The following is a 115343-nucleotide window of genomic DNA, read 5'->3' on the forward strand; positions in this document are numbered from 1 at the left end:
CCCAATACCTGAACCACTGGTCAAATTGAGCACCATTTGCTGGTCAAGCATATCGCGATGAAAACGTGTGGTCTGACTATCAAAGTAATTGCCATCCCCGAATGCATCATTTGCTTCGCGCATGGTTTTTAGCATTTGTTGTACAAACATGGCTTCAAACTTTTTAGCTACCTCTTTTAATGCCTGCGGATCTTTGTCGCGCCCCATGGCCTTGATCGAATTCAATGAATTAGGATCGAAATAAGAATCCTTTACTTGCGACGCGCCAGCGCTGGCATCAATAGGCAACATTTAAATCACCACCAGTTCTGCTTTGAGCGCACCGGATTGTTTCAGCGCCTCCAAAATTGCCATCAAGTCACTGGGTGATGCACCGACGTTATTTACCGATTTCACTATGTCATCCAGATTGGCGCCAGGAGCAAATTTAAACATCGGATTATTTTCTTCTTCTGCTTGCACATTGCTACTAGGTACAACAACTGTTTGTCCTCCCGCAAGTGCATTGGGCTGGCTTACAGTAAGGCTTTCTGCAACGGATACCGTAAGACTGCCATGAGTCACAGCAACCGGTGATACGCGTACATTTTTACCGACCACAATAGTGCCAGTACGTGAATTGATAATGACCTTGGCAACCTCTTCGCCGGGAGTGACATCGATATTTTCCAGCATGGAAATAAAATCTACGCGCTGAGCCGGATTAACTGGTGAGCTGACCATAATAGAAACAGCATCTAACGGGCGAGCAACATCTGGCCCGAGCATGGCATTAATACTTTTTGCCAGTGCATTGGCAGTAGTGAAGTCTGCACGATGCAAATTAAACACAATTGGCTGGCCGCCAGCGAAATTAGTTTCCACCATACGCTCAACAATCGCCCCGCTTGGAATACGTCCCGCACTGGGAATGTTCACGGTAATTTTTGAGCCGTCATTACCTGAGGCACTGAGTCCACCTACAACCAAATTACCTTGTGCAACCGCGTAAACTTTTCCATCAAGACCTTTTAAAGGGGTCATTAACAAACTACCACCGCGCAAACTTTTCGCATTACTAATAGATGAAACCGTAACATCAATAGTCTGGCCTGGTTTTGCAAACGCGGGCAACTCCGCCTGAATCATTACGGCCGCAACATTTTTCATTTGCATACGCGCACCTTCCGGTACCGTAATGCCAAATTGTTTAAGCATGCTATTGAATGATTGGGTTGTAAAAGGAGATTGGGTTGTCTGGTCACCCGTGCCATCTAACCCAACCACTAAACCATATCCAACCAATTGGTTGGCACGTACCCCTGCGACACTGGCAATATCTTTAATGCGCTCGGCTTGGGCGACACTGCTCAATGCCAGAGCCACACCAAACAGCAGAAACAAAAATTTACGCATAAAAATACCTCAGGTTAAAAAACTACGCTTATATCAAATCACAAAGGCCATAAATCGCTATTAAAGAAACGCGACAACCACCCCATGGACTGGGAATTGGCCAACTCACCGGTACCGCTGTAAGAAATCTTTGCATTCGCCAAACGGGTAGAAACAATAGTGTTATCCGGTGCAATATCGTCTGGGCGCACCATGCCGCTGATGCGGATAAATTCGTCGCCACGATTGAGTGTGATCCACTTTTCACCACGAACAATTAAATTTCCATTAGGTAAAATCTCCGCAACGGTAACGGTGATATTACCTTGCAAGCTGTTGCTTTGATCGGCGTCGGAACTACCATCAAAGGTTCGATCCTGTTCAAGCGTGGTGGTTAACTCATTACCTTTAATCGTTGGATTAACACCTAACAATGGCCCCGCATTAAAATCCACTGTGCTTTTTTTACCCGTTGCAACGCCAGAGGATTTTCTCGATACGGTCCGCTCGCTCAAGGTGACGGTAATAACGTCTCCCACAAAATGTGCTTTTCGATCATCAAATAAATTAAGACCATAAGCAGCCTGATACAGGGAGCCTTCAGTGCGTTGCGGCATCGGCATATTGGCTGCGATTGTCGGCGCATAGGCAGGATCATCTGGCATGGGTTTTTTGTTAGTAAAACAACCACCAAGACCGATAGAAACTAAAACCACAATCAGTTTGGTGAGGAGTTTTTTACGAAACAAAAGAGCGCGCATAATCAAATCACTCAATTAGAGATTTTGGGTAATGTATTGCAACATTTGATCGGCCGTAGAGACCACCTTGGAATTCATTTCGTAGGCGCGCTGGGTGGTAATCATATTCACCATTTCCTCTACAATATCCACGTTGGAATTTTCCAGCATGCCCTGCTTGATTACGCCCAAACCATTTTCACCAGGAGTGCCTTGAACCGGGTTTCCACTCGCTACAGTTTCCACAAATAAATTCCCACCAATTGGTTGCAAGCCAGAATGGTTAATAAAATCTACCAAGGTAATATCACCCAATTGTTGGGGTTCTACCTGACCGGGAGTGTACGCATTCACTGTACCCGTCGTGCCAATCGTAATTTTGTTGGCCCCTTCCGGAACAATAATCGCGGGCTCCAATAAATAACCATCAGCATTGACTAATTGACCTTCACCATTAATTTGCAGCTGGCCATTACGGGTGTAGGCAATAGTTCCATCGGGTTGGAGCACTTGTAAAAAACCATGGCCATCAATAGCAACATCCAATGATTGTTCGGTGACTTGCAATGTACCTTGGGTAAATTCTTTTTGGGTTGCAACAACCCGCACGCCCGCACCCAATTGCAAACCCGATGGCAATTCAGTTTCCTGGGTTTGTTGTGCCCCCGGTTGACGCTGGTTTTGATAAAGTAAATCTTCAAAAACGGCACGGTCACGCTTAAAACCGATGGTGCTGGTATTGGCCAAATTATTGGAGATAGTGGTTAACTGACGATCTTGTGCTGACAAGCCGGTTTTACTGACATAGAGTGCGGCATGCATGATATTTTCCTCGGGTTAATTACTTGTTATCTGCACAAGTATTAAAAAATGTTTGCATCAATTACGACATCTGCAGCAGCTGTGCAGAACTGGCTGAGTTCTCTTCCGCAGTCTTCATGATTTTTACTTGCATTTCATATTGGCGAGCGAGGCTGAGAATTTGCGTAAATTCCTCAATCGCATTGACGTTACTGCTTTCGAGCATGCCGCTACGCAAAGTGACTTCCACCGCTGGTAATGCAAGTTGCCCATCGCGCTGGCGAAATAAACCGTCATCACCTTTTTCAATCGCTTGGATATCGGGATTTACCAATTTGATTTGCCCGACCTGCACCATGGCTTCAGGCCCCTGCCCCTGCCCAACGATAGAAATAATGCCGTCGGCGCCCACCTGAACTTTTTCATTTTCGGGAATATTGATGGGTCCACCAGCACCCAACACTGGCAATCCATTGGCTGTACGCAGCATGCCGGTAGCGTCCACCGTCATATTGCCAGCACGGGTATAGGCCTCAGTGCCGTCAGGTGCTTGCACTGCGATGAAACCATCTCCCTGGATAGCCACATCAAGAGGATTGTTGGTAGCGATCATTGCGCCAGGAGTAAAGTCTGCGCGTGGGGATTCAGTCATCGCATAGGCTCGGGTTGGCTGGCCATCGCCGTAATACACTCCCATGCTGCGCGACTGCTCAAAGTCAGCACGGAAACCGGTTGTACTGAGGTTGGCGAGATTATTGGCGCGGTTGGCTTGCGCCAGCATGTTGTGCTTGGCACCGGTCATGGCGATAAAAAGCGCTTTGTCCACGATATGTCTCCAGTCGCTAGCAGTCTGGAACCTGGTAATTCAGGTGCTGCTAGTTTTTTGGCGGATTTGCCGTTACTGGAGGTTTTGCAAGAGCGGTGCCAATCTTTGCGATAAAACTAACACATTGAAATAAAAGGATATTTTTATAATTTTCTATGACGGCACAAGGTGATGCGCCTGTCTAACTTTAAGGAAAAATAGAAAGCGGCAAAGAGCTTCCGCTCTTTGCCGCTGTTTATTCTGATGGTTGGCCGCAATTTGTCGCGCCCTAATTGATTACCTCAAATTAATAATTGTTTGTGTAGTAGCGTTTGCCGTCTCAATGGTTTTTGCGTTCGCCTGATAGTTACGTTGCGCAATGATCAGGTTTACCAACTGCTCCGACAAATCCACGTTAGACTCCTCCACTGCACCGGCCGTAATATTGCCCAACTGCGCAGAGCCGGGTGCGCCGATAATCGCTTCGCCCGTTTCGAAGGTCTGCGCCCACATGGTATCACCCACTGGTTTTAAACCTTCAACGCTACTGAAGTTGGCCAATGCTACCTGTCCCAAGACTTGTGCCTCGCCGTTAGTGAAACGCGCAAACACAATACCGGTATTACTGATATCCAACCCGGCCAAGCGACCAGTGGCATAACCATTTTGATCCAATTCTTCTACCGCAAATACGCTGCCAAATTGCGTACTACCCGCTAAATCAATTAAAAAGTTGGAGCTTGAAGGCGGCTCTGCCACCGGGATTGTTCCACCTTGCAATACATTCAATGGAGCCAGCGCACCTATGGGTTCACCATCCTCACCTAACGGAGTCCAGTTAGAAATGAGCATCGCATCGGTTGCGAACTCATCAATCGTACCGTCCGGGGTGAAGTGGAGGTTAAATTCAGCCATTGTTGGCTCAGTATTTTGGGGAGACGGCAAAGACGGATCAGGATCACCTACATTTTGGCCATCAATTTGTACGTACATTTTCCAATGGTTAGCGGAGGTAGCAGGGTCTGCCGAGTCATAAGGCTGTTTTACAAAGTACTGGCGCATAACATGCGCATTTCCCAAGCTGTCATACACAGTAGTCGATGTTGCATGGTTAAAGGTTTTCTGATCAGTGGGGCTAAATGCATTGATGGGAATTGGGGTGAAAAAGTTAGGGATATTAATAGAACCAAACATGCTTCCACCAAAGACTGGCACTGTGGGGGCACTACTCAAAACGGAATATCCTTCTTGCATGGTGACAGTGACAGTACCGCCAACAACTACAGCGTTAACATCATCATTCACAATCTGTGATGCGCCTTGTGAACCTTGAACTTCAGCCGAACCACCGGCAGTGTCGAATGCAAATTCGAGGTCGCGCCCAGTCGCGGAGGTCACCACCAAATTGCCGTTGGTGTCCACTTCCGCAGAGATCCCAAAAAGAGTTGATGAGCTTAGATCATTAATCTCATCCATCAAGACTGACATATTGGTAGAGTCACTCAGTAACACCCCATTCAACTTGAATGAGCCATTATTGGAAAATACCTTGGGCGGAACAGCTAGAGGATCATCGGCAAATAAAGTCGCTGTGGTAGTAGCAGTGGCCGAAATTCCTGCCAATGCATTCAATGCCGATGCAGTTTCATTAGCACCCGCACCATATTCACTGATAAAGGGAAGATCAGTTCCGTTTGGACCGCGAATAATCAATGTCTGCGAACCATAATCATTGGTAACCTTGGGAATACCCTGGGTATGCGCGGTAGGATGTGCAACACCGGGAACCGCACTATCCACAGCATTTAGTGCCGTTGTTAAGGGGTTAACATCCGATGTGGGATCTACAGTGATAGTGATAGTAGAAGCAACACCGGTTGCCATATCGCGGAACGATAACTCACCTGTTATATCGTCCACGAAGGCTTGTACGTTCACAGCTGATGGACTGTCAAAGTTGGCAGAGTTAATTAAATTGGCCAGCGCTGCAGGAGATGTTGCGGCACCTGAATTTAAAATCAAATCCACATCATCAATAACCGTTCCTGTTGGATCTATGCGGGTAATATTAAATGATGTCGTATTGGTGGGACTAAAAGTAATAGGTACAAAACCGGTGGTGATATCGCCGACATTCAAGTTTGTGGTGGTAGCAACCTTAGCACCCACTTTTGCCAAATTGATGCCAGCACCATTAGTCGTAAATTCAGAGCCGGTAGTTTCCAAAACCAATTCATTAGAATCGAGATTGAGCGATGCACGCACAGCCGTTGTCTGACGAGGCTCCTGCGAACTTACATCAACACGTAAATCACCCAACACCCCGCTAACATTACCATCAGCATCCGCAGCGAAACCTTGTAACAGCGCATTTGTACCGTTAACGATGTAACCGTCTTTATCCAATCCAAAAGTACCGGCACGGGTAAACAAACGTTCACCATTTTTTTCCACTACAAAGAAGCCTTCACCATTGACCGACATGTCCAATTCATTTTGCGTAAATTTCAAATTACCTTGGGTAAATTGCTGGCGGATATTTTGAATAGTCACACCACTACCTGCAGTATTTGAACCGCCACCAAGCAAGGTGCTGGTATATACATCGCCAAATTCCGTGCGCGAGGACTTGAAACCAATGGTGCTCGCATTGGCGATATTGTTACCGGTCACTTGCAGATCGGTATTAGCCGCACGAATTCCGCTTAACGCTGTATTGAAAGACATAGTACACCTCGACCATAACGATTAATGGCTAAAAACTTAGTAAGTTATGACGCAACTTTTAGAAACTATTTAGTCAATTTTTAACGTAACTATTTTTAAACCAAATAATTTTTAAACCAAATAAATTTTAAACCCAACAAATATTAATTAAATTGTTTAACATCTTTGGCATCCACTGCGCCTATACCTGCAAGATTCAAAATAAGCGCACCATTCTCGCCAATAGTCACACTGTTCACATTAGCGCTGAGTGATGTATTCAATGCTTCAGATTTTCCATTTTGGGTCGCTGTGATTTCAAAACGGTACTTACCGGCGGCGGCAACTGAATCTTCATCGGCCTCCCAATCCAGCAATTCACCATTCACTTCCAGATTCTGACCATCCCAACGGAATACAGCTTCACCGGCTGGCACATCGCCGACAGGGATGGCTTGTACAAGTGAACCGGTGCTGTCATAAATACTGACTTTCATATCTTTGGTCGGATAGGTTAGGTCAACACTGCCCGCTACAATTCCACCTTTGACCAAGGTGCTGGTATCCGATTCCACCGTCACACTGCGACCAACCAAGGACGATGCTTGCAGCGCATTATTAGACATAAAACTATTGAAGCTGGTATTTAAACGCTCCAAACCTTCCACCGAACTAAACTGTGCCAGTTGCGCCACAAATTCACTGTTGTCTTGCGGACTTAATGGATTTTGGTTGTTCATTTGCGTGATCATCAATTCAAGAAACGCAGCCTGACCCAATTCGTTGGTGTTCTTTTTTGTTTCTTGTTTTTTAGTGATGCTGAGATTGTCGGTAACGTTGTTAGTTGCTGTTGCATTAGATACAGTCATGATTCAGCCCCTTATTGACCAAGCGTTAAAACGCGTTGAACCATTTGTTTGGCTGAATTCATCACTTCCACATTCATTTGAAATGAACGCGACGCGGCAATCATATTCGCCATTTCTTCAACCGGATTGACATTGGGGTAATACACATAACCTTCGTCATCCGCTTTTGGATGCGTAGGCTCGTAACGGCGTTGCAGCGGTGCATCGCTCTCTACAATTCCGAGCACTTGCACTCCCGCAGCAGCATCAACTTCGTTATCGCTGTAAGCGCCTTCAGTAACGCTGGCACGCATGGCATCTTGCTGGATGGCAGCAAACACAGGTTGGCGGCTGCGATAGACTTCATTCACACTGGAGCTGGCTGATTGCGCATTCGCCAGGTTGCTGGCGGTGGTATTTAGACGCAAACTTTGTGCGTTCATACCGGTCCCGGCGATATCAAAAATATTTCCAAGTGCCATGATTCAATACCTACAAAATGTGTTCAGAAAAAATGCTCACCAAAAACCAATAGCGGCTTTACTCGCCGCGAATCGCTGTGCGTAACCCGGTAAATTTACTGTTTAGAAATTGAAAGCTCGCTTGAAATGCCAAGGCATTTTTCATGTATTCCGCGTGCTCAATTTGATCTTCAACTGTGTTGCCATCAATGGATGGCTGTTGTGGTGTGCGATAGAGAACATCGCCTTCACCTGCCGAGAAACCACTTGCATCAATATGACGCGATTGGGTGGTAGAGAGATCGAAGCCTTGGGGTGCATTCATCTTCTGGTTCAACGCTTGCTTGAAATCCAGATCTTTTGCTTTGAAATTCGGGGTATCAATATTGGCGAGGTTATTTGCAAGTACGCCCGCGCGCTCAGAGCGAAAGTGCAGCGCTGATTCGTGGATACCAAGTGCTTTGTCGAAAGAGATAGACATATCAGGTTCGCCTTCTTGAGATGACAGGTGGCAACCAAAGTGGTTGTAACCTTTTGTTATCTACAACAAAGCAACGCCTGTGCCAATGAACAAAAATAAGCATAACCTATTGTTTTTAAAGGGTTATAAAAATCAAAAAGAAAGGTTTTTAAAAAGCGGCAACAGGCAAGCGGCAAAGGTTTTCCGCTCATGGAGACGAGCTGCAAGGGAACGGCAAATGGCGCCCAAAAAAGAAAACCGGGCTAATAGCCCGGTTTTAAGAAAATTCTGGCAATCTAAAAAACTAAATCGCTTTGTAGAGAATACCCGGCTCACAGCGCACCATTTCAAACAAGTCGGCCGCACCGGCCAAACCTTCTGACGAACCGAGAAAAAGAATGCCTTGCGGCTTTAAGGAGGCGTGGATTTTTTGCAGGATCTGCCGCTTCAAATCGGCATTGAAATAAATCAGTACATTGCGGCAGAAGACAATATCGAACTTGCCCAACGCAGCGTAGGAATCCATCAAGTTGAGCGAGCGGAAATCAATGCGCTCTTTCACCAGGCTTTTCACTCGCCACACGGTTGGCGTCGGGTTATCGAAATAACGCTCCAACCTTTCGGCAGATAAGCCGCGCAGTACCGATAGCTTATCGTATTCACCGCGCTTGGCCTGATCCAGTACAGTCGACGACAAATCGGTCGCAACGATTTGTACCTGCCGCACCAAATTGCCCATCGCTTGACGCTTGTACTCCTCTACCATCATGCTGATGGAATAAGGCTCCTGCCCCGATGAACAGGCGGCAGACCAAATGCGCACCGGACCAAACATGCGGTTATTGCCCGCCATTAATTGCGGCAATAAGGTATTTTTAAGATGGTCGTAGGGATAGTTGTCGCGAAACCAAAAAGTTTCGTTAGTGGTCATGGAATCAACCACCTGGTCTTTCAATTTGCGGTTGATCCCCAATTTTAATACGCGCACCAATTCACCAAACGAGGCGATATTATTTTCTTCCAGAATGCGGCGAATACGGTTGGTTACTAAATATTGTTTGTTATCGCCCAGCGAAATACCGCAGGCGTCTTCGAGGAATTGACGGAATTGATCAAACTCGGCTTGGTCAATATTGTCCCGACCTGCCGGCTTGGCAAAAGGTGACTCTTTATTAATCATAGGCTTCCAATGTAAAACAATTGCCGCGCGTCAATTCGCAACGGCAATACAAAGTCAGGCTTGCTCCGGTGGCAACAAACTTTCACCGGTAATCGCCAGAACGCGATCGTTCACGCGCTTTGCCAGCTCATCCGGATGGAACTTCGCCAGAAAATCATCTGCCCCCACCTTCCGCACCATGGCTTCGTTAAATACGCCACTGAGTGATGTGTGTAGGATGATATGCAGCTTTTTCAGTTCCGGATGGTTGCGCACCTCAGCAGTAAAAGTGTAACCATCCATTTCCGGCATTTCGATATCGCAGATAATCATGATGAGTTCTGCGTAAGGATCTTTTCCTTCTTTGATCAAGTCGGTCAAATATTGGAAACCTTCCGCTCCATCTTTTTTGACGGTGGTTTTAATTCCCATGCCCTCAACTACCCGCTGGATTTGTTTGCGCGCAATAGTCGAGTCATCAATGATCAACACATGTTTTTGTACGACGCGGTCAGCTATGCCATCTTCAATTACACCCGCACTGACTTCTTCACGCGCAGGTGATACTTCGGCAAGAATTTTCTCTACATCAATAATCTCTACCAACTGTCCATCGACCTGGGTCACCGCAGTGAGGTAATGCTCGCGGCCCGCGCCTTTGGGTGGCGGATGGATATCACCCCAATTCATATTGACGATGCGCTCGACTGAACGCACCAAAAAGCCCTGCGCAGTGCGATTGTATTCAGTGATGATCACAAAACAGCTTTCGATATCCGGCAACTCGCGACGGCCGATCGCAAGATTCATATCCATTATTGGTATGGTGCCACCGCGGATATGGGCAACACCACGCACAACCGAGCTGCGACCGGGGATCGCATTAAGTTGTGGGCACTGCAGCACCTCTTTCACTTTGAAAACGTTAATGCCGTACAACTGCTGACCGCCAAGCCGAAACAACAGGAGCTCCAGACGGTTTTGCCCAACCAGCTGTGTACGCTGATTGACACTATCCATTACACCAGCCATGCAATTACCTCGTTTATTCTCAAATTTCCGGCTCAGGTCATCTGCAAATTGGCCACAGCTATACGGCACAGTATTTGCTTTGATGCTTAGTAAAGCAGCTTAGCGGCAAAAAAGTGTCAGGCTTTAGTCGTTAATGATCCAGACTGGCACTCAGTTCTTACCCTTGAGGATAGGACAAAATATGGAACTTCCTAGTTTTTATAGAACTTTCTTGCGGAATATTTTGCGCCATAGCCCGGGCGTAACTGCAGCATCAGCTCTATTGTTCGCCTACTCGTCTCCAATTGGTGCCGCACCAGTTTATCCACCACTGCAATTGAAACAGGACATAGCCAGTTTTTTGACGAAAGCATATTCAACGATTGAGCATGAACGTATCGACATCAGCGTAAGCAATCTGGACAACCGCCTGCGCCTGGAAACCTGCGCATCACCACCCATATTCACCACTCAGGACACGACAGGTTACGGGGGAAACATTAGCGTTAAAGCCACGTGCGAAAGCGGCAAGAAATGGTCAGTACACGTCCCGGCACAGGTCAATATTTACCGCCCAACGCCTGTGGCGCAGGGCAATATAGCTCGCGGCGAGCTAATCACCGGCGCGCACATCACCACCCAAGTGATGAATATCAGTGATATTCGCCAGGCTTTTCTGGCCACTACGAGCGACATTATTGGCAAACAAGCCAAGCGGAATATTAGCCGGGGCGAACCCTTTAAATCTGCCGCTCTCGATGCCCCCACTGCGATTAAGCGCGGTGAAATTATCATCTTGGAAGCGCTCGCGGGGAGTATCAAGGTCAGTAGCGCAGGCACCGCAATGACCGATGGCCGCATAGGTCAAACAATCAGGGTGCGCAATAACTCATCTGAGCGGATCATCAGCGGAATAGTTGTTCGGCAAGGGGTAGTCCAAACCCTCTGAATTGTGAAAGTTTTTTTAATTTATTGCTAAAGTTAAGCAACAGCTGGCCGATAGCCTGCTAGGGACTCTTTAAATACACAGCGTTGGGCTAAATTAAAGAGGATCCTTTGTCACGACATAGCAACCGCGGCATTTTTACAGTTAATCGCTGATGGGGTTAATCGCCATTGGCAAACAGGGGAACAAAATGAACTTTAACACCAACAACTCACTGGACTCTGTGGGCACCAAAGGTACCCGCAGCAAGCCCGCAACACCGAACACGGCTGAGGCAAAAGCACCTGTCCCTGCCGATATTGCCCCCTCAAACAAGGGCGTTGGCGATCAGGTGGTGCTGAGCCAAGAAGCGCAAACTTTGGGTCGCTTGCAGGCCAAAATCAATAATGCACCAGATGTTGATATGGATAAAGTCGCCGAAATCAGACGCGCCATTGCAGAGGGACGCTTTGAAATCAACGCTGAGCGAATCGCTGAAAACATGCTTAATCAAGAAAATCTGCTGAGTTAATACTCCGGATCGGATCGACTGAGGCCTTATAAAAGCTCTCCCCCGGCGCTTTTTATTTTGCCCCAGTCCGCGTTACGTTGTTTATGTAAGTTGCTTTTCCCACATGAAGAGGTTGCTATGTCTCTCGATATCACTTTACTGCGCCAGATGATTACGCAGGATTCTGCTGCTATTTCCCAACTCAAACACTTGTTAGCGCAAGAGCGCATCTTGCTTGAACAGCGCAAACAAGATGAACTCCCACAAATTATTGAGCAAAAGGCCATACTGGTCGAGCAGCTAAATAACAGTGCCAAGCAACGTCAACAAATACTAAACACACTCGGCTTACCGGCTAATGCAAATGGTTGGGATTTATTTTTGCAGCGCAATGCAGCTACCCTACCGCTGTGCGATGAATGGAAAATACTGGTGAGTGAGTTTGAAGATTGCCAAAAAATGAACGATATCAACGGCAAAATGATCGCTCGGTCACAACAAACACTAAGTCATCTGCTTGGCTTGCTACGCGGCAAAGTTGCAGCACCAGCACTGTACAATGCACAGGGTGCTAAAACCCAGCACACATCCTCCTACACAGTAGCCAAGGCGTGATAACCGCATAACAAAAAGGGCACAACCACGGGGTTGTGCCCTTTTTGTATTTAATGAAAAGCCACCTTGGATTCTGTAGCAAAACTTCTTACAATGCCCGCCGCTTAGCGCATCCGGTAACCCCCTACGCCGGTTCTTTCGCGTTAACCCATTCAGTCCTCATAGCTTAAACGGATAGAGCACCTGCCTCCTAAGCGGGCGATCCAGGTTCAATTCCTGGTGGGGACGCCACTTTATTATTGCTGTAAAAAAATACCTCATCGCCGAAAAACTTCCTTCATCGCCTTCTCCTGTGCAAGCTTATTAAACAGCTCATCCAGATAGAAGATTTTTTGTATTAACTTTTATCCAGTGTGATCGAAGTTAAATTCAGGCGCGACAAAAGTGAAACAACTAATTCCTCAGGCTCCGCAGATACATCAAATAATTCTCCAAGACACCCATTGGCACCCGCTTGCAAAAGAGATCGCTCTTCCATAACAGTCGTCATCTCGAATTCCGATTCATTAAGCGCGCGTGCGCCTTGCCTAACCTGAATACGACGAAGATTTTCCTTCAGAGACAAAGTAAGTAGAAAGCAACACAGTTTACTGTGGGGAGCGATGACCCTCAGTTTCTGTTGCAAATCATGAAGCTCCTCCGGCGAGCGCCAGATATGATTGATAACAAAATGTTTATAGCCATTGCCCTGATGGTGTTCGATTAGTAGCGACAACATCGTATTCAGATATTCAACTTCATCGGGCGGTGGCGGGTTCATGGCGATAACATAATCGCCATCCAGCATCACACATCCCTCTATTTGCTCCATGAGCGCTTCCGCAAGTGTTGACTTACCTATACCAAGAGGACCGTTAAGAATAATAATCATGCCGTTACTCATACTTTATTTTCACGATAACTATAGGTATTTTTTGTAAATTGGATTAAGCAAAACCCATGACCAAAAATTATGATGCTGTATTATTGTCAATATCCTGAAGTGGACGAATATCAATAACTCCTCGTGCGCGGGCACAAGGAGTATTTGAAACGAGTTCGATCACATCTTCCACACAGCTTGCTTCAATTACCGAAAACCCGGCAAGCGGGAGCTTGCGCACGGCGTATTCCTCTTCGGTAATTTCAAGATTGTAATTCCAATTGCGTACCGATGTAACTGCAGTTGTTACCGGCGCTACAAGATTTCCGCGCGCCCGAATTATGTCGTCGTAGGCGAGCGCTTCCTGCTTTTCATTGTCGTTCAACGAATTCCATCCGTCTTCATCGCCATACGCAAGGCACAAAAATCTCATATGGGTAAACTCACGGCCAAGGCGCGGGAGTAACGCTCACGTATTGGGCTCCGCCCTCAGAAGGCTCAGGCTCCAAGGTTTGCGCATCGAGCCCACAAGCAATTTTGCGAAACTCCTCCTGCACACGAGCAAAGGCCTCCTTGTGTAGGGAATGTTCCTTGTTAGGGTTATTTTCAATAACCCATTCGATCAGCGTGTTTATTTTACTGTTTAACTCCATAGCAAATGCCACTTTTTCCGGTGCTTTAGACATCACCTACTCCACTATCAATGAATGTTAATATCCGGCAAATATTCTTGCCGCATAAAATCCTGCCAACGCAGAAATGGCACTGACAAAGGCGCCCCACGCCATATCAACTAACGTGAGGGATAAAGACCAACCTTTTAATGTCGCCATATTGGTCAAGTCATAACTGCCATAGGCAATAACACCTAATCCCAAACCCAGACCGACAGCCATCAACCAGTTTTGCTCACGCAATGCCGGGCTGATCGCAAATAAAACCAACCCCGCGAGATACAGCATATAAAAAATTATTGCCGGAACGATTCTGATTTCTACAGCCATGAGCTCCCCCATGTGTGATTGATAGAAACTTTTAGCGATAAGGGTTAACCAAACAAAGTCCATTACACAAAATACAACCGCCGCACCGAGATAAGCAGCAATGTAGGGCATAGAAATTCACCATCACAAATTGATAATGATCGCAGCCGGGAGAAAAAAGGTCTGTGCGGTAGCTAACGTGAAAGGAGAAATCGACTCATTCGTTGCAGGTATTGATAGAGAGAGTAAATACTAATGAAAATCGCGCGATTTTAACGACAATGAATCAATACGCGCTGAATAGTCATGTAATTGGCCTGCGATAACATGAACCACCGGGCTGGAAACATTATCGTTATTCACTTCAACTGTGCCTTTGATTAACAATAATCTGGACGTCAGTAAAGCTTGGCGAAAGGTTTCCTGGGTGCCCTTCCAGATAATGACATTAATATTGCCTGTTTCATCTTCCAGCGTTAAAAACAAAGCACCACTGGCAGTGCCGGGGCGCTGCCGCCCGGTCACCAAACCGGCGACGCGGACAAAACTGCCGTGGCGGAGATCTTTAAGCTCGGAGTATGTTTTACAGCGGTTAAATGGATATTCATTTCGCAGCAATGACATTAAATGCGGGCGCAAACTCAAGCCTAGCGTATCGTAGTCATTCAACACATCCTGCTCAACTGTGGGGGCAGTCGTAAACAAATCATCCTGATCAGTAGTTTCTGCATGATCCAGGAATTCAGAAAAAGAATTAATTGCCGCTGCTGCCCAACGCGATGCATGCCTGTCACCGGTTAAGCTGCGCAATACATCGGCAGATGCAAGATATTGCAAATCGATGGCCGTTAAAGTTGAGCGCCGAGAAAGATCTTTCAGCGAGTCGAATGGTTTTTCAGCTCGCCAGACCTCCAACAATTGTGCCTTGTTGTGATCCAGATTTTTTATTTCACAAAAACCCAAACGTATTCCAAATGGATGAGAGGAAACAGAATGTGCAACCTTTTCCAATCGATGCTCATAGTGACTGCAATTAATATCCACCGGCAATACTGCAATATCATGGCGCCGCGCATCTTGAATCAATTGCGACGGCGAATAAAATCCCATCGGCTGACTATTTAATAACGCACAATAAAATGCTGCAGGATGATGGCATTTTATCCAGGATGATGCATAAGCCAGCAGCGCAAAACTCGCAGAATGTGACTCGGGAAATCCGTAGCCACCAAAACCTTTTACTTGCTCAAACAAGCGAACGGCAAAATCCATTTCGTAACCACCTTGCAACATCCCATCAATAAATTTTTTCTCAAATTTCATTAACGTACTGTTTTTCCCCCAACTTGCCATAGCGCGACGCAACTGATCTGCTTCGCCGCCGGTAAAACCGGCGGCCACCATCGCAAGGCGAATGACCTGCTCTTGAAAAATAGGAATTCCAAACGTTGCGCCTAATACTTCTTTTATCGCATCATTGGGCGAGTCGTCGTCTTCAAGTCCATTCCTACGCCGCAGATAGGGATGCACCATGCCACCTTGAATTGGACCGGGGCGAACAATCGCAATTTGTACTACCAAATCATAAAACTTTCTCGGCTTCAAACGCGGCAACATCGACATTTGCGCACGCGACTCAACCTGAAAAGTTCCTACGCTATCGCCTGCGCACAGCATTTCATAGGTAGCAGGATCTTCAGGTTCAATATCCTTTAACGATTGAATTGCCGGATTGTAGCTGTGGATATAATCGAGTGCCTTGCGCAATACCGTCAGCATCCCCAATGCCAGCACATCAACTTTGAGCAAACGCATAGCTTCGAGATCTTCTTTATCCCATTGGATTAAGGTGCGATCTGGCATGGATGCATTTTCAATAGGAACCAAATCGCTAATTTTATCTTGCGCAATAATAAATCCCCCCACATGTTGGGATAAATGTCGGGGAAAACCGAGAATCTGGCTTACCAAAATAAAAAAATGCTTCAACACTTGTTGTTGCACTTGCAAACCGGAAGCTTCAATTCGTTTAACAAGATCGACAGGCTTATCCCACCATGCGAGCGACTTTGCCAGTAAATCAACCAATGTATCTTCCATACCCAAGGCTTTACCCACATCACGCACAGCACTGCGTGAACGATAAGTGATAACAGTCGCTGCAATAGCGGCGCGCTCACGCCCGTATTTCGTGTAGATATATTGGATAACTTCTTCGCGGCGGGAATGTTCAAAATCCACATCAATATCCGGTGGCTCATCCCGCTCTTTGGAAAGAAAGCGCTCAAATAGGACCTTGATTTTGTCAGGTGAAATTTCTGTAATGAACAAGCAATAACACACCACACTATTGGCTGCAGAACCTCGCCCTTGGCATAAAATATTCTGCTGACGAGCAAACTGCACAATGTCATAAACGGTTAAGAAAAAATATTCGTAGCTTTCTTCTTCAATTAAACGCAATTCTTTTTCAATTGTTTCTTCTACATGAGAAGGAACGCCATTGGGCCAACGATCATGTTTTCCATAGTCGACTAGCTTGCGTAAATATTGAATGGGCGTGTAATTTTCAGGAACTAACTCTTCAGGATATTGATAACACAACTCTTCCATAGAAAAAGTACACAAATCAGCGATTGTGCAAGTCTCCTGCAATAACGTATCAGGATATAGCCGCGCCAATTGCTCAAGGGATTTAAGATAAGCTTCGGCATTAGGTTCAAGCCGTGTGCCCAGCTCATCTATAGAAGTATTGTGCCGAATAGCAGTGAGGGTATCTTGTAGTGGTTTGCGCTCTTTGCTGTGCATCAACGCATGGCCACACGCAACCAGCGGAATATTTTTCTTGCGACTGAGCGCCAACCAGCGCGGAAATACTTCTTGCTCCCCACCCCATAATTGATGATCAATACCAATCCATAACCGATGTTTAAAGGCGTTATAGAGTTGATCGATCACCGTTTCCGGTTCGATAATATCGCTGCCTAATTGCCCCAACCAGATGATTAAACAATGCTGCAAGCGGAAGCGCAGATCTTCAAAATGCGCTTCATATTCGCCCTTGGATGCACGGCGACGCGCAAGCGTGATAAAACCAGAGAGTTCCGCATAAGCAGTGCGCGTCGGAGCAAGTACGACCAAACGCATGCCATTACTGAGCGTAAAACGGCTACCTACAATTAATTTAAACTCCAACTCTTTCGCTGCAACAAAGGCCTTTACAACACCAGCCAATGAACACTCATCGGTAATCGCAATCGCGTCATAACCTAATTCAGCAGCGCGATGCACATATTCCGGCGGATGCGAAGCACCGGTAAGAAACGTAAAATTGGTCGTGCTGAATAAATGGGCGTAGCGCATGGAAAACTACCCGTAAATACCTTGCACAAACCACTGCTTTTTGTGCAAATCGCGAAACACCCAGAGGCGCACATAATCGTTGCGCTGTGCTAAAAAATAATCGCGCGCACTTGGCGCTTTCCACCAATTACCTTGCAAGCGCTCAGGGCCAGAGAGCAAGGTTAAATATCCACGCCAATACAATCCCCGCTTGCGCACTTCAATTTCAATCGGCGATTTAAATAACCAACACGGCCGCAGCGATGCTAAATGGCGATCTGGCAATTTCTGGTTAGATGGCTGGTTAAGTGCAATGAGCTGATTGCTTTCTTCGGGAATATAACTATCGCGGTAGCTGAGCTTGTAAATACAGGCATCACCCAAGCGGGCTTTTAACTTTGCAGCGGTCGTCGTAAATGCCTGGCTATTATGTTTGCGCCTGGAATCAAACTCCAACAATTGCGAGTGCGTTTGAATGGGCTGGATATTGCGACAACTCAATGTGAGCGTATCCACCTCAAAAGGAAGGTCGCGGTTTTCCAATTGGATCAAGGTGAGGTCAAAAAATAATTGCCAGTGGCTTTGCGCTGTATCGGCGTAAATCGGCATAACCTCTTTGCTGTGATAAATATCGGCCAGCGTCCATTCAATTTGATGGGTTTCCCATTGGCGCTTGCGTAAAAAATCGGCTAATTGCTGCAACAAATGTTCGACCGGCACTTGCAGCTGGTCAATTTGATGGATGGGATATTCAAACTGGATTTCTTCATTAAAAAACTCCTGCGGCTTGTACATCACCACCGGTTTTTCAAATAATGACGATTGCTGAAAATCCTGGTCGATACCAAAAATATCGCATAGTGTTTTTGCGAACTCTTGCCCGAACCGCTTTTTGATACTGCTGATCGATTGCGCCGCAATTTGCCGTGCAATATCACCGAAAGTTACAAAACCGGTTTTTTCCAGTGCATCGACTTGTGCGGGATAATCATGCAATAACTGAATTGGCAATCGCTGTAATCGCTCAACAAAAACCAGTTTGCTTTCATCGCCCTGAATATCGTAATGGACAAAAGATAATAGCCAAGCCGCTTTTGCCGAGTGCGCCAAACCTATCGCCAAAGTTACATTTTTTACCGCGAAAAATTGCAGAACTTTTTCAACAAACGCGTGCACACCACCAAACAACATTAAGCAGCTGGAAATTTCCAACAACAAGCCCGACAGGGGAACCTGCTTGCTCGCATAGGTTTCGATATAAGGGGTAAACGCATACAACTGAGCTGAAAGTTCAGCTAATAACCGCTGCTCAGATGAAAGATCGCGCTCTTGATGAACACATCCACTCAATAGCTGCGCGGTCGATGCATCCATGCCCTGCACTACACCTCTGGCTATAGCTGCAGCATTTGCCCAGATCACATGCCGCTGCTCAAGAATTGCTAAAGCGGCATCCTGGTGGAGATCAATCGCAAGCGCGTGGGCAGGTAAATCCGGCAAGCGCAGCGCGAGCCAAAGGCGATCTGGACGAGAAGCTGCTCGCATCATTACTTACGGCCACGCCGCCCTCCGCGCTGGGGCCGAAGATGAACCACATTGGATTTGGGCTTGCCGGTTTGATCCAGCAAATGATGCGGCGCAAAACCTTGCCAATTATGTGGCAGCGGCAATAACACCGGCTGCATAAGCGCAGCCAGCTCACCTTTTTGTTTGAAGATACGCACCTGCAAATCCTGCGCTTGCAGGCTAATGGTCAGGCGCAAACTGGCTGGTGAACTTTGCTCGGCAGCTGCCGCCGGGCGAAATAACACATACAAACCCTGCCCTTCTGTCGCCGCCAATTGGCATTTGCGCAGCTCCGTGTAATTCAAAGATTGCGTTGGCTGCCACGCCAACACCGCCTCGCAGGCAGTGGCGCGGGTCAGCTCAATAAAACTGAACAGGAAATCAGCCTTGTTGCTGCTCTCCACTACCAATACCCGTTCCAGATCTATCCCCGCCTTGATCAAGGCTTGCGCAAAAGGCATGCAGGGAGGGTTGAGCAATACAATCAAACCCTGTGTATCAGTTAATGCCGGAGTCAACAAAAGCCATTCCGATTGCACAAAACCCTGCTGACAGACCTCAACCAAATTAGCGGACGGCCAGCCGCCACCCAGCAACTGCGCATTCAGCTCGCTATAGCCCGTATCCCGCGTAGGTGATGGCGCGAGCCTGTGCGAGCCACCGCGCCAGATATCGCGACGGCAAAGCAATTGCTCCAAATCCGGGACGCTTGTCAGCGGATTATCGGGGGGATTGGGGGTCATAGTGGAGGTTTTTCAGGACTCGATAACTGTATTGATATACAGTATAGTGGCAACCCCCTGATCAGCGTCAAGCAAAAGCATTAGACTATTTTGCGCTAATCGAATCGCTCAATTGGGGTTGTATTATTTAACGTTCAACAAAATGTCTTGTGACAATATGTTTTATAAATAAGGCCTTCGATCGCCTGGATTTACGCAGCAATGAGCCAATCAATAACAAACACAGCTGATCTCGCAGCGGATTATTACCTGACTAACTTCCAGTTTTTGGTGGATTGGGTATCGCAGCGCTATGCGGATTTACTCAGCGCCGACGAACTCCATTTTCTTGCTTGCTTCCAACAATTACCGCGCACCAGCCAATGCTTATTAGTGCGCTTATCCAGCCGTAAAGGCCCGTTATTTCGCTACGATAAATTGCACTATGCCGAGATAGAATCCATCGAACAGGCGGCGACTGAATTAATTGCAGTCGGTTTGCTCAGCGATAACGCCTTGCTCAGTATTGATGAAGTCGCAAACCTGCTTACCAAAGCCGAATTGCTCAGCCTGTTCATGGAGCATTTGCAGGGAGCAAAACAGGCGCGCAAAGAAGAATTAATTGCACAACTAATCGCACAATTGCCTGAATCAAAAACCTGGGAAGACTGGACGAACCATCAACTTGGCAAAACTTATCGGCTGGATAACCAAGCCATTATCAGCACCTTATTGTTATTATTTTTTGGCAATGCCTATCAAGACCTCACCGAATTTGTATTGCAGGATTTGGGCTTGTATCGCTATGAAAATTACACTATCGATCACCAGCACCGCATTTTTAAAAATCGCGCCGAGTTGGAACAATACCAACAATTAATCCAGTTGCGTGATGAACTGCAGCTCGCAGCTGAAGTAGAACATTTGGCGAATCTTGCCAATCGCATTCCCGCGCAGCTAAACCATGCAGGCTTGCAGCGGCGCCGTGCGCGCTTGTGCAATCAATTAGCCTATGAACTGGAGCGTGCAAACGAGCACACACTCGCACTCCAACTTTATTGCCAGAGCCATTTACCGCCTGCGCGCGAACGTCGAATCCGCCTATTGGAAAAACAGGGTGATATTGCGGGTGCATGGCAACTGCTTGGTGAAGTGTTGAATTCACCTTGCGATGAACATGAGCTACAAGTTGCCCAACGGATGGCGCCGCGCCTTGCTAAAAAAGTGGGCGAAACTATTGCCAAACAAACACGCGCTCCGGTTATTGAGCAACAATTAATCCTGCCACAATTAGTTGATGAAAATAACAATATTCTGCGTGTTGAAGAAGTCGTTCGGCAATTTGCCCACACCGACGAATCGCCCTGCTTTTATGTCGAGAATTTATTACTGACCGGTTTATTTGGTTTGTGGTTATGGCCGGAAATGTTTCGCGGCATTGATGGCGCTTTTGCCAATCCGTTTCAAGCAGCGCCGCTGGATTTGTATCAGGAAAATTTTGTTAACAATCGCCCCGGCATTCAGCAATTGTGGCAATTATTGGATGACAACCAACATCACGATCATATCCGTGAATTCTGGCGCGATAAAAACGGCGTGGCCAATCATTTTGTGAGCTGGCAATTTTTAGAACAGGAGCTGTTTGATCTCGCGCTCCAGACAATTCCTGCCGCACATTTGAAAGCCATTTTTAAACGCTTGCTATTTGATATTAAAAGCAACCGCAGCGGCTTGCCCGATTTAATCCAGTTTTTTCCTTCCTCTAATAACTATCGAATGATTGAAGTGAAAGGCCCGGGCGACCGCATTCAAGACAACCAACAGCGCTGGCTGGATTATTTTGCCGCAAACACAATCCCCGCCGAGGTTTGGTATGTTAACTGGCAATAAGCCCAAGGCGGTTGCGGTAAAAACATTGGTCGCATTTGCAGCCAAAAGCGGCAGCCTCGACCGCCGCTTTACACCATCACCGACAGGCCAAGAAGGGATCGAAGGCCATCAGCGGGTAACGAGCAATCGCTCATCCAATTATCAAACCGAAGTGAGCTTGAGCATCACTTACGGCGATATTACTTTTCGCGGCCGCGCCGATGGTTATGCACCCTCAGATCATTGCATCGAAGAAATTAAAACCTTTTATGGCGATGTATCGCGCATACCGGAAAACCATCAAGCACTGCATTGGGCACAGGCCAAATGCTACGGCTGGATGTATTGTGAAACCCACGGCTGCGATGAAATTAATCTCGCGCTGATTTATTTTAATTTAACCAATGAAAAAGAATATCGACTGGAAGAAACCTGGAGTGCCGCAGAGCTAAAGGAATATTGTGAAAACCTTGCCGAAAAATATTGCCAATGGCAGGCACAGATCAATCAACGCTTGGAGAGGCTCAATCACTGGATTGAACAGCTACAATTTCCCTATGGCAGCATGCACAGCTCACAACGGGTAATGGCAGAAGCGGTGTACAAAGCCGCTGCAACCGGGCGAGTGGTATTAGCAGAAGCGCCCACAGGCACCGGCAAAACCCTGGCGGGATTATTTCCTGCCATTAAATCCATGCCCCGCACACCGGTCGATAAAATTTTTTATCTCACCGCCAAAACCACCGGGAAACAATTGGCACTGGAAAATATTCACCTAATCGCCAGTGATAAAAACGGCTCAGCCACACCACTGCGCACATTGGAATTAACCGCACAAGAAAAAGCGTGCCTTGAACCCGACAAAAAATGCATGGGCGATTCCTGCCCTTACGCGTTTGATTTTTACACCAAACTGGAAGCCGCCCGCCAAGCGGCTTACGCAACGCCCTTATTAGATAAACAAGCACTCACGGCACTCGCTTATGAATTTGAAATCTGCCCGTTTTATCTCAGTATGGAAATGAGCCGTTGGGTCGATATAGTGGTTGCCGATGTAAATTATTATTTTGATGGCACACCACTGTTATTAGGGCTTACCAACGAATTCGATTGGAAACCCTACTTGCTGGTCGATGAAAGCCATAACCTGATTGATCGCGCACGCGGTATGTATTCCGCCGAGTTAAACAGGGGTGACTTGATCAGCGCAAAAAAGCATTCGCCCGCACCGATTAAAAAAACATTGGATAAAATCAATAAACTCTGGCTTGCGTTGTTAAAGCTCCTCCCGGAAAGCCCGGATCAATTTCTGTTACTGCCGGTATTACCAGAAAAATTGGGCATGGCGTTAACCGAGTTCACCAATAGCTATATTGAGTTCCTGCAGAAAAATCCCGACCATTCAGTGCAAGAAACGATTGCGCAAGAATTTTTCTTCGCTGCACTCAACTACCAAAAAGTGGTAGAAGTATTCGATGAAGACTTTTGTATTGATATGCAAGCCATGGGTACAAAAGAGGAAGTCTTGACCCTGCGCAACCTGATACCGGCAACACCACTGGCCGCACGGTTGAGTTTTGCCCATTGCGCCTGCTATTTTTCGGCCACGCTGCATCCTGCGCATTATTATCAATCGCTGCTGGGTTTGCCTGATGATACGGTACATATCAATGTTCCCTCACCGTTCAAACCCGAGCAACTGCACGTCCAGATCGCAACCAATTTATCCACCCGCTACAAAGATCGCAGTGCAGCCATAGAACCTATTTGTAATTTGATCGAAGATCAAATCCACGCACAACCAGGCAATGCCCTGGTGTTTTTTTCCAGCTATGAGTTTTTACAAAAGGTAGAGTCCGCTCTTCGACTGCGATTGACCAAGCGCGATATTCAATTACTGGTTCAATCGCGCCGTATGAGCGAAGAGGACCGGCAGGAATTTATCGAGCAATTTAGCCAGCACAATAATTTATTGGGTTTGGCGGTATTGGGCGGCGCTTTCAGCGAGGGAGTGGATTTGTCGGGCGATGCATTAAAAGGGGTTTTTATTGCAACGTTAGGTTTACCACAAGTGAATCCGGTAAATGAGCACTTGCGTGCAGTGATGCAGGGTAAATTCGCGCAGGGATATGATTTTACTTACACCTATCCAGGAATCCAGAAAGTGATCCAGGCAGCCGGGCGCGTAATTCGAACTACATCAGATGAAGGTTATTTGTGGTTGCTGGACCAGCGCTTTCAACAACCGGAAATACGCCCTTTGCTTCCAGAGTGGTGGTTGATAGCGCAGGCCTAAACCGGCGTAAACCTACATCGCTCCGAGGCAATTGTTGCGCAGCAATATATGACAAGACATTACCGCACGTGGTCTAATGCCCATATTTTTCCACTTACCTCTATTTCTACACATTATGAATCTGATTTTATTATCGCCAAACGATTTACTCACCGATAACCGAGCCTGTATCAAAAATCCACGCCAGCTTGCGCATATTAAGCAAGTGCACGGCGCTACAGTGGGCGATCAATTAAAAGTCGGCCTGATAAACGGCAATCTGGGTATTGGGCTAGTTACAGAACTCAATGATACTGCGATATATCTGGATGTAGACCTGCACCAAGCGCCGCCGCGCGCATTGCCATTAACACTGGTGCTCGGTTTGCCGCGGCCAAAAATGATGCGCCGTATTTTACAAACGGTTGCAACCCTCGGTGTTAAACATTTGCATTTGATTAATTCCTACCGCGTGGAAAAAAGCTACTGGCAGACACCTTTTTTGGAAGCAGAAAACATTCGTGAGCAGCTAATTTTAGGATTGGAGCAGGGTTGCGACACCCGCTTGCCGGAAGTGCATTTACACAAACGCTTCAAGCCATTTGTAGAAGATGAGTTGCCAGCAATTGTTGCCGATACGCGCGCCTTGGTTGCCCACCCTTACACAGAAACTGCCTGCCCCTGCCAGATAGACTACTCGCTGACACTGGCCGTAGGCCCTGAAGGTGGTTTTATTCCGTACGAAATTGATTTATTGGAAAAGTGTAGCTTTGAAGCCGTGCATGTAGGCGAGCGCATTATGCGCGTAGAAACAGCGGTGCCTTATTTGCTGGGAAGATTGTTTTAACCTGAAAAATACGTTGAAAAAATGTCGATTCCAACGCATAGGTATCGACAATATTTATTTACTCACCCACTTTTTCATCATCAGCCAATATCACTTCAAATTCCGCCAAAGGCACCGCTTGGCTCGATAAATAGCCCTGATAGTAATTGCAACCGAAGGATTTCAGAATCGCTAGTTGCTCTGCTTCTTCCACACCTTCTGCCACCAATTCCATATCGAGCAAGCGCCCCATGGTAATAATGGTTTCAACCAGCACACGGTCGTTTCGATCATCGATAATATCGCGCACAAAACCCTTATCGATTTTTAAAGTGCTCACAGGTAAACGCTTGAGATAACTAATCGATGAATATCCGGTACCAAAATCATCCAGTGAAAAACTAATGCCGCGTTCACTCAACGTCGTCATGGTAACAATTGCATCATCAACACGCTGGATAACAATCCCTTCAGTAATTTCCATATCCAGTGACGCTTCCGGGATGGGATATTTCTCCAAAGTCGCAATCACATCATCCACAAATGCAGCGCGACGGAATTGGCGCGGGCTGATGTTAATACTCATCTTCATACCCGGTTTCCATAAACCGGATTGATGCCATTTAACCAGCGTTTTACAAGATGCTTCCAATACCCACTGGCCTACATCGATAATCATGCCGGAGGTTTCCAGCACCGGAATAAAATCGACCGGCGACACCATACCCTTGGTAGGATGATTCCAGCGTAGCAGCGCTTCCGCACCCACGACCCGGCCGCTTTGGATATCAATTTTAGGTTGATAATACAATTCAAATTGCGATTCATCCAAGGCGCGATGCAGATCGCCTTCCATCGTCAATTGGCGGCTAACTTTATCGGCCATCTCTTCATTGAAGAATTCAATGGAGTCGCGCCCTTTTTCTTTTACTTGATACATCGCCGTATCGGCGTAACGCAACAATTCATGCACCGAATTATTTTTATCGGGATAAACCACCACACCCACACTGCAAGTAACGCGCAATTCCATGCTGTCGTACATATAGGGCTGGGAAATAATGGTGCGGATTTTTTCGCTGATTTCGCCCGCGCGCAATGCCGCTGTTTCGATATTTTGGTCGAGCACGGTAAGCACAACCACAAATTCATCGCCGCTCAAACGGGCAACCAAATCTTCTTCGCGCACTGACTGTTGTAAACGTGTGGCAACCACTTCCAACACTCGGTCACCCACTGGATGGCCGAGCGAATCATTGATAGTTTTAAATTGGTCGAGATCGATAAACAACACCGCACCAAAATAACCGTGACGTTCAGCGCGGCGCAATTCGTGCTCAAGGCGCTCAACCAGCTGCAGGCGATTAGGTAACCCGGTAAGCGCATCGTGGTGCGCCATAAACTCCATCTTGGCCTGCGCATTTTTGCGTTCGGTAATATCAACCGATACGATTAACGCGACTTTTTCATCGTAAAACGCGAGCGGCATAATGTGGGTTTGTAAAAATAATTGTTTACCGGTCGACGTGACAAAACGCTCTTCAATCACATCCAACTCTTCATTGCCGCGAATTACGCGGTAATCATTTTGCAGCATGGTATCTATATCAAATACCGAATTTTTTAACAGTTGGCGCACATGCAAATTACGCATTTGGTCAGGTGTATAACCCAGTTCATTGGCGAGGGCTTTGTTAGCAAATAAATAATAACCAGCGATATTGCGCGCACCAATCATTACCGGCAGGTGATCAATAATCTGACGCAAATGTTCTTCACTTTTACGCAACGCCAGCTCAACCGCACGGCGCTTGGCGAGGGAAAGTTCGACTATGTCCAATAGTTGATTGGAACTGGCAATCAGCTGCGCCAGCTCATCTTTTCGCTGCGCGGGCAATTGGGTGAGGCGGTTTACGCCGGGATGATCGGGGTTGATATTGTTAATTTCGCGCGATAATCGCACCAAAGGTTTGGTGAGGGTGTAATAAAACACTACGAACAATAGCAACACCAAAAACATGTTACGCAACAAGCCGGTCATGAGCGCAGTTTGGGAGCGGTTATAAAAACCTTCCAGAGCCAAATCCATATCCACTGAAAAACGGATACTGCCCGAAGTGCCATCACTGTAACCGGGCAATAATAAATTGGCGGTATATTCGCGCGTATTTTCGGTGATCTTATTGGTAAGCCAGCGGGTTTTTACTTCCGGGCGCGTGCTGCTGCCTTGGGCGAGCACGTTGCCGGTATCATCGTAGATGACTACTTCGTAAATAAATCCGTAGCGCAGCAAACCGTTCACCACTTCATAGGAAAGTTCATCATCGAGTGTGGATACGGAGCGTACAGCAGGAGGAGTTGCCACTTGTATAACGCGGTCAATGAGCGTTTTGAGTTCTTTTTCCTGATTTAAAAAATCGAGGTATAACTGTACTGAACTCAATAAAAAGCTCAACACAAAAGCCAAAATGATACCTATTTTGGCAAGCTGGAATGAGATGCCATTAAAAAAGGAAGGCGCTTTATCTCTCATCGACCTAAGGTTTCCGGGAACTGAATCTAGTTATATGAAAGTGGGGGCAGATATTGCTCCGAGGCAGGTAATCTACACTTAACTTGGCGTGAGTATAGATCACTATTTTCAGTGGCGCCGAATCTATCGTGTTATTTTCTATAAGGAAATTCACTTTCCAACGACAACGATGCAGTCTCACTAAACGGCATTCCAAAAGTTTCAGCGACCCCGGCATGAGTAAGCTGGCCGCGATAAATATTCAATCCACCACGAAAACCGGCATCCGTTTGTAACGCCCCGATACCCGCATCCGCCAAGCGAATGACGTACGCGATGGTCGCATTAGTAAGACCGAGGGTCGCCGTTCTACCGACTGCGCTGGGAATATTGGCAACGCAATAATGCACAACACCCTCTTCGATATAAGCTGGATGTTGATGTGTAGTGGGTCTTGAGGTTGCAAAACATCCCCCTTGGTCGATAGCCACATCTACCAACACACTACCCTTTTCCATCTGCGCGATCAGAGCGCGGCTCAATAGTTTTGGGGCACCGGCACCAGCATTGAGCACACTACCAATTATTAAGTCTGACTGGAGCGCCAGCGTATCGATGCGCTCTTGCACTGCATATTCACATACAACACGGCCACGCCACAGCTCATCCAAATGGCGTAAACGTGCGATGGATTTATCCAGAATACGCACTTGTGCCCCCATACCAACAGCCATAGCAGCGGCATTTGCACCCACCACTCCACCGCCGAGGATCAACACATTCGCCGGTGCAACGCCGGGAATTCCACCTAATAAAATACCTTTTCCACCCTGCGCCATCTCAAGGTGATGCGCCCCCGCCTGCACCGCCATGCGCCCGGCAATTTCCGACATGGGCGCCAACAGCGGCAAACGCCCCTGCGCATCAGTCAAGGTTTCATACGCGATGCAACTGGCACCCGATGCAAGCAATGCATCAGTTAGCGCGCGATTAGCCGCGAGGTGTAAATAAGTGAACAACAGATGGCGGGCACTGAGCAGCGCATATTCTTCGGGTTGCGGCTCTTTGACTTTGACAATCAAATCGGCGCTGGCATACACATCTGCCAATGAATCGAGCAATAACGCACCGGCATGCTGATAGCGCTCATCGCTAAATCCAGCGGCCTGCCCTGCACCGCGCATCACGTAAACGCTGTGCCCACGCTGATGTAACTCGGCCGCACCTGCGGGAGTCAATGCAACGCGATTTTCGCCGGATTTTATTTCTTTCGGGATACCAATACGCATCACTAATTCCCTCCTCAATTGCACTTCCACTAAATCGAGTATAGCCGAGGATGTTTATTCGACTCGTTCAGCCTGCAGCAAGTTGGCGCAACTTATGCTGTGTCTATCATGTACAGTTTATGTACAGTTTTTTTGACGCAACCTGAAACAGAAACCGTGCATAAATTGGCTGATAGCATTTAGCTACTGACAATTTGGGGCACTGCTGTGACAAAAATGGGGCGCATTGAGGTAGTTATGGGTATTTATGCAAGTGATTTACGCGAATTGATAATCAAACCCTACTTACAGGGGCTGGGAGAATATTCAGACGTTGCCGAAAATTTGTTGCTTGGCACCGCTGCGCAAGAATCTTTACTGGGATTACATTGTTATTGTGCCCAAACTAAAGGCTTGGGTTTATATCGCATTACCGCAGAAAAGCATCTGGAATTATGGGATACCTATCTAGTGCAGTTTCCCGAATTGGCTTCCCAGCAGCGCGGCTTGGCCAGCCAACAGCAATTCCTGAAGAATCCGCACGGCGAGTTGATGGGCAATTTAACTTACGCTACCGGTATGGCCTGGATGCTGTATCGCCGCAGTGAGATTGACACCAGCAAGCCCGCTGACATTTCTGCGCTCGCGCAACTCTGGGCGAACCATTTTGATAATGGTACAAATTGCCTCCGCAATGCAGATGACTTTATACAAACCTATCGTACCCTGGTGATGGACAGTTCGAAAAAACTGGTAGCTTAAGAGATCTCATTTAAAGGTATTACACGCCTCTACTTTACCCAGCTCAAAACCGCGCTTAAACCACTCCATCCGCTGCTTTGAGCTACCGTGGGTAAAACTTTCAGGACGCACAGCTCCACCGGCTTGTTGTAATTTATCATCACCAATCGCCGAGGCGGCATTTAAGGCTTCTTCGATATCGCCATCTTCCAACATTTGCCGTTCGGTATCAGCGTAGTGTCCCCAAATTCCTGCATAACAATCCGCCTGTAGCTCTAACTTTACTGAGAGCTGATTCGCTTGCGCTTTTGACATTTGCTGTTGCGCCTGTGTCACCTTCGCCGATGTTCCCAATAACGTTTGCACATGGTGCCCAACCTCGTGGGCGATGACATAAGCCTGTGCAAAATCGCCGGGCGCGCCAAGCTTATTTTTCATATCCTCATAAAAAGCCAAATCGATATAAAGCTTGTTATCGCCAGGGCAATAAAATGGCCCCATTGCCGATTGCGCGTAGCCGCAAGCAGAGCTCACCGCATTGCGAAATAACACCAGCTTTGGCTCTTGATAAGTCAGCCCCAACTTTTTGAATTCCAGATGCCAGGTAGATTCAGTATCCGCAAGTATCACCGATACAAATTCTGCCAGCTCCTGATCTTTGGGGGAAAGTTGCCGGGAACTCACATCTAATGAACCTGGTGGCGCGGCCAGCTGAAGCAGATCGTAGCCCAAAAATTTGGCTCCAAAATACACCAAAACACCAATGATCAATAAAGCACGGCCGGTTTTCGTGCGCAGCAGAAAAGGCAAAATCCGCGCTATCGCTGACACCCCACCCATCGCCCCCATCGCGCCGGGACTGGCGCTGCGCATATCTTCCACATTGTCACTGCGACGACCTTGTTTCCAACGCATAATTTATCCCTCGTGATGAATCAGTGGTTATGTGAATATTTAAGTGAATAATTGAACAATCAAGTAAGTAGTTAAGTGAAATCAAAGCGCGCTACTATAGACTCTGACAACATCATAATGACAGCAACGCATTTCAAGCAGCTAATCCGTACAATTCAGGAGTTTTTATGTCTACAAGCCCCTTGGCTGGCCAACTCTTACCCGCAGACCTGCTGGTAGATCTCCCCAAACTTATCGATGCCTATTACACCAATAAGCCTGATGTCGGCATTGCCGAACAACGGGTCAGCTTCGGCACTTCCGGCCATCGCGGCTCATCATTCAATACCAGCTTCAACGAAAACCATGTACTGGCCATTAGCCAGGCGATTTGCGACTACCGCAAACAAGCTGGTATTACCGGCCCACTCTATGTGGGTATCGACACTCACGCGCTCTCTGAGCCAGCGCAAATCAGCGCCGTAGAAGTGCTCGCTGCAAATGGCATTGAGATTATGCTCGCTAAAGATGGTGAATACACACCCACTCCGGCAATTTCCCATGCAATCCTCACCTACAACCGTGGCCGCACTTCTGGCTTGGCCGATGGCATCGTCATTACTCCATCGCACAACCCACCCGATAACGGTGGTTTTAAATACAACCCCCCCAATGGTGGCCCAGCCGATAGCGACATCACCAATTGGATGCAAGCGCGCGCCAATGAATTACTGGAAAATAATCTGCGCGATGTAAAACGCATGGACTACCACCAGGCGATTAAATCAGCTACCACCCATTATCACGACTATGTACACAACTATGTAAAAGATTTGATTAACGTGGTGGATATGGAAGCGATTCGCGGCGCGAATGTGCATATGGGTGCAGACCCTCTAGGTGGCGCTGGCGTTAATTACTGGAGCGCTATTGCCGATCACTACCAAGTAAATTTAAAAGTACTCAACACCGCTGTCGATAAGACCTTTTCATTTATGACGGCGGATTGGGATGGAAAAATACGCATGGATCCATCATCCGCTTACACCATGCAAGGTATGGTTGAGCGTCGCAATTTATTTGATGTCGCCTTCGCATGCGATGCCGATCACGACCGTCACGGCATAGTTGCACCTAGCTGTGGCCTGTTGCCGCCAAATCATTATCTCGCAGTCGCGATTGAATATTTATTTCAAAATCGCCCGCAATGGCGCGCTGATACCGCAATTGGTAAAACTGTTGTGAGCAGTGCGATGATCGATAAAGTCGCCAAAAAAATTGGCCGCCGTTTATATGAAGTACCCGTAGGATTTAAATGGTTTGCGCCAGGTTTATTTGACGGATCACTCGGCTTTGGCGGTGAAGAAAGTGCAGGCGCTTCTTTCCTGCGTATTGATGGCAGCGTCTGGACAACAGATAAAGATGGCATTATTCCTTCATTACTCGCAGCAGAAATTAAAGCGAAAACCGGCCGCGACCCTGGTGAGTGCTATAAGTTGCTTGCCGATGAATTTGGCCATGCAGCTGAAGCCCGCGTAGAAGCACCGGCCAATACAGCGCAGAAAAAAGCGCTGTCAAAGTTATCACCCGAGCAAATTACGTCCACTGAATTAGCAGGCGACAAAATCGAAACCATCCTAACAAATGCACCGGGCAATAATGCCAGCTTTGGCGGCATTAAAGTGATGAGTAAAAATGGTTGGTTTGCGGCGCGTCCATCGGGCACTGAAGAGATTTATAAAATTTATGCGGAAAGTTTTAAAGGAAAAGAACATCTACAGCAGTTGATCGCGGAAGCCCAGGTGATCGTGGATAAAGCAATTTCGTAAATTTTTTTCTTTTTTCGCAGATAAAAACGCCCGATAATGTCGGGCGTTTTTATTTTACTCTTAGCTTTATGCAGGGCATTTTCTTGTTCTCAAACGAAGCTTGAAAGCGAGATGGCGGCATCATTAACTAATCGTCGGCAATGGAATCCAATCAGTTTCACCCGGCACCATCGCAAAACCACCATTCGTCCAACGCTCTCCAGCCGCTCGTACTTTTTCACGGGATGAGGCAACAAAATTCCACAAAATAAAGCGCTCACCTACCAAAGGTTCACCACCCAATAACATAATATTTGCGCCGCTCACTGTAGCGATCACCGAATCTTTATCCAGTACAGCCATATGAAATTCTGGCACCAACTCGCCATTTACCGTGACACTCCCCCAGACAACATAAATCGCCAATTCCTGCTGAGGAAAATCCGGCGAATACTGCGTATCAGCCCCAAGGGCAATATCAAGATAGGTCGTCACACTCGCAGTTTTAACTGGTGATTCAACATCAAATGCTTTACCAATAAGCACTTGGACACTCATGTTCGGTAGATTGATCGAAGGGATAACTTCCGCAGGATAATGTGCAAACGAAGGCTCGCAATCTTCCACCTCCGTTGGCAAGGCCAACCAAATCTGGATTCCCTCTACGCTCGTATTTTTTTCGCGCACATCATCAGGCAAACGTTCGGAATGCACTATTCCGTTACCCGCAGTCATTAAATTAATCGCACCCGGTTCAATACGCTGATGAAAACCTAAACTATCTTTATGCATCATCGCGCCAGAAAATAAATAGGTGACTGTTGCCAATCCAATATGCGGATGCTGGCGCACATCACCAGCAGTTGTTCCCGCGTCAAAATGCGCAGGCCCCATGTGATCCACAAAAATAAAGGGCCCAACACGTTGCTGTAAACGTGATGGCAATAAACGTTTTACGGTGAAACCTATATCTTGTACGCGGGGAGGAATTAATAAAGTCATTGGAATCTCCTCTAACCAGTAATATTAGGGTTGATGATACGAGGTGATGTTGATAGTGGCATGGGACAACAATTTATGGATCGGACATTTTTCAATAATACCCAACAATTGTTGTTTCTGCTCATCACTTAAATTGCCCACAAAGTGGATATTTAAAGCGAGATTGTACTCACCACTTTTTTCTTTGCTGTCATCCCGTTCGATATCTATATTTATTCCTTCCAACGGCATACCGCGGCGCTTCGCATACATACTCAACGTAATCGCGGTACAAGCGGCAAGCGATGAATCCAATAAATCATGTGGATCTGGCGCCGAATCTTCACCGCCAATGCTGTCATCTACATCGGCGAATAATTCATGTGCATCAACACTGATGCGCTGGCGATAAGTACCCGAACTGTCTTTTTGTAATTTAATCATTTACTCACCCGACTCCCGATTTTTACTTACTGATTAACTCACTTGGAATTACAATTTGAGCAGCGCTTTCATTGCATTGGGATCATAGCCGCGCAACACTTCGCCGCGAATAACGATTAGCGGAATCCCGCTGCTGCGCAGTTGGTCATATTGCGCCTTGCCCTCAGTCGATTTCTCAATATCGTATTCCACAAAAGCAACATTATGCTGCCTGAAAAATTCTCGCGTTTTTTTACAGTAACCGCACCAATCAGTCGCATATAAAACCACACCTTCAGGATGCTGCGCAGAAAAATCGGGGGGAGGACTAAACTCATCACGCAACTTATTCCAATTAAAGAAAATACCCAGCGCTATAAGAACTAACAAATATTTCTTCATCGATTAAATCCGACAATTTAGTGGCATGTCTTTCAATTCCAAATCCGTGCGATTCTCCCCAACCGCTTTCATATTCAGCGGGACTGCCGCTTTACCACAAATCCAGGAAATTGGGCTTTCAGGGGACCCCTGCACTGTAATCGGCTGCACACTTAATGTCTTCCCCTTTATATTGGGATGCGCCTTGTTGCCAAAGTGAATATGAAATGCGCCGTCTTTATAATCGATGCGATCCACATAATTACCTAACAATTTATCGGCAGCAGGAATTCCGGCTTCTTTATTGTCTTTCAAAAAAACCTGCGTACTCTTGTGATAAAAAGCGACGAGCTTTTTATAATCTTCAATTAACTCCATTGACTCTATCACTTGCTTGCGCGCAATGGTCGGGTCGGGTGATGGCATTGCGATCATTGCCAATATGGCGATAATGGCAATCACCACCAGCATTTCTATCAGGGTAAAACCGCTATTTTTTTTCACACGGATTCCTTTACGTTTTTATCGAATAAATTTTGCTGCATACCAGCAGCTCGCATGTAATTCATAACCCTGCTCCTTTGCCCACCTGATACCGGTGCGCACCAACTTTTCGGCAAACCCCTTGCCGCGAAATTCCGGGGGCACATAGGTACTATTAAAATCGATCGCCGCCTTAACGCCATTATTAAACAAGCGGTAAGCCAAAAGTGCTTCGCGACCTTCGTGCACAATCACAAAACGCTGCTCATCGGGTAAATGCTGGACATCAGCCATAAAAAGCTCCAGAAATGTTGTACCAGTGTAGAGTAGACCATAAAAAAATCCCCCAGTGCTTGCGCAAATGGGGGATTTTTCCGATCAAAGACGATGCACCTTTATCCAATGCTACTTAGACCTTGCTACCCCAAAGATCATATTCATCCGAGTGCTCAATCAATACGTTGACCAAATCACCGGGTTTTACATTTTCTTCACCATTCAGGTAGACGCAACCGTCAATCTCAGGAGCATCCGCAAAACTGCGGCCAATTGCGCCTTCGTCATCTACTTCATCGATCAATACCTGCAAGGTCTGCCCTACTTTTTGCTTCAGGCGCTCAGTTGAAATTTGCTGTTGCAACTGCATAAAGCGATCGTAACGCTCTTGTTTGATGTCGTCAGGCACATGATCCGGCAAGTCATTCGCCTTGGCACCTTCAACCGGCGAATACTGGAAGCAGCCGACGCGATCCAATTGCGCTTCCTGCAAGAAGTCGAGCAATTGCTGGAAATCATCTTCTGTTTCGCCGGGGAAGCCGACAATAAAGGTCGAGCGGATGGTCAAGTTAGGCACTTGCTCGCGCCAGCTTTTAATACGCTCCAGTGTTTTCTCAACTTGACCTGGGCGACGCATTTTGCGCAGCAAGGTCGGACTGGCATGCTGGAACGGGATATCCAGATATGGCAGCACTTTGCCCGCTGCCATCAATGGCATGACGTTGTCCACGTGGAGATAGGGATATACATAATGCAAACGCACCCAAACACCCAATTCGCCCAGTGCAGCGGCCAATTGATACATATCGGTCTTAAGCGGGCGGCCATCCCAGAAATCGGTGCGGTGTTTGATATCAACACCGTATGCCGATGTATCTTGCGAGATCACCAGCAGCTCTTTCACACCCGCTTTCACCAAACGCTCGGCTTCACCCAGCACCTGGCCTATCGGGCGGCTGACCAGCTTGCCGCGCATATCGGGGATGATGCAGAAACTACAAGAGTGGTTGCAACCTTCTGAAATTTTCAGATAAGCATAGTGACGAGGAGTCAGCTTGATACCTTGCGGTGGCACCAGATCAGTAAAAGGGTTGTGAGTTGGGTTCGGTGGCAAGTGCTCATGTACTTGCGACAACACCTCTTCATAAGCGTGAGCGCCAGTAATGCCCAACACATTTGGATGAACCTGAATGATTTCGTCTTTCTTGGCGCCCAGGCAACCAGTTACCAGCACTTTGCCGTTTTCGGCCAACGCCTCGCCAATCGCGCCCAAAGATTCCTGCACCGCAGAATCAATAAAACCGCAGGTATTCACAATCACCATATCGGCATCGTTGTAGGTGGGCACAATGTTGTAGCCTTCCATGCGCAGCTGGGTGAGGATTCGCTCGGAATCCACTAGATTTTTGGGGCAGCCGAGCGACACAAAACCAATGGTATTTCCCTTGCTACTGGCGATCAGCGACTGGCTGGCGAGCGACTTAGCGGGAGCATCCAGGGTGGTGGTTTGCGACGGGTCGAAGGTATTTACAGTCATAGTGTCTCGTGAGAATGCTGGTACAAATGAGGGGGGCTTAAAAAAGTGGGCGGATTGTACCTGAAGCAAGCAAAACTTCCACCCAATATCGATTAAAAAACAACCAGAAAATAGCCTATGGTGGAAATACAGGCGTTTAGGCGAGCCAATGGCAAACCCTCACCCGTGGCGAGCACTTATATCAAGCCTGATAGCTCGACAACTGCCGTTTGATTTCCCCTTTTTTTTGCGAGACTTCCTCGGCTGAGCGGGGAGGCCGAAATTTCCTGATTCAGATCATCAAGCTGGAAACTGCCGACAATACTTGTTGGATTGGTTTGCCCGAGCCATCGCCCGCCGCAACGTGGCCTATTAAGATGGCGAATGACGATGAAGGGAATTAATAATGTAGACTACGTAGGAAAACTGTCATTACATCCGTTCAACTTCAACAAATTCACTATAAAGACCATCAACATCAAATACGGCAATTTTAAACTCATATTCACCGCGCAAGTCATCTAAGTAATAAGTGGCCGCATCTTTATCATTAATAATAATGCTTGTGAAATAGTTATCAATTTCTCGTTTATAGCGCAACTCATAACCACCTATTTCACCAATATCCATATAGTCACCATTCACGCGCTGATTCGGTGTAACCCAGTGGATTTCTACAACATTTTTTTCAGAAGATGCAGCGCTACTGAAAATTTCAGAGATAACACTGGAAACCAGAGATGAAGTTGTCGATGACATAGAACTACTAGCCATAAGCGAAGATACAGCCCGGGAGCTTTGCCCAACATAGCTTGTACTGGTCGTACCCGCACTATCGCTTCCACCACCACAAGCACTCAGAGCAAGCCCGGCCACAACAACCATGGTCGTTGAATAGCGCTTAAAAAAGGGCGTTTTTAGCCCAAAATTGATAAATAGCATCTAATTAACACCTCAATAAATATCACACTCATTCACTTGATGTTATTTAAATATTACATTCATCTTTGAACATTAATTTTAATAACATAAACAACAATCAGCGCAGACACCTATTAATTATAATTATTTACAATGCCATTTTATTAAAAGCACTACTCAATTTTACAATTCATTGCCTCCTGAAGGAATATTTTTCAAAATACTATTCAAAGCATTAATAATAACTACCCTACGCGCACCTATGTTCATCCGCATAAAACCGCTGCCGCCCTCACCAAATACCGTACCGGGATTCATACCTACTTTGCATGAACGTACAAAAAAATCGCGCAGTTGCGCATCGCCCATGCCCAATCCCCTGCAATCGAGCCACAACAAATAAGTCGCTTCAGGTTTTATCAATTTAATCTGTGGAATTTCCCGTGCGATAAAATCGGCGGCAAAATCCCGCGTCGTTTCCAGATACTGCATCAACGCATCCAACCAATGATCACCTTCGCGGTACGCGGCCTCAAACGCCGCAATACTCAAGGGGTTGTAATTACCGACATGCAGGGTTTCAAACATATGTTTCATGGCATTGCGTTCGGCTGCATTGGGAATTACCAACGCCGACAAACCCAAACCGGGAATATTGAAACTTTTATTAGGTGCAATGGTAGTGATAATTTTATCGCCCGGCTGTGCTAGGCGGCCAAGCATGGTGTGCTTAACGCCGGAATAGACCAGATCGCAGTGGATATCATCGGAGAGGATCGTTAAATCGTAACGACGACTAATCTCCAATACTTGTTGTAATTCGGCTTCGCTCCACACGCGCCCCACCGGATTGTGCGGTGTGCAAAGCATCAATAATGTTGCACCCTGCTGCGCGCACTGCTCAAGGTGTTCAAAATCCATTTCGTAGCGGCCATTAATTTCACGCAACGGATTATTAATCAGTTTGCGATTATTGGTCGTCACTGCTGAAAAAAATGGAAAATACACGGGGGATTGTACAATCACGCCCTCGCCCTCTTGAGCAAAAGCCTTAGCTGCCGCAAATAGCGATGGAACAACACCCGGTGCAAATACAATCCACTCCCGCTCAATCGTCCATTGGTGACGGCGCTGGAACCAATCAATAATCGATTGATAAATGCTTTCAGGGTAAAGCGTATAACCAAATACCGGATGATTGATACGTTCTTGCAAGGCCCGCGTTACACACTCAGGCACCGCAAAATCCATATCGGCAACCCACAGCGGCGACACATCGGTAGTCCCGAAATATTGTTGGCGCCCATCGAATTTTACAGAGTGGGTATTTTCGCGCTGAATTTCTTGATCAAAATTAAAATCCATTAATAAACCTTTAGCGATTATTTTTACAACGTGGCCACACGACAGGACCGATAATTTTATTTATGCTCAAACACGCTGCCGATATAGCAGCCAAACCGCTCTGAGATAACCAACCGCCAAAAACAAGCAAATCACAGATGTAACCAGCATAAAAACCATTTTCTCTTTTAGTTCCGCCATATAAGACGAATCGGAAAAAAATAACAAAGGCACCGCCAATAAGCCACGCAATAAAAAGATAATGCCTATTATCAGCAAAGCTGTTTTTAATAATGGCAACCGACGAATTGACCCAGCGCCAGAAAATGCATAGAGCGACCATATAAATAGCACTGCTGCGATACAAGCAGTTACGATAGCGGGATACCATAATCCCTGCTCGCTCATCATCGCCATAGGCTCGCCAGCGCCAAAAAAACGATACCAATCAGGGCCACCAACAATAATTGCCAGATGCAAAAGCGCCGCCGCAAACACCAGCCAACCAGTAATTTTTAAGAATGTCATTATTCGCATCTCCTTCGATTATTTTCACACCTCGGTTTGTCACCTCAACCGAAAATTGTATCGCTCTTATAAAAATGTCTCCGTGTCTAAATTTGAAATTACTTTAGCAGCAAAACCCGAACTATTAGTCTCGCGTCAAAAGCACATACCAACCACTAACATTTTCTTTGCCCGTATCAAAACCATGGGCGCTGCTAGATTGGAACTTCCACCAATCCTGTAAACTCATCTCGGCCTGAATATAACTCCAAACACCGGACTTGCTTTCATACAACCGGATCTCACAAAAGTTGGCCTTGCACTGAAAAGACTCAATATTTAAAAACTTCGAATAGGGATTACTGGCAATAGCATCTGAAATTTTATTCGAAATATCGCTATCTTGACTTGATGGGCTCTCTTGCTCAGAAAACTTGCGATATTTTTCAAGCAATGCTGAGTCATGACCTTTTAGATATTGATTAAATGGAGCCGGTACGAGCTTATCGATTTGTTCATCGGTTAAGGGTCGCTTCTTGTCCGAACCAGAAGCGTTATTTGTACCAACGGGAGTTGGAGTCGACTGAGTGTTTGGAATTTGAGCTGATTCAGTTGACGATTGCAAATTGGTAGCAGCATCCACTTTCATTTCTGAATTGCTTTTAGATGCTGAAATTTGATCGACTTCTGCAAACTCTTCCATATTTTGTGGAATATCATCACGCTGAATTATCGACTCAGAATTTTTAGTAGATGTTATTTCAGAAGCAACACTACTTGCCGGCTCTTTTGCGGTAAAGTAACCCGCAACGTAAGCGGCTAATACCATAATTAAAACGACAATATATTTCACATAATCTCCTTAATATTATTGGAATAAAAATCCACTTATAAACTTATTTGAAGCAGTAAGAATTTAATATGCCAGACAAACCGTCCATCACTTGGATTGATAGACATTAGGCTCCCATTTTTCCATGTAATCGTCCGGATGAGAAATAGCGTCGAACCCAAATTGCTCATATAAGCCGTGAGCATCTTTAGTAACCAATACAAAGCGCCGAAGATTTTGCAAATCCGGGTGCGCAACAATTTCCTCCATTAACCACTTACTCAAACCTTTGCCCCGATGAGCATCCAGAATAAACACATCTGAAAGATAGGCGAAGGTTGCGGTATCCGTGATCACCCGAGCAAAACCAACCTGTTCATTTCGATCAGTGAATACCCCAAAGCACATCGCATAATCGATTGCCTTCTGCATAGTTTCAGCAGGTATTCCTTTTGCCCAGTAGGTATTTGAAATAAAAGAGTGGATAACGTTGAAATCCAGGTCGGATTTGTTGGCACTGATTTTATAGCCGGATACCATTTGCAAGATACCTTTAAAATTTTTTGATATGACAGCTCAGCATTTATCGATCTAGCAGATCAAAACGGCGGAAGCACATAGTGCATTCCGCCGTTTATACACACGATTACAATAGATTACAACTAACTGATCCGCTCCCAAAACGTAACCTCAGAAACCGTATGCTGAAATTTACGCTTGGTCTCCCGAATCACAAACGGCACCTCATGTGGACCTTTGATTAAGCGGAAGTGCGCTTTCAAATGCGCCTGCAAACCATCTAACGTCGTAAAACTCTCGCCATCTTTTTTGAAGCCGCCGATCCATTCTTCACGCGGAGTGTGGTCAGTCAGCCAGGTGTAGGGCGATGTGAGCATAAGCACACCACCGATATTCAGGCGCTCGTGAATACCGCTAAGGAATTTCGCAGGGCTGTAGAGGCGATCAATTAAATTGGCGGCGAGAATAAAATCGTAGCCGGTAAATTGGGGTTTAAGGTTGCACGCATCACCTTGCGAGAATTCGACTTTTTCTTTGAATTCACTCAAACCCAAATCGTTAAGTGACCGGGATTTGTAGGAAACCAATTCACCTTCATCGACAAGTGTATAACGCAGAGTCTCGCTGTTGGCGAGCTGTACACCTTGGCCGATAAAACGGGCAGAAAAATCAATGCCGTTCACGTGATCAAAATACCGCGCCAATTCAAACGTGGCGCGACCGGAGGCACAGCCTAAATCCAGCGCTTTTGCTTTGGGTTTATCGCCCAACTCTTGCACCGCCAAATCAACCAAGGCTTTAGAGAAATTGGCTACGCCAAAATATTCATCGCCGTAATGGAACTCGGCGTACTCAGACATTAATTTATCGGTTTCATAATGGGAACTAGGCAAGGGTTTTACATCTCCGGAAACAACATAGCGGAAACCCGCGTGTTGGAAAAAATGACGGCGGAATGCGTAGCGCGATGAGCGCAATGTTTCATTGCCGCAGGAAATCCATGAGCCACCTTTAATTAAATTGTGGCGCTCATCGAATGTGGGTGTGGTGAAGTCATCATAAATCGGATGCACTTCAAATCCTTCAAAAGGATAAATCGGTGTTTCAGTCCATTGCCAAACGTTACCGACAACATCGTAAAAATCACCTTGGGCGAATTTATTCACCGGGCAAGATGATGCGGCATAATCGAGATGAAGATTGGCTGAAGATTTTTCTGCACCCGCCTCTTTTACTCCCGATTCATCGTAAATACGATACCACTCATCTTCTGTAGGTAAACGCACTGACAAACCGGTTTCCGATTTTTTCCAGTTACAAAATGCTTTAGCCTCGTGATAATTCACTTCTGCTGGCCAATCCCAGGGCATGGCGACTTCTTCGGTCATTAAACGTAAATACCAGCCGTTGGTTTTTTTAACCCAGAATGTTGGATGCTGGGCTTTGGTAAACGCGAGCCAGCCTTTACCCTCTTCTTCCCAGTTGTGGGAATTCAAATAACCACCGGCTTCTACAAATTGTAAAAATTCCTGATTGCTGACTAAAAACTTAGCAGCTTCAAATGCGTTTACTTCCGCTTCATGAACGCCGTATTCATTGTCCCAGCCATAATGCGGGTCGGCTTTATCTTTAGCCAAACGCACTTGGCCAGCGCTAACTTTCACTAAGCTATTATTCGGAGCGAAACCAGATTCACGCAGCGGTTGCCAGTGCGGAGAAGTTTTCACGAACTCCAATTTATGTTGGCGGATTAGTACTGAAGAAGTTTCAAGATGAATGCGCTCATGCTCAATTCCCATGATGATTGCCCACCAGGGGTTTTCCCAATCAACCGGCGTCTGCAGCGGCGCGTTATCGATTAAATCCAACACCAGAGCGCGCACCTGATCGCGATAAGCTTTTACTTCTGCAGGTGTTGGCCACTGGTAGTGCGCATCATTTAAATCATCCCAACTCATTTCATCCACACCAACAGCGAACATAGATTCAAAGCGGTGGTTGATGCGCTCGCTGATCATGCGCGTCAGTAATAATTTATTAACAAAAAATGTCGCTGTATGGCCAAAATAAAAAATCAGTGGATGACGCAAACTAATGGGTTTGGTGTAGAAGGCTTTATCGTTAGCGAGGCATTCAAACAGTGATTCGTAAGTGGTGAAAGTATCCAAAAAATAATGGCGCAAGGCGCGGCGCAGGCTAACTTCGTCGCCATCGCGGAGATTGGGGGTTCTGGCAAACAATGATGTGCGGGAGAATAAACGTGGGCTTGTTGGCGATAATTCGGTTGCTGCTCCTGATGATCTAGCCTCAGTGGTCTTGCGCAGCGTGGAATGTCCCGTATGCATCATAAACTCCTGATCAATATGGTCTTCTGGAAAAATAATCAGGGGAGAGCGTAGGCTTCCCCCCTGTAAGATGCTGTCAACTGTAAATGCAGTTTCAATAAACGCGAAAACCACTCAATTCGATCAGTCGCGCCCGACAAAATCCCGTGCAAACTGCCATGCCACCCGCCCGCTCCGCGCACCGCGTGTTCTGTGCCACAACAAAGCGGCATTTTCGGCCTGCTTATTCCATTGGCCACCCAATTGGCTTACCCAATAGTTGGCAGCAGCCAGATAATCATCTTGCGAGAAGGGATAGAAACTCAACCAAAGGCCAAAACGCTCAGAGAGTGATACCTTCTCTTCAATGCTATCGCTAGGGCGCACTTCGCCATCCTCATCGCTTACATCCAGATTGTCGCGCATCTTTTGAGGGATTAGGTGACGGCGGTTGCTGGTGGCGTAGAAAAGCATGTTGGCAGTAGGTGCTGCAATGGAGCCATCTAATACGGATTTCAATGCTTTATAACTAATCTCACCCTCTTCGAACGATAAATCATCGCAAAATATAATGAATTTTTCCGTTCGCTCACCGACCAAATCGACGATATCGGACAAATGCAGCAAATCCGTTTTATCTACTTCGATGATTTTCAATCCCTGCCCTGCAAACTCATTCCACACAGCCTTGATCAAAGTAGATTTGCCAGTACCCCGCGCTCCAGTCAAGAGCACATTATTGGCTTCACGAGCGGACATAAATTGGGCGGTGTTACGAACAATTGAAGCCTTCTGAGGCTCTATATTTTTTAACGCATCAAGGCTCACACGATGCGGATGCTTAACTGCTTGCAAATAGCCAACACCATTTGCCTGTGTGCGCCAACGAAAGGCGCTGGCACTCCAATCAGCCTTGGGGGGGGGGACAGGTAAAACCGCTTCAACACGATCAAGTATCTGTTCCAGCCGGGAGATGAATACATCAATATTGGACACGCTTATTTCCTTCGGTAATTAAGAACTCAACTAGCCAAGCGACGAGTCTGGACTATATTGAAAGAAGTTTATTATCTCTACAAGTACAAGGTTTTTTATGTTTACCAAACAAGAACTACAGGTGATTGGAAAAACATTGGCGCAAAAGCGCGATTGGATAACTAAAAACCTGAACAATGCAGAAATTGAGAAAGCCAAGGCGCAGCTGATGCAAGACCTGCCACTGATTGAATCCACCTTACAAAAAGTGAGCGATAAGCTGCGCTCCTATGATGAACCGATTACCGAGCGGATCAATCATTACATATCAGCCAAGGCAGTATCTCCCATCCGCCAAGCAGCATTTGGCCGTCGCCAGGAATTGTTGCCAGGGCAAATCCGAGTGCTGGTTGTAGATGATGACCAGTTGATATGCGAGCTGATTAACGCATTTTTACGCGCATCAGGTATGTATCAGATTGATTTTGCCAACGATGGTTTGAAGGCGATCGGCGCCATGTACGACGCGAACCCCATTTATGATCTGGTACTCTGCGACTGGAATATGCCTACTAAATCCGGCATGGATGTGCACACTGCTATGCGCGCCGCAGAGCGCTACCTGGGTACTGTATTTATGCTGGTCACTGCAGTGACCGAAGCCAAACAAATCCGCGCAGCGATTGAAGACGGTGTAGACGATTATGTCGTCAAACCATTGGAGCAAGACAAACTGATCAAAAAAATTGCCCGCTTTTTTCCACAAGTTAAACTCCCCGATGCGGACTAGACAGTCCGCATCGGGCATCGCTAACCTTCCACTTCAAGCATAAAATCCAAGGCTGCCTGTTGACGAATAGCGCGGCGATGGTTGGCCATCAGCTTCTTAATTTTCTCCTGATCACAAACTTGGCGATCCAGCATCACACGGCTTTTTAATTCGCCGACCGGTTCAGCAGTTGGGCATTTGCTGAATACAAATTGGTTGGAAATCAAATCCATAAAGGGGCCGGATTTGCTACTCGGCATAATAAATAGCAGCTGCAAACCAAGGCTCTCGGTTAAATAGTTAATTACTTCGCGCGAGCGGTGTTCATCCATTTTGGAAAAAGCTTCATCCACCAATACCATACGCAAATGGCTGTTACCTTCATTAAACCGAAATGCCGACGTAATGGCCGCACTGCGGATGATATACGCAGGCGTTTCTAACTGCCCACCGGAACCAGTACCGTATTGGCTCAGCGCAATTGGCGCCTTGCCTTCCGGTTCCTTATAAATTTCATAGCGGCGATAATTGCGATAATCCGCAATACGCGTTAATTCGCGCAGGGCTTTTTGTTCATCCTCATCGAGCAACATTGTCATCAAGCGCTCGCGCACTTTCTGGTGTTTCTCATCGAGCTTCATGTTGAACAGGGTTTCACCTTCATCCAAGCTTGGGCTATCAATGACTGCCTTGAAGAACTGCCAATAGTCTTTAAATTCCGGAACCCACTCCCAATCAAAACGGAATCGTTCGCGGTCAGCACCAAAGCGATGATGCTCCAGCTCTTTGTTTAACTCTTCGAGGATTTTTTTACCGTCGTTGATTGCCTGGTAAATCGAATGACAGAGATTGGTCACAAAGGCGTTATTGAAACTTTCACGCAGGGATTCAATCTCTTGATGGCGTTGAGCAAGAATGTGGTTTTTATCGCGATTATAGAGCGCATCAAACTGGCGACGCATATCGCAGATAGCACGGAAATTCGCACTACCCAAATCATCATTGTAATCAATGTCGAACAAAATCGCATCGCTGGTTGCGCAAAACTGGTTGTGCACCATGGCCGCTTGTTGCAATCGATGCAAAATAGTTTTTAATTCGGCATTCACACCCGCTAATTGGGATTCAAAATACTGGACGTTGTGTTGCGCCACAGCTTCGTCAGCCGCTTGCAAACGGGCATCCGCATTAAACTCCGGCCAAAACGCAGTAATACCCTGCACATTAGCTTCGCAGGTATCCGCTTGAGCAAGGGTTTTATCTTGTTCTGCATCCAACTTGTGGCAAAGGTTATCGGCAAGCTTTAAATCTGCACGGCAATCAACCTGCGCGCTATTCAAGCGAGCATAAAGCTGATTTTGGTCCTGCAAACGCCGTTGCAACTCCTGCAATTCAGCCTCCAATGCCTTGGTATCACTTAAATCCAACTGTTGTAATTTGGATTCAATCGCCTGGATTTTGTTTTGCGCCGCAAGCATAGTTTGCAATGTTTCGGCGTAGACAAGCGGTTTGAGCTTATCGATTGCCAATAATAATTCTTGTGTCTCTTCGGCGTAAGTTGTCGAGGCCTGCCATTCACTTACCAATGCATGGAATTCATTGCGCTTGGCTTCCAGCGCGCGTTCGCGGGCACCCTGGCCGAATACCAATTCGGAGTCAGCCATATCACAGCGGAACATGGCGTAATTTCCGGAACCCATTGCATCTTTCGTAATGCCACGGCGGGTATTTTTTAACTCTTTGGCGTTTTCCACTCGCTGTACATAGCCATAGCTGGCTTTGATGTAAGCCTCTGCAGTGGCATGCGAGAAAGTCATTACCTGAATAATTGAGTTAGCAGGAACGTCATTGGTTTTATCCAAATCCTTGCGCGCTTTTTCACCCTGGATAATACGTGCGCGGTTGCCCTGCCCCGCCATATTGCGCACTATCGCAATAGCTTCCGCTTCATATTCTGCTTCAACGATAATACCGAAACGCGCTGCGCCGATATAACCTTCAATTGCTGCTTGCCATTCGCGATCAATCACATCCACATAATCGCACAGCACGCGCGCATCGGCTTTGGGACATTGCGCCGCAATTGCATCCAGCGCTGCGCGCACAAAACCTGGATAGCTGACTTGACGGGATTCCAGCGTTTGAATTTCACGACGCTTCACTTCCGTTTGTTTTTGCAAACGTTCTGCCTGCGCTTTGCGTTTATCGCGCTCTTGCGCCAATTGGTCGCGCAAATTGGTGCGTAATACCGCCGCATTGGCATCTACATCAAACAAGGTTGCAACAAAAGCATTGTGCTGTTTTTGCAGCTCAAGCACTTTCGCCAATTGCGGTTCAAGCGGACTCACTTCAATCAGATCGCGGTTTAGCAACTGGTGAATATCCAGAGTGTCTGTTTCACTGCACAGCATTTTTACCAAATTGGCCAGACTCGTTTCTTTTAATGCAGGCAATTCAACTGCAATAGAGGTCTGGCGCAGAGCCTGGGCAAATTGCTGCGCTGCCTCCAAATTGGTTTGCAATTGCTGATGCTGTTTACGCAACTCAGAAACTTGAGTCTGGATGAGTTTTTCTTGCGCGTGTTTTTCTTGCTCTAATTGATCCTTGTCGCGCAGTGCAGGCACACCCAAACGGCGCGCTGTAGCTGCAAGAATCAATTGATTAATCTCATCGCGCTGCGCTTCGCAGGTCGCCAACGTTTGTTGATGACTTGCCGAGGTTTCACGCAATAATTGTTGTTTGTGTTTTGCTTCCAAATACAGGGATTGCGAATCCGTGTAGCGACGCTTGGCCACCGAATATTGCAGCACCTGCTGCTCCAACCAGTTGGCAATAAAATTATCCGACCACTGACGCCCCTGCGCCATACGCTCGATACCCTGACGCAGAGTGCGCGCATCTGCTTCCATGGTATGGATACGTTTCAACATGGTGGAAACAGTGCGGATCGCCTCGCCCAGGTCGCGATATTCCAAAATTTCATTGGCTACAAATTCATCGATACCTTTAATCGGTTTGTAAGCCATAAAGCGAGAAAATGCGCGCGCAGCATTCATGGATTCGCGTTCGGATATAGCATCTTTTTTTCCGCGCAAAATTCCGTACAAACGACACAAATAAGATTTTTTCTTATCGTATTTCTCAACTTGTTGTTGCCCGTACTGACGACGCAACCCGGCGTAGAGTTTATCTAGCGGCACGACGTACTTGTGGGTTTTCTCTTCTTTCAGTAAATCTTTTAAACTGAGTTCAACATCGCTCAGGATATAAAATTGCGTATCATCAAGGCGCGCTACTTTTTGCAGCGATGCGCCCTGCCCGGTGGTTTCCAAAAAGGCACGCATACCGATCAAGGCAGTAAACGGTTCGCTATTCTCGCCTTGCGTTGGATGGAACACCGCCGCCAAATAACCATCGCAGCCCTGCGGACGCGAATAAGCACCGTCATCGCAACCCAACACATAGGATGCAAGCGTACGCACCAACTTTCCACCGCGTCCGCGCTGACTGGATTCGTCCTGACCGGGGTTAAAGTGGAATAGATTGTCATGGGCAGCGGTCATGATGGTCTGGATCGCATCTGCTGCTGTCGTTTTACCGGAACCATTGCCGCCCGAAAATAAATTGATCGGGCCAAAATCAAATTCGGTATTGGGGACATTACCCCAGTTAACATAAATAAATTTTTTAAGGTACATAACTATTCTTCAGCCGCAAAAAGCGAACGGTTCAAATGCGGAGCGGATTTACGCGCTTTGGGTTCTGCAGATTCATCTTGCTCTTGCCCATCGGTTTCTTCATCAACCAGCAACAAGTTTTCAGCAAGATGATTGCGAATTTGTTCCAGCCATTCGTTATTCACAAGGTTGATAATCAGCGGGCGGATTTTGATCCAGCTTTCACTGGAATCAATATCGGACTCAGCAAAGAAGTTAATCAAGCGCAATTGACGCAAACGTTTAAATGCCTGGCGACGCTCACCCAGATTCTCTGGCAAACTGCGGCGCAATAAACTCTTCATCGCCATCGCAATGGCTTCCAGCGATAAAGTCGCGCAACCCTGCTCATCAATACTGCCTTCGCGTAATGCCTTGTCATATTCGGCACGCAACACCAGCACCAGCGCCACTTCATGTTGGTTTAACCGGCTACGCAAACCGGCGTTGAATGGCTCGTCACTTTCATCATCCATACCCGGCAAACGCGCACCGGGCGGCAATATGCGCACAAAACGGAAATGGCTATCATGTTGGAACCTAACGCCCATCAAACTGAGATAATCATTCACTAATTCATGGATGCGAACAAAGCGGTCATAAAGTTCAGCTTCCACTTGGCTGTCGTCACGGCAAAGCACACCGTAATCCAACAAGCGTTGCACCAGTTCACGCCAGTTATCCAAGCTCAGGTTATGCTTTTCAAGTTGCTCTTGCAGCAACGAACCTAATTGATTACTCATGTTCTACACCATCGTCGATCAAGCTAATCACAAACTCGTCGCGCTGTTTAAAATATTTATCGTTATTGACCAAGGGCTGCGCGTGCAGCCAATCGGCGTTTTGAGTAATCGCAAAACGATAACGGGATGACAAGTTAGCTGCAGCGCCCACCTCAATTGCGTGGGATAAATTCAGCAGCTCCTGCATATTCTTTGCCTGTAGCTCACTACTGTTAATTTGCCCTTTTTGGACCAGGGCGATGTGTACGTAATCGCGCAGGCTGCTGGACTGCAAAATAAACGCTTTATCCAATGCCTGTTGTACAAAGAGCGCTTTCTGGGCTTCTGCATCAAGGGCTCTATCTTCATCAAGCATAGAGCGCACAACCTGGATATTGCGCGGCGCACGCAATTGAATTTGTGCGGGATCAATAAATCCTATCTGGATACTGGCAATCGCCTCACCCTGCTCCAGCAATACCTGATCCTGCTGCTCTGCCGTTAGATTGCCAAGCGATCGGTAGATATCCATCAAATCATCTTGCCCGCGGCTATTAATGTAACTGAGCTGGCGAATAATAATGTCGGCGCGCTGGGTAAAGGTATTAAGCGCACGGCGCAATGCGGGCAACATAATGTCGCAGGCATTTTTTAAACGGGAATCAATTGTTTGCAGTAACGTTTCCAGGAGCGAAATACCGGGCACCACTTTTTGCGGCAAGGCTTTGCGCAAACGGATTTCCATTACCGCCCGCCAATCTTTTGCAGCAGTTTCAGCATCGCCCAAACCGTATTTACGCTTGCGGCGAATCTTGGTGACGATGTCAGAAATTTGGTCGCGATATTTTTCTACGCTGTCAGCAGATAAACGAACTTCCAGATCCGGCTTAAACACCGTCTCCATAAAATCAAAAAACTCGTCACTCGCCTGTTGGATTAATTGACGCGACTCAACCTCGCGCACCAACTGGCGTTTGCGCTCTTCCAGCTCGGCAATCACATCGGTAAAGTCGCTGATAATGCGTTCGGAATATTCATACGCATCGAGCAAATCATTGATCTCGCCCTGATCGTAAAAGGCTTGCAGGCTATTGCGGGTATTGCGTGTGTTGCGATTGCGCGTGCGGAACTGATTGGCATCATTGTCGGCAAAGGGCTGGGTAAACAAACGCCCCATGCGGCTAAACCCATAGCTGCTCTGCAAGCTGGTTTCATCAACTTGTTTTTCCAACCAACCATTTTCAATCAGGCGATTGATAATAAAACTGGCAAGATCGCGCTGGGTTTTAAAGCGGCCTTCGCTAGTATCATCTGGATCACTGACATCGGCATCAAGAATAGGCGCGCGGGCAATCGCCTCTTTAAAAATATCCACTAACTGTTCGCGGTTCATGGCGTGGCCATAATCGCGCAAATCGGTATACAGGCGTTGGTATAACAGGCGCAGGCACTCCGCCACCAGCTCACGGTATTTACCCGTGAGTGGATTAAAAAAGTGCTGACGGGAATCGCTAAAAAACATCAGGAATTTTCACAAAGAATAAAGCGGCAAATAGATAACAACATTAGATGCAGTTTTTAGCAAACAGCGACTGCTCTTCTTTGGTCCAATCTTTAGCATCTTTAACCATCATTACCTCGCACCAATCAGCGCTGCCCTCTTCTGGAATACGGCCATTTAATGCCGATACTTTCGCAACAGAATCTTCCGGTTTTACATCGGTAATAGGTACATCAGCGTACACGACGGTTTTTTGCAACTCCTCACTCGCGCTATTGGCAATCACATTCAAGCGCTGCAAAGTCGCTTCTGTTTGTGCTGCTTCTTTGGCCGCATTATTTGAATAGATGATTAAACCAACACCGAGCAAGAGCACTAACAAACTGCCCAACAACAAACCGGTAAGTAATTTTTGTTCGCGAAAAAAATTCATCATGGGTTGAATGTCCATCAATAAGCATTAAAGCCAGTCGGCCAGCTTTTCTGCGTAGTAAGTAATAATTAAATCGGCGCCCGCACGTTTAAATGCGGTCATGATTTCCAGCACTATGGCTTTCTCATCAATTACACCGGCCGCCGCACCGGCTTTGATCATGGCGTATTCACCACTTACATGATAAACCGCAAGTGGACGCGCAGAATTCGCGCGGATATGCGCCAGCACATCAAGATAAGCGATGCCGGGTTTAACCATGAGAATATCCGCACCCTCAGCTTCATCCTGCATGGATTCAGCAAGCGCTTCACGGGCATTTGCAGGGTCCATTTGATAAGTATTGCGCGTACCTTTAAAACTGCTATCAACCGCATCCCGGAACGGCCCGTAAAATGCCGAGGCAAATTTGGTGGAGTAAGACATCACCGGAATATGCGTAAAACCTGCAGCGTCCAGCGCTTCACGAATGGCGCTGATCATGCCATCCATCATGCCTGATGGGGCGATCATATCAACACCCGCTTGCGCAGCAAGCACCACTTGTTTTTGCAAATTCATCAGTGTCTGATCATTATCAACATCGTCATGCGCCACTACACCGCAGTGGCCATGGTCAGTGTATTCACAAAAACAATTGTCGCTAATCACCAGCATGTCCGGCTGCGCTTGTTTTGCGGTGCGAATCATACGCGCTAGCAAACCGTGCTCGCACCAGGTATCGGAACCTTCGTCATCTTTGTGCGTGGAGACACCAAATAAAATGACTGCCTTGATCCCTTTGCTCCAGGCGCGCTTTACGATTTCCGCCAGCTGATCTTCCGGGTAGCGATACACATCAGGCATGGATTTAATGGCTACAGGCGCAGTGATTCCTTCTTCGATGAAAATCGGCAGAATAAAATCGCTCATCCGCAGATGAGTTTCGCGCACCAGCTCACGCAATGCAGCGGTTTTACGCAGGCGACGAAAGCGAAAATCCGGTGTCGTTAAAGGGATTTGCATAAATAAATGCCTGATCAAAAATGAATTTAAATACCCAATCAAAAAATAATTTAAATACTCAGCGAACCTTCATGGCTCCATTCACAGCGCACACGCATATCACCCGAGCCCGGCTTGTGGAAATTGCCATTCGCTTCCCAAGTAAAGGTGTGGGTGCCAGACAATTCCGTCTCCAAATGCACTGTGGCCGATACCCAATACATACGGCTAAGCAGGGATTCAAATTGTGCGATCCATTGATCCCATTCGTATTCAACAGCTTTGTAAGATGCCCCGAAGTGCATAACTTCGGTTTGATAATTAAAAAATGGTGAATCCACACTAGGAATTGAAAACATTTCCTGACTTAAAAAGGGCCACTCATCTGCGTGCGGTAGCGACAACATCGCCGCGCGGTTTATCCGAATACGCTCAGATTCCACCATAGACGGGGATACATCCTTAATACAACCGTAAACAATTGATTCTTGATCCATACCCACTCCGATATTGGTTATCGACTAACAGGATTTCATTCAAACTATATTAAAACGGCCACCACCAACTGCCTTTAAAACGCTCTTCACAGTTGCGCAATTGATATTCGTATTGCTGGGAACGGTCTTCCACTTTGCGCGCGGTATTCATTAGCCAATTTTTTTTACGATAGGTTGCACGATTATAACCACCATGCCCTTCGTGATACGCCAGATAAAGGTTATAGCTATCATTCAAACCAATTCTGCTCCGCTTTTGGCTTTGCTTGTTGTACCAACCAATAAAATCAATCGCATCGCCAAAATTATCGCGCCGCGACCATCCGTTGCCACTCTGATCCTGGTATTCATCCCAAACATCGTCTTTAGCTTGCGGATAACCAAAAGCATCACTCGGCCTAGGCCCTGGAATCACCCATAAAATTTTAGTGCGTGCCGGCCGTGCATTGTGCTTGAACTGGGATTCCTGATACATGATCGACATCATAACTGGCACCGAAGATCCCCAGTGCTTCTCAGCTTTTTTGGCGTCTTTGTACCAAGAAGGTTTTTCATCGAAAATATCGCAGATATTATTGGAATTTGCCGGTGGTAAACTGGAGCAGCCCGCCAGTGCCAGTAGCATACCCAATACAAAAATTTTACACGTCGAATACATCATTTATATCTGCCGCCCGTGTTCACGCAACAACTCAAGCAACCCTGCCTCGTCCATTACTTTTAAACCCAACTCCTCTGCCTTGGCGAGCTTGGAGCCAGCCCCCGGACCTGCGACAACATAATCTGTTTTGGCAGAAACACTGCCTGCCACTTTTGCTCCTAATGCGAGCAAATGTGCCTTGGCATCGTCGCGTGATAACGCCTCTAGCGTGCCGGTCAATACATAGGTCAGCCCGTTTAAAGGCAAGGCGTCTGGGCTTGCAACTTCAATGTTATCCCAGTGAATTCCCGCAGCGCGCAGCGCAGAAACTGCAACGCGATTGGATTCTTGTTCAAAAAATTCGGCGACAAAATGCGCGACGACTGGACCAACATCAGGCACTCGCTGTAATACCTCCTGATCCGCAGCAGCCATAGCCTCAAAACTACCGAAGTAATTGGCAAAATTGCGCGCAGTAGACTCCCCCACTTCGCGAATTCCCAGCGCATAAATAAATTTTGCCAAGGTAGTTTTTTTTGAATTTTCCAATGCCGCGAGAATATTATCCGCCGACTTATCGCCCATGCGCTCCATAGCGGATAATTGTTCGCGAGTGAGCGAATATATATCGGCCAGATTATTAACCAAACCCAAATCAACCAGCTGCTCAACCAACTTATCGCCAAGCCCTTCCACATTCATGGCCTTGCGCGAGGCAAAATGCTTAATCGCCTCTTTGCGCTGCGCTGCGCACACCAAACCACCGGAACAACGTGCAACCGCTTCATCCGCAACAGTTTCTACAGGGGAATTACATACCGGACAATGTTCCGGGAAAAGGATATCGCGTGCATCAACCGGGCGCTTACTTTCCACAACCTGCACAATTTGCGGAATCACATCACCCGCGCGACGCACGATAACCGTATCGCCAATTTTTATTCCAAGGCGATTAATTTCATCACGATTGTGCAAGGTTGCATTGGAAACAGTAACACCGCCGACAAACACAGGCTGTAACCGCGCTACGGGAGTGACGGCGCCGGTTCTGCCCACCTGGAATTCAACGTCAAGCAATATTGTCGACTCTTCTTGTGCGGGAAATTTATAAGCAATTGCCCAGCGCGGCGCGCGAGAAATAAAACCTAATGTATCCTGTAACAGACGGGAATTGACCTTAAAAACAATACCATCAATATCGTAAGCCAATGCATCACGTTTTTCGCCAATGCGCCGATAGAATCCCAACGCTTCCTGAATATTTTTTGCAACACGGGTTTCGCGATTGGTTAAGAAGCCCCAGTTTTTTAAAGCAGCCAAAATTCCGCTATGGGTTTCAGGTAATTCACCGCCATCAACCCAACCGACACTATAGGCACACATTTCCAGCGGGCGACTTGCGGTAATACGGGAATCCAACTGGCGCAATGAACCAGCCGCTGCATTGCGCGGATTGACAAACAATTTTTCGCCCGCCATACGCGCTTTTTCATTCAGAGCATTAAATCCCGCTTTGGGCATATAAATTTCGCCGCGCACTTCCAGTACGGCGGGATAACCACTGCCCAACAAGCGCAATGGAATGGAATTAATAGTGCGAACATTCTGCGTAATATCTTCCCCGTTAGTACCATCACCACGGGTTGCACCGCGCACTAATAAACCATCGCGATACAACAAACTCACAGCGATACCATCAAGCTTCAATTCACAGGCGTATTCAATATCTTCTGCACTTTTTAATCTGTCCTGCACACGCTGGTTAAATGCGAGTAAATCACCGTCACTGAAAGCATTGTCCAATGACAGCATAGGCATTTCATGCACAACCGTTTGGAATGCTGATAAAGGAGTAGCACCAACACGTTGCGTCGGTGAGTCAGGTGTGACAGATTCAGGATACTGGGCTTCGAGTTCACGCAGTCGCTGCATCAAGCGATCGTATTCAGCATCCGTAATCTGTGGATCATCAAGCGCGTAGTACCGATAATTGTGATACTGGAGCTGTTTGCGCAAATCAGCAATTTCTTTGGCAACCTGAGACGGCAAATCATCGAACAAGGAGAGAGTAGACATGAATTAAATTACCTGATGATTCGGGCTTGGGGCGATGCGCGATTCATGCCTTAGCGTGCAGTTTTCTTACACGTCCCTGTGCAGGATTAATGACTAAAGAGAGCTGCGATTTAGCGCGGTGCTGGACGACGGAATAAACGCATACGTTCGAAATTGCGAATGCGCTCGCGACAATGTTCCAGCGTTTGCCGCGTCATGACGCTACGCTGTTCATCTTTTAATTCACCATCCAATGTCTCGGCTATGGCGCGCGCCGTATCGGCCATCAAATCAAATGATTGCATAGAATCAGCATTAATAGGCAGCGTCATAAACAAGCTGACGCCCGGCGTTTCAAACTCGTCCATTGCATCCAGATCAAAAGTACCCGGCTTAACCATGTTTGCCATACTGAAAAGCAAAGCACCCTCGCCTTTGGTATCGCTGTGGCGATGGAAAATATCCATGCTGCCATAGCGCATACCGCACTGCAAAACGATATCGAGCAAATCAGCACCGTTAAACATTTCGCCCTTGTGCGCCATGACGTTAATGATTAAAACTTCTTCCGGTTCTGCGGGTTGTTTTTCCGCAAAATTGTTTTGCGCTGTTGATGAAGATTGAGACTCATCACCTTCATAATCTTCTTCAGAATCATCCTCGTCATATTCTTCTTCATGACGGTATTCATCATCTTCAAATCCTTCGTTTTCTTCCGGACTCAAATCTCGCTCATCTTCATAATCGCTTTCATCTTGCGCGAGAATATTGCGATCTTCGCCATCATCCAATTCACGGGTATAAGGATGATCATCGCGCTCATAATCTTCACCTTCATAATCATCATCCTGACGATCATCGTAATCATCATTGAGATCTTCGTCGCGCGAAGCAGAGAAGCTGGGCTCAATACGCTCATTATTGGCAACAGCAGATGCTTTGTTATCATCAACCGACTCCATCAACATCGGAACCGATTGACCAAGGTTTAAACTGGTTTGCTGCGGCTCGCGTTGTGCACGCAGGCTTGATGGCGGTGCAACTGGCTCAGGTTGCTGATGCTTTTCCAAATAAGATTTGGCTTGCGGCTTTTTTTCAATACTGGGGACGCGCGCAGAAGGATCACGCTGACCAACAACACGAGCGCCGCCATTCGGCAATTCACTAGTATAGCTAGGAGCTTCTGCAGGAGGTTCATCCTCATATTCCGCTTGCTGCTTTAAACTTTTTTTGAGCGAGCGCGACACCTTGATATTGCCATTGCGCTCGTTGCGCTTGCGCCTGATCCCATCCGCTAATATCAGCAGAATCAGTAAAAAACCAACAATGATGACCCAATCTTTCCACATAAGGTTATCCGTATTAATTAGTTCAATGTTTAAACCGCAGCTAATTCTGCGGCTTCGTCCACATCTACTGTGACCAAACGCGAAACACCCGGCTCGTGCATGGTAACGCCTAACAATTGGTGTGCCATTTCCATCGCATTTTTATTGTGCGTGATGTAAATAAACTGCACTTGTGCCGACATCTCTTCAACCATACGCGCGTAACGACCAACGTTGGCGTCATCAAGCGGCGCATCAACTTCGTCGAGCATACAGAAAGGTGCAGGATTCAAACGGAAAATCGAAAATACTAACGCAATCGCCGTTAACGCTTTTTCACCACCAGACAACAAATGAATAGTGCTGTTACGCTTGCCCGGAGGGCGCGCCATAATCGTAATACCAGTGTCGAGCAACTCTTCGCCAGTCAATTCAAGATAGGCGTGACCACCGCCAAATACTTTGGGGAATAATTCCTGCAAACTTTTGTTAACCTGGTCAAAGGTTTCTTTAAAACGTGTACGGGTTTCGCGGTCGATGCGTTTAATCGCATTTTCCAAAGTCTCAAGCGCTTCCATCAAATCAGCATTTTGTGCATCCAGATAATTTTTGCGCTCGGACTCTGTTTTATATTCGTCAATTGCCGCCAGGTTAATTGGACCGAGCCGCGAGATTTTACCCGCGAGACTTTCCAATTCTTCTTCCAAGGGTTTTACTTCGGTACCTTCTGGCATCTCTGCCAAAATAATATCCAGGTTTAATTCTTCTTCTTGTAATTGCTCAACGATACCTGCGCGTTGCACTTCAAACATTTGTGCAGCTAACCGCTCTTGCTCCAAATGCGCGCGCACGGCCTGCACTTCCTGTTCAGCTCGGTTGCGTGCCTGTTCGGAGTTGCGCAATTCATGCTCGACAGTTTCCAAGGCGCGGCGCGCCTCAGCCAAGGAAGCCTCAACCGAGAGACGCTTGGATAAACTGGCTTCCAACTCTAGCTTATATTCCTCAACCGGATCGCGGTTATCGGCAATGCTGGCTAGCAATTGCTCACGGCGCTCTTGCAAACGTGAAGCCTGTTCACGCAAACGGCCAATACCCAAACGAATAGAATCCAACTGCGTTTTTACCGATTGGTAACGCATGGCGATTTCATGGGCTTTATCTTTATCGTGGCGCGCGCGCTGACGGGCAGTATCCAAACCGGTGCGAATGTCATCGCGCTGTTGTAGCAGCGATTCGCGCAGGTCGGTATCCTGCTCCATCATCTCGATGGCTTCACTCAAAATCATGCGCGCTTCGGACAAATGTTCAGCTTCCTGTTCCATTTGTTCACGCGCCTCGCGGATTTCATTATCCGCGCGCTCGCGGCGCATATTCATTTGTTCAATGCGAACTTGTTTGGCACTTAATTGTGAACGCAATTCACCGTATTTGCGGTTTTCTTCATCAACCTGACGACGCAGTATTTCACGGTCTTGCTCCAGGCGTTTAATTGCCGCACGCCCTTCTTCCAGTTGGGCATTGAGTGTTTCAATACTTTCTTCTGCAGTTGCAATTGCAGCTGCTAATTCTTCCAACTCTTGACGACGAGCGATTACACCCGAGCTTGCATCTGTGTCGCGGGTAACACGCACCCAGTGTGAACTCAACCAAATACCATCGCGGGTGATAACGGATTCATTTGCGGCAAGCTGTTTGCGCAAAGCGAGCGCGGCAGATAAATCATCCGCAATATAAATTCCGGCGAGCAGACCTTGCGCATCCCAAGGGGCAGTCACTTTTGCACTGAGCAATGCGGCTTTTGTCGATGCAGCAGAGGTTGATTTTGCATTGGTATCAAACAACACCAATTCACCCTGGGTGAGATTTTCCAGTAAGCCAGTCACTGCATCGACTTGATCTACGCAGACGGCTTGCAGTGCATTGCCCAACACAGTTTCAAGTGCTTTATCCCAACCATCGGCAACACTGATTGAATCAGCCAAGCGCGACTTATTGGTTAAATCATTTTGTGCCAACCACTGGGTGACGGCTTTATTTTTTTCGCCCATTGCGGCTTGTTGCAATGCCTCAAGCGATGCATGGCGGCCGCGCATTTTTTGCAATTGACTGCGCGCCTGATCCAATTCATTTACAAAACGATTGTTGTCATTGCGAGTGCTATCCAGCTGCTCAACAAATGCATCCAGCTGCATACGTTTTTCATCGGCAACCAAATCCAATTCAGCGAGTTGTTCAGTCAACTCATGAATAGATTCGTCTTCCGAACTATCTTGTAAGTTGGTTTTTTCTTCGCGCAACTTTTCAATACGCTGCAACAAACGTTGCTGTACTTGTTCAAGATGTTGGATACGCGATTGTTGCACTTCGGCACGTTGGCGGGGCTCGGCCGCACGCTGGTTAAAACTGTCCCAATCATTCTGCCAACGCTGCATTGCTTCTTCAGCATCAATCAACGATTCGCCCGAGGTTTCTTCCGCTGCTTTCACCATTTCCAACTCGGGTTCAAGCTCTAACAGCTCTTCTTCCCAGGCTTCGGTTTTTTGTGTATCGATTAATAAATTTTCTTCAGCTTCTTTGCTGTCGCGGCTGGTTTGATCCAGATCCGCCTGCAGTTGACGCGCGCGTTCACTGGCGTGTTGGATACTTTGCTCAAGGCGGGCGATCTCCGCTCCTATGGCGTAATAGCGGCCTTGGACTTCATTGAATTTATCGCCCAGCTCAGTGTATTGGCTACGGTACTTTTCAATTTGGGTGTCTTTGTTTACTTGATCGGTGACAAAAGATTCCATTCGCAGTTCAAGATCGTGAATACCTGCCTGTTTGGCTTTCGCTTGCAGATCCAGCTGCTGGAATTTAAGTGCCTGCAATTGTGCTTTTAGCAAACGCTCTTCTTTTTTGTACTCTGCGTATTTTTCAGCAGCCTGTGCCTGACGCTGCAACCGCGATAGCTGGCGCTCCAACTCATCGCGAATATCCGTCAAACGCTCAAGGTTTTCCTGCGTGCGGCGCATACGGCTTTCGGTATCGCGGCGGCGCTCTTTGTATTTGGAAATACCCGCCGCTTCTTCGATATAAACACGGAGATCTTCCGGCTTTGCCTCGATCAGCTTGGAGATCATGCCTTGTTCGATAATAGCGTAGCTGCGCGGACCAAGACCTGTGCCGAGGAAGATATCGGTAATATCACGACGGCGGCATTTGGTGCCGTTAAGGTAATAGCTATTGTCACCATCGCGGGAGACTTTGCGCTTGATACTGATTTCAGTGAAAGCGGCGTATTCGCCTAAGAGGGTGCCATCAGAGTTGTCGAACACCAGTTCGATAGAGGCCTGACCGACAGGTTTACGGCCGCTGGAGCCGTTGAAAATAACGTCAGTCATGTTTTCGCCGCGCAAGTTTTTAGCGGAGGATTCGCCCATAACCCAACGCACGGCGTCGATAATATTGGATTTACCGCAGCCATTCGGGCCAACAACAGCGCAAAGGTTGCTGGGGAAGTTGACCGTTGTAGGATCAACAAACGATTTAAAGCCAGCCAGCTTGATGCACTTTAGCCGCATAGGTCCATACACTCATATTTCATCAGGCTTGTATGGTTCGAGCGCCCTACCCCAACCCGCCTGTTCAATAAATAAATCGCCAGCAACCACACATTGCCTAGCTGTTTGATTTTGTTAGTTTTTTTAGCTTTTATAAAATTCCCGAAAGATGCCAAAAAAACCTGTAAGGGCGGGATTCTACACATTTGTGTGCCGCTTTACACCCGCCCCCGCCAGCAAAAATCATAATGCCGGACGGTCTGTTTAATTTTCACCCAGAAACTTGGTAATTCGCTAAAGCACCAGGATTATTGCGTTACTTTTTGATCAATCTTGACATTGACATCAGGCGGTACCGCCTTCATATCCACAGGGCCAAAACTGCCTTGCCAATCGCCCACTTTTGCTGTTGCTGTACCGTCTTGCGAAATGCGGGCAACTACTTCCACATTGTCCACCGAGCCCAAACTCATCGCTGGTGTCATTGCCATAGCCTCGGTCAGCACTACCCGCTTGGGCAGCTCGGAAACTGATACGCGCGTAATCGCCAGTGGCATTTTGGCACCCTGCCAGGTGCGTGCGTACACAAACACGATTTGCTCAGGGCTCGCGGTCACACCCTCGGCCAAACTAACGTTGATAGTTAATTGCCGGCCGGCACGAGCAGCAGCAAGCGACGCTTCAGTGCCGCCCTCAGCAAAATACAGGGTCGCAGCGCGTTCAATACCGGCAACTAATGCCTGACTACCCGGGGAATCCTGCCCTGTCAACTTGACAGTGCGTTCCCAGTATTTGATGGCATTGACGTAATCCTTCTTCCCGAACGCATCTATGCCCGCCAAGCCTAACGCCATAGTGTTGTCGGGCTCAGCTTTAAGCGCTTTTTCAACCAAATCGGTAATCGGCGGACTCATCTTTCGGTCATCGCGCAAAAACATCGCCTGCGCTAATTCCGCCATCACCATCGCGGAACTGGCATCGCGCTGCAGTACTTGCTGATAGGCATTAACGGCCTGGCCAAAGTCATTCAAATCCATCTGCATACGCGCAAGGAAAAACCAGTATTGAAGTTGCTCAGGCTCATCGGCTAAGCGAGCCTGAATCAGCCGCACCATTTCACGCGCGCGCACCGGATCAGGATTGCGGCCAGCCTCATAGTCCTTGTTATCCAACTCTTGCTTGAGTTCCTGCGCCAAACGAATCTCTACATCAGCACTACTACCCAAATGCTGATAAAGCCCCCAGCTCACTGCAATGAGCAAAACGCCAATAATACTGAGGGTTTTGAGTCCAGCGCCCAAGGTGCGACTCTGCTGTGCTGCACGAATATCGGCCTCATCCTCCAGCAGCGCACGCTCTTGCTCCAACTTCAATTGCTCAAACTGCTCCTGGTCGATACGACCTGCAGTTAATTGCACCTCCAACTCCGCAATATGCTCGCGAAACAAGCGCACATTTTCAGCAAGACGATCAGCAACCACTTCATTCGACTGACCATTTTGCTGCTTGCCGTAACGCACCAATGGCCAAAAAATAAAACCCAACGCCAACACACTCAGTAGCGCAACCCCAACCCACAAGGACATCATTATTGTTTCTCCTGTTTGGATTTTTTATCCGCGTTTTTAGCAGTTTCTTTATTAGATGGGGGATTTAGCAAACTTGCCAGACGCTCGCGCTCAGTAGACGACAGACCTGCATCCACCGCCACATCAAGGCGACGGCGCTTGCGTACTATAAGTAGAAGCATGATTACGCCAAAAACCAGTAAAAAGACCGGAGCGCCCCAGAGCAACAGGGTGGCAGGCGATAAACGCGGGCGATACAAAATAAATTCGCCGTAGCGCTCCACCATAAAATCCACAATTTCTTTATCCGATTTGCCGTCTTTTATCATGAAAACCAGCTCACGCCGGAGGTCTTCAGCGATGGGCGAATTGGTACCGGCAAGATTCTGGTTTTGACATTTGGGGCAGCGCATTTCATCAATAAAGGTTTGGTAGCGCTGGCGATCAACATCGTTATCAAACTCATGTACTTCGATGGCGGCAAAGCTGGAAAAAGAGAGGAGTAACAATCCGAGACAGGTGCAAAGTCTTATTAGAGTTGCGCACATAAACAGGCTTCCGCGGCATTGGATGAAAATTTTTCGCGAGTATAACAACTCATAAGCGAGAGCGGGAAATTTTGCCACCAAGAGCAAAAACCGATCACAAGTGTTTGTTTCGCAACCGCTTTTTGAATTTTCAGGAGAAATTTAAAGAATCTGTAAAAAAAAGGTTGACCCAAAGTTTTACATGATTAGAATACGCGCCACCAACAAGGTGAGCGCTGAAAAGCGTGAAATCTTGGGCGGTTAGCTCAGTTGGTAGAGCAATGCCCTTACAAGGCATGGGTCACAAGTTCGAGTCTTGTACCGCCCACCACTCTTACTCACAAGGTAGCTGTGGTTTTTTGTGAAGCTGCGGACCGGTAGTTCAGTCGGTTAGAATGCCGGCCTGTCACGCCGGAGGTCGCGGGTTCGAGTCCCGTCCGGTCCGCCACTATTTAGTAATGAAAAAAGCCCCACATCTGGGGCTTTTTTTATGGCTGCAATTTCATAGCGACTAAACATCGCTACCACTACCAAACACTATGCCCATCAAACCTCACTCATTAGATCGATTTCCCCAGTCAACTTAATCAAATTCCTTTCTGTACTGTGCAGTTAAGTAATTTAGAAAAATCTCCAAAAAAGACCCCAAAAGGAATGTTCGCGGATATTTCGCTGGAGATCAAAGCTGATCATACCGCCTTGTTGTTTATCCCCTGATCCGCCTTTGCAGAATCTTCTTTGATATGTTTGTAGGCGTAGATACCTACATAAGTAATCATGATGCAAGCCAATGCAACTATCACTAGACCATAAAGAACGATTGAATCGATATACATAGAAACCTCCATAGACTGACACTATCAGTCTATAAAAGAGTGGGGGCGCTAAAATTGATTCAAATCAACATGGGGCTAATCATCAAGCTCGAATGTGAAACGATTCTTTACTCCACGAGTGACTTTGGGCACACCATTTTCAATGGAGGGGATATAAACAAATTTTTGTGCAGCACTAATTGCCTCCTCCTCAAAATATCCTTGCGGTTCCGCGCTCATTACTTTGATGTTGGTGGTAGTACCGGAATCCGTAACATCGTACTGAACCAATACAATTCCCTCTTGTTTCTCATCCAGAGCCTTGTAAGGATATTTCGGTGGAGTTTTAATTATCGGCATAGCTTCTGTTGCAATAGCATGTGCACTTAATGATTCCACCCAAATCTGATTTAACTTATATGCAGCAAGCCTTTCTTGCGCTTTCTCAGAAGCAACACCAAACAAATCTTTTAAAGCATCAGTTTGGGTTTTTATACTCAGATCAAACTCACCATTTGCGGCGTAAGCAGCTGCAAGTACTTCACGGTTAGCAGGAGTGTCGTGTTTCTTTAAGACTGCACGGATGATTTTTATCGCACGCTTTGGTTTAAGCAGTTCATTATCATCTACAACAGATAGAAGCCAAGCTAAACGCACTCCCGCAGCCAAATGCCCGGATTCATAAGCTTTGTTGTAAAAATATATCGCCCGCTCGTAATTTCGGGTAACGGAGTTGCCGCTCTCATATAGTATTGCAAGTGCATAACTCCGCGCTCCAGACTCATCACTTTCATAGAGCAAATTGACTAACCGTTCAACCATTGTATAGATATTGTTCTTTTTATATTTAATTCGATCTTCAGGTAAAGGAAAAGCTATTCTCAGCTCCTGCCTGACTTTTTCCATTGACCAGTTTTTTTTGAGCTGATTATAAAACTGCTTATGACCATCAGCCTCTTTTGAAACATATAGAATAAATGGCTCATCATTCTCTGGATAAATCTTTACTACTGCATCATTTGAGTCCTCTGCCTCTTGCGAAGATAGTTCAATATCTTTTACCTCTGCCAGTGGTAATGACTCATGTTGCAATTCGCCCTCTTCTTCCCAATAAGAAAAAACACTGGTATTGGTAAAGCCATTACCGTCTTTGCGTATATCAAGGAGTGCCGAGCTGTAAAAGCGCTGAATGGTTTCGTCTTCCTCAATTAAACCTTTACGCTGCATAAATTTGACGTGATATGACCACAAATGCTTTCCATCTATTACTTTTGTATTGGCAAAAAAACCGGATTCCACACCTATGTAAAGCAACATAAAGGGCAAAAAAAACAAAATGACTAGCAAGTGTCTCCAACGAAAGCGCGAGTTATATACATAAATATTGGCATCTTTTTGCGGAATTCTATTGATTTGGATAACCAGGGGGAGCACCAGCAAGATACACACCAAAATAGCGGCCACATCGTAAATAGCAGGGGCTTTATTCGCTGCAATATTGGCAACAAAAAATAGCAATGCCAGTGCAGCCGCCAAACCCAATGAAGCCGGTAAATAGAGTCGGTTTTTTACCTGCTCATTCGAGATCAAAGCTTGATAGAACGGGTAATACCAAAATGGAGAAAAAAATGCACGCGCAAAAGGTAAAATTGAACTGTTATCGTTGCGCTTCACATAAATCCAATTGCGCCAGAACCAATAAGATAGGTAAATCCCAAAGGTGAAGACAGATAATACAATAAATTTCACCACGCTTACCGGAAAAAAGACGGCCGCTAGATTGTACTCTTGCCTTTTTTTATCCCGATACCAACCAATAAACGCCAGCACCAGCAATAATAAAAAAACAACACATAATGACCAATACAGATAATCTTCGTAGTGAAAACTATTTGCCTGTGCAACTGCTGGCTGGTAAACATTGTAACCAATGTCATCCATAACTTTTTTTCTTGCACTGGCATACTCATTGATTTTCTCTGCCGGAACATGATCCTTCTTGGTTTCATATTTATAGATCAAATTCAGAACATTTTTTTCTGAATCAAAATTGATATTGCTAGAGTAATGAAAAAACTCATTATCCTCGACAACAGTCTCTTGCTCAAAACCCCAGTCGCCTCTTACTTTTACCTGGATTTTTTGAGTAATCGAATCTGGGTAACGAAGCGCAAAAGGTGAATTGCGATGTAACTCATCGGGTTTAAGAACATTAGTTTCAATAATACTTGCATACACGCCGGCATACTTTTGATTCTGGTTTGATTCGCTAGTCTGCCAAATATTGGCAATGGAATAGGCCTCTCGCACTTGAAAATGACTTTCACCTGGGTAATCTTTAAATTCAACCGGTGCAGATGAGTTTATAGTTGGATAGTAGCCTTTGTAAAAATTAAGATATTGATCACCAGTTGAACGGAGATTGGTTTCAGCTGCTTTATTTCGCTGGGTTTCAGCCTGGAGTCCTCTGTAATTTGTGGTGATGCGATATGATGCAGGTTTATCAAACGCGCCCGAAAGATCCAACTCCTCTTCAATGATCTGTGCTGATATTCGTTTGTGAGTCATTTTCGTCAACGAAGTCGAACCCGGAGCAACTACCAAGGCATAGCCATAATCTGGCTGATAAATATCGGCAAGACTGGATTGTTGATGCTGCCTGGTAGGATCTAGCCAGTAATTTTTACCATTCAACTCCACTTTGGTTATGACATGATTAAATGCTGTCGCCGCGGGCAAGCGATGGATTATCTCTTGCTTATCATCTGTATCAACTAAAGCAGGATAGGCCGCAATTCCCATCTGCCTAAGCAAGGAAATAAACAACACCGTTTTATCTTTACAATCGCCGTAGCGCCGCTGCCACGTCTCCCCAGCTTTTGATGGCTTGTGAGAATTTACACCGGTTTCAATACCTAAATAACGAACTTGTGACTGGACTGCATCCAATGCAGCCTCAATTTGATCTTCCTTAGTGCTGTGTTTGCGCTGGATATCTGCTACCAACTGATCAATTGCACCATCACTTTCAATTGCGGACTCGTAGAGTGCCTGGGCCCAGACCACAACATCTGCCCAGTGCGCCACATCTGAAATTTCCACTCTTCCATAAGGGTTATACCAATCAGGGGTCTGATTGTTGGTCTGCAAAGGCTCAGTGTTTGCAGTCTGATAGATAAATTCTTTTGCGCCACCCAATTGCTTGATAACCGGCTTCAGTGCCGAGTTATTAGTTTTAACATAAAGTTCATTTTCGCGCTCCCATAACAGCCTGAAATATAACTGGCGCAAGGAAACTGTCCACTGTGTGTAAAACCGATAATAGAACGCCCCTGCGTGTATAGGATTATCACCAGTGATGGAATAACTATATTCAACTACATCACCAACGCGCAGGTCGCTGATAATAATGTTGGCGGTCAAACTGCCATCGTAAAGGGAGTTTTCCAACTCTTGTTCACGTTGCAGAACCGAGTATTTTATCTTGGGCAAAGCATCAAAAGGTTTGCCATCGCGATGGATTAATAGAGTATGAAATGTGAAGGTTTGATAACTTGGATCGTAATTAATGTTAACCTGCGAGGATTCCTGCAAACCGGACTGGTTAACAATTTTCTCCGCGTAATGTGAATAGAAAACATTCTTTCCCTGCTGTGGAACACGCAACTGCTCATCCACCAAGAGGTAATAAACACCGCTATTAATTTTATCCTGAGGTATTACGTCGACATGAGGCAGAGCTTGGGGATTGATCCATGACGCAGGAGGAGCCACTTGAAGCTGATCTTTTTGCTCAATTGCAAAACCTTCGCAACTCAACAAAACCACAAACAGAAATGCAAATTTTATACGCATTATCAATACATCCATTTATCTTAACTGGCAGATCGCAACTGAACTTATTGTGTCTGCAATTCTTTTATTATCGGATCCAACACTTTAGTCCATACATTCTGATTCACATCACCAATATGCTTGTAACGAATCACACCCTGCTTATCTATCACATAGGTTTCCGGTGCGCCAAACACACCGAGATTCAACCCTAAACGACCCTCTTCATCTACCACGCTAAACACATAGGGATTATGCAATTCCGCCAGCCAGCGCTGCGCATCTTCGGCGTTATCTTTGTAATTAATACCGTAGATAAGAATACCCTGCGCTTTTAGCGTATTAAGGAATTCATGTTCTTGCCGACAAGTAGTACACCAGGTTGCCCAAACATTTAACAAGCTGACTTTGCCTTTTAGCATATCCTGATTTGCACTGACCAACCCTTGCGGATTTTCCGGCGCTGGCAGCACCGGCAAATCAAATGCAGGAACGGGTTTATTTAGCAAAGCAGATGGCATCTCGTTAGGATCTAACGAGAGGCCACGCCAAAATAAAACACCAAGCAACACAAAAATGGCTAAGGGAATAAATAAAAATAATCGCTGTTTATTCATTGACTAATTTTCCCACTGGAACTTCTACTGCGGGTGATTCCTGCTTAATCGCTTTGCGATAACGTTTATCAGCAACGGCAAGCACAGCACCGAAGCCCATCATTAATGCACCCAACCAAATCCAACGCACAAAGGGCTTGAGATGTACGCGCATTGCCCATGCAGTTTCGGTTAAAGGTTCACCCATAGCGACGTAAAGATCGCGAAACAAACTTACATCCAATGCCACCTCTGTCATAGTGCTGCCACTGGCGAGATAGCGGCGTTTTTGCGGTTTCATTTCACGCAAAAATTTGCCGTCTTTCATTACAGTGATCAGCGCTTCTTCTGCGGTGTAATTGGGGCCGTCAATATGGGTAAGTTTGTTGAGGATAAAATCATATTCAACAACAGTGACTTTTTGCCCTACTTCCATACGAATATCGCGCTGCTCAGTGTAGATACTCGTCAACCCAACACCTACAGTGGTCGCCGCGATACCAGCATGTGCAACTACCATGGCAAAGTAACTTAAACTCAGTTTTTTAAGGCCAGCAAAAAACGAATCACTGTTGCGCAAGCGATAAAACAAGTCCGCAAGCAATGCGGTAACTATCCAACTTGCGATAAAGACAGTCAACGCGGCGAGGATTTCATATTTGTCGCGATAGATGAGCGGGAATACCAAACCAATCACCAGGCTAATTGCCCAGGGCTTCCACAAGAGGTTTACCAATTGCAAACCTGTTGTACGCTTCCAATTGGAGAGCGGACCAAATGCCATTAACAAGCAGAGCAACCCCATCAGAGGCAAAAAGAACAAATTAAAGTAAGGTGGGCCTACGGAAATTTTACCAAGGCTAAGCGCATCAGCAACCAGTGGATAAAGCGTACCCAGCAACACCATAATCATAATAATGGTGAGCAAAATATTGTTGGCCAGCAAAAACGTCTCACGCGATAACAAATTAAAACCGGCGGAGCCTTTTACGACAGGAGCGCGCAATGCAAAAAGTGTTAGCGAACCACCCACCACCACCAGGAAGAAACCGAGAATAAATACGCCGCGCTCTGGATCATTAGCAAAAGCGTGAACAGAGGTAAGCACACCGGAGCGAACTAAAAATGTTCCCAGCAAACTTAACGAAAACGTAAAGATGGCGAGCAGAATTGTCCAGCTTTTAAATAAGCTGCGCTTTTCTGTCACTGCAAGCGAGTGAATTAATGCAGTGCCAATCAACCAAGGCAAGAAAGACGCGTTTTCTACCGGATCCCAAAACCACCACCCACCCCAACCCAATTCGTAATACGCCCACCAGCTTCCCAGTGCGATACCAACGGATAAAAAGCCCCAGGCCATGGTTGCCCAAGGACGTGACCAACGTGCCCAGGCACTGTCTAAACGACCGGTTAATAACGCGGCAATTGCAAATGCAAACACCACACTAAATCCAACATAGCCCATATACAACACAGGGGGATGAATGATCAGACCAATGTCTTGTAAGAGTGGATTTAAATCGCTGCCATCTTGCGGCGGAATAGGAAGAATGCGATCAAAGGGATTAGAGGTAAATAAAATAAACGATAGGAATCCAACTGCAACAAAACCCATCACTGCTAACACGCGCGCCTGCATATCCAGCGGCAGTGAGCGGCTAAATATGGCAACCGCAAACGTCCAACCGGCGAGCATTAAAATCCAAAGTAGTAATGAGCCTTCATGTCCGCCCCAGACCGCACTGATTTTGTAATAGTAAGGCAGCAGCGAATTGGAATTAGAGGCAACATATTTGACGGAAAAGTCATCGTGTAAAAATGAATAAACCAGACAACAAAACGCAAAGGAGACAAAGATAAAAAAACCAGTCGCTAGTGAACGGCCGGATTGCATCAACACATTGCTACCGTAATGCGCACCCACTAACGGCAATACAAATAGTGCTGCACTTAAGCACAAGGACAATATCAGGGCGAATTGCCCCATCTCCGGTGCTAGCTGAACGAAATCAAGCGCCATACTTCAAGCCCTCGCAGGTTTTTTGATGTTCGCCTTTATCTTTCATTGCTTCAGCAACTTCAGGAGGCGTGTAATTTTCATCGTGTTTGGCGAGGACTTCACTGGCATTTATCTCGCCCGACTCAGTCACTATGCCGTTGATCACCGCGGCCTCTCCTTCAGCGAATAAATCCGGCAATATTCCATTGAAGTTAACTTTTACATCTGAAATACCGTCGGTAATTAAGAAGCGAATTTCCAGTGAATCGCTGGCGCGCTGTACGCTGCCCGGTTTCACACAGCCCCCCGCGCGGATACGGGTATTGTGCGGCACATCGCCCGCTGCAATTTTACTGGGTGGATAAAATAAATTGATATTTTCACGCAAGGCGTAGGCCATTAGGCCTACAGCGACGCTGGAGAAAACCACAATAAAAATAACGATCATCAAACGTTGTTTGCGAAGCGGGTGCATAGGTGTCGCGCTCTATTCAGCTAATACGGAAAGTTATTTATTCAGTCAATTCACTGGCGGAATTATTCGCTTGTGCCAACTTTTGTTGTTTTATCTGTTGCTTTACAAATGCCTTTTTTTGCAATAGCGGGCTGACCAATAAAAAAATCAGCACAGCGAAGGTGATTGCATAAGACGCCCACACGTACGGGCCGTGGCCGTTCATGGCGATAAAATCAGCAATTGATTCAAACTGGAATTTCATTATCACGCCCTCTTATTTGTCGTGCTAATTAAATCATTGACCCACTGGGTGCGATTTTCACGGCGCAGGATTTCAACACGCGTATTGAGTAACAACACCAGGGCATAAAATACGTAAAAACCAATCACCATAGTTAACAGCGGATACAGCATCGACGGATCAATACTGGATTTGCTAGTGAATTTAATCGTTGCAGGTTGATGGAGCGTGTTCCACCAATCGACTGACTTGTAAATGATCGGGATATTCACCATGCCGACCAACGCCAAGACGGCACTGGCTTTATCGGCGGTATCGCGGTGTTGAAAGGCCTGCTGCAGGGCGATCATGCCGAGATAGAGGAAAAACAAAATCAACATAGAAGTAATACGTGCATCCCATTCCCACCAGGTTCCCCAAGTAGGTTTACCCCAGATGGAGCCGGTAACCAGGGATACAAACGTCAGCAAGGCCCCAATCGGAGCAGCAGATTTCATCACCATAAACGGCAACTTCATTTTCCAGATAAGGCCAACTGCACCGGAAATCGCCATGATGTAATAACCCGCCAAGGCTAAAAATGCGGCGGGAACATGAATATAAATAATGCGGTAACTATTGCCCTGCTTAAAATCGGCCGGTGCAAATGCCAGCCCCCAAACGGCAGCAGTCACAATAAGTGCGATGCTGAGTGTGGCTAACCACGGCAGCCAGGGAGTTGTTTTTTCGTAAAACCAACGGGGAGAACCTAACCGGTGAAACCATTGCCATGCCATAGTTGTGAGACCTTGTCGCTGAAGCTGTTAGCTGATCGTTATTATTAGTTAACCATTTGTACTGATACGCAAAGCGCCCAGTGCTGCGATTGGAGCAAGCACTATCGCCAATGCGAGAAATGCACCCAACACTGCGAGTTGCATGCCAATTGCACCGCCCTGCACAGCAGTCTGTACTGCGCTCGCACCAAAAATCAATACGGGAATATACAGGGGCATCACAATCAGGGACAACAACAAACCACCCTTGCGCAGTGAAACTGTTAAGGCTGCACCCACCGCGCCGATCAAGCTCATGGATGCGGTACCCAATGCCAAGGATGCCAACAGTGGCAGATAACCTTCGATTGGCAAACTCAACATTAAACCCAACACTGGTGCCAATAGGGTTACAGGCAACCCTGATACCAACCAATGCACCAACACTTTTGCCATCACCGTAAAGTACAGTGACTGTGGGCTAATCAACATCTGCTCCAGGGAGCCATCGTCGTAATCGCTGCGAAATAACCCATCGAGCGACAAGAGCGTGGCCAGGAGCGCCATCACCCAGACAATTCCCGGTGCGAGCAGCGCCAATACCGTTTTTTCCGGGCTGACCCCCAACGGAATCAGGGTTACTGCAATCAGGAAAAATACCAGCGGATTGGTCAGCTCCGCTTTATGTCGCGCAGCAATCAATAAGTCGCGACGAAAGCTGGCGATAAATCCACCCAATAGACTCGCCGCTGGGGAATTATCACGCATGATATGCATCCCCGTCGCTCAGACTACCAAGTCCAATTTTAGTTTTATCGCGTGCGGATTGATAATCCTGCAGATTCACCATACGCAGCTGAGGCAGACTTAAATCCTGATGGGAGGTAAGGATCACCACCCCACCCTTGGCTGACTGTTGGGCGATAAGCGCCTCCAACTGGCTGACGCCCAATTTGTCGATAGCGGTAAAAGGCTCATCGAGAATCCAGATACGCGCACAACTTAAATGCAACCTGGCCAAGGCAACCCGGCGCAGCTGCCCTGCCGATAGCTGGTAGCAGGGCGTATCCTCATAACCATAAAGACCGACCGCTGCCAAAGCATCACCTATAGAAATAGCAGCGCCACTTTGGGCTTTATACCACTCCAGGTTTTCAGCAGGTGTTAAAGCCTTTTTTATACCCGGTAAATGACCCAGATAAAGACTATCGCCAGCAAACTCCCAAGCTGCTTCCGGCAGGGCCTGTCCAGCGTAGCGAATCTGGCCATGAAAATCCGTGCTAATGCCCGCAAGGGCACGCAATAAAGTAGTTTTCCCCGCGCCGTTGGGGCCGCCGATTTGCACCACATCACCGGGAAATAGTTGCACATCCAACCCAGAAAATAGCAATCGCTCATCCCGCTCACAGCCAAGATTACGCAGTTCAAGCAGCGGAATTGCCGCCTCAGTTACCGATTCGGTCATGCTTATTATTTGCCTTGGCGTGTATGGTAGCTACAGGAAACGTCTTATGAGCCGCTATACTCTGCAAATCGACCCAGCAAAACGGCTTTTCGAGGCCGTCGATTATAGCGATCTGCGCATCGGCATAGCACCCCAATTTACGTTTTTGATCACATTAATATCTATTCGAGATAAGCCATGGAGCTGAGTTCCATCACCGACAAGCTGGTACAAAACGTCCAGCGCGCGCAGATCGAACAAATAATGTCGATTACCAAAGTGCTCGGCTTAAAAGTAGGCAGCCAATTCCTGGCAGATGTCCAAAAAGTAACCCAGGCAACACCGGAAGAGCGCGCTCAACTGGTTAAATCCATTGAAGCCAATCTAGCGCAACTCAATAAAAATTCCGCCGCACCTGCAATCAAGGCATTGATCAGGGAATTAGAGACACATAAAAATATTGCGCAAACTCCAGGCGTTAAACTTGTCACTCTCACGGTGAATACCCTAGCAACTGTGATCCCAAGTGTTCCAGCTACAACAACTCCGCCGGCACCTGTAGCGGCAACACTGCTCACTTACACCAACCAACCTCTGCAAATCGGCCAAACGTTATTGATGCAATTAAGTGAAGGGCAAAGACTGCAATTGTTGCAACCTTTGACTAAAGCAGAAATTGCTACTTTCAATGCACTTTTGCAAATCGGAAACTTGCCAACTACAACAACGCCCAACACCACACAAGCCAACACAAATCCAGTAAATACAAATAACCTTAACCATTCACAATTAGCTACTAGCACCCTATTGAATGATGGTGTCATCACCAAAGAAAATGTCTCTGCAGTGCTTGAGCAAAACAAACTTGCAGCAACCAAAACAACTGAAGTAATTGGAGAAACCCTGCGCCGCTTGTTGCCACAAAAAGATAAAGGGCAAGATTTACTAGCGAGCCTGCCAAAAATCACCCAATTCATTCAACAGCTACCACTTGCAGAGCGAAAAGAGTGGCTCTCCAGCCAAGTGCAGCAATCACTTAAAACCCTGGCTAACCATATTCGTTTATCAGATCAGCTCACTAATCCCAAATTAGTGGAGATGACGTTAAAAAATAACGGCCAGAGTTTCGAACACAAATTAGCGCAATTCGTTACTGGCAAACAAAGTAGTGAGGCAGTATCAACATTCTCTACTGGCGCCCTATTAGCGCAAAAAAATTCGCCACCCACATCGACCACTCCAGTTAATCCGGCATCCACTGTGAACTCTGCCTTATTAACAACCCATATGTCACCCGGCGCCAACAATAAAACCACAATATCCGCGCAAAACCCGGTTGAAAAAATAGCAACCCAGGATTTAAAAGGCGCGCTGCTAGGATTATTACATCAGTTGGATACCGAACTGGAAACCACAAAACCTACATTACCCGGATCCCCCCTGGCGACAGAAATAAACAAAAATGTATTGGCAATCGCCCTGCCGCAATTTTTAGGGATGCTCACCCACAAACAACAAGGTGAGCTAAGCCAAAAACAATTGCGCACGCAATTGGTCATGCTGATGCATCAATACACCTTGGGCAGCATCGCAAAAATCCAACTGCAACAAGTTCACACACTGAATCACCAATTAGGCCAGGCTGATCAAGCACAGCCAACACAATCATGGCAATTTGAAATTCCAGTGCGCCAAGGGCAAGACGTGCACCCATTGCACATCCAAATTGAACAGCAGTGGGTTGAAGAGCAAAATGAAAATGCGGAAAAAAACAGTGCGCGGGTACGCCAGTGGAATGTCATGCTCAGTTTTGATTTGCCCTTAATCGGCCAGTTCTATGCACAGCTCACATTACTCGGTGATAACCTTTCAGCAAAATTTTGGGCAGAAAATGAAAACACATTACAAGAAGCAAAAAATAAAATTGACGGGTTAAAAACACAATTAGAGCGCGAAGGTATTCAGGTTGCACAAATGCAATGTGTACCTGGCCTGCCGCCCAAACCCAAAATGTCATTTAGCTATTCGCTGGTGGATGTAAAAACCTGAGGTAATGCATTATGGCTTCACAATATTCAACAGCAGAACTGCAAAAAGCCGTCGCACTTTATTACGATGGAAAAAATGCACCCCATGTCAGTGCCAAAGGTACCGGCGAAGTGGCGGAACAGATTATCGCCATCGCACAGGAACATGGCGTTCCCTTGTGCGACAACTCCGCACTTGTTGATTTGTTGGTAACACTGGAATTAGGCGATGAAATCCCCGAAGCACTGTATATCGCCGTTGCCTACATTATTGCATTTGCCTACCAACTTGAAGGCAAAATCCCCGATGCCTGGCAAAACCACTAATCCATTCATGATTAACCCCTCCGCGAGTAATCGTCCTTTCTTAGGCACACACCACACAATTTTTACAAAAAACACACAAAGCGTTCGATTTCCACCCTTCCCAAGCCACCGCTATGATGCGATTATGACGTCACTTTTTTGACATCCCCATACCCATTGCGCCGCACACTAATGAATCACTTTATCACTAGCGAACAACTCAAAACACAACTGGGCAAGGTTGTGATCTTCGATTGCCGTTTTAACTTGATGAATAAAACCCTCGGCAGAGAACAATATCGCGCAGGGCATATTCCGGGCGCCTATTTTCTGGACTTGGAAAAAGATCTCTCCAGTGAAACCGGTACCCACGGCGGCCGCCACCCCTTACCCGATACAGAAGCGCTCAGTAAAAAATTGCGCTCTGCCGGCGTCAACCAACATTCCCTGATTGTGGTTTACGATGATTCACGTATGGGCTATGCCGCTCGAGCGTGGTGGCTGTTACGCTATTTCGGGCATTCGGAGGTGTTGATTCTCGATGGTGGTTTCACAGGTTGGATTAGCGCCGGTGGAGCAATAGATAGACGCGAACCCACTATCAAAAATGGTAATTTTAAAGCGAGCCTGCAAGCAGACTGGATTGTAAACCGCGACGATATTTTACAAGCAGACCCAAGCTTCACGCTGATCGACTCGCGCGAAACCAAACGCTACCTCGGTGAGGAAGAGCCTATAGATCCGGTGGCAGGGCACATTCCCGGTGCGCTAAATTATTTTTGGCAGGATGCTACGACTGAGCAGGGTTTTATCCAATCGGATGAAGTGCAACGCGAGCGTTGGGCGAGTTTACCCTCGCGCGAAAATCTGGTGGTGTACTGCGGTTCGGGGGTGACAGCTTGTGTGAATCTGCTATCACTGGAGTTAAGTGGAGTAAAAGCAAAACTCTATCCGGGAAGCTGGAGCGACTGGTGCTCCTACTTACCCAAATAGCGTTGCCCATTACCAAAACAACACGCTATAAAAAAGGCGAGCAACGTTGAGATTGCTCGCCTTTTTTTATTCAGTCAATTCGAACTAATTCGTATATTCATACTCAATTCGCACATCCTGTGGGCCACCATTATCATCATCGATATTGGAGCGCCCATGAAAGCGCATAAGATATTTTCCATTTGGATCGTAGGCAAGATTAATAGGATCCGCAAAAAGCGAGATAACTTTTTGCGCTGGGGTTATGCGGAAATAGATCCACTCACTGCCGAAGTTGGTGTCATACACTGGTGACTCGGGCCCTTTTATTTTGCGCACTTCTAGCTGCAGACTGCTTAAGCGATTGGGCATTGCAAAATCAAATTTCAACCGCTTGCCGGCAACCAACTTATCCCAATTGAGTTGAATGTACGCATCAAACCCGGCATCAATTACCATGCGGGCATTATCGTATATGACTTTTTCATTTTGCGCGCTGTTCATGCCATGGGTAAGCACCAAGCGCGCACCTTGAAATTGCGCCGAAACATATTCGTTGTCCCGCGTGTCTTCATAGTTAAAACTGGGTTGATAGGGTTCGCCCTGATACACCAGTGTTTTTGAGGCAAAAGTGTTGCCCTCTGGCGTTACATAATCCACTCGCACCGATTGATTTTCATCAATGCCGGTATAGAGCTCGCGATAAATCAGCTGGTTATTTTCAAGATTGTAGGCACTGCCTGCAACGACATAATTGTCTTGCGCCAACGCGGTTGTAGCAGAAAATCCCACCAAAGCTGAGAGCAGGCTGCAAGCCAAAACATTACGAAGATAATCTGGTCGTTTTACGCTGGACATAAGATAAGACCCTCAAGCTAAGAAAACGATGCAGTGGCAGTACTACCAGCCACAGGATCGCTATTATAGGTAAAACGCGAACCAAGGGGCTAGACCATTCCGCCGAAGACAAACTAACGCCCGCAAGATAGCTCAAGGGCGCAGCAATAGCTCCCAATAAAGCAGACCACAGGGGACGCGAATAGATCCATACCAGAGAGTGATTAAGGGTGATGCCCAACAATGCCCACAAGCAGACTAACCATAGCGGAGGCAGATAAGCAGATTCAGCAAACTGGATTTGGCCGCTGTGCAAAAGCAGCGAATCATGAAGCAAACCAAGTGCTATTGCTATGAGTACAGCAACCGCATCATCGCGTCGTTGCTGCACAATCATGAAATGAAAAGCGATGGCCGCGAGCGTAAATACCCCAGCCCAAAAACTACCGCACAAAATACAAACGAACCAGCCGACCTGAAACAATACGGCATTGGTGATGGTAAAAACCAATGCCCTGTTTATCATTGGAAATAGCCGCTGCGGTACTGTGGTTTTGCTAACAGTACTTGTGCGGTGCCTATACTGCGCTCGATAAAGCCGCCCTCGCAGTAACAGAGATAAAATTCCCACATACGGATAAAACGATCATCGAAGCCTTGCTCCCGCACTGCTTCCAATTTAGCGTTAAACGCTTCGCGCCAATGTTTCAGCGTCTGCGCATAATGCGCTCCTATATCTTCAATATGCAGAATATTCATATCCGTTTTACTTTTTGCAAAATCACTGATCACTGCGATGGAGGGCAGCGAACCACCTGGGAAAATATAGCGTTGGATAAAATCCACTGTCTTGCGCGCCATGTCATAACGCTGATCAGCAATCGTAATTGCCTGCAACAACATGAGCCCATTAGGTGCCAACAAGCGCGAGCAGGTAGAAAAATATTGATCGTAGTGCTCGTGCCCTACTGCTTCAATCATTTCGATAGAAACCAGTTTACTAAACTGGCCGCGTAGATCACGGTAATCATCAAATAACACGGTAATGCGGTCACTTAAACCAGCCTCGGCTACTCTAGCCAAAGCATATTCACGCTGTTCACGAGAAATAGTTGTAGTAGTAACACGACACCCATAGTGTTGCGCTGCATAAATTGCCATGCCACCCCAACCTGTGCCTATCTCAAGCAAGTGATCGTTCGGCGTCAGTTGTAATTTTTCACAAATACGTTTCAACTTATAAACCGATGCTTCCGCCAAAGATGCGTCAGGTGTTGGATAGATCGCTGCTGAATACATCATGGTGTTGTCGAGAAATAAGCGAAAAAAGTTATTGCCCAAATCGTAGTGAGCAGAAATATTTTTTCGCGATCCCTCTTTGGTATTGCGATTAAACCAATGAAACATCTTTAACAGATACTGCCCAATAAAAGATTGCTTTGAGTCCATTGCATCAAGTGCATCGATATTGCGCACAAATAAGCGGGTGACTTGAGTGAGATTCGGCGTTGACCAAAAACCACTCATATAGGCCTCACCTGCGCCAACAGAACCGCCAAATATTACATCTGAATAAAGCTGCGCGTCGTGTACATAAATATCGGCCACCAAATCTGTGTGATCTGCTTGTTGGCCAAACTGGAACAGCTCGCCTTGCTCATGGATGCGCAGGCAACCCTGCTCCAAATCGCGCAGCAATTTAAATAACATCGAACGAGCGATGCTTTGGTTGCGCGTTAAAGATGACACTCGATGTTTTGGCAACAGCCTGATACTAGTGGTTTTCACAATTATTCCCCTGTCGTTTTAAGTTCAGTGCTGCTAGCAGCAGGCAAAGGGTTTATGGATTGATGTGTGTAAACAGGCACACCTTTAACAAACAGGCGCACAGCTTGCCAATAAATGGCAACAGGAACTTTTATCGCAGCCCAAGGTTGCAGCCACAATATTTTATGTAAAAGCGATTTGGACCAAGGCTGGCGTTTGAGCGTCAGGGTTGCATCCATATGACAGCTGGCGTGCTGGGTAGAATGACTTTGCGAATCCAGAGCGCGCACATGGTTTTCCATGTGCACCAACACATTTTCTGCAGGTACGGAACTAACCCAGTGATATTCCATATCCAATGGATTAAAAGGCGATACATGGAATTTTTTATCGAATTGCGAATTGGCTTTACCGGTTTTTTCATCGCAATGAATGAGATAAGTGTGCCGTTCATTCCATGGAGTGTTGTTGACCTGTGCAAGAATCATTGTCGGCTTATTAGCACCTGCGTTAAACAGGTAATAAAAAGTGACTGGATTAAAACAAAAACCAAAAATACGTAAGTTTGTCAGCATACGTACGGCGCCATCAGGGCAACGCAGTAAATTTTTTTTATCCGCCGTCAACAATGTATTCACTTCACTGCGCACGGCATCTTTCAGAGGCACGGCGGGATCGCCCAAAAAATCCGCACGCCGGAAGCTACCAAAATTGGTACCGTTGTATGACCAGCCTCTTACGCCGTCAAACAGTTCGGGCAATTCATCGAGATCGATATAAAACAAAGTCGATGAATAACTAAATTCATGATGCTTTGGAAAGAAGCGCCGGTGGCGCAAGTTACCCTGATAAATTGCACTATGCATAGCGGAACTCTGATCGGGACTGTAACCGATTCATTACCACATCTCCCCTAACATCTCTGCAACGCGGATCGCTGATACTACGCCATCCTCGTGGAAACCATTACGCCAGTAGGCACCGCAAAAATGTGTGCGGTTGACACCACTAATCTCCGCCCAGCGCGCTTGCGCGGCAACCGACTCGCGCGTAAACATCGGATGGCTATATTGATATTCACCGTAGATTTTTTCAGGATCTATCGCATTGCCCGCATTGACTGTCACGCAAAATGTAGTTGCCGAGTTCAATTTTTGCAGGATATTCATGTTGTACGTCAAAGCGACACTTTCACTAACTGAATCGGCTTCGCCATTCTGTAGCAGCATGTAATTCCAGCTCGCCCAACTGCGGCGCAACTTGGGTAGCAAGCGAAGATCACTGTGCAATACTACCTGATTGGATTGGTAGGGAATTGCAGCGAGAATCTCATGTTCAGCCGATGACGGATCGGCAAGTAATTTCAATGCCTGATCGCTATGGCAGGCAAAAACAACCTCGTCAAATAATTGCTCACCGAACAAAGCTGTAGTGACTGCTACCGAGTCAGCATTGCGCTTTACCTTGAGTACCGGACAGTTTGTATAAATGGTGCCTTTATATTTTGCTGTTAACGGTTGTAAATATTGGTTGGAACCACCTTTGATGGTGTACCACTGTGGCTGTTGGGTAACAGTCAATAGGCCATGGTTGTGGAAAAACCGCACAAAAAATGTCAGTGGCATAGCTGCCGCTGTACCAATGGGCGATGACCAGATCGCCGACACCATGGGTAAGATATAAAAATGAATGAATTTTTCGCTGTAGCCTTGTAGCTGCAAATATTCGCCCAGCGTTTGGTCTTCAGGAATGCAGTTATTCTTATAGAGCAGGGTGCAGGCCGTATTGAATTGCACAATTTCTTTCAACATGCGCCAGTGGGAAAGATTGAAGATATTTTTGCGCTGGGCAAACACAGCATTCAATGAAGTACCACTGTATTCAAACCCGGTACGCTGGCAGGCAACACTAAAACCCATTTCAGTGGGCTGATAAGAAACATTCAATTGCGCAAGCAATTTTAGAAAATTGGGATAAGTGCGATCGTTGAATACGATAAATCCTGTATCAACAGCGAGCTTGCCTTCAGGTGCAATAACCATTTTGGTAGCCGTATGCCCACCAATTTCATTCCCGGCTTCAAATACACTCACATCGTGGCGGCGTGCCAACAAGTAACCGCTCAGTAATCCACTGATTCCCGAACCTATGATAGCGATTTTTTTTCTGGCAACGACAGTCATGCGTAGACTCTTAATGTGAAGTGCGTGAGATTTTTTGCAATAGCCACACTTGCGCGCGTAGCGGCAAACAGGCGATAGAATTCATCAACCACACCAACGGCCAAGGGAATTGCACCAGCCAATGGCGCTTGTTGATGCCCTTCAGAATACTGTCTGCGGCTTCGGCTGTTGTCTGTGCAAAAGGCATGGGAAAGTCATTGCGGTCAGTGAGTGGGGTTTTAACAAAGCCTGGACGAACGATGGTGATATCGATGGGTTCGTTAGCCAAATCTACGCGCAATGAATTAAATAGATATTCCATGGCAACCTTGGATGCGCCGTAAGCTTGCGAGCGCGGCATAGGCAAAATACTAGCCATACTGGATACACCCACCAGTTGCGCTGGCGCTGTCTGCACACTGTTGTCTTGCAACTTTTTTTTACGCAGCAAAGGTAAACAAAACAGCAGACTGTTGATAGTGCCCTGCCAATTAATTGCCATTACCTTGTCAAACGGCTCGTGCGACAAATTATTTACATCAACATATTCGCAAGTACCCGCGTTTAAGATAGCGAGATCCAAATATTGTGTTTGTTCATCGATCCATTCACCTGCGCGTTGACTATCACCAGCATCAGAAAGATCAACCTTTACTGGCAAACACTGCTGCGGAAATTGTTTGGCCAACTGCTCCAATCGGTCTTCAGAACGCGCCAGTGCAAACACTCTTGCACCCTGCTCCAGATAACGCAGTGCCAACTCATAACCAATCCCGCTAGAGGCGCCGGTTATTAAAACAGTGTAAGGCGCAAGACTGGTATTCATGGACTAACTCGGTTAGTGCGCTACGGGCGTCAATTGGGCGAAAAGTGCTATGGTTTCTTTACGGCTCAAATTTAAATCAACAATTGGGCGCGGGTAATTATCGACTGATGGCGGATTGTGAATCTGTTTATTCGACAAATGCGCCAACTCTGGAATCCAATTACGTATAAAATCACCATTCGGATCAAAACGTTCAGATTGGCTAATAGGATTAAAAATGCGGAAATAGGGAGCTGCGTCAGTACCCGTTGATGCGCTCCACTGCCAGCCCCCATTGTTGGCTGTAAACTCACCATCAATTAACTGTGACATAAAATAATCTTCGCCCCAACGCCAATCGATTTGGCAGTTTTTAGTCAAAAACATAGCAACCACCATACGCAAACGGTTATGCATCCACCCGGTGGCATTCAATTGGCGCATAGCCGCATCGACAATAGGAATACCGGTTTTACCCTCACACCAGGCAGCGAAAAGCGTTTTGTCATAGCGCCAGGGAAAAGCTTCCGTATGGGCCTGCATAGCTTTACGCTTACAGACCTGCGGATAATCCACCGCTACATGCTGATAAAATTCCCGCCAGATTAATTCGCTAATCCAGCAGTTTGCGCCCGCATTGCCACCCTCCCACTCGCCATGCGTGTAGGCGAGTACAGCGGCAATTGCCTGGCGGGGGGATAGCGAACCTACCGCAAAATACGGGGATAAACTGGAAGTGCCATCAATGGATGGAAAATCGCGCTGATCCAGATAGCGGGTAATCGATTTTTCAATAAACAAATCCAACCGGCGATAAGCCTCAGCTTCTCCCGCAGGCCAAAGCTCCGACAAATCGCGCAATTCATGTGCAGAAAATAACTGATTAATATCATCGATAGATACCGTAGTTACACCAGAGACTGCCGCTTGTTTGGCAGGCGAAGCCAGCGGTTTTATCGCAACCGGCATCATGGTCTGCAGCCATTTCTTTTTAAACGCAGTGAAGACTTTATAAGGATCACCTTGACCATTGCGAATCATACCGGGCGGGACTATGCAACGATCGTGACACCGCTTCACCAGAATTCCGTTGTCACGCAGTAATTGGTTAACCGCAAGATCGCGATTCAATTCGTTCACGGGATACTCCGCGTTGAAATAGCAATGCCCCGCCTGCACTCGCTGTGCTATGCGCAATAATTCCGGCGCAATTTCAGCTGGTTTTTGTACGCGAACAACCAACAGTGGAATATTCAAGCTGGTGAGGTCTTTCGCCATTATATGCAAATGGCGACGCACGAAGTCCAGTTGCGCAGGTGCAATGGTATGGAGGCGCACGTATGCATCACAATGTACGTAAACAGCTACCACACCTTGCCCTGATTCTGCCGCTTTAAACAAAGCGGGATTATCATGCACACGCAAATCATGACGCAGCCAAACTAACGCGGTCATTTTGCACCCACTTTTTTCTTTATCTGCCGGATCGCAAAACCCACCAGTGGAATATGCTCATAGAGCATGGAGCCTGCATCAAAATAATCGCGATGGTAATAAACTTTTTCGTTGAATAGCAGGTGGGTATTACCAGTCAATTCCAAAAGTTTTCCTCCAGCTAGTTTGTTGTGGCGGTAGTGCATGGTCCAGAAAAGAATAGCCTCGCCACGGGCAGTCATTTCCATAGAATGATGGAACTCAAAACGGCACTCAACCAAATCATCCATCATGCCAGCATAATAGTCGGTGAGATTTTTGAGGCCATTGACCGCATGGAGCGGATCGCGAAATTGAATGTCGTCGCTGTAAATATCAACGAGAGAGCCGAGAATTTTTTTATCAAAACGCAAGTACAAATTGCGTACTTTTTGCGGAACCGTAAGCGTCATACAAATGACTCATCCCTTTAATAATTGGTTTATTGTGGTCAGTACTCGTTGCTGGCTGTCGCAAGCATAATAGCCAGTGCTGAATTCAGGCACTAATGCACGAACAACCCGCGCTACATTTCCCGTCAACACAACAGCCGTAGCAGAACGCTCCTGCAACAGACTCAAGTGTAGCTGTAGCTCGCTGGTATTTACGGTTTCACTACCAATAATCACCACTATTTTTGTAGCTAGCGCTTCTGCAGCCAGTAACGACTCCTTTGCACTCAAATACCCCAAAAATTCAGCCTGATATTGGTTCACCAGAAGCCCATAATTCAACACCGCTGGCAATAAGGGATCCTCGTCCGGAGCAGCTGACACCATCAGGATTTTCTCCCCTTGGGCTGCATGCCGTTGGCGGCTTTGGGCGGCTTGAATATACTCCAGTAGCACGGCCGTAAAAAACGCTCGGCGCACGGGTCTACCCGGCTCTTCCCCTTGCAGTTCCGCTATTAATGGCAATAACAAATAATCGGCAATCATTGGCACCGGATAAAGCGAAAACGTTTCTTCAATCAGGCGCTCCAGCTGGTTGCGGTTAAATGCAGTGATTGTCATTTGAATTTGCTGCGCCAATTGCAACCAGATTGAATCTATTTCAGGGACAAGATCGCCGCGCTGTTCATCGGCAAGTAATGCCTTCACTTTGCCAATCGCCAACCCGCGCCCTAACCACACCTGAATTTCTTTAACGCGATCAATATCGGAACGGCTATATAACCTGTGCCCTTTGGAGGTTCGCTGTGGGATTAATAAACCATAGCGTCGCTCCCATGCACGCAGTGTTACGGTATTCACACCCGTCACGCGTGAAATTTCACGAATGGGTACGGCGTCTTCTACCAACACACCATCCCCTTCAGTTTCAACAATAATACTCACTAGCTATTCTCTACAATGTGATTACGCAACCCGAGCCGTTCCGGATGAGGCGACCAAAAAGTTTGGGATTTTAAATAAGGGTTATCGAGTTTTAACAAATGGTGCTTTAGTAAGGTAAGCGGCACAACCAAAGGCACCATGCCCGCTTTGTATGAATCAATCAGCTGCGACAGCTCTTGTTTATCCTGAGTGTTTAAATGCTCTTTCAAATAACCACGCAAATGCATAATTGCATTGGTATTCCCTTTACGCGAGGCATGGTGCGCAAGCGCCTCCATAAATAAACGGAAAAACTCATCGCTGCTTGTCTGTATATCCCGCCCCGACAAATTGGACAGATAGCGACCTATGGTGAAATAGCTGGGCACATGATGCGCCATCACCTGATATTTGTAGCGAGAGTAGAAATCAATCAGTTTTTTTGCGGTGGGGGCAGCGGCAACATTCGTTTTAAAATCATGATAAGCAAAGACCCGCGCCAGAAAGTTATCGCGCAAACCGGCATCATTCAAACGCCCTGCTTCCTCCACGGGTAACAGCGGCATCAATTCCATAAAGCGTTGAGCATAGGCACCGCGACCCTTGCCATCAGCGGTGTAGCCATTATCGCGATAGCGCTTCATGCCAAATACGCCGCAACTGGGCGAATTTTGCATGAAAACATAACCACAGATATCGGGCATTTGCTGTGCTGCAAACTCTGCCTGCTCGACCAGCGCATCGGTCACATCCAAATCAGGGTTTTGAACGCCGCGCACGCGGGTCTCATCACCGATGATCACCAACCGGATTGGCTTACGCGGTATACCTAAACCAATAGCAACTTCCGGACACACCGGGCGAAACTCGATGTATTCACTGAGGACGTCAGTGAGGTAACGGTTGCGTTTATGGCCACCATCAAACCGGACCTGTTCACCAAGCAAACATTGACTAACACCGAGAGGAATTTTGCTCATATTAACCCTATACAAATTATCAATTCTGTATAAGTTTTACATCCAAAACTTGTACAAAGCAATAAAATTGTATAATAAAAGGCAAAATAAATAACACGAAGGAAAACTGCAATCGGGATATGAAAATAACAAACAGCATTAACCAGGGCGGCTAACAAATTGATAATTAATAAAAAAGCCGAACAAGTGTTCGGCTTTTGGAACAATCATTTCGATCAATGGGTAGGTATTTCTATGTCCTCAAACAACTCGTCCAGCTCCGCTCGCGAATGACGGTTGAAGGCCTCATTAATGATGTCTTTCGTCAAATGCGGCGCAAACTTTTCGATAAAGTCATACATGAATCCACGCAGGAAGGTACCACGACGGAAACCAATCTTGGTTACACTCGATTCAAACAAGTGGCTCGCATCCAAAGCAACCAGATCGCTATCGGTCGTTTCGTTGTAGGCCATACTGGCGATAATTCCCACGCCCAAACCGAGACGGACATAGGTTTTAATCACGTCAGCATCCGCAGCAGTGAACACCACTTTAGGTGCAAGGCCACGATTGATGAAGGCCTCATCCAATTTTGAGCGTCCGGTAAAACCAAACACGTAGGTTACTATCGGATATTTGGCGACCTCTTCAAGGGTCAGGTTGGATACCTGTGCAAGAGGATGATTCTTGGGAACCACAACACTACGGTTCCAGCGATAGCAAGGCATCATGATCAGATCACTGAACAGCTCCATCGCTTCAGTGGCAATTGCAAAATCCACAGTGCCGTCAGCAGCCATTTCGGAAATCTGCATCGGCGTACCCTGATGCATATGCAAGGCAACTTCTGGATATTGCTTGATGAACGAACCAATCACGGGCGGCAATGCATAGCGGGCTTGGGTATGGGTCGTCGCCAAGGTCAAAGTTCCTTTCCGTTCATTACTGAACTCTTGGGCAACCTGTTTGATACTTTCTACTTTACGCAGAATTTCGCCCGCGGTCTTGAGAATTGCTTCACCGGCCGGGGTTATGCGGGTTAAATGCTTCCCGCTGCGCGAGAAGATTTCAACTCCCAACTCGTCTTCCAGCAAACGGATTTGTTTGCTGATACCCGGTTGCGAGGTGTACAAACTCTGTGCAGTAGCTGACACATTCAAATCGTGATGCGCCACTTCCCAGATATAGCGTAGTTGTTGCAGCTTCATAAGCCCTCCGATTGGCTCACTCACTGGAGGAATTTGCCAAAGGCATTCACCAGAAAAACCCAAGAGCGAACTCAGGGTTATAAAATCAAGTTAGATTATTCACTTCTAGAATAGATCACATTACCCGTCTGTGCCCAACAATTATTAATTGTGCTACAGGCCAGCCTTGTTACAACTTTAGACTATATCCCGAAAATTCAAAGTTTTTGACAAAGGAATATTACAAAAACACCAAAAAATAGCAGATGCACACCCTATATTGGGTATATGTCATGAGCCGCCAACACTCAAGAAACTGGTCGATTGGCTATTCCGTGCGGTACGTGACCGGTAGCAACATGCTCGCGTGCTGACTCGCAATGCATAGGTTGATCATCAAAAAAAACGTCTGCACCGTAGGCTTTGAGGAAAGTACCTTTGGCGAGCCCGCCCAAAAATAATGATTCATCTATACGGATATTCCAGGCGCGCAAGGTACGGATTACCCGCTCATGTGCAGGTGCCGAGCGAGCAGTAACCAATGCTGTACGTATCGGACAGTTTTCACCAAACTCGGCTTGTAAACCTTGAAGCGCGGCCAAAAATTGTTTGAATGGGCCTCCGCTCAACGGTTCTTTTGCAGACGCTTTTTCGCTTTCAGTAAATGCGGATAGTCCTTGTAATTTATATACCTGCTCTGCCTCATCAGAAAAAATAACTGCATCACCGTCGAAGGCAAACCGCAATTCATCTTCATTATCAACCTGGTTATTCGATGCAATTAAGGTCGCTGCCGCCATGCCGTGGTCAAGCGCTTGCCGGACATCATCCGGCTCTGTCGAGAGAAATAAGTGGCAACCAAATGCAGAAGCGTAACGATAAGGTGATGTGCCGCCGCAAAACGCAGCGCGGCTGATTTTAAGGCCGTAATACTCAACAGAATTAAACACGCGCAAACCCGTATCCGCACTGTTGCGTGAAAGCAGAATCACTTCCACACGCGGCTCACCACCTAAACGCTCATTGAGTCGCAACAATTTTTTAACTAGTGGGAATGCATCACCAGGGGCAAGAATTTCATCTTCATGCTCAATTTGATACTGGGCATAAGCAGCCAGTCCTTCATTCACATAAACCTGATGACTCTCATCCAGATTAAACAATGCACGCGATGAAATCGCTATCACCAGTTTATCGCCGAAACCTTTAGGCATGATCAATATTCTCCGTTGAGACTCACATTCATCACGGCAATATAAACTCATCCGCATCCAAATGGGCCGGAAATCGCTCGCGATATTCAGTTAATTTTTCAGTGTATAACTCAACCGTTATTAGTTCAGCCTCCTGGCTCGTTGCAATCAACTCGCCCGTTGCTCCATACACACTGGAGTCGCCAGCATAATGCTGCCCTGCCTCATCCATACCTACCCTATTGACACCCACCACATAACTTAAATTTTCTATTGCACGCGCTTGCAATAACCGGTTCCAATGTAAAGCGCGCACACTCGGCCAGTTGGCAACATAAATCGCCAGATCGTAATCGTTGCGGTTGCGGCTCCAAACTGGAAAGCGCAAGTCATAACAAATTAATGGCAGCACCCGCCAACCTTTTACATTGACCAACAGACGTTTATTACCCATGGCATAACGGGTATGCTCGCCGGCCATCCTGAACAGATGACGTTTATCGTATTCTGTGTAACTGCCGTCTGGGCGCATCCAAACCAAGCGATTGAAATATTGTTCACCTACCTTAACCACCAAACTTCCAGTGACAACAGCATTGTGCTTAGTGGCTTGTTGTTGCATCCACTTGTAGGCACGACCATCAACTGCTTCTGCATAACTGCGCGCACTAGCGCAAAAACCAGTGGTAAAAACTTCCGGCAATACAATCAAATCAGTTTTGGTAATTGCTGCCATCGATTCAGCAAACACATCGAGGTTATATTGTGGATCGTTGGGAACAATTACTTGCTGCACCAGAGTCACGGTCAAATTATTCACGATGAACCTCTCTTCCAACTTGATGAACAGGATGCAACCAAAAATAACAAAGTACGAACGCAACCAACACTGACACGGCAGCTAACAAGAATGTTGTTGATGCACTATAGTCCCACAGCAAGCCACCAATCAATGCTCCAGTGGCACCGCCTGCGCCAAAACTGAAAGAGCTATACATTGCCTGCGCCTGCCCTTGATTAGCCCCCATAAAATGGGTGCGCACCAGCTCAATGGAAACTGCATGGGCGATACCAAAGCTGCACGCATGGAGCAGCTGCGCAAAGAGCAGTACCGCAAGTGATTCAGCACCATAAGCAATTAACAACCAGCGCCCGCTGGTCACTAGCAAGCTAAACAGCATTAAGGAACGCAAGCTAAACCGGTGCAATAATTTATGCATGACAATAAAAATAGCAACTTCAGCAAGTACACCCAGCGCCCACAACAACCCTGTTGCAGTGCTACTGTAGCTGTAATTTTCGACAAGATAGAGCGTATAAAATGTGTAGTAAGGACCGTGACTGAGTTGCAATAAAAAACTGGCCGCTAAAAAACACAGAATGGTTGGCTGCCACACCAGGCTTAAAAAATTCTGCCGCTGCCCATCAGATTTTTTTGCGCTCACGTCTTGTAAACTAAGGCTGGAGAGCCAAATCAAAATCAAAAAAGTGAGGATAAACAACGGTAAAAAACGGATTGGCATCACATCAAATACCAACCCAAGCCCTACCACTGCCGCCATAAAGCCCACCGAACCCCACAAGCGGATTTGACCATACCTGTGATAGTTATTGGCTAAATATCCCAGCGTAATCACTTCAAATTGTGGCAGTACCGCATGCCAGAAAAAGGTATAACAACTCACCACCAACACCAGCCACCAATAGCGTTGGTCAAGCAAAATCCCGGCAAAAATAATACTCGCCGCCAAACTGCCGAGCCGAATAATACGCAGTCTCTGTTGCGTATGATCCGCCAACCAACCCCAAAAATTCGGTGCAACAATACGGGTCGCCATAATGATGGAACTAATGATGCCAACATCCTGAGAGGAATAACCGAGGGATTTTAGATAAATTCCCCAGTAAGGAATCAGCGTGCCGACCACGGCAAAATAAAAAAAATAAAATCCGGACAGGCGCCAATAGGGAATTGCTTGCTGCGCAAAAGAAAGGGGCATATGAAAACAACAGAAGGAGTGAATCAAACATTGGATTAGTCCTCACGAAGATGACTAATCCAACACACCCTTGGAGAATTTATTTCACGCTGGCAGGAATTACCGGCACAGAATGTTTAACAGCACCATTTTGCCCGCGCTGACGCAACAGATGATCCATTAAAACCAACGCCAACATCGCTTCGGCAATCGGCGTTGCACGGATACCCACACATGGATCGTGACGACCTTTGGTAATTACTTCGACTGCATTGCCATGCACATCTACACTGCGACCGGGAATATGTAAACTCGATGTCGGTTTGAGCGCAAGATTCGCAATAATATCTTGCCCGGAAGAAATACCACCTAAAATGCCACCTGCATTATTAGATAAAAAGCCCTCAGGGGTCATCTCATCGCGATGCTGGCTGCCACGCTGGGCAACACAACCAAAGCCCTCGCCGATCTCAACCCCTTTTACCGCATTAATGCTCATCAATGCGTGCGCAATTTCAGCATCTAGGCGATCAAAAATTGGCTCACCCAATCCGGGCGGAACATTGGTGGCTACCACGGTAATTTTTGCACCGATAGAATCGCCTTCTTTGTTGAGCGCCTGCATAAAGGCTTCCATTTCCGGCACCTTGCTGGCATCGGGGCAGAAGAAAGGGTTTTGATGAACCTGGTCCCAATCCACACTGTCAATTTTTATCGGACCAAGTTGCGACAAATAACCGCGCACTTCAATACCGTGAAAATCTTTCAAATATTTTTTAGCGATGGAACCCGCTGCAACACGCATTGCTGTTTCACGTGCAGAAGAGCGACCACCACCGCGATAATCGCGCACGCCGTATTTTTGCATGTAGGTGTAATCCGCATGCGCGGGGCGGAATTGGTCTTTGATGTTGGAATAATCTTTAGAGCGTTGATCGGTATTTTCGATCAACATACCAATAGGAGTACCGGTGGTTTTACCTTCAAATACACCGGATAAAATTTTCACCGCATCTTCTTCGCGACGCTGGGTGGTATAGCGCGATGTGCCTGGCTTGCGACGGTCCAAATCAATTTGGATATCGGCTTCGGTCAATTCAAGGCCGGGTGGACAGCCATCTACGATTGCGCCCAAGGCCACTCCGTGGCTTTCGCCGAAGGTAGTCACAGTAAACAATTTGCCGTAAGTATTGCCTGACATTAGGGATTTCCTGACAGTAAGAATCCAACAAAGGATCAATAAAAAAGTGCGCTGATTATACGTGACTTGCCCAGCCGACGCATCGACATGATTGGCCTAGAGCACACCCGCCGCGCGCGCATTGCGCAAATCCTGAGCGGTCAATACAAATACACCATGACCGCCACGCTCAAACTCTATCCAAGTGAAGGGCAATGTTGGATAAACACCTTCCAATGCTGGCCAGGAGTTGCCCACTTCCACTACCAAAAGTCCATCTTCCGTTAAATAATCCGCCGCTTCCTTCAGCAGGCGGCGGGTGAAATCCAAACCATCTTCGCCGGACGAAAGCCCCAACTCAGGTTCCGCATGGAATTCATCGGGCAAGCTCGCCATATCCTCTGCATCCACATAAGGTGGATTGGAGACAATCAAATCAAAACGCTGCCCTAGCAGGTTTTCAAACAAATCTGACTGCAGTGCAAAGATGCGCTCGGTCATGCCGTGCTGTTGGATATTTTCCTCGGCTACTGCCAGAGCATCATAGGAAATATCGCTCAATTGCACTTCAGCATCAGGAAATGCGTGCGCGCAGGCGATACCGATACAGCCGCTGCCAGTGCATAAATCAAGAATTTGTTGCGGCTCATTAACCAACCAAGGAGCAAAACGTTTTTCGATCAGCTCCGCAATCGGAGAACGCGGTACCAGCACCCGCTCATCAACCACATAGGGCAAGCCCGCAAACCAGGCTTGGCCGGTGATGTAGGCGGCCGGAATACGCCCTTCAATACGACGCTGGATATTGGCTACTACGCGTTCACGCTCGCTGCGGGTCAGCTGTGCGTCCAGCCACTCATCGCCGAGTGGAGGTGCCAAATGTATTGCATGTAAAACCAGTTGCTCAGCTTCATCCCAGGGATTATCCGTGCCGTGGCCGTAATAAAGCTTTGCCGCGATAAACTCACTGGCTGCCCAGCGTAAAAAATCGCGAATCGTTAATAACTCATCGCGCGCTTGATCAAAAATTGTGGTGGAAGCAACCATAAAAACCTCGAACTGGGCAGAGAGCGGGCATTCTACCCAATAAATCGGCCAAATCAGGATTTATGTTTTCTAGAAATTGGCTGAAAGCGGTAAACTGCCGTTTTGTGACAGGCAGAGCACTGCTGCCGCTTGAGGAGATTCCAATGAGAGAACATTTTGCGAGCATTATCGCTGGCATTGGTGAAGATTTAACCCGCCCAGGACTTCTGGATACGCCGGATCGTGCTGCCAAGGCCTTTCAATTTTTAACCCGCGGCTACCACCAAACACTCGATGAAGTCGTCAACGATGCGCTCTTTCCGTCTGACTCGGATGAAATGATTATCGTCAAAGATATCGAACTCTATTCGCTGTGCGAACACCATCTTTTGCCATTTATTGGCAAAGCTCATGTTGCTTACATACCAACCGGAAAAGTGCTGGGCTTGTCGAAAGTTGCGCGCATCGTTGATATGTTTGCCCGCCGCCTGCAAATACAGGAACAACTTACTGTACAAATTGCGGAATGCATTCAAGAAATTACCGGCGCATCCGGCGTAGGTGTGATCATCGAAGCAAAACATATGTGCATGATGATGCGCGGCGTTGAAAAACAAAACTCGTCGATGAAAACATCAGCAATGCGCGGCACTTTCCGCAGTAACCAAGCCACACGCAATGAGTTTTTGTCACTGTTGCGCTAACGGCGTTCAATAATACTTGCTAAACAAAAAGGCGGCATCATTCTGTGATGCCGCCTTTTTCATTTTCGTACAACACAATTAACCTACTGCAGCTCAATCATTTACTTTTACAACTTCCACCCGGGCGCTTCTATCACCCCTACCCGCTGGTGCAAGGCTACCAATACCGTATGTCGTTATGCGCGCAGCAACTATGCCTTTTTCTTGCAGCGCCGCTTTCAGTTGCGCAGCATAAAGCAGTGAATCTTTTTGTTGCTGTGCAAGAGGGACTGGTGCGTAATCATGCCCGACCAGCGCAAGTCTCCAATCGACTTTTTGTGTAAGCGCATCAATGAGTGCTTGCAGATGTGCCTGTTTGATTTGGATATTCGTACTGCCCTGCGCATCTTCAGCCACCAAATCGGGGAATACATAATAGCCGTTGGTTTCAAGTGATTTAATAATCGATTCGGGACTTGACGCTATACCAAGCTCGATAATTTTATCGACATGCAGCACATCCAACTGCACATATACGCGCTTGTTACCGCGCTGCACGGCGTAAAGCGCGACATAGAAAGGTTTTTCATCCGCTGTCGTCACTTCATAAGCGCCGTATTGCTGGAACTGATCTAACCCGTAGAGCATCTGAAGCTTGAAATGATTATTGGCCCAGGAGTTACTGGTTCCGCAATCGCGGCTCTTGCAATGGAACAACTCGCGAAAATTAAAATTTTGTAATTGATCCAGATAAAAATCAAAACCGTTACTGGCACTGTGCCCCTCCGGTAACTCCAGCGTGTAGCGTGCAAGCGTTCCACTTAAACGCTGCTGGCGATCTACCCGCCAGCTGCCGGCGATTTTTTTGTAACTTCCTAGCGCCAACACATATTCATCCGTTTCTGCATTGCTTTCAAATATCACTCTGGCATTGTGATAATTTTGCACAGGCAATTCCGCTGCAGATAACACACCGGCCATCAATAACAAAAACGCCCCACTGATAAAACGTACAAAATTCATAAGCTCTCACTAAACAATAGCCGTTATTGTTAACTGGGTTTTACTTGATGAATTGAGAAAAAAAACGGTTAAGTTTTTCTGCGACCAAATCCACCTCTCGCTCCATATGCAAATGGTGCCCACCGGATAAGACCTCATAATCCACCTGCGGGAATTGTTCAACTTCGTGTAAATAATTTGCATAGAGCTTTGGCAGACCATCATGTGCCAAAAGCAATTTTATCGGTGCACTAACTTGATTGACAAACGCGTGGAGATGCTCACGCGATAATTTAATCATTGAGGGAGCCAGTAAGCGCGGGTCAGTACTCCATGAAACGCCACCTGCTTGCGCAACCACACCGCGCTCCGTCAACGCCTTGGCCGCCGCATGCCCAAGCGGAAACATACCACGCTCACGCGCCCTGATTGCAATACTCATATCAGGATAAATAGAGGGAATTTTTCGCTGTTGGACGCGCAACCCCTGAATAGCGCTAGCCAGTTGTTTGGGGGCTTCCTCCGCGCGCGCAGGCTCAGGTAATAAACCTTCAACCAACCCTAGCGCGATAAATCGCTCAGGAAAAGTACCTGCGGCAAGAGTGCCGATAATTGCTCCGCGCGAGTGCCCTAGAAGTACAAAACGCTCCCAACCAAAATGATCGGCAACCGCGAGAATATCGTTGATATCATCCCAAGGGGTGTAAGCCATTTGACCGGGGCGATGTTCACTTTGGCCATGGCCTGCCATATCAAGCGCAACAATATGCAGATTTTTCAAGCGCGGTGCCAAAGCAAAGAAGCTTGCAGCGTTATCCAACCAGCCATGTAATGCAAGTACAGGTAGCTGTGTTGAATCGCCCCACTCCTGCGCAGCGAAATTCATTCCATTGACGGTAAAACGCAATTCGCGCGGACCGGGTGATTGCGCCATAAAAAGATCCACAGAGGAAGTAAGAAATAAAACACGGTTGTTTTATTTTAGGCGTGATCCAGCCAAAGTAAATCGCCCATATCGGCGGCAACCACTTGCGCGCGGATCGCCGCGAGGGAACTGGTACCCATTGGATAATAATCACCAGGTTTACCGCACAGCAAATTGACGAGCGCCCCCACCAATGGCTGGTGGCTCACCAGCAAGAGTGATCGATCAGTGCCAATAAACTGCGCATTGAGTTTATCCAACCAATTCATTAACACTTGCGGATTGGCCTCAGGTACTAACAAATCGGTCGTTTGGATTTTTAACCCGGGAAAATAACTCAACGCAATTTCTGCTGTTTGTTGTGCACGCACCAAGGGACTCGCCCAGATTTGTACAAGGGGCATATCCGCAATGCGCTCCTGCACAATTCTGGCGGTATCATTGCGGCCTTTATTAGTCAGTTGCCGCGCATCATCGGAAGTGATCTGCGCTTCCGCCTGACCGTGACGCAAAATAAAAATCGTCATTTACTTTGCGGCTTCTTCGGGAGCATCAGCCACAAGTGCAGGCTGGACAGCAACTTCCGGTTCAGCACTTGAGTTCGCAGGCCAATCAGCAAACGGAAACGGTTTTTCTTCGCTGCTGTAACACAAAAATTTTAATACATTGTAAATGTACGTAGACAGTGAATGACCAAAGCGACGCAGGTGTTGATTGTCTTCACCGGTAATCAATGAAAATACAAATTGCACTGCGACCAATACCCACATCACCAAACTTGCCAGTTGCAACACTGCCGCAAACAGCAACATAAACACCAAACGCAACCAGTGTTTACTGGAGGTGAGATTGGATTTTAATTGTTCATTGTCCATTAGTTTCCCCTTAAATATTCAACGTCATCTGCTTGCTCGCCCACCATTAAACCACGGGCGACCTCGGCAATCGCTTTTTGTTGGAAGAGCACCGCATAAAGCCCCGACACCAAGGGCATATATACCTGCAACTCATCGGCCTTTTGCTTCACTTGGCGGAGCGTGTTAACCCCTTCGGCGACTTGCCCCAAGGAGGCCACTATCTCATCCAGTTTTTGCCCTTGCCCCAATGCAAATCCGACGCGGTAATTCCGGCTCAAATCCGACGTACAAGTGAGAATTAAATCGCCCACACCCGCCAAACCTAAAAACGTCATGGGGTTGGCCCCCATCATCTGTGCAAAACGCCCCATTTCTGCAAGGCTGCGGGTAAGCAACATTGCCTGGGTATTATGGCCAGCACCCAGTGCCGCTGCCATGCCGCAAATAATAGCGTAGATATTTTTCAGCGCGCCGCCCAACTCTACACCATAGCGGTCATGATTGGCGTACACGCGGAAGGTGGACGACTTCAAGGTCTCCTGCACGCAGCTGATAACACTTTGGTTTTCGCTAGCGATAACAGTTCCGGTCTGCTGCTGTTGCACAATTTCTTTCGCAAAGTTGGGTCCACTCAATACACCGATAGGATGGCCAGGCAGCTCTTGCTCAAGAATCTGGCTCATCAGGGTAAATCCTTCCGGCTCTATCCCCTTGGCAGTGCTTACCACCATAGTCTCGTCACCCAGCAACGGTTTCAACTGTTGGGTTACCGCACGAAATGAATGGCTGGGAATGGATACAAATACCAGATCAGCCCCTTTCACCGCTTGCGCCAGGTCAGAGGTAATTATCAGCTGCTCATGGAGCATATAACCGGGTAGATAGCGAGCATTTTGGCGCTCGGATTCACAGACCTCTGCCTGCTCCGCAGAGCGCATCCACAGGTAAGTTTGATGGTTGTTACAAGCGATGATGTTGGCAATTGCCGTACCAAAACTACCACCACCAAGCACGGCAACCTTCAATCGTTTACTCATAAATAAATCCACTTTTTTGAACAAGAAAAAACGCTAAAAATTTCGTCACCTGTTACGGCATAAAAGATACAAAACACACAAACTGTAACTTTTTTGCACAAAAACCTTCATCAAAATTTTGTCCACATTTTCTGTGGATAACTTGGTGGATAGTTTTTGGGAAACCGCCTCAAAGGCTTATAAAATCAGTATCAATGACAAATTGATCAAAATTTAATCTATATGAAAATATCTTTATTTTTCATAGTGTTACACAAAAAAACCAGATCAAAAGCTCATTTTTTCACGTTTTTGATCAAGCCATGAACTGCTTGGGCGCTTAAGCACATGAGGTGTGCATAAAGAGCTAGTGGTTATTAACCTTAAACAGCCGATAGACACGAAATATTCATATTGCAAGGTAAATTTTTGCTAAATGTTTGCGTCATTTTGAACCACAAGATTTAACAATTTCCTTCAGTTAGCCCAACGCTCAGTCGATTGCGCTGCTAGCACTTCATAACTGGATTCTATTGGCGCGAAAATGCACCATAGCTGCCATCAGCGTAGAGTAATGGATCTACCTCTGCGCCATTTAGAATCACTTTGTGGATGACACCAATAATGATCTTATGAGTTCCGTAGGTGGTTACTTGATCGGTTTGGCAGACAAAAACGGCCTGGGCATCGGCCAACACGGGTAAACCGGTTTCGTCCTCTTCCCAATTGCCCACTTCAAAGCGATCACGATTGGGTTCACGCCCAGCGCAAATATTGGAAACATCCTGATGATGAGTAGAAAGAACATTAACAGCAAACTGACTACCTAAAGTTGCCAAATGCCCCTGTTGTGACACTAACTGATTAATGCACACAAGCAGTGATGCGGGTGAATCAGATACTGAAGTGACGGAAGAGACTGTCATCGCAAAACGTTGATTGCCGGGCAATGTCGTCGATAACACACAAACACCAGATGCCAGACGGCGCATACCCAACTTCATTGAAACCGCTAAATTATTGTTTTGCATAAAATCTCCCAAACGATAGTTGCGTATTCTGACTAGCTGCTGGGCGACACACAAGCCTAAACAAAGACTTAGCACCCTGTTTCGCCAGCAGATTGTCAGGGTCACACAAATACAGCCATAGGCAAAGCTCAATGGGCTGGCGGGTAAAATGCTATAACACCGGCAGTTGTTACTCCTTTATCAAAGATCATAAGTGCCATAGTGAAGGCATTTATTGCGAACACCGGAATCAAAATCCAAGGCTCTTTTATCTATCTGAACACGGCTTACACAAGCTGATTAGAATTTAACTCGATGCGCTAAATATTTTATTTTGTTGTGTTTTTTTCGTTGACGATACAGGAACTCACCGTTAATATGCGCACCACTTGAAACGCAGTCAGTTTTAAGTCGTCGGAGTGTAGCGCAGCCCGGTAGCGCGTCTGTTTTGGGAGCAGAATGTCGGGGGTTCGAATCCCTCCACTCCGACCATCTTTTTATCGAACCTGCGAAGGTTTGTTCCAGCATGTGCCCGTAGCTCAGCTGGATAGAGCACCCGCCTTCTAAGCGGGTGGTCGCAGGTTCGAATCCTGCCGGGTGCGCCATTTGGGCTATTAATTACTCGCCCACACTTCACTTGATAAGCTTTCTGTTGGGATCTAATCCCATCATATGGATGTGTTGTTTGTTCTCGCTACGGTGGCTGTAGCTCAGTTGGTAGAGCCCTGGATTGTGATTCCAGTGGTCGTGGGTTCGAGCCCCATCAGCCACCCCAATCCCGTCTTAAAAAAACATCTCTAAAATTCCTCACTTAAGCTATCAAGCAACGCCCTTCAGAATCTTCATTTTTATAATATGTTCACATTGCTTTTCCCCATATCTACCATTCGCCACCCGACTTGTTACTGAAAATTTTCAACCATGAATAGTAAACCGAAATATCCGTTCATTGTTACTCTACGCCGCTAGCACCTGACCCCTAAAACGGCGCCCCCTTTCCCATCGGCCAGTATTTGCATCCCCCTACCTTAATTCCCTTGGCGCACCACCCTCACTGTGGGAAAATGCGCGACCTCAGACTTATACCCCTTCTCATTTACTACACAGGTAATTAGCGCCCATGTCCGCACTTGTATTGGATGGCAAAGCCCTTGCCGAAAAAACTGAACAGGAACTCTCTGCTCGCGTTGCTGCATTAAAGGCGCGTAGCAATGGCCAAACCCCTATTCTGGCGACCATTCTTGTTGGTGATGACCCAGCTTCAGCGACCTACGTGAAAATGAAAGGCAATGCCTGTACCCGTATTGGTATGGAGTCATTGAAGGTGGAGATGCCTTCATCTACCACTACCGAACAATTGCTCGCCAAAATCCATGAATTGAATAACAACCCTAACGTGCACGGTATTCTGTTGCAGCACCCGGTTCCGCACCAAATCGATGAGCGCCTGTGCTTTGATGCAATCAGCGCGGAAAAAGATGTGGATGGCGTAACCTGTTTAGGTTTTGGCCGCATGAGCATGGGTGAAGAAGCTTATGGCTGCGCAACACCAAAAGGCATTATGCGTTTGTTGGAAGGCTACGGTATTGAACTCGCCGGCAAGCACGCTGTAGTGGTTGGCCGCAGCCCAATTCTTGGCAAACCAATGGCGCTGATGCTGCTTAATGCCAATGCCACTGTCACCATTTGCCATTCACGCACCCAAAACTTACCGTCACTCATTAAACAGGCCGATATTCTTGTGGGCGCTGTTGGCAAACCGGAATTTATTAAAGCCGAGTGGATTAAAGACGGCGCAGTGGTAGTTGATGCTGGCTATCATCCCGGTGGTGTGGGCGATATCGAATTGAAGCCGTTGGTTGATCGCGTTGCTGCTTACACACCAGTTCCCGGCGGTGTAGGCCCAATGACCATCAACACCCTGATTTACCAAACCGTAGACTCGGGCGAAAAGAAAATCGGTTAATGTTTTCTGTTGCATCGCTGTAATAGTGCTGGCCATTATTGTTCGTATCGCTATTTAACTTTTAAGGAGTAAAAATCAAATGCGTAAATTTCTTTTGCTGGGTAGCTTGTTGGCAGTGAGCGTTTCTGCCACTGCAAATGATGCGGTTAAATATACTTGCAAGATGGGTAATGCCGAGCGCGTTATTGAGATCGTTTATACATCAGCTGACAAGAGCGTTCCTTGCTCAGTAAGCTACACCAAAGACGGCGCAACACAAACACTCTGGAATTATGAAAGTACCCAAGGCCAATGCGAGGCCAAGGCAGCAGAGTTTGCCGAAAAGCAAAGCGGCTGGGGATTTAGCTGTACATCTGAATCCAGTAGCAATGAAACCAGCAGCGATGCACCTGAAGCAGCAACAAGCGCGCAATAATTTTTAGCGCTGCTTATAGCTTCATCGATAAAAGCAGGCTCTCGCCTGCTTTTATTGTTATAGCGCCAAATATTTACAAACCAACGCCATTTTATAAGCTTACGCAATGACCGAAATACTGCCGATTATTTACCGCGATGAATATCTGGTTGCCATCAATAAACCGGGCGGCTTGTTGGTGCATCGAAGTGAAATTGATCGGCACGAAACACGTTTTGCTGTGCAGTTGTTGCGCGATCAAATCGGGCAGATGGTTTATCCAATCCACCGTTTGGATAAACCCACCTCCGGGGTATTGGTATTTGCACTCTCGTCAGACGTTGCACGGCAATTAGGCGATATTTTTAGCCGTCATGCACTAACCAAAACCTACGTGGCATTGGTGCGCGGCTTTGCACCAGAACAAGGAATTATTGACCACCCGTTAGTTGAAGAACTGGATAAATACACGGATAAAAAAGCGCGTGCAGATAAACCAGCACAAGAAGCCATAACTGAATTCAAAAAGCTGGCACAGATCGAATTTCCGTTTAGTATCGATAAATATCCCTGCACCCGCTATTCATTGGTGCAATGCAGCCCACACACAGGGCGCAAGCATCAAATCCGTCGCCATATGAAACATATCAGCCATCCGATTATTGGCGATGCCAAGCACGGCAAGGGTAATCATAATCGATTTTTTCAGGAACAATTCGCTTGCGATGGATTAATGCTGGCATCGACTGAAATGCAATTTATTCACCCGATAACCAACGAAGCACTGACATTGATCGCCCCGCTCGCCACCAAATTTACAAATATCATTCGCCAGTTCGGCTGGGAACATACCCTGCCCTCGAACTGGATTACCACTCAGGATCACTAATGCGTCTCGATAAATTTCTCAGCCAAAATAGCGACTCATCGCGCTCGCTTATCCAGCAAGCTATCAAAGCTGGAAGAGTCAGTGTGAATGATGTTATCGCCAAAAAAGGTGACCAAAAATTACTGGGTGACGAAATAGTTACGCTTGATGGAAACATCGTTGAAGCGTTTAAAACGCGCTATTTAATGCTGCATAAACCACTGGGTTACGTGTGCGCCAACAGCGATAGCGATTACCCGGTTGTGGTGGATTTAATCCGCTTGCCGCGCTGGCAGGAGTTACAAATTGTGGGGCGCCTGGATATCGACACCACTGGATTAGTATTACTCACGGATGATGGGCAGTGGAATCACCGCATCACTTCACCGCGCCACGAATGCGATAAAATTTATCGCGTTACCACTGCTAATCCCATCAGTGCTGACACTGCTGAACTGTTTGCTGCCGGGGTGCAATTACACGGGGAAAAAGCCCTCACACGCCCGGCACAATTGGAATTGATTTCCAGCCATGAAGCTCTCCTGAAAATTCATGAAGGTAAATACCATCAAGTCAAACGTATGTTTGCGGCGGCAGGTAATCTCGTGGTGGCGTTGCATCGCGAAAGCATTGGCAACATTCAATTGGATCCCGCATTAGCGCCCGGTGAATATCGCGCATTAACAGCAGAAGAAATAAAGAGCGTAGCACCATGAATGATTTGGCACTCAACTGGATCACCCAGGAATTGACCAGCATCCACGCCGATAAGAATGCTCGCATTCTGTGGTGCACCGATGAAAACGCACTCAATACATTGCCCGCCGTATTACACCATGAACAATTACTCGTGCTAACCAATCGCTGGGATGTTGCCGAGCAGGCAAAAGCGCGCGGCTTCACCACAGAATTTAATGATTTTGATTGCAGTGAAATCACCGATAACAGCCTCGATAAAATTTTTTATCGTGTATCCAAAGAAAAACCGGTTGTGCATCACGTGCTTAACCAAGCCTGGCGCTGCTTGAAACCCGGCGGGCAATTATTGCTGGCGGGCTATAAAAATGAAGGGACAAAAACCTATATCGAAAAAATCGCCAAGCTGCTCGGCAGCGGAAAAAATATTGTAAAACATGGCCCGGTTTATTCTGCCGAGCTCAGTAAATACAACGAGTATGATGCGGCGGAGTTGTTGGATGATAGCGACTATCGTCAGCCGCGCCCGATCGCCCCGGATTCAGGGCTCAGGCTATTCAGCAAACCGGGGTTATTCGGCTGGAACAAACAGGATGCGGGCAGCGCCTTGCTTATCGAACAACTCAAGCACTTATTGCCTCTGCCAAATCCGTTCAATAGCGGCGCGGATTTGGGCTGCGGTTACGGTTATTTGACTATCGCAGCCGCAAGCCTCGACATCTGCAAAGATATTAACCATTGGATACTGACCGACAACAACGCTGCCGCGTTAGAGCTTGCCCGGCAGAACCTGCAACACAATCAGTTGAATGGAGAGGTTATCGCCGCCGATGCGGGTAAAGGCATCCGCACCAAGGCCGATCTGCTGTTGTGTAATCCACCCTTTCATCAGGGATTTGGCATAGATGGCGATCTGACAGACAAATTTCTCCTGAGTGCCAAGCGCCTTTTGGCGGCCCAGGGTATTGCACTTTTTGTGGTAAACCAGTTTATCCCGCTGGAGCGCAAAGCGGCACCGCTGTTCAGCCAGATTAAAGTGATAATCGATAATGGCAGCTTCAAGGTGATCCAACTGGGACTTTAAGCAAGAACACTGGTGAAAAAACAACCTGCACCCGATATCCATGCGGTACATTTTGGATAGCGAAAATACAGCTTGCAGGATTAATAAACAGCCTTGAATTTATTGAGGTTTTTTTGCCGGAAAAGTTAACGAAAAGGACTAAAAAACGGTTGACCAACCAAAACTGCCTCTATATCATGCGCACCACTTCCACAGAGGAAGTCACCGTTCCGCCTTAGCTCAGTCGGTAGAGCAAATGACTGTTAATCATTGGGTCGCTGGTTCGAGTCCAGCAGGCGGAGCCAGATTTAAAGAAAAAGGTCGCATTTATGCGGCCTTTTTTGTGCCTGTACTTTTTGTTTTTAATGTTTTGTGCTGATAAAAGGCACTTTATATCCACTACCCACCTTTAGCGGAGCATCCCATGTTTAAAGTTAACGAATACTTTGGTGGCGCAGTTAAATCTATCGCATTCCAAACCGAAACCCTGCCAGCCACCATTGGTGTAATGGCCAAAGGGGATTACGAGTTCGGTACCAGCCAAAAAGAATACATGACTGTAGTAAGCGGTAGCCTGACCGTGGTACTGCCAGGTAGCGACAAAGCAGAAACTTTTGCAGCAGGCCAAACGTTTATTGTTGAAGCCAACCAACGCTTCAAAGTATCAGCCGACGTAGAAACTTCTTATTTGTGCAAATACGAATAAACCGTTCGTTATCTGCAGATTAAAAAGACGCTTCGGCGTCTTTTTTGTTTTTTATCCCAATAAAAAACAAACGCGATTTATTAAAACGGTTGACCGTTATTTTTTGCCTCTATATCATGCGCGCCTCTTCACGATGAAGAACACAATTCCGCCTTAGCTCAGTCGGTAGAGCAAATGACTGTTAATCATTGGGTCGCTGGTTCGAGTCCAGCAGGCGGAGCCAGATTTAAGCAAGATAAAACAAAAAGGCCGCACTGAGTGCGGCCTTTTTATTATATTGGCAATGAAAATGATACCTCAGCTAATTTCCGCTCTCTTCCGCACAAGCAGTAAATTTCATCTCGGGTTGATTAAAAAATTCATCGAGATGCTCCAACAGACAAACATCGCTTCCCAACACTGAATGTGCGATTTTTTCACGCACTCGTAATTGGCTGTGCGGCCATTGTTGATTTACCGATTGCGCCCAACTCACTGGGGTAATAGGGTCCAATGCGCCGGCGAGCATTAAGGTTGGCAATTGTGGGGCGGCATTTACCAATGGTGACTCACTCGGCAAACGATGACAGAGTTGATAGCGCCATTGATCGCGGGTGTACTCCTGCAGCAATGGATACTTTATCAATGCCGCTGTGTAATCTGTTTCCGATAGAACAGGATTATCCGCACAATCCACTGCCGTAAAAGTCAAACTATTAAAATCGCTCGTCATGCTGTTATTAATAAACGGCTCCATCAAGGGTTTTAATAAATCTGAACGCCCCTCCTCTACCGCATTAATTGCATCAATAATGGTTGGCCAATCGCTTGGATTATAAACAGCGGCAAAGGTGGCTGATAAAAAACGATGGTCATTTACCACAAAATTGACCGGCGCTTCACCATCCCAACGCTTGATAGTGATTGAAATGGGATTGCGCTGTAAATTGCGCAGCGCTTGCATAAAGTGTTGTTCTAGCGAAACAACATCACCTATTGAAGATTCATTTAATTTTTTTATGCATTCATGCTGCGCACTGCAGCCTTTAAAAAACTGCTGCATCCCCTCATCCAATACCTGCGGCCAGGTTTGTACGCCGCCAAAACCGGCCGGATAAACTGAATCCAGCACCATAGATTTCAATTTTACTGTCTGTGGAGTTTGCTGCTCTTGTAAAGCGATTTCCAGTGCAAGCCGTGTTCCGTAGGAGACGCCTAGAATATTCCATTGTTGATAATCAAGCTGCGCCATTAATGCGCGCACATCCCGCGCTGATTTTTGAGTGCTAAAATTGCGATAATCCAGCTGCGGATTAGCTTGCGCTGAGGATGCAAAACATTGTGCCGCCACATCGTAGCCCTGCGCCAACTCATCGCCCAAGGCGATATTCTGACGCAACAGCTGCTGATTAAATTGATTGTATTCACTACACACGAGCGCCGGTTTGCTCCGTCCGGTGCCGCGAGTATCGATCAAAATCAAATCACGCTCCGTATTGCTATAACGCATCCAATTCAACCAGCTTTTTATTCCATCAGTATGCAAACGTGCGCTCGCACCTGGTCCGCCTTGCAAATATACAATCGGATCAGCACGGCGCTGCTCTGCATCATTGTGCAAAATAACCACGGCCAAACGGAACTGTTCCGGTGTTAGCAATTCACCGCAAGTAATAGTGACGGTCCAGTCAGCGTCGAACCAACAGGCAGTTTTGATGAAACGGTAATCGCTATTGGGTAAAGGTTTTTCTGCCGTCTCCGATGATGGGTAAAAATATCCCACTACCGTTACCGATAAGGCCAGCACTATTGCTATACCGAGTCCAATTAAAAATCGCATCAGGATTTATCCATTTTCTGTGTACGGGATAATAATTGCGGCCAAGGCAACAACCATGGCTCGCGCCATTCCTGTATCGCGGCAGTAAAAAAATCATCGCAAAAAAAATCGCCTTCGCGCGGCAATTCGGTAAATCGGTAATGTTTTCCACCCAGCACAAACGTTAGACTGTAAGCGTGTAAATAACAGCGGTCATAACCTGCACTTTGTATTGAATCGCCATAGAGTGAATCGCCCGCAATAGGCGAACCAATGCTTTTTAATGCGACACGAATTTGGTGTGTTTTTCCGGTGTGAGGTTTCACCATAAACAAACGATGGCCCGGACTAATACTTTTACTAAAGAATTGGGTAATAGCAGGGTTGTCTTGAGCGGTGATTAGTTTCCATGCACCGCGACGTGCAGGCGCCATATCACCTTTTATCAACCCTTGTTTTTTATTCGGTTTTTTTGCGCTAACAGCAAGATAATATTTTTGTACTTGGCGCTGACTAAAAGCATCGGTGAGCTGCCGATTGATTTCCGGCGTTTTCGCCATCACCAATAAACCCGAGGTAATTTTATCGAGCCGGTGCACAGGAAATAGCTCGCAAAATCCTTCTTGTTGTTTAACCGTTTCAAATAGACCAGGTTCACCAGAATCACTGTGAAAACTGGCGCCCGGCTTTTTATAAATCACTACAAATTCCGGATTATTTTCAACAATGTCATACATGAGAAACAGCTCAATTGGAGATGGCGCGCAGGTTATCAGCCACAGATTATTTCGGCTATAAGATTATTTTGGCTATAAAAAGCCACTACTTGTGACTTAAAAAACTAATGTAGGTGTAGCGTCAAGAGTGGGCGTAGCTATAATCAGTTCAGGTGTCCGCTTCGGTTGTCGTAATGACGGGTTTCCCCTAAGAGCGCTCATGTCAGTGCTCCATGTTTTGAGTTGTGCCCAGCTTTTTGCTTAAGCAAAAGCGCCAGCGGCCAAGCAAACAAACCAATCACCAACAGCCGGCGGGCACCTTTTTATTACCCACAATTTCCTGTTTGCTCTACCTGCCCTCTATAATTCCGCCCTCGCTTTTACCTATCGCTATTTTCTATGAATGATCAAAATACCGAACGCTATCGCCAGCAACACAAACTGCGGCTGAGCTACATGCCCTGGCTTTATGCCGGTTTAAAACCTGCACATCGCAGCTGGGCGCAGGCTTGGCAGGATGAGTGGCAGACTTATCTAACGGCAATGGAAACCATCATCATCGGTAAAGATTGTTTTATCGCTCCTGAAGCGCGGATATTTGCCGAACCCGGCCGTCCGATCCTGATTGGCGATAATTCTTACATTGCCGCTGATTGTGTCCTGCACGGGCCAATTACCCTGGGGCAAGGTGTTTCAATTAATCACCACGTAAGCCTGGATGGCGGCCGCAAAGGAATTGTGGTTGGCGATAATACGCGTATCGCAGCTTACACCTATGCCTACGCGTTTAACCACGGCATGGACAGTGACAGATTAGTTTGCGATCAGGCCGTCAAATCACAAGGAATCCGTATAGGTAGCGATGTATGGATTGGCGCCAACACGGGTATAGTAGATGGCGTCTCTATTGGCAACCATGCTGTTGTTGGCATGGGCAGCATAGTGACCAAATCCGTAGCCGATTACACCAAGGTCGCAGGTAATCCGGCGCGCATCATTGGCAACCGCACAACCGAAGTCTGAATACCCCCCACGCGCAACACCCGGTGCATGAACTAGAATCAATTAACCCCAGCATATTAGGTTCAGCAATGCGTTATTACCTACCCTTTCTCACGCTCCTGCTGACCCTGCTGCTGGCACCATCAGCCAGAGCCACGCAACAGTTAAAAGTACTTGCATGGGATGGATACGCCGATACTGATCTCGTGCGGGAGTTCGAACAGCAACATAAAGCTAACGTTGCAGTAACTTATGTCTACTCTGACGATGAACTCTGGAGCAAAGTTAACGAAGCAAAAAATGGGGGCTATGACTTGCTGGCAGTGAATACCGCCGAATTGCAGCGCTATATCCAGAAAGGCTTGGTACGCGCGATTGATACACAGCGGATTACCAACATTCCCCAGCAACTACCGCGCTTCCAACAACGGAACTCTATTCCCGGGCTGGTTAAAAATGACCGGACCTATGCCATTCCCTATACCTATTCCGAAATGGGACTGATCTACAACCGGAAGCTGGTGCATCAACCACCCGCTAGCATCAAAGCATTATGGGACCCAGCCTACACCGGCAAGGTGCTGGCATTTAACACCAGCAACCACAACTTCACCTTGGCTGCGCTCAGCCTAGGCATCACATCGCCGTTCCATCAATCGCCCGAACAGCTACAGCTATCTGCACGCCGCCTGATTGAATTGCGCCGCAATATATTGACTTTTTATTCGTCACCACAGGAGGCGGTGAAACTGTTTAAAACTCAGGAAGTCGCACTTATTTACGCCAATTACGGTAGCCAACAACTAAAAGCACTCGCCGATATCGGCGCCGATGTAGGCTACGTAATGCCGCAAGATGGCACACTTGCCTGGTTGGATTGTTGGGCCATTGGCCAGCATGCAAGCCCTCTTGCCGAACAGTGGATTAATTTTATGCTGGAAGAAAAAGCAAGTCTCCGCTTAACCAACGTGCACGGGCTTGCCAATACGCTCGATGAATCCAGTGCGCACCGCGACGCCAAACTTATTTGGCTCGAACCTATCGAAAATGCAGATGCACGCATTAGATTGTGGGAACAAATTATTTCTGGCGATGTAATGGAACGGTTTTAGTTATGGGATCAAGGATTGTTATTAAACTCACTATCTGGATTGCCCTGCTCAGCCTGTTGAGCGCAGGGATTAGCGTGTATTTTACTTACACCCATAGCCGCGCCCTGTTGATCCAATCTTCCAAAGATAAATTAGCTACTGCCACGCAGGTATTAGCCAATCGCTATTCTTTTTTTATCGCCGATATAACCAAAGATTTATTATTTATTGCGCAACTCCCTGCCATTGAAGAAATTGCCTCCAGCCATTCACCACAGACCGACAAACAACGCATGCGCCTGGCGAACGCGCTGTCAGGATTTCTTCGCTCCCATGAGGAATATATTCAAGTTCGATTTATCGGCGCACACAATCACGGTCTGGAGTTGGTGCGCGTTGATAAGACCCAAAATGCTGTGCATATCGTTGAAGGTATGGCACTGCAGGAAAAAGCCCACTATTCCTATGTGTACAACACGCTGAAATTAAAACAGGGCAGCGTTTTTGTATCAGGTATCCGGCTCAATAAAGAGCGCGGGCTGCTTGATGGTTATGGTAAACCGAGCGTCATTGTTGCTACACCAGTGTATGGCACGAACGGCAACGTGTTTGGTGTTATTGTCATTAACGTTGACTTGGAAAAAATGTTTGCATTAATTGAAACTGATATTCCCGCCGGAATTGATGTAATCGCCACCAACTCCGCTGGCGATTATATTTTGCATCCAGACGCGGAAAAAACCTTCGGTTTTGATAAAGGTGCGCGCGTACTCATGCAAAACGACATCCCCGTCACACAGCATATTTTTTCCGGTGAGGTATCAAGCTTGGTGGCAGAAGTGCACGATTTTCGTTTCCCCGAAAAACAGGCCGTTATTTCGTTAACCAAAGTCCCTTTTGCCACGGAATCCGATGAAAAATATATTGTCCTGGGTTTAATCAGTAATCTCGACGCCGTATTGGAAGACAGCCGCCAACTCGGCATTACAAGCCTGCAAATTTCACTGGCCTTTGGTGTTTTATTTGTGTTGCTCTCACTCATACTTGCACGCAAAATCACCACCCCACTGCAGCGTATGGCCACTACCTTTGCACGTTTTAAACAGGGCGACCCTGTGCCCGAACTCAGTACAAACCGCGATGATGAATTGGGTTTGCTCGCGCGAAACTTTTCGATTATGGCCAAAAAATTAAATGCGCAGTTAATGGAGCTCAATACCCAGCGCCAGTATTTACACAAAGTAGCGCACCACGACGGGCTGACCGGATTACCCAATCGCATCCTGCTTGAAGACCGCATTGAACAGGCATTGATTAGTGCCCGGCGCGATAAAGCCGAGATCGCGGTAATGCTTATAGACCTGGATGATTTCAAACCGGTTAATGATAAATACGGAAATGATATTGGTGACAAGTTATTACAAGAATGCGCTGCTCGTATGCTGACCTGCATCCGCGAAACTGACACAGTCGCACGCTACGGCGGCGATGAATTTATGACTATTGTTTCTGCGCGGGAATTGCAATTACGCGGTATGAGCGCGCGCCATATCAGCCGCCAGGTTGCCGATAAAATCCGCACTGCATTAAACCAGCCATTTAAGATCGACAATTTTTTACTTAATATTTCCTGCAGTATTGGTATCGCGATTTATCCACAAGACGGGGATGACAAAAACACCCTGATCAAACATGCCGACCTTGCGATGTATTACGCGAAATCAACAGGAAGAAATAACGTAAAGCTGTACACTGATACCCAAACAGATTAGGAATTATAAGCACCATGATTGATTCACACTGGGCACTTGAGCTGCTGACCTGGCTTGAAGTCAGCTTCATTGTATTGGTCGGCGCCGCGTTACTCGTGGTAGTCTTTATGTATGTCACCGACATCACTCAAAACACCCACACTATCCGCAAAAATTATCCTGTTATTGGCCGCTTCCGTTATTTTTTTGAACATCTAGGCGAATTTTTTCGTCAATATTTTTTTGCCAACGACCGCGAAGAAATGCCCTTTAATCGTGCCGACCGCGCTTGGGTTTATCGCGCCGCAAAAAATATTGATAGCAATATAGGGTTTGGCTCAACGCTTAATTTAAATGAACCGGGCACGCTGATTTTTTTAAACGCCGCTTTTCCCATTATGGAAAATGATGCGCTTATGCCTTCCCCCGTCACGCTAGGCCCTTTTTGCAGAACGCCCTATACAACTAATTCAATCTTTAATATTTCCGGTATGAGCTATGGCGCTATTTCCAGCCCCGCTATCAAAGCCTTATCACATGGCGCTGCAAAAGCTGGCTGCTGGTTAAACACCGGTGAAGGCGGTTTGTCGCCCTACCATCTTGAAGGCAATTGCGATTTGGTATTTCAAATCGGCACCGCCAAATACGGGGTGCGCGACCTGGATGGCAATTTGAGTGATGCACGCTTATTGGATTTGGCGGCAAAACCGCAAATCAAGATGTTTGAAATAAAGTTAAGCCAGGGCGCAAAACCCGGAAAAGGCGGCATATTGCCAGCAGAAAAAGTATCCGTTGAAGTGGCTTTGATTCGCGGTATCCCTGAGGGACATGCATCGATTAGTCCTAATGGCCACACCGATATTCGCTCGGTTGCCGAGCTGTTAAAAATGATCGACCATATCCGCACTGTCACCGGTAAACCGGTTGGTTTTAAAGCCGTACTCGGCGAAAAGAAATGGCTCATCGATTTAATTAACGAAATCCGCATTCACGGCATTGAAGCCGCACCGGATTTTATTACCCTCGATAGTGCCGATGGCGGTAGTGGCGCTGCACCGCAACCACTGATGGATCATGTAGGGTTACCGATCAAAGAAAGCCTGCCCTGGGTAACTGCACTGTTAACGGAAGCTGGTTTAAAAGAGCGGATTAAAATTATCGTCGCCGGGAAACTGATCACCCCGCACATGGTGGCATGGGCACTTGCGAGTGGCGCTGATTTTGTGAATAGCGCGCGTGGATTTATGTTTGCACTGGGCTGCATCCAGGCACTGCAATGCCACAAAAATACTTGCCCTACCGGTATTACCACCCACAACAGCAAGTTGCAAAAAGGGCTTGATCCAACCAACAAAGCAGAGCGCGTAGCGGCCTATCAATACAACATCACAAAAAGCGTTGCTATGATTGCGCACTCCTGTGGCGCAGCTGAGCCGCGCCAATTAAAAAGCGAGCATATTCATATCGTCAATGCCAATGGATTTTCGGTACCGCTGGATGATTTCAATCCGCAACCCTTGATTTTTGCACCTCATAATCCCCATTTTTCAGAAAGTAAAACGCTGACAAAAAATTAATTCTTAATGTAGATGTTGCGAGGACACAATGAATTACATAAAACCACTTATCGCGTTAACACTCACTTGTAGTGTAGCCATCACCAATGCTCAAACACCGCTGAATGTTGTGTCTGAACCCACTCCCGTTGTACCACCAAAGGATGTCACCATTAATGACTTAGGTTGGATGGATAAGAACAAAATGGAGCAGGAGATTACCGAGTTGAGCGAGCTGACACAAACCAAACTCGGCACACCGATTCGTAAAGATCTCAGTGATTTAGACACTATGCAGCGCCTTGTCGATAAAAACCTTGTCGAGCAAGACGATTATGAAACCCAACAAGCAATGGGCTTGGTCTTGGGCAACCTGATCCTGGCTGATTTTCCCAACACCTTTGAATGGAAAATTTATGAGGATGAGATTGGCCGCAGTCGTGCACTTTGTGTCAAAAAAACCAGCGACTGCCTGTTTCCAATCACCATGCTTTCACGCCGTATGGAAGTGGGCACAAAACCTGATGTGAAAAAAATTCACAATGATGCCATTATGCGCATGGAAAAACACCTGCCCAAACTGCCTTATGACGGTGGCATAATGTACAAGTTTCCACGCTAGTAAATATCACCCACCTGTGATCTTTTACCTTCACCGCAGGGACAATTATCCCTGAGGTGAAGGTAAAAAATAATATCGATAGCCTCTGTCGATTTAGCACAACCTCATTCGACTAACTAACACAACTCCGCTCATGCGGGCGGCATGAACATTTACTGACAGATGCTGGCATGAGCATTTGGGTATGATCCATTCTTGCGTTAGTTTATTTATCACGGAAGCCACTCTATGTCTGATTACTCAACCCACCCCACGCCTTCGCGCATTTCCGCGCAGGAATTTACCCTGCTGGTTGCGCTCCTGATGTCGATTGTGGCTATGTCGATTGATGCACTGCTCCCGGCTCTCGGATTCATTAGCAACGATATCCCACTCTCGCATAGCAATCAGGCGCAATACATTATCAGCGCCTTGTTTCTGGGGATGGCCATAGGCCAATTAGTATGTGGCCCCTTGTCCGATGCAACCGGGCGTAAAAAAATTCTCTATGCCGGTATCGCGTTGTTTTTTTGCGGCAGTTTGATTTGTTTTTTTGCGCAAGATATTAATACCTTGCTCATCGGGCGCTTCATTCAAGGGCTTGGTGTTGCAGGCCCATATGTTTCAGCCATCTCCATTGTGCGCGACAAATATGCGGGCAACGAAATGGCGCGCATCATGTCACTGGTGATGATGATTTTTATTATGGTGCCTGCACTCGCCCCCAGCATTGGCCAGGCAGTATTGTTGGTGAGCTCGTGGCGTTACATCTTTGTACTTTATATTGTTTATGCGCTGATTATCGGCATATGGATTTTTATACGGTTGGAAGAGACGCTCCCCAAACAGTATCGAATACCCTTTAGTACACGCGGTTTTATCGATGGCTTCAAAGATGTTATCAGTAATTACACCACCATGTGTTACACGCTGTGTATGGGTTTATTTTTTGGTAGCTTTCTAGGTTACCTCAATTCATCGCAACAAATTTTCCAGGATTTATTTCAAACCGGAAAATTATTCACCATCTACTTTGGTGTATTAGCGTTAGTGTTTGGTGTTGCATCACTGGTTAATTCACGCTTTGTGGAAAAGTGGGGAATGGATTATTTATGCAACCACGCCGTTTGGGGAATTATTCTTAGCTCAGCTATTTTTTTAGTTGTTCTGATGTTACTGCCTGCCAACCTCTGGCTATTTATGATTTATGCCTCAGTGTTATTTTTCTGTTTTGGCTTGGTCTTCGGTAATGTCAACGCCATGGCGATGGAACCCATGGGGCATGTAGCCGGCATCGCATCAGCTATTATCGGCGCTACATCATCAATCATGTCCATGCTGATCGGCACTGCGATTGGCCAAATGTACAACGGCACTCTCGTGCCAGTCACCAGCGGTTTTTTAATACTCGGTGCCATGGCATTGGTGATTTTACAACTCGCACGCAATAAAAAAGCGCTCCTCGCCGAGCCCGCTGGCGAGTAACCTGATGAACAACGCCTTTTTGCATATGCAGAAAGGCGCACATTCAGCGTCACAACCAAACAAAAAGTCACTGGCATATTATTCACCAACTGCGTACCATGCGCGCCGACACCCTTAAGGTCAGTGTCGCCCTCCTCTGCTGTCAAACATCTATGTGTGTTTGCCACATCTCAGCTCGCCAGACCTTGCCCGCCACGCGGGAGGCCGAGCAACAGGAAAATCTTATGTCATTTGAAACTCTCGGTCTTCGGGCCGATATTCTGCGTGCTATTGCCGATAAGGGCTACAGCACCCCTACTCCTATTCAATTACAAGCTATTCCCGCCGTATTAAAAGGCGGCGATATCCTTGCTGGCGCCCAAACAGGAACCGGTAAGACTGCAGGCTTTACGTTGCCTTTGCTGGAAAAACTGAGCCAGGTTCCAGTTAACCAAGCCGGTGGACGCCGCCCGGTGCGCGCCCTGATTTTAACGCCCACGCGAGAGCTTGCCGCACAAGTCTATGAAAGCGTACGCGATTACGGCAAACACCTGCCATTGCGCTCTACCGTTGTATTCGGTGGTGTCAGTATCAATCCACAGATGATGAAGCTGCGCGGTGGTGTAGACATTCTGGTAGCAACTCCCGGCCGTTTACTCGACTTGGTTAACCAAAATGCGGTGAGCTTGCGTCAAGTTGAAGTGTTAGTTCTCGATGAAGCTGACCGTATGCTGGATATGGGCTTTATTCACGACATCAAAAAAGTATTAGCACTGCTGCCCAAGCAACGCCAAAACCTGCTGTTCTCAGCAACCTTTTCCGATGAAATCAAAGCACTCGCCGACAAATTATTGAATCAACCAACTCTGATTGAGGTTGCGCGCCGCAATACTGCTTCCGAGCGAGTGACTCAATGCGTGCATCCGGTTGATCGCAACCGTAAGCGCGAGCTGTTATCACATTTGATTAACCAAGGCGATTGGCAACAAGTGTTGATTTTTACCCGTACCAAGCACGGTGCAAATAAATTAACTGAACAATTGCAAGACGATGGCATCAGCGCCGCTGCAATTCACGGCAATAAAAGCCAGGGTGCACGCACCAAAGCGCTGGATGATTTTAAGCGCGGCACTATTCGCGCATTGGTTGCAACGGATATTGCGGCGCGTGGAATTGATATCGACCAACTGCCTCACGTTGTCAATTATGAATTGCCCAACGTGCCGGAAGATTACGTGCATCGCATTGGCCGTACCGGCCGCGCTGATGCTGAGGGTATTGCGGTTTCGTTAGTCTGCGTCGATGAAATTAAATTCTTGCGCGATATCGAAAAACTGATCAAACGTGATATTGATAAAGAAGTCATTGCCGGTTACGAACCAGACCCAAATGTTAAACCTGAACCCATTGTATTAGGTCGTCGTATGACAATTGGTGCTGGCGCAGGCAAAAATGGTGGCGGTAGATCTGCCACGAAAAAACCAGTGCTTGGGCAAAAACCCAAAAACGGCAATAGCAGCAAACCGCAACAGAAGGATGGTGCACAGCGTAAACCCCAAGGCCAAGGCGGTGCAAAACCACAAGGTGCTGCGGGAAATCGCAATGCGTCCGGAAAGCCACAGCAGGCTCGTCGCCCTCAGGTTGCAAACTAATTATCAGCGAATCGCATACCTACATAAAAAAATCCCCGTGATGAACAATCACGGGGATTTTTTATTTAACCAAGTAACAGCAACTAATTAGCGTTGCATTTCATACTTACGCATTTTTTCCACCAAAGTAGTACGGCGCACACAGAGTTTATCGGCAGCGCGCGCCACAACACCTCCACAATCATTAAGCGCCTGTTGGATCAAACTCATTTCCAGATTGGTAATATACTCGCGCAAATCAATACCTTGTTCCGGTAGCAGCGGTGTGTCATTCATATTCACGTAGCTGGTGCTGCCCGATGCAGCTACACCATTGGCTTTTATCGGTGTATGTACAAAGTCTTCGTCGGTCACATCAACATGGCGATACTTTGCCGGCAAATCCTGCACTCCAATGACACCAAAAGGATGCATGATCGCCATGCGTTCCACCAGATTCGCAAGTTCACGCACATTGCCACTCCATTCATGCTGGCAGAGCGACATTATCGCTGCGGAGTTAAACCGAATAGAACCGCGCTGCTCACTCTCCATCCGCGACACCAACTCATTCATTAACAGCGGAATATCTTCAGAACGCTCTTTTAAGGAAGGTAATTCAATGGGGAATACATTCAGGCGATAAAATAAATCTTCGCGAAAGGTATTTTCAATAATCATCTGTTCAAGGTTGCGATGGGTAGCAGCGATAATTCTCACATCCACCGGCTGGGTTTTATTGCTGCCTACACGCTCAAAACAGCGCTCTTGCAAAACACGCAAAATTTTAACTTGCATATTGAGCGGCATATCACCAATTTCATCCAGAAATAAGGTACCGCCTTCTGCCATTTCAAACCTACCCGCGCGCGAGTTAATTGCACCGGTAAACGCACCTTTTTCATGGCCAAACAATTCGCTTTCCAGTAGCTCCGCTGGAATAGCACCGCAGTTAACCGGAACAAAAGGTTTATCACGGCGTGGGGAGTTGTAATGCAAATTGCGCGCAACCACCTCTTTACCTGTGCCCGACTCTCCCGTAATCAGTACCGATACATCTTTATCGGCCACCTGCGCCATCATCTCTCGCACGTTTTGAATTTCACGGCTGGTCCCCACCAGGCTACGGAATAAATGTACTGGGCGGCGCTGGGGCTGACGCTTGCTGGTAGATTGCGCCTCACGATACAACTGGGCGCGGTGCAGCGTATCAACCAACTTATTATAAGTGGGCGGCAGCGAAAGGGTTGCAATGATCATAAAACGGTAGAGGTCATCTAAGCCGTCATCAGCATTTTGGTTTTCATCGCCAATTAATACGATAGCCAATTCATCATTCCAGGAGCGGATTTCTTTTAGGAGTTGCGCG

Annotated in this window: 105 protein-coding genes and 8 tRNA genes (2 of these 113 running past the window's edge); 34 read left to right on the plus strand and 79 right to left on the minus strand. The window is 46.9% G+C overall.

Annotated features, from left to right (window positions below; translation table 11 throughout):
* The 11 genes from flgJ to B4E62_RS13505 form a co-directional block, all read right to left on the minus strand.
* Positions 1–291, minus strand: the 5' portion of a protein-coding gene (gene flgJ / locus B4E62_RS13455) for a flagellar assembly peptidoglycan hydrolase FlgJ (protein ID WP_310070486.1). 894 nt of this gene lie to the left of the window's left edge; the window shows 291 of its 1185 coding nt (coding positions 1–291); the start codon lies at positions 289–291; its stop codon lies off the left edge, out of view.
* On the minus strand, positions 292–1395 hold the full coding sequence (locus B4E62_RS13460; RefSeq protein WP_310070483.1) for a flagellar basal body P-ring protein FlgI: 1104 nt from the start codon (positions 1393–1395) through the stop codon (positions 292–294).
* Positions 1396–1433: 38 nt separating this feature from the next.
* Positions 1434–2135, minus strand: a complete 702-nt coding sequence (gene flgH, locus B4E62_RS13465) for a flagellar basal body L-ring protein FlgH (protein ID WP_310070480.1) — start codon at positions 2133–2135, stop codon at positions 1434–1436.
* A gap of 15 nt (positions 2136–2150) precedes the next feature.
* Positions 2151–2936, minus strand: a complete 786-nt coding sequence (gene flgG / locus B4E62_RS13470; RefSeq protein WP_310070478.1) for a flagellar basal-body rod protein FlgG — start codon at positions 2934–2936, stop codon at positions 2151–2153.
* Positions 2937–2997: 61 nt separating this feature from the next.
* The gene (gene flgF, locus B4E62_RS13475; protein WP_310070473.1) at positions 2998–3741 is read right to left on the minus strand and encodes a flagellar basal-body rod protein FlgF; all 744 of its coding nucleotides are present in this window, start codon (positions 3739–3741) and stop codon (positions 2998–3000) included.
* Positions 3742–4017: 276 nt separating this feature from the next.
* Positions 4018–6447: a flagellar hook-basal body complex protein gene (locus tag B4E62_RS13480; RefSeq protein ID WP_310070471.1), complete on the minus strand. Its 2430-nt coding sequence runs from the start codon at positions 6445–6447 to the stop codon at positions 4018–4020.
* A gap of 143 nt (positions 6448–6590) precedes the next feature.
* A complete protein-coding gene (locus B4E62_RS13485) occupies positions 6591–7295 on the minus strand; it encodes a flagellar hook assembly protein FlgD (RefSeq protein ID WP_310070470.1) in 705 nt (234 codons plus the stop codon).
* An 11-nt stretch (positions 7296–7306) separates the two neighbouring features.
* Positions 7307–7756, minus strand: coding sequence for a flagellar basal body rod protein FlgC (flgC, locus tag B4E62_RS13490; protein ID WP_310070468.1), 450 nt, complete (start codon positions 7754–7756; stop codon positions 7307–7309).
* Between the two features lie 58 nt (positions 7757–7814).
* Positions 7815–8216, minus strand: a complete 402-nt coding sequence (gene flgB / locus B4E62_RS13495) for a flagellar basal body rod protein FlgB (protein WP_331352403.1) — start codon at positions 8214–8216, stop codon at positions 7815–7817.
* A gap of 283 nt (positions 8217–8499) precedes the next feature.
* A complete protein-coding gene (locus B4E62_RS13500) occupies positions 8500–9375 on the minus strand; it encodes a protein-glutamate O-methyltransferase CheR (protein ID WP_331352404.1) in 876 nt (291 codons plus the stop codon).
* A 54-nt stretch (positions 9376–9429) separates the two neighbouring features.
* Positions 9430–10386 (minus strand): chemotaxis protein CheV, encoded by a 957-nt coding sequence (locus B4E62_RS13505; protein WP_310070460.1) that lies wholly within the window; start codon positions 10384–10386, stop codon positions 9430–9432.
* A 181-nt stretch (positions 10387–10567) separates the two neighbouring features.
* Here B4E62_RS13505 and flgA point away from each other — a divergent pair, with 181 nt between their 5' ends.
* From flgA to B4E62_RS13525, 4 genes are all read left to right on the plus strand, one after another.
* Positions 10568–11314, plus strand: coding sequence for a flagellar basal body P-ring formation chaperone FlgA (gene flgA / locus B4E62_RS13510; RefSeq protein ID WP_310070457.1), 747 nt, complete (start codon positions 10568–10570; stop codon positions 11312–11314).
* Between the two features lie 187 nt (positions 11315–11501).
* On the plus strand, positions 11502–11822 hold the full coding sequence (gene flgM, locus B4E62_RS13515) for a flagellar biosynthesis anti-sigma factor FlgM (RefSeq protein WP_310070454.1): 321 nt from the start codon (positions 11502–11504) through the stop codon (positions 11820–11822).
* Positions 11823–11939: 117 nt separating this feature from the next.
* The gene (locus tag B4E62_RS13520; protein ID WP_310070452.1) at positions 11940–12416 is read left to right on the plus strand and encodes a flagellar protein FlgN; all 477 of its coding nucleotides are present in this window, start codon (positions 11940–11942) and stop codon (positions 12414–12416) included.
* Positions 12417–12571: 155 nt separating this feature from the next.
* Positions 12572–12647 (plus strand) — tRNA-Arg (locus B4E62_RS13525).
* 106 nt (positions 12648–12753) lie between these two features.
* On the opposite strand, the gene B4E62_RS13530 is transcribed toward B4E62_RS13525, so the two are convergent.
* The 7 genes from B4E62_RS13530 to imuA form a co-directional block, all read right to left on the minus strand.
* Positions 12754–13287, minus strand: a complete 534-nt coding sequence (locus B4E62_RS13530) for a Gar/GrdA family gentamicin resistance ATP-binding protein (RefSeq protein ID WP_331352405.1) — start codon at positions 13285–13287, stop codon at positions 12754–12756.
* A gap of 79 nt (positions 13288–13366) precedes the next feature.
* On the minus strand, positions 13367–13711 hold the full coding sequence (locus B4E62_RS13535) for a YciI family protein (RefSeq protein ID WP_310070446.1): 345 nt from the start codon (positions 13709–13711) through the stop codon (positions 13367–13369).
* 10 nt (positions 13712–13721) lie between these two features.
* Entirely contained in the window at positions 13722–13964 is a 243-nt protein-coding gene (locus tag B4E62_RS13540; RefSeq protein WP_310070444.1) for a hypothetical protein, read from the minus strand.
* 24 nt (positions 13965–13988) lie between these two features.
* A complete protein-coding gene (locus tag B4E62_RS13545; RefSeq protein WP_310070442.1) occupies positions 13989–14393 on the minus strand; it encodes a DUF2177 family protein in 405 nt (134 codons plus the stop codon).
* A gap of 120 nt (positions 14394–14513) precedes the next feature.
* Complete coding sequence (locus B4E62_RS13550) at positions 14514–17624, minus strand: error-prone DNA polymerase (protein WP_331352406.1); 3111 nt, start codon at positions 17622–17624, stop codon at positions 14514–14516.
* Positions 17625–17630: 6 nt separating this feature from the next.
* Positions 17631–19151 (minus strand): DNA polymerase Y family protein, encoded by a 1521-nt coding sequence (locus B4E62_RS13555; RefSeq protein WP_331352407.1) that lies wholly within the window; start codon positions 19149–19151, stop codon positions 17631–17633.
* The gene (imuA, locus tag B4E62_RS13560; RefSeq protein WP_331352408.1) at positions 19151–19912 is read right to left on the minus strand and encodes a translesion DNA synthesis-associated protein ImuA; all 762 of its coding nucleotides are present in this window, start codon (positions 19910–19912) and stop codon (positions 19151–19153) included. The genes B4E62_RS13555 and imuA overlap by 1 nt, the downstream gene beginning before the upstream one ends.
* Before the next feature lie 201 nt (positions 19913–20113).
* On the opposite strand from imuA, the gene B4E62_RS13565 reads away from it, so the two are divergent.
* The 3 genes from B4E62_RS13565 (at position 20114) to B4E62_RS13575 (ending at position 24882) form a co-directional block, all read left to right on the plus strand.
* Positions 20114–21781, plus strand: coding sequence for a VRR-NUC domain-containing protein (locus B4E62_RS13565; RefSeq protein ID WP_331352409.1), 1668 nt, complete (start codon positions 20114–20116; stop codon positions 21779–21781).
* A complete protein-coding gene (locus B4E62_RS13570; protein WP_331352410.1) occupies positions 21765–24056 on the plus strand; it encodes an ATP-dependent DNA helicase in 2292 nt (763 codons plus the stop codon). Before B4E62_RS13565 ends, B4E62_RS13570 begins: the two co-directional genes overlap by 17 nt.
* 76 nt (positions 24057–24132) lie before the next feature.
* Entirely contained in the window at positions 24133–24882 is a 750-nt protein-coding gene (locus B4E62_RS13575; protein ID WP_331352411.1) for a 16S rRNA (uracil(1498)-N(3))-methyltransferase, read from the plus strand.
* A 58-nt stretch (positions 24883–24940) separates the two neighbouring features.
* Here the strand turns inward: B4E62_RS13575 and B4E62_RS13580 are convergent, their stop codons facing one another.
* Positions 24941–27394, minus strand: coding sequence for a putative bifunctional diguanylate cyclase/phosphodiesterase (locus B4E62_RS13580; RefSeq protein ID WP_331352412.1), 2454 nt, complete (start codon positions 27392–27394; stop codon positions 24941–24943).
* A gap of 131 nt (positions 27395–27525) precedes the next feature.
* Positions 27526–28662, minus strand: a complete 1137-nt coding sequence (ald, locus tag B4E62_RS13585) for an alanine dehydrogenase (protein ID WP_331352413.1) — start codon at positions 28660–28662, stop codon at positions 27526–27528.
* A gap of 237 nt (positions 28663–28899) precedes the next feature.
* Between ald and B4E62_RS13590 the strand changes: the two genes are divergently transcribed.
* Complete coding sequence (locus tag B4E62_RS13590; RefSeq protein WP_331352414.1) at positions 28900–29403, plus strand: hypothetical protein; 504 nt, start codon at positions 28900–28902, stop codon at positions 29401–29403.
* Between the two features lie 6 nt (positions 29404–29409).
* Here the strand turns inward: B4E62_RS13590 and ypfJ are convergent, their stop codons facing one another.
* On the minus strand, positions 29410–30297 hold the full coding sequence (gene ypfJ / locus B4E62_RS13595) for a KPN_02809 family neutral zinc metallopeptidase (protein WP_331352415.1): 888 nt from the start codon (positions 30295–30297) through the stop codon (positions 29410–29412).
* A gap of 167 nt (positions 30298–30464) precedes the next feature.
* Between ypfJ and pgm the strand changes: the two genes are divergently transcribed.
* Positions 30465–32105, plus strand: a complete 1641-nt coding sequence (gene pgm / locus B4E62_RS13600) for a phosphoglucomutase (alpha-D-glucose-1,6-bisphosphate-dependent) (protein WP_331352416.1) — start codon at positions 30465–30467, stop codon at positions 32103–32105.
* Between the two features lie 123 nt (positions 32106–32228).
* Here the strand turns inward: pgm and B4E62_RS13605 are convergent, their stop codons facing one another.
* The 13 genes from B4E62_RS13605 to B4E62_RS13665 all read right to left on the minus strand — a co-directional run bounded on the left by B4E62_RS13605 (position 32229) and on the right by B4E62_RS13665 (position 43587).
* Positions 32229–33086: a pirin family protein gene (locus B4E62_RS13605; protein ID WP_331352417.1), complete on the minus strand. Its 858-nt coding sequence runs from the start codon at positions 33084–33086 to the stop codon at positions 32229–32231.
* Positions 33087–33110: 24 nt separating this feature from the next.
* Complete coding sequence (locus tag B4E62_RS13610; protein WP_310070414.1) at positions 33111–33509, minus strand: OsmC family protein; 399 nt, start codon at positions 33507–33509, stop codon at positions 33111–33113.
* 48 nt (positions 33510–33557) lie between these two features.
* Positions 33558–33890 carry a glutaredoxin domain-containing protein gene (locus tag B4E62_RS13615; RefSeq protein WP_331352418.1) on the minus strand — a complete coding sequence of 111 codons (333 nt, stop codon included), beginning with the start codon at positions 33888–33890 and terminating at the stop codon, positions 33558–33560.
* Positions 33891–33893: 3 nt separating this feature from the next.
* The gene (locus B4E62_RS13620; protein ID WP_310070410.1) at positions 33894–34373 is read right to left on the minus strand and encodes a pilin; all 480 of its coding nucleotides are present in this window, start codon (positions 34371–34373) and stop codon (positions 33894–33896) included.
* Positions 34374–34391: 18 nt separating this feature from the next.
* Positions 34392–34646, minus strand: coding sequence for a GNAT family N-acetyltransferase (locus B4E62_RS13625; RefSeq protein WP_331352419.1), 255 nt, complete (start codon positions 34644–34646; stop codon positions 34392–34394).
* 115 nt (positions 34647–34761) lie between these two features.
* Positions 34762–36165: a 30S ribosomal protein S12 methylthiotransferase RimO gene (gene rimO / locus B4E62_RS13630; protein ID WP_310070405.1), complete on the minus strand. Its 1404-nt coding sequence runs from the start codon at positions 36163–36165 to the stop codon at positions 34762–34764.
* Between the two features lie 411 nt (positions 36166–36576).
* Positions 36577–37086: a fibronectin type III domain-containing protein gene (locus B4E62_RS13635; RefSeq protein ID WP_331352420.1), complete on the minus strand. Its 510-nt coding sequence runs from the start codon at positions 37084–37086 to the stop codon at positions 36577–36579.
* 162 nt (positions 37087–37248) lie between these two features.
* Positions 37249–38430, minus strand: coding sequence for a PatB family C-S lyase (locus tag B4E62_RS13640; protein WP_331352421.1), 1182 nt, complete (start codon positions 38428–38430; stop codon positions 37249–37251).
* A 66-nt stretch (positions 38431–38496) separates the two neighbouring features.
* Positions 38497–38937 carry a hypothetical protein gene (locus tag B4E62_RS13645; RefSeq protein ID WP_331352422.1) on the minus strand — a complete coding sequence of 147 codons (441 nt, stop codon included), beginning with the start codon at positions 38935–38937 and terminating at the stop codon, positions 38497–38499.
* A gap of 124 nt (positions 38938–39061) precedes the next feature.
* Positions 39062–39769: a hypothetical protein gene (locus B4E62_RS13650; protein ID WP_331352423.1), complete on the minus strand. Its 708-nt coding sequence runs from the start codon at positions 39767–39769 to the stop codon at positions 39062–39064.
* Between the two features lie 87 nt (positions 39770–39856).
* A complete protein-coding gene (locus B4E62_RS13655) occupies positions 39857–40288 on the minus strand; it encodes a GNAT family N-acetyltransferase (protein ID WP_331352424.1) in 432 nt (143 codons plus the stop codon).
* Positions 40289–40410: 122 nt separating this feature from the next.
* Positions 40411–42615, minus strand: a complete 2205-nt coding sequence (gene ovoA / locus B4E62_RS13660; RefSeq protein ID WP_331352425.1) for a 5-histidylcysteine sulfoxide synthase — start codon at positions 42613–42615, stop codon at positions 40411–40413.
* Between the two features lie 120 nt (positions 42616–42735).
* Positions 42736–43587, minus strand: a complete 852-nt coding sequence (locus tag B4E62_RS13665; RefSeq protein ID WP_331352426.1) for an ATP-binding protein — start codon at positions 43585–43587, stop codon at positions 42736–42738.
* A 97-nt stretch (positions 43588–43684) separates the two neighbouring features.
* On the opposite strand from B4E62_RS13665, the gene B4E62_RS13670 reads away from it, so the two are divergent.
* Positions 43685–44356: a response regulator gene (locus B4E62_RS13670; protein WP_310070384.1), complete on the plus strand. Its 672-nt coding sequence runs from the start codon at positions 43685–43687 to the stop codon at positions 44354–44356.
* Positions 44357–44376: 20 nt separating this feature from the next.
* Here B4E62_RS13670 and B4E62_RS13675 read toward each other — a convergent pair whose 3' ends face one another.
* The 12 genes from B4E62_RS13675 to B4E62_RS13730 form a co-directional block, all read right to left on the minus strand.
* Complete coding sequence (locus tag B4E62_RS13675) at positions 44377–48033, minus strand: ATP-binding protein (RefSeq protein WP_331352427.1); 3657 nt, start codon at positions 48031–48033, stop codon at positions 44377–44379.
* A 2-nt stretch (positions 48034–48035) separates the two neighbouring features.
* Complete coding sequence (locus B4E62_RS13680) at positions 48036–48794, minus strand: DUF4194 domain-containing protein (RefSeq protein ID WP_331352428.1); 759 nt, start codon at positions 48792–48794, stop codon at positions 48036–48038.
* Entirely contained in the window at positions 48787–50295 is a 1509-nt protein-coding gene (locus tag B4E62_RS13685) for a Wadjet anti-phage system protein JetA family protein (protein WP_331352429.1), read from the minus strand. The genes B4E62_RS13680 and B4E62_RS13685 overlap by 8 nt, the downstream gene beginning before the upstream one ends.
* Before the next feature lie 43 nt (positions 50296–50338).
* Positions 50339–50710 carry a DUF3012 domain-containing protein gene (locus B4E62_RS13690; RefSeq protein WP_310070372.1) on the minus strand — a complete coding sequence of 124 codons (372 nt, stop codon included), beginning with the start codon at positions 50708–50710 and terminating at the stop codon, positions 50339–50341.
* A gap of 24 nt (positions 50711–50734) precedes the next feature.
* On the minus strand, positions 50735–51712 hold the full coding sequence (gene hemB / locus B4E62_RS13695) for a porphobilinogen synthase (protein WP_331352430.1): 978 nt from the start codon (positions 51710–51712) through the stop codon (positions 50735–50737).
* A gap of 50 nt (positions 51713–51762) precedes the next feature.
* A complete protein-coding gene (locus B4E62_RS13700) occupies positions 51763–52188 on the minus strand; it encodes a hypothetical protein (protein ID WP_331352431.1) in 426 nt (141 codons plus the stop codon).
* A gap of 49 nt (positions 52189–52237) precedes the next feature.
* Positions 52238–52849 (minus strand): hypothetical protein, encoded by a 612-nt coding sequence (locus B4E62_RS13705; protein ID WP_310070362.1) that lies wholly within the window; start codon positions 52847–52849, stop codon positions 52238–52240.
* Positions 52850–54904 (minus strand): NAD-dependent DNA ligase LigA, encoded by a 2055-nt coding sequence (gene ligA / locus B4E62_RS13710; protein WP_331352432.1) that lies wholly within the window; start codon positions 54902–54904, stop codon positions 52850–52852.
* A gap of 110 nt (positions 54905–55014) precedes the next feature.
* Complete coding sequence (gene zipA, locus B4E62_RS13715) at positions 55015–56232, minus strand: cell division protein ZipA (protein WP_331352433.1); 1218 nt, start codon at positions 56230–56232, stop codon at positions 55015–55017.
* A gap of 29 nt (positions 56233–56261) precedes the next feature.
* The gene (gene smc / locus B4E62_RS13720; protein ID WP_331352434.1) at positions 56262–59771 is read right to left on the minus strand and encodes a chromosome segregation protein SMC; all 3510 of its coding nucleotides are present in this window, start codon (positions 59769–59771) and stop codon (positions 56262–56264) included.
* 287 nt (positions 59772–60058) lie between these two features.
* Positions 60059–61339, minus strand: coding sequence for a c-type cytochrome biogenesis protein CcmI (ccmI, locus tag B4E62_RS13725; RefSeq protein WP_331352435.1), 1281 nt, complete (start codon positions 61337–61339; stop codon positions 60059–60061).
* A complete protein-coding gene (locus B4E62_RS13730; protein WP_331352436.1) occupies positions 61339–61866 on the minus strand; it encodes a cytochrome c-type biogenesis protein in 528 nt (175 codons plus the stop codon). Before B4E62_RS13730 ends, ccmI begins: the two co-directional genes overlap by 1 nt.
* Positions 61867–62100: 234 nt before the next feature.
* On the opposite strand from B4E62_RS13730, the gene B4E62_RS13735 reads away from it, so the two are divergent.
* Positions 62101–62176 (plus strand) — tRNA-Val (locus B4E62_RS13735).
* Between the two features lie 40 nt (positions 62177–62216).
* A tRNA-Asp gene (locus tag B4E62_RS13740) sits at positions 62217–62293 on the plus strand.
* A gap of 463 nt (positions 62294–62756) precedes the next feature.
* Here B4E62_RS13740 and B4E62_RS13745 read toward each other — a convergent pair.
* Genes B4E62_RS13745 through ccmA form a run of 8 tightly spaced genes read right to left on the minus strand, consistent with a single transcriptional unit; the run spans position 62757 to position 72007 of the window.
* Complete coding sequence (locus tag B4E62_RS13745; protein WP_331352437.1) at positions 62757–66515, minus strand: TonB family protein; 3759 nt, start codon at positions 66513–66515, stop codon at positions 62757–62759.
* Between the two features lie 44 nt (positions 66516–66559).
* Complete coding sequence (locus B4E62_RS13750; protein ID WP_331352438.1) at positions 66560–67111, minus strand: DsbE family thiol:disulfide interchange protein; 552 nt, start codon at positions 67109–67111, stop codon at positions 66560–66562.
* Positions 67104–69110 (minus strand): heme lyase CcmF/NrfE family subunit, encoded by a 2007-nt coding sequence (locus B4E62_RS13755; protein ID WP_331352439.1) that lies wholly within the window; start codon positions 69108–69110, stop codon positions 67104–67106. The genes B4E62_RS13750 and B4E62_RS13755 overlap by 8 nt, the downstream gene beginning before the upstream one ends.
* On the minus strand, positions 69100–69564 hold the full coding sequence (ccmE, locus tag B4E62_RS13760) for a cytochrome c maturation protein CcmE (protein WP_310070339.1): 465 nt from the start codon (positions 69562–69564) through the stop codon (positions 69100–69102). Before ccmE ends, B4E62_RS13755 begins: the two co-directional genes overlap by 11 nt.
* A gap of 37 nt (positions 69565–69601) precedes the next feature.
* A complete protein-coding gene (ccmD, locus tag B4E62_RS13765) occupies positions 69602–69808 on the minus strand; it encodes a heme exporter protein CcmD (RefSeq protein ID WP_310070337.1) in 207 nt (68 codons plus the stop codon).
* A 2-nt stretch (positions 69809–69810) separates the two neighbouring features.
* Positions 69811–70563 (minus strand): heme ABC transporter permease, encoded by a 753-nt coding sequence (locus tag B4E62_RS13770; RefSeq protein WP_310070336.1) that lies wholly within the window; start codon positions 70561–70563, stop codon positions 69811–69813.
* Positions 70564–70611: 48 nt separating this feature from the next.
* Positions 70612–71310, minus strand: coding sequence for a heme exporter protein CcmB (ccmB, locus tag B4E62_RS13775; RefSeq protein WP_310070334.1), 699 nt, complete (start codon positions 71308–71310; stop codon positions 70612–70614).
* Complete coding sequence (ccmA, locus tag B4E62_RS13780) at positions 71303–72007, minus strand: cytochrome c biogenesis heme-transporting ATPase CcmA (RefSeq protein WP_331352440.1); 705 nt, start codon at positions 72005–72007, stop codon at positions 71303–71305. The genes ccmB and ccmA overlap by 8 nt, the downstream gene beginning before the upstream one ends.
* 177 nt (positions 72008–72184) lie before the next feature.
* Here ccmA and B4E62_RS13785 point away from each other — a divergent pair, with 177 nt between their 5' ends.
* From B4E62_RS13785 to B4E62_RS13795, 3 genes are all read left to right on the plus strand, one after another.
* Positions 72185–74035: a flagellar hook-length control protein FliK gene (locus tag B4E62_RS13785; RefSeq protein WP_331352441.1), complete on the plus strand. Its 1851-nt coding sequence runs from the start codon at positions 72185–72187 to the stop codon at positions 74033–74035.
* Between the two features lie 11 nt (positions 74036–74046).
* Entirely contained in the window at positions 74047–74340 is a 294-nt protein-coding gene (locus tag B4E62_RS13790; protein WP_310070326.1) for an EscU/YscU/HrcU family type III secretion system export apparatus switch protein, read from the plus strand.
* Positions 74341–74511: 171 nt separating this feature from the next.
* Entirely contained in the window at positions 74512–75312 is an 801-nt protein-coding gene (locus B4E62_RS13795) for a sulfurtransferase (protein WP_331352442.1), read from the plus strand.
* 84 nt (positions 75313–75396) lie between these two features.
* Here the strand turns inward: B4E62_RS13795 and B4E62_RS13800 are convergent, their stop codons facing one another.
* From B4E62_RS13800 to prmB, 16 genes are all read right to left on the minus strand, one after another.
* A complete protein-coding gene (locus B4E62_RS13800; protein ID WP_331352443.1) occupies positions 75397–76149 on the minus strand; it encodes a hypothetical protein in 753 nt (250 codons plus the stop codon).
* Positions 76115–76654: a DUF2878 domain-containing protein gene (locus tag B4E62_RS21415; RefSeq protein WP_414633265.1), complete on the minus strand. Its 540-nt coding sequence runs from the start codon at positions 76652–76654 to the stop codon at positions 76115–76117. The genes B4E62_RS13800 and B4E62_RS21415 overlap by 35 nt, the downstream gene beginning before the upstream one ends.
* Positions 76651–77916 carry a cyclopropane-fatty-acyl-phospholipid synthase family protein gene (locus B4E62_RS13810; protein ID WP_331352445.1) on the minus strand — a complete coding sequence of 422 codons (1266 nt, stop codon included), beginning with the start codon at positions 77914–77916 and terminating at the stop codon, positions 76651–76653. The genes B4E62_RS21415 and B4E62_RS13810 overlap by 4 nt, the downstream gene beginning before the upstream one ends.
* A gap of 2 nt (positions 77917–77918) precedes the next feature.
* Positions 77919–78761 carry a DUF1365 domain-containing protein gene (locus tag B4E62_RS13815; protein ID WP_331352446.1) on the minus strand — a complete coding sequence of 281 codons (843 nt, stop codon included), beginning with the start codon at positions 78759–78761 and terminating at the stop codon, positions 77919–77921.
* A gap of 33 nt (positions 78762–78794) precedes the next feature.
* The gene (locus tag B4E62_RS13820; protein WP_331352447.1) at positions 78795–80078 is read right to left on the minus strand and encodes an NAD(P)/FAD-dependent oxidoreductase; all 1284 of its coding nucleotides are present in this window, start codon (positions 80076–80078) and stop codon (positions 78795–78797) included.
* A gap of 10 nt (positions 80079–80088) precedes the next feature.
* Positions 80089–80883, minus strand: coding sequence for an SDR family NAD(P)-dependent oxidoreductase (locus B4E62_RS13825; protein WP_331352448.1), 795 nt, complete (start codon positions 80881–80883; stop codon positions 80089–80091).
* 12 nt (positions 80884–80895) lie between these two features.
* Positions 80896–82317: a deoxyribodipyrimidine photo-lyase gene (locus tag B4E62_RS13830; RefSeq protein WP_331352449.1), complete on the minus strand. Its 1422-nt coding sequence runs from the start codon at positions 82315–82317 to the stop codon at positions 80896–80898.
* Positions 82314–82748 carry a nuclear transport factor 2 family protein gene (locus B4E62_RS13835; RefSeq protein WP_331352450.1) on the minus strand — a complete coding sequence of 145 codons (435 nt, stop codon included), beginning with the start codon at positions 82746–82748 and terminating at the stop codon, positions 82314–82316. The genes B4E62_RS13830 and B4E62_RS13835 overlap by 4 nt, the downstream gene beginning before the upstream one ends.
* 9 nt (positions 82749–82757) lie before the next feature.
* Positions 82758–83672, minus strand: a complete 915-nt coding sequence (locus B4E62_RS13840) for a MerR family transcriptional regulator (protein WP_331352451.1) — start codon at positions 83670–83672, stop codon at positions 82758–82760.
* Positions 83672–84631: a DUF523 and DUF1722 domain-containing protein gene (locus B4E62_RS13845; RefSeq protein ID WP_310070301.1), complete on the minus strand. Its 960-nt coding sequence runs from the start codon at positions 84629–84631 to the stop codon at positions 83672–83674. The genes B4E62_RS13840 and B4E62_RS13845 overlap by 1 nt, the downstream gene beginning before the upstream one ends.
* Positions 84632–84846: 215 nt before the next feature.
* Positions 84847–85821: an HTH-type transcriptional regulator CysB gene (cysB, locus tag B4E62_RS13850; RefSeq protein WP_310070299.1), complete on the minus strand. Its 975-nt coding sequence runs from the start codon at positions 85819–85821 to the stop codon at positions 84847–84849.
* A 287-nt stretch (positions 85822–86108) separates the two neighbouring features.
* Entirely contained in the window at positions 86109–87014 is a 906-nt protein-coding gene (locus tag B4E62_RS13855) for a 5'-nucleotidase (protein ID WP_331352452.1), read from the minus strand.
* A gap of 31 nt (positions 87015–87045) precedes the next feature.
* Positions 87046–87813: an amidohydrolase gene (locus B4E62_RS13860; protein WP_310070295.1), complete on the minus strand. Its 768-nt coding sequence runs from the start codon at positions 87811–87813 to the stop codon at positions 87046–87048.
* Complete coding sequence (locus B4E62_RS13865; protein WP_331352453.1) at positions 87806–88993, minus strand: MFS transporter; 1188 nt, start codon at positions 88991–88993, stop codon at positions 87806–87808. The genes B4E62_RS13860 and B4E62_RS13865 overlap by 8 nt, the downstream gene beginning before the upstream one ends.
* A 79-nt stretch (positions 88994–89072) precedes the next feature.
* Positions 89073–90173, minus strand: a complete 1101-nt coding sequence (gene aroC, locus B4E62_RS13870; RefSeq protein WP_331352454.1) for a chorismate synthase — start codon at positions 90171–90173, stop codon at positions 89073–89075.
* A 96-nt stretch (positions 90174–90269) separates the two neighbouring features.
* Positions 90270–91199 (minus strand): 50S ribosomal protein L3 N(5)-glutamine methyltransferase, encoded by a 930-nt coding sequence (gene prmB, locus B4E62_RS13875; protein ID WP_331352455.1) that lies wholly within the window; start codon positions 91197–91199, stop codon positions 90270–90272.
* 143 nt (positions 91200–91342) lie between these two features.
* On the opposite strand from prmB, the gene folE reads away from it, so the two are divergent.
* Positions 91343–91882: a GTP cyclohydrolase I FolE gene (gene folE / locus B4E62_RS13880; protein WP_331352456.1), complete on the plus strand. Its 540-nt coding sequence runs from the start codon at positions 91343–91345 to the stop codon at positions 91880–91882.
* A gap of 93 nt (positions 91883–91975) precedes the next feature.
* Here the strand turns inward: folE and B4E62_RS13885 are convergent, their stop codons facing one another.
* The 6 genes from B4E62_RS13885 to B4E62_RS13910 all read right to left on the minus strand — a co-directional run bounded on the left by B4E62_RS13885 (position 91976) and on the right by B4E62_RS13910 (position 96692).
* The gene (locus B4E62_RS13885; protein ID WP_310070280.1) at positions 91976–92884 is read right to left on the minus strand and encodes a DUF4892 domain-containing protein; all 909 of its coding nucleotides are present in this window, start codon (positions 92882–92884) and stop codon (positions 91976–91978) included.
* A 40-nt stretch (positions 92885–92924) separates the two neighbouring features.
* The gene (locus tag B4E62_RS13890; protein ID WP_331352457.1) at positions 92925–93797 is read right to left on the minus strand and encodes an alpha/beta fold hydrolase; all 873 of its coding nucleotides are present in this window, start codon (positions 93795–93797) and stop codon (positions 92925–92927) included.
* Between the two features lie 47 nt (positions 93798–93844).
* On the minus strand, positions 93845–94315 hold the full coding sequence (gene sixA / locus B4E62_RS13895; RefSeq protein WP_310070274.1) for a phosphohistidine phosphatase SixA: 471 nt from the start codon (positions 94313–94315) through the stop codon (positions 93845–93847).
* Positions 94316–94663 carry a DUF4389 domain-containing protein gene (locus B4E62_RS13900; protein ID WP_310070273.1) on the minus strand — a complete coding sequence of 116 codons (348 nt, stop codon included), beginning with the start codon at positions 94661–94663 and terminating at the stop codon, positions 94316–94318.
* Positions 94663–95682, minus strand: a complete 1020-nt coding sequence (locus B4E62_RS13905) for an NAD(P)H-dependent glycerol-3-phosphate dehydrogenase (RefSeq protein ID WP_331352458.1) — start codon at positions 95680–95682, stop codon at positions 94663–94665. Before B4E62_RS13905 ends, B4E62_RS13900 begins: the two co-directional genes overlap by 1 nt.
* A gap of 509 nt (positions 95683–96191) precedes the next feature.
* Positions 96192–96692, minus strand: coding sequence for a flavin reductase family protein (locus B4E62_RS13910; RefSeq protein ID WP_331352459.1), 501 nt, complete (start codon positions 96690–96692; stop codon positions 96192–96194).
* Positions 96693–97086: 394 nt separating this feature from the next.
* Here B4E62_RS13910 and B4E62_RS13915 point away from each other — a divergent pair.
* The 11 genes from B4E62_RS13915 to B4E62_RS13965 all read left to right on the plus strand — a co-directional run bounded on the left by B4E62_RS13915 (position 97087) and on the right by B4E62_RS13965 (position 102587).
* A tRNA-Pro gene (locus B4E62_RS13915) sits at positions 97087–97163 on the plus strand.
* 36 nt (positions 97164–97199) lie between these two features.
* Positions 97200–97276: transfer RNA gene (locus B4E62_RS13920), tRNA-Arg, on the plus strand.
* A 94-nt stretch (positions 97277–97370) separates the two neighbouring features.
* Positions 97371–97446, plus strand: a tRNA-His gene (locus tag B4E62_RS13925).
* 345 nt (positions 97447–97791) lie between these two features.
* Positions 97792–98637 (plus strand): bifunctional methylenetetrahydrofolate dehydrogenase/methenyltetrahydrofolate cyclohydrolase FolD, encoded by an 846-nt coding sequence (gene folD / locus B4E62_RS13930; protein ID WP_310070264.1) that lies wholly within the window; start codon positions 97792–97794, stop codon positions 98635–98637.
* A gap of 79 nt (positions 98638–98716) precedes the next feature.
* Positions 98717–99052 (plus strand): hypothetical protein, encoded by a 336-nt coding sequence (locus B4E62_RS13935; RefSeq protein ID WP_331352460.1) that lies wholly within the window; start codon positions 98717–98719, stop codon positions 99050–99052.
* Positions 99053–99158: 106 nt separating this feature from the next.
* A complete protein-coding gene (truC, locus tag B4E62_RS13940) occupies positions 99159–99920 on the plus strand; it encodes a tRNA pseudouridine(65) synthase TruC (RefSeq protein ID WP_331352461.1) in 762 nt (253 codons plus the stop codon).
* Positions 99920–100615: a 16S rRNA pseudouridine(516) synthase RsuA gene (gene rsuA, locus B4E62_RS13945; protein ID WP_331352462.1), complete on the plus strand. Its 696-nt coding sequence runs from the start codon at positions 99920–99922 to the stop codon at positions 100613–100615. The genes truC and rsuA overlap by 1 nt, the downstream gene beginning before the upstream one ends.
* A complete protein-coding gene (locus B4E62_RS13950; RefSeq protein WP_331352463.1) occupies positions 100612–101679 on the plus strand; it encodes a class I SAM-dependent methyltransferase in 1068 nt (355 codons plus the stop codon). The genes rsuA and B4E62_RS13950 overlap by 4 nt, the downstream gene beginning before the upstream one ends.
* Before the next feature lie 208 nt (positions 101680–101887).
* A tRNA-Asn gene (locus tag B4E62_RS13955) sits at positions 101888–101963 on the plus strand.
* A gap of 119 nt (positions 101964–102082) precedes the next feature.
* The gene (locus tag B4E62_RS13960) at positions 102083–102364 is read left to right on the plus strand and encodes a pyrimidine/purine nucleoside phosphorylase (protein ID WP_078042810.1); all 282 of its coding nucleotides are present in this window, start codon (positions 102083–102085) and stop codon (positions 102362–102364) included.
* Positions 102365–102511: 147 nt separating this feature from the next.
* Positions 102512–102587, plus strand: a tRNA-Asn gene (locus B4E62_RS13965).
* Between the two features lie 78 nt (positions 102588–102665).
* On the opposite strand, the gene B4E62_RS13970 is transcribed toward B4E62_RS13965, so the two are convergent.
* Both B4E62_RS13970 and B4E62_RS13975 read right to left on the minus strand, forming a co-directional pair.
* The gene (locus B4E62_RS13970; protein ID WP_331352464.1) at positions 102666–104183 is read right to left on the minus strand and encodes an alpha/beta fold hydrolase; all 1518 of its coding nucleotides are present in this window, start codon (positions 104181–104183) and stop codon (positions 102666–102668) included.
* Positions 104183–104899, minus strand: a complete 717-nt coding sequence (locus tag B4E62_RS13975; protein ID WP_331352465.1) for a TIGR01621 family pseudouridine synthase — start codon at positions 104897–104899, stop codon at positions 104183–104185. The genes B4E62_RS13970 and B4E62_RS13975 overlap by 1 nt, the downstream gene beginning before the upstream one ends.
* Before the next feature lie 378 nt (positions 104900–105277).
* On the opposite strand from B4E62_RS13975, the gene B4E62_RS13980 reads away from it, so the two are divergent.
* The 7 genes from B4E62_RS13980 to rhlE all read left to right on the plus strand — a co-directional run bounded on the left by B4E62_RS13980 (position 105278) and on the right by rhlE (position 113995).
* Positions 105278–105901 (plus strand): acyltransferase, encoded by a 624-nt coding sequence (locus B4E62_RS13980; protein WP_310070243.1) that lies wholly within the window; start codon positions 105278–105280, stop codon positions 105899–105901.
* A 68-nt stretch (positions 105902–105969) separates the two neighbouring features.
* Positions 105970–106992: an extracellular solute-binding protein gene (locus tag B4E62_RS13985; RefSeq protein WP_310070240.1), complete on the plus strand. Its 1023-nt coding sequence runs from the start codon at positions 105970–105972 to the stop codon at positions 106990–106992.
* A gap of 2 nt (positions 106993–106994) precedes the next feature.
* Complete coding sequence (locus B4E62_RS13990) at positions 106995–108743, plus strand: GGDEF domain-containing protein (RefSeq protein ID WP_331352466.1); 1749 nt, start codon at positions 106995–106997, stop codon at positions 108741–108743.
* 14 nt (positions 108744–108757) lie between these two features.
* The gene (locus tag B4E62_RS13995) at positions 108758–110299 is read left to right on the plus strand and encodes an FMN-binding glutamate synthase family protein (protein WP_331352467.1); all 1542 of its coding nucleotides are present in this window, start codon (positions 108758–108760) and stop codon (positions 110297–110299) included.
* Positions 110300–110327: 28 nt separating this feature from the next.
* Positions 110328–110900: a DUF3806 domain-containing protein gene (locus B4E62_RS14000; RefSeq protein ID WP_310070234.1), complete on the plus strand. Its 573-nt coding sequence runs from the start codon at positions 110328–110330 to the stop codon at positions 110898–110900.
* 228 nt (positions 110901–111128) lie between these two features.
* Positions 111129–112364, plus strand: coding sequence for a multidrug effflux MFS transporter (locus tag B4E62_RS14005; RefSeq protein ID WP_331352468.1), 1236 nt, complete (start codon positions 111129–111131; stop codon positions 112362–112364).
* Between the two features lie 224 nt (positions 112365–112588).
* Positions 112589–113995 carry an ATP-dependent RNA helicase RhlE gene (gene rhlE / locus B4E62_RS14010; RefSeq protein WP_310070227.1) on the plus strand — a complete coding sequence of 469 codons (1407 nt, stop codon included), beginning with the start codon at positions 112589–112591 and terminating at the stop codon, positions 113993–113995.
* A gap of 87 nt (positions 113996–114082) precedes the next feature.
* Here rhlE and B4E62_RS14015 read toward each other — a convergent pair whose 3' ends face one another.
* A protein-coding gene (locus B4E62_RS14015) for a sigma-54 dependent transcriptional regulator (protein ID WP_310070224.1) crosses the window boundary here: on the minus strand, positions 114083–115343 show its 3' portion. 200 nt of this gene lie beyond the right edge of the window; the window shows 1261 of its 1461 coding nt (coding positions 201–1461); its start codon lies beyond the right edge, outside the window; its stop codon occupies positions 114083–114085.

Source organism: Cellvibrio sp. UBA7671, assembly GCA_002483145.1.
Taxonomy (GTDB): domain Bacteria; phylum Pseudomonadota; class Gammaproteobacteria; order Pseudomonadales; family Cellvibrionaceae; genus Cellvibrio; species Cellvibrio fibrivorans.

What these genes read in the sequence shown, in the direction of transcription:
- B4E62_RS13460 (WP_310070483.1), bottom strand. Translation starts at nt 1,395, where the DNA reads ATGCGTAAATTTTTGTTTCTGCTGTTTGGTGTGGCTCTGGCATTGAGC.
- flgH (WP_310070480.1), bottom strand. Translation starts at nt 2,135, where the DNA reads ATGCGCGCTCTTTTGTTTCGTAAAAAACTCCTCACCAAACTGATTGTG.
- flgG (WP_310070478.1), bottom strand. Translation starts at nt 2,936, where the DNA reads ATGCATGCCGCACTCTATGTCAGTAAAACCGGCTTGTCAGCACAAGAT.
- B4E62_RS13480 (WP_310070471.1), bottom strand. Translation starts at nt 6,447, where the DNA reads ATGTCTTTCAATACAGCGTTAAGCGGAATTCGTGCGGCTAATACCGAT.
- B4E62_RS13485 (WP_310070470.1), bottom strand. Translation starts at nt 7,295, where the DNA reads ATGACTGTATCTAATGCAACAGCAACTAACAACGTTACCGACAATCTC.
- flgC (WP_310070468.1), bottom strand. Translation starts at nt 7,756, where the DNA reads ATGGCACTTGGAAATATTTTTGATATCGCCGGGACCGGTATGAACGCA.
- flgB (WP_331352403.1), bottom strand. Translation starts at nt 8,216, where the DNA reads ATGTCTATCTCTTTCGACAAAGCACTTGGTATCCACGAATCAGCGCTG.
- B4E62_RS13500 (WP_331352404.1), bottom strand. Translation starts at nt 9,375, where the DNA reads ATGATTAATAAAGAGTCACCTTTTGCCAAGCCGGCAGGTCGGGACAAT.
- B4E62_RS13505 (WP_310070460.1), bottom strand. Translation starts at nt 10,386, where the DNA reads ATGGCTGGTGTAATGGATAGTGTCAATCAGCGTACACAGCTGGTTGGG.
- flgA (WP_310070457.1), top strand. Translation starts at nt 10,568, where the DNA reads ATGGAACTTCCTAGTTTTTATAGAACTTTCTTGCGGAATATTTTGCGC.
- flgM (WP_310070454.1), top strand. Translation starts at nt 11,502, where the DNA reads ATGAACTTTAACACCAACAACTCACTGGACTCTGTGGGCACCAAAGGT.
- B4E62_RS13520 (WP_310070452.1), top strand. Translation starts at nt 11,940, where the DNA reads ATGTCTCTCGATATCACTTTACTGCGCCAGATGATTACGCAGGATTCT.
- B4E62_RS13530 (WP_331352405.1), bottom strand. Translation starts at nt 13,287, where the DNA reads ATGATTATTATTCTTAACGGTCCTCTTGGTATAGGTAAGTCAACACTT.
- B4E62_RS13535 (WP_310070446.1), bottom strand. Translation starts at nt 13,711, where the DNA reads ATGAGATTTTTGTGCCTTGCGTATGGCGATGAAGACGGATGGAATTCG.
- B4E62_RS13540 (WP_310070444.1), bottom strand. Translation starts at nt 13,964, where the DNA reads ATGTCTAAAGCACCGGAAAAAGTGGCATTTGCTATGGAGTTAAACAGT.
- B4E62_RS13545 (WP_310070442.1), bottom strand. Translation starts at nt 14,393, where the DNA reads ATGCCCTACATTGCTGCTTATCTCGGTGCGGCGGTTGTATTTTGTGTA.
- B4E62_RS13550 (WP_331352406.1), bottom strand. Translation starts at nt 17,624, where the DNA reads ATGCGCTACGCCCATTTATTCAGCACGACCAATTTTACGTTTCTTACC.
- B4E62_RS13555 (WP_331352407.1), bottom strand. Translation starts at nt 19,151, where the DNA reads ATGATGCGAGCAGCTTCTCGTCCAGATCGCCTTTGGCTCGCGCTGCGC.
- imuA (WP_331352408.1), bottom strand. Translation starts at nt 19,912, where the DNA reads ATGACCCCCAATCCCCCCGATAATCCGCTGACAAGCGTCCCGGATTTG.
- B4E62_RS13565 (WP_331352409.1), top strand. Translation starts at nt 20,114, where the DNA reads ATGAGCCAATCAATAACAAACACAGCTGATCTCGCAGCGGATTATTAC.
- B4E62_RS13570 (WP_331352410.1), top strand. Translation starts at nt 21,765, where the DNA reads ATGTTAACTGGCAATAAGCCCAAGGCGGTTGCGGTAAAAACATTGGTC.
- B4E62_RS13575 (WP_331352411.1), top strand. Translation starts at nt 24,133, where the DNA reads ATGCCCATATTTTTCCACTTACCTCTATTTCTACACATTATGAATCTG.
- B4E62_RS13580 (WP_331352412.1), bottom strand. Translation starts at nt 27,394, where the DNA reads ATGAGAGATAAAGCGCCTTCCTTTTTTAATGGCATCTCATTCCAGCTT.
- ald (WP_331352413.1), bottom strand. Translation starts at nt 28,662, where the DNA reads ATGCGTATTGGTATCCCGAAAGAAATAAAATCCGGCGAAAATCGCGTT.
- B4E62_RS13590 (WP_331352414.1), top strand. Translation starts at nt 28,900, where the DNA reads ATGGGTATTTATGCAAGTGATTTACGCGAATTGATAATCAAACCCTAC.
- ypfJ (WP_331352415.1), bottom strand. Translation starts at nt 30,297, where the DNA reads ATGCGTTGGAAACAAGGTCGTCGCAGTGACAATGTGGAAGATATGCGC.
- pgm (WP_331352416.1), top strand. Translation starts at nt 30,465, where the DNA reads ATGTCTACAAGCCCCTTGGCTGGCCAACTCTTACCCGCAGACCTGCTG.
- B4E62_RS13605 (WP_331352417.1), bottom strand. Translation starts at nt 33,086, where the DNA reads ATGACTTTATTAATTCCTCCCCGCGTACAAGATATAGGTTTCACCGTA.
- B4E62_RS13610 (WP_310070414.1), bottom strand. Translation starts at nt 33,509, where the DNA reads ATGATTAAATTACAAAAAGACAGTTCGGGTACTTATCGCCAGCGCATC.
- B4E62_RS13615 (WP_331352418.1), bottom strand. Translation starts at nt 33,890, where the DNA reads ATGAAGAAATATTTGTTAGTTCTTATAGCGCTGGGTATTTTCTTTAAT.
- B4E62_RS13625 (WP_331352419.1), bottom strand. Translation starts at nt 34,646, where the DNA reads ATGGCTGATGTCCAGCATTTACCCGATGAGCAGCGTTTTGTGATTGTG.
- rimO (WP_310070405.1), bottom strand. Translation starts at nt 36,165, where the DNA reads ATGACTGTAAATACCTTCGACCCGTCGCAAACCACCACCCTGGATGCT.
- B4E62_RS13635 (WP_331352420.1), bottom strand. Translation starts at nt 37,086, where the DNA reads ATGCTATTTATCAATTTTGGGCTAAAAACGCCCTTTTTTAAGCGCTAT.
- B4E62_RS13640 (WP_331352421.1), bottom strand. Translation starts at nt 38,430, where the DNA reads ATGGATTTTAATTTTGATCAAGAAATTCAGCGCGAAAATACCCACTCT.
- B4E62_RS13645 (WP_331352422.1), bottom strand. Translation starts at nt 38,937, where the DNA reads ATGACATTCTTAAAAATTACTGGTTGGCTGGTGTTTGCGGCGGCGCTT.
- B4E62_RS13655 (WP_331352424.1), bottom strand. Translation starts at nt 40,288, where the DNA reads ATGGTATCCGGCTATAAAATCAGTGCCAACAAATCCGACCTGGATTTC.
- ovoA (WP_331352425.1), bottom strand. Translation starts at nt 42,615, where the DNA reads ATGATGCATACGGGACATTCCACGCTGCGCAAGACCACTGAGGCTAGA.
- B4E62_RS13670 (WP_310070384.1), top strand. Translation starts at nt 43,685, where the DNA reads ATGTTTACCAAACAAGAACTACAGGTGATTGGAAAAACATTGGCGCAA.
- B4E62_RS13675 (WP_331352427.1), bottom strand. Translation starts at nt 48,033, where the DNA reads ATGTACCTTAAAAAATTTATTTATGTTAACTGGGGTAATGTCCCCAAT.
- B4E62_RS13680 (WP_331352428.1), bottom strand. Translation starts at nt 48,794, where the DNA reads ATGAGTAATCAATTAGGTTCGTTGCTGCAAGAGCAACTTGAAAAGCAT.
- B4E62_RS13685 (WP_331352429.1), bottom strand. Translation starts at nt 50,295, where the DNA reads ATGTTTTTTAGCGATTCCCGTCAGCACTTTTTTAATCCACTCACGGGT.
- B4E62_RS13690 (WP_310070372.1), bottom strand. Translation starts at nt 50,710, where the DNA reads ATGATGAATTTTTTTCGCGAACAAAAATTACTTACCGGTTTGTTGTTG.
- hemB (WP_331352430.1), bottom strand. Translation starts at nt 51,712, where the DNA reads ATGCAAATCCCTTTAACGACACCGGATTTTCGCTTTCGTCGCCTGCGT.
- B4E62_RS13700 (WP_331352431.1), bottom strand. Translation starts at nt 52,188, where the DNA reads ATGGATCAAGAATCAATTGTTTACGGTTGTATTAAGGATGTATCCCCG.
- B4E62_RS13705 (WP_310070362.1), bottom strand. Translation starts at nt 52,849, where the DNA reads ATGATGTATTCGACGTGTAAAATTTTTGTATTGGGTATGCTACTGGCA.
- ligA (WP_331352432.1), bottom strand. Translation starts at nt 54,904, where the DNA reads ATGTCTACTCTCTCCTTGTTCGATGATTTGCCGTCTCAGGTTGCCAAA.
- zipA (WP_331352433.1), bottom strand. Translation starts at nt 56,232, where the DNA reads ATGTGGAAAGATTGGGTCATCATTGTTGGTTTTTTACTGATTCTGCTG.
- smc (WP_331352434.1), bottom strand. Translation starts at nt 59,771, where the DNA reads ATGCGGCTAAAGTGCATCAAGCTGGCTGGCTTTAAATCGTTTGTTGAT.
- ccmI (WP_331352435.1), bottom strand. Translation starts at nt 61,339, where the DNA reads ATGATGTCCTTGTGGGTTGGGGTTGCGCTACTGAGTGTGTTGGCGTTG.
- B4E62_RS13730 (WP_331352436.1), bottom strand. Translation starts at nt 61,866, where the DNA reads ATGTGCGCAACTCTAATAAGACTTTGCACCTGTCTCGGATTGTTACTC.
- B4E62_RS13745 (WP_331352437.1), bottom strand. Translation starts at nt 66,515, where the DNA reads ATGCGTATAAAATTTGCATTTCTGTTTGTGGTTTTGTTGAGTTGCGAA.
- B4E62_RS13750 (WP_331352438.1), bottom strand. Translation starts at nt 67,111, where the DNA reads ATGAATAAACAGCGATTATTTTTATTTATTCCCTTAGCCATTTTTGTG.
- B4E62_RS13755 (WP_331352439.1), bottom strand. Translation starts at nt 69,110, where the DNA reads ATGGCGCTTGATTTCGTTCAGCTAGCACCGGAGATGGGGCAATTCGCC.
- ccmE (WP_310070339.1), bottom strand. Translation starts at nt 69,564, where the DNA reads ATGCACCCGCTTCGCAAACAACGTTTGATGATCGTTATTTTTATTGTG.
- ccmD (WP_310070337.1), bottom strand. Translation starts at nt 69,808, where the DNA reads ATGAAATTCCAGTTTGAATCAATTGCTGATTTTATCGCCATGAACGGC.
- B4E62_RS13770 (WP_310070336.1), bottom strand. Translation starts at nt 70,563, where the DNA reads ATGGCATGGCAATGGTTTCACCGGTTAGGTTCTCCCCGTTGGTTTTAC.
- ccmB (WP_310070334.1), bottom strand. Translation starts at nt 71,310, where the DNA reads ATGCGTGATAATTCCCCAGCGGCGAGTCTATTGGGTGGATTTATCGCC.
- ccmA (WP_331352440.1), bottom strand. Translation starts at nt 72,007, where the DNA reads ATGACCGAATCGGTAACTGAGGCGGCAATTCCGCTGCTTGAACTGCGT.
- B4E62_RS13785 (WP_331352441.1), top strand. Translation starts at nt 72,185, where the DNA reads ATGGAGCTGAGTTCCATCACCGACAAGCTGGTACAAAACGTCCAGCGC.
- B4E62_RS13790 (WP_310070326.1), top strand. Translation starts at nt 74,047, where the DNA reads ATGGCTTCACAATATTCAACAGCAGAACTGCAAAAAGCCGTCGCACTT.
- B4E62_RS13795 (WP_331352442.1), top strand. Translation starts at nt 74,512, where the DNA reads ATGAATCACTTTATCACTAGCGAACAACTCAAAACACAACTGGGCAAG.
- B4E62_RS13800 (WP_331352443.1), bottom strand. Translation starts at nt 76,149, where the DNA reads ATGTCCAGCGTAAAACGACCAGATTATCTTCGTAATGTTTTGGCTTGC.
- B4E62_RS21415 (WP_414633265.1), bottom strand. Translation starts at nt 76,654, where the DNA reads ATGATAAACAGGGCATTGGTTTTTACCATCACCAATGCCGTATTGTTT.
- B4E62_RS13815 (WP_331352446.1), bottom strand. Translation starts at nt 78,761, where the DNA reads ATGCATAGTGCAATTTATCAGGGTAACTTGCGCCACCGGCGCTTCTTT.
- B4E62_RS13820 (WP_331352447.1), bottom strand. Translation starts at nt 80,078, where the DNA reads ATGACTGTCGTTGCCAGAAAAAAAATCGCTATCATAGGTTCGGGAATC.
- B4E62_RS13825 (WP_331352448.1), bottom strand. Translation starts at nt 80,883, where the DNA reads ATGAATACCAGTCTTGCGCCTTACACTGTTTTAATAACCGGCGCCTCT.
- B4E62_RS13830 (WP_331352449.1), bottom strand. Translation starts at nt 82,317, where the DNA reads ATGACCGCGTTAGTTTGGCTGCGTCATGATTTGCGTGTGCATGATAAT.
- B4E62_RS13835 (WP_331352450.1), bottom strand. Translation starts at nt 82,748, where the DNA reads ATGACGCTTACGGTTCCGCAAAAAGTACGCAATTTGTACTTGCGTTTT.
- B4E62_RS13845 (WP_310070301.1), bottom strand. Translation starts at nt 84,631, where the DNA reads ATGAGCAAAATTCCTCTCGGTGTTAGTCAATGTTTGCTTGGTGAACAG.
- cysB (WP_310070299.1), bottom strand. Translation starts at nt 85,821, where the DNA reads ATGAAGCTGCAACAACTACGCTATATCTGGGAAGTGGCGCATCACGAT.
- B4E62_RS13855 (WP_331352452.1), bottom strand. Translation starts at nt 87,014, where the DNA reads ATGCCTAAAGGTTTCGGCGATAAACTGGTGATAGCGATTTCATCGCGT.
- B4E62_RS13865 (WP_331352453.1), bottom strand. Translation starts at nt 88,993, where the DNA reads ATGCCCCTTTCTTTTGCGCAGCAAGCAATTCCCTATTGGCGCCTGTCC.
- aroC (WP_331352454.1), bottom strand. Translation starts at nt 90,173, where the DNA reads ATGTCAGGCAATACTTACGGCAAATTGTTTACTGTGACTACCTTCGGC.
- prmB (WP_331352455.1), bottom strand. Translation starts at nt 91,199, where the DNA reads ATGGTTGCTTCCACCACAATTTTTGATCAAGCGCGCGATGAGTTATTA.
- folE (WP_331352456.1), top strand. Translation starts at nt 91,343, where the DNA reads ATGAGAGAACATTTTGCGAGCATTATCGCTGGCATTGGTGAAGATTTA.
- B4E62_RS13885 (WP_310070280.1), bottom strand. Translation starts at nt 92,884, where the DNA reads ATGAATTTTGTACGTTTTATCAGTGGGGCGTTTTTGTTATTGATGGCC.
- B4E62_RS13890 (WP_331352457.1), bottom strand. Translation starts at nt 93,797, where the DNA reads ATGGCGCAATCACCCGGTCCGCGCGAATTGCGTTTTACCGTCAATGGA.
- sixA (WP_310070274.1), bottom strand. Translation starts at nt 94,315, where the DNA reads ATGACGATTTTTATTTTGCGTCACGGTCAGGCGGAAGCGCAGATCACT.
- B4E62_RS13900 (WP_310070273.1), bottom strand. Translation starts at nt 94,663, where the DNA reads ATGGACAATGAACAATTAAAATCCAATCTCACCTCCAGTAAACACTGG.
- B4E62_RS13905 (WP_331352458.1), bottom strand. Translation starts at nt 95,682, where the DNA reads ATGAGTAAACGATTGAAGGTTGCCGTGCTTGGTGGTGGTAGTTTTGGT.
- B4E62_RS13910 (WP_331352459.1), bottom strand. Translation starts at nt 96,692, where the DNA reads ATGCAAAACAATAATTTAGCGGTTTCAATGAAGTTGGGTATGCGCCGT.
- folD (WP_310070264.1), top strand. Translation starts at nt 97,792, where the DNA reads ATGTCCGCACTTGTATTGGATGGCAAAGCCCTTGCCGAAAAAACTGAA.
- B4E62_RS13935 (WP_331352460.1), top strand. Translation starts at nt 98,717, where the DNA reads ATGCGTAAATTTCTTTTGCTGGGTAGCTTGTTGGCAGTGAGCGTTTCT.
- truC (WP_331352461.1), top strand. Translation starts at nt 99,159, where the DNA reads ATGACCGAAATACTGCCGATTATTTACCGCGATGAATATCTGGTTGCC.
- rsuA (WP_331352462.1), top strand. Translation starts at nt 99,920, where the DNA reads ATGCGTCTCGATAAATTTCTCAGCCAAAATAGCGACTCATCGCGCTCG.
- B4E62_RS13950 (WP_331352463.1), top strand. Translation starts at nt 100,612, where the DNA reads ATGAATGATTTGGCACTCAACTGGATCACCCAGGAATTGACCAGCATC.
- B4E62_RS13960 (WP_078042810.1), top strand. Translation starts at nt 102,083, where the DNA reads ATGTTTAAAGTTAACGAATACTTTGGTGGCGCAGTTAAATCTATCGCA.
- B4E62_RS13970 (WP_331352464.1), bottom strand. Translation starts at nt 104,183, where the DNA reads ATGCGATTTTTAATTGGACTCGGTATAGCAATAGTGCTGGCCTTATCG.
- B4E62_RS13975 (WP_331352465.1), bottom strand. Translation starts at nt 104,899, where the DNA reads ATGTATGACATTGTTGAAAATAATCCGGAATTTGTAGTGATTTATAAA.
- B4E62_RS13980 (WP_310070243.1), top strand. Translation starts at nt 105,278, where the DNA reads ATGAATGATCAAAATACCGAACGCTATCGCCAGCAACACAAACTGCGG.
- B4E62_RS13985 (WP_310070240.1), top strand. Translation starts at nt 105,970, where the DNA reads ATGCGTTATTACCTACCCTTTCTCACGCTCCTGCTGACCCTGCTGCTG.
- B4E62_RS13990 (WP_331352466.1), top strand. Translation starts at nt 106,995, where the DNA reads ATGGGATCAAGGATTGTTATTAAACTCACTATCTGGATTGCCCTGCTC.
- B4E62_RS13995 (WP_331352467.1), top strand. Translation starts at nt 108,758, where the DNA reads ATGATTGATTCACACTGGGCACTTGAGCTGCTGACCTGGCTTGAAGTC.
- B4E62_RS14000 (WP_310070234.1), top strand. Translation starts at nt 110,328, where the DNA reads ATGAATTACATAAAACCACTTATCGCGTTAACACTCACTTGTAGTGTA.
- B4E62_RS14005 (WP_331352468.1), top strand. Translation starts at nt 111,129, where the DNA reads ATGTCTGATTACTCAACCCACCCCACGCCTTCGCGCATTTCCGCGCAG.
- rhlE (WP_310070227.1), top strand. Translation starts at nt 112,589, where the DNA reads ATGTCATTTGAAACTCTCGGTCTTCGGGCCGATATTCTGCGTGCTATT.